Source organism: Natronobeatus ordinarius (assembly GCF_024362485.1).
In the GTDB taxonomy this organism is placed as follows: Archaea; Halobacteriota; Halobacteria; order Halobacteriales; family Natrialbaceae; genus Natronobeatus; species Natronobeatus ordinarius.
This window is the reverse complement of the sequence record NZ_CP101456.1, coordinates 274522-386362: the sequence shown is the minus strand read 5'-3', so window position 1 is coordinate 386362 and position 111841 is coordinate 274522. Positions and strand designations below refer to the sequence as shown.

Sequence of the window (111841 nt, the reverse complement as noted above, 5' to 3'; positions counted from 1 at the left end):
TGTGCGGGACGGGGGGTGTTCTCGTCGAAGCCGGCCTCGTCGGCGCGGACGTGATCGGGACGGATGCGCAAAAGAAGATGGCCGCAGGCGCCCGCGAGAACCTCGCGCACTTTCTCGGCCGCGAGGGCGACTCGTCCACGAGCGTCCCGACCGGCGCGTGGCACGTCGGCCGCGGCGACGCCACCCGACTTCCGCTCCGGGACGGGGTGGTCGACGGCGTGGTGTTCGACGCCCCCTACGGCCGCCAGTCGAAGATCGCCACGCACCGCCTCGAGGACCTCGTCGCGGGCGCGCTCGCGGAGGCGCGACGCGTCGCCCCGCGCGCCGTCGTCGTCGCCGATCGGTCGTGGGCCGGTGCGGCGAGGGAAGCGGGATGGGAGCTCGAGGCCGCGTTCGAACGCCGGGTGCACCGCTCGCTGACGCGGTACGTGCTCGTGCTCGAGTAGCACCGCTTTGACTGTCTTCGAATTGATTCCATCACCACGGTTCATGGGTAGTGAGCCTATCACCGTTCGTACGGGTGATCGGATGGGCGAATCCGGGAATCACGAAACTGAGGAGTACGGGACGACGCGGCTCGACCAGCGCGGACGACTGACGATCCCGAAGGCGCTCTGTGAGGATCTCAACCTGGGAGACGGAACCGTGTTCCGGGTCGTTCGCGAGGGGAGTGCCATCAGACTCGTGCGGGCGGATTCGGACCTCGAGACGGTGACTCGAGACGAACCGTGGGGGAACGAGGCCTTTCGAGATGCCGGTGAGGCGACCTTCGGAGAACGATAGGGTCGACGAACGGAGGTTCGGTGCTCGAGTCCGGGTCGTGAGAACTCGTCCGTGTTCGTGCGTTACTCGTGGACGCCCACGAGGTCGAACGGCGTTCCTTCCTCGTCGCCGGCTGCCTGCGCGTAGACGGCGTGGGCGGCGGCGACGTCCTGGATCGCCAGGCCGGTCGAGTCGAAGACGGTGACGCCGGTGTCGGCCGTTCGGCCCTCCTTCTCGCCGACGACGATCTCGCCGATCTCGCCGTAGATGTCCTCGTCGTTGAGGACGCCCTCGTTGTAGGGAACGTTGACCTCGCCGGAGTGAGTACACTGCTCGTGGTCGTCGATGACGATCGTCGCCGCCTGGAGCAGCTCGTCGGCGAGTTCGTGTTTGCCCTCGGCGTCGGCGCCCATCGCGTTGACGTGGGTGTGCTCGCCGACGTCCTCGAGTCCGACGATCGGATCGCGGACGGGCGTCACCGTCGAGAGGACGTCACAGTGGCCGGCCTCTGTGATCGAGCCGCCGCGGACGTCGAACCGGTCGCCGAAGGTCTCGACGAACCGTGAAACGCGTTCGTCGTCGAGGTCGGAGACGACGACCTCTTCGATCGGTCGGATCTCGGCGACGGCCTCGAGCTGGGTGTACGACTGGACGCCCGCGCCGACGATTCCCATGCTCGTGGCGTCCTCGACCGCGAGGTAGTCGGTGGCGACGGCGGCGGCCGCACCCGTGCGCTTCATCGTGAGTTCGGTACCGTCCATGATCGCGAGCGGGAACGCCGTCTCGGGGTCGGAGTAGATCATCGTCCCCATCACCGTCGGCAGCTCGTGGTCGTCGGGGTTGTTCGGGTGGACGTTCACCCACTTCAACCCGGCAGCGTCCCACTCGCCGGCGTCGAGGTAGGCGGGCATCGACCGGAAGTCACCGTTGTACTGCGGCAGGTCGATGTAGGACTTCGCCGGCATCTGGGCGTCGCCGCGCTCGTAGGCGGCGAAGGCGTCCTCGAGTGCCGCGATCAGGTCCGCCATGCGAGTGTTCTCATCTACGTCTCCGCTGTCCAGAAGCAACGTCTGCATGCCGGCGAATATTGCTGGGGGGTACTTAGTTCATACTGAAGCCGGCTCGAACCAGGAATCGACTGACAGGACTGTCTCGGGCGGCTGGTCGCGTGCGACGAACCGTCACAAAAGTCGGTGTCGAACGAAACTGAGCCGACGTCGATGGTGCGAGCGGAGCCTCCAGTCGAACGGAGTGGGTGGATCTCCGGGCTGGTTACATCATGCCGCCCATGCCGCCACCCATGCCGCCCATGCCACCCATACCGGGGTCGGCGGGCATGTCGTCATCGTCGTCGTCCGAGGAACCGCCCTTGAGGTCGCCGGCGGCGATGACGTCGTCGATGCGAAGCAGCATAACGGACGCTTCGGTGGCCGACTCGATCGCCTGGGTCTTCACGCGCAGCGGCTCGTAGACGCCTTCTTCGGCCATGTCGATCGTGTCGCCGGTGTAGGCGTCGAGGCCGGCGGCGGTGTCGCCGCCGTCGTGGGCGCTGCGCAGTTCGACCAGCGAGTCGATGGGGTCGAGGCCGGCGTTCTCCGCGAGGGTGCGCGGGATGACCTCGAGGGCGTCGGCGAACGCCTCGACGGCGAGTTGCTCGCGGCCACCGACGGAGTCGGCGTAGTCGCGCAGGGCGAGGCTGAGCTCGACTTCGGGCGCGCCGCCGCCGGCGAGCACCTGGCCGTCCTCGATGGTCGTGCGCACGACACCCAGCGAGTCCTCGATGGCGCGGTCGACCTCGTCGATGACGTGCTCGGTGCCGCCGCGGAGGATCATCGTGACGGCTTTCGCGTCCTCGACGTCCTCGATGAAGATTCGCTGGTCGCCGCCGACGTCCTGCTGGGCGACACTGCCGGCGTAGCCGAGGTCGTCCTCGGAGATGTCGTCGATGTTCGAGACGGGCTTGGCGCCGGTGGCGCGGGCGATGCGCGTGGCGTCGGAGGACTTCACGCGGCGGACGGCCAGAATACCCTCCTGGGCGAGGTAGTGCTGGGCCATGTCGTCGATACCCTTGTCGACGAAGACGGCGTCGGCGCCGACGTCGACGAGCGTGTCGACCATCTCCTTGAGCTGGGCTTCTTCCTGCTCTAAGAACTGCTGGAGCTGGTCGGGGTCGGTGACCGAAACTTCGGCGTCGATCTCGGTCTCTTTGACCTCGAGGGCGCCGTCGATGATCGCGACGTTCGCATCCTCGACGAAGTACGGCATGTTCTCGGAGACGCGCTCTTTGTCGACGATGACGCCCTCGACGAGCTCAGAGTTCTCGATGGAGCCGCCGACGACCTTCTCGACTTTGACGTTCTCCGTGTCGATGCCGTCCTCGTCGGCGACCGCGCGGACGGCGTCGACGACGAGGTCGGCGAGGTGGTCTTTGGCACTCTCGGCACCTTTGCCCGTCATCGCCGTGGCGGCGATCTGGTGGAGGATCTCGGTGTCGTCGGCGTCGACGTCGATCGCGATCTCCTCGAGCGTCTCGCGGGCTTTCGCGGCCGCCTGCCGGTAGCCCTGGACGAGCGTCGTCGCGTGGATGTCCTGCTCGAGGAGGTCCTCGGCGCGCTTGAGGAGCTCACCCGAGACGACGACCGCGCTCGTCGTGCCGTCGCCGACCTCGTCCTCCTGGGTTTCGGCGACCTCGACGATCATGTTCGCCGCGGGGTGGTCGATGTCCATCTCCGTCAGGAGCGTGACGCCGTCGTTCGTGACGACGACCGAGCCCGCCGAGTCGACGAGCATCTTGTCCATCCCTTTCGGGCCGAGTGTGGTCCGTACGGCCTCGGCGACTGCCTTCCCGGCCGTGATGTTCATCGACTGTGCGTCTTTGCCGGACGTTCGCTGACTCTCCTCCGAAAGAACGATGAGGGGCTGGTTGCCCATCTGTTGTGCCATGGTCAAGAGAGGGATTGTTTGTTATTCTATATAAACCCTTCGTTATCGCCCATAGAAGAAGGCCACACGGGGTCGGAATCAGGCGTTCGTGACGGTACAGACCGTCGCCGATTTATATATTAAGTACGGCGAGAAGCGTCGAGCGGCGACGCTCGAGGCGACTCAGGGCTGGCCACCGGGGAACCGGTGGTACTCGAGGCCCGCACGTTTCATCTCGGTGTGTTTCTCCTCGAGGAAGGAGTAAACCGCGCCGTGAGGCGCACCGTCTAGGAGCATCTCGGCGGCGGTGCGGACGACGTCGACCTGCTGGGGCGTCCCGATCGCACCGAGGGTGGAGCCGTAGATGACGACCGAGGCGCCCGACAGCTCCTCCATCAGTTCACGGGTCCGGCCGCCCTCGCCGATGAGCCGGCCTTTCTTGCGTTTTAAGTCGTTCTTGTTTCGCGAGGCGGCGGCGATGTCGACGAGCTCGAACATCATCAGGTCGTCGGCGAGCAGGGCCATCGCGTCATCGGGGGCGAACCCGCGGCCGATCGCGCGAACGATGTCGGGACCTTTCAGGCCGCGAACGGGGTCGCCGACGCTCTCGATGGCGACCGAGCCGTTCTCCGAGTCGATGTCGAGTCGCACCTCGGCCTCGGCCTCGATCTCGCGCATCGTCTCACCGCCTTCGCCGATGAGCACACCGATGCGTTCCTGCGGAATCTTCACGTGCTGCATATACCCCGTCTACTTGCTCGGCCAGTTTAAGCCCTTGGGCGAGGGTGTGAAGGGCACGCACGTCGCTCGAGCCGGCGAACAGTTCAACGGCGACCGGTTCACGAGCGTCGATCGGTCACTCGAGCGTTCGGAACCGGACGGCTTCGGTCTCGGTGTCGAGGATCGCGACGGTTCGGTGGTCGTCGGGAACGGTCGGGAACTGTGCACCGGGGTTGATCACGGTCGTTCGTCCCGTCTCCGTCAGCTCCCGTTCGTGGTGGTGGCCGTAACAGACGTAGTCGTAGGTCTCGGCGGCCGCGAGCGCCCGGACCTCCGCGAGCGACTCGCCGTGGAGGACGGCGACCGAGAGGCCGTCGAACTCGAGGTCGGCGAACCGGCCGTGCAGTTCGCTGCCCGGACCGAGGGCGTCGAACGCCGCGTACAGCCCGCGGAGTTCGCCGTCGTTGTTCCCCAGCACGCCGTGGACTTCGAAGTCCTCGAAGTACGGGATCACGAGCGGGGCGACGTAGTCGCCACAGTGGAGGACGACCTCGACGCCCGCCTCGGCGAAGCGCTCGGTGGCCGACTCGACCGCCGCGACGTTGTCGTGGGTGTCAGCGAGGATACCGATGTTCATGGTCGAGAGCGCGTCCGCGAGCGACATGAGCGTTCGGGGTGGCGAGGAGAAGGAGCCGAATCGAAGCGACGGAGGTCAGTAGCCGAGCTCGAGGAAACGGTTTGTCGCGAGGGCACAGAACGCCCCCGCGAGCAGGACGGCGAGGAACGTGAACGCGACGGCCCACCCGAAGAGGTCCGCGAACAGCCCTGTAACGACGGAGCCCGACGAGGAGAGGACCATGTTCGCCGACTGGGTGAGTCCAAACGCCGCACCGCGTTCGTCCTCGGTGAAGACGTCCATGAACCGGGCCGTGACCGCCGCGTAGGCGCTCAGGCCGACGCCCGCGAGGGCGATCCCCCCGAGGATGGCGACGTCGCCGGGACCCACGGCGAAGGAGACGAAGCCGGCGGCGGCGAGCGCCAGACAGACGAGCGTCACGGGATCCCGGCCGTAGCGGTCCGAGAGGCCGCCGACGCCGACCTGGACGAGCCCCTGGACGACGAAGAAGCCGGAGAACCACAGCGCCGCCATCTCCGCCGACTGGCCGCGGTGTTCGATGAGAAAGGTCGGGAGAAACGAGGTGCTGGCCTGCCAGACGAACGTGATGGTGACGGCCATGACGACGGTGAAGGCGATCTGTGGCCGCGTGATGACCGCGAGCACCGGCTCGAGGGCGAACCGCTCGGCCATCGGCTCGTCGGGGCGGCGCGGCTCGGTCGGCCGGACGCGCCAAGCGAAGAGGACGAAGACGGGAATCGCGATCGCGGTGCCGATGGCGACGGCGGGCCGCCAGCCGTAATTCACGCCGATCCAGGCGGCGAGCACCGGCGCGAGCAGTCCCCCTGCGGTCCCGCCGAGCGTGTGGAGGCCGATGGCCGCACCGACGTCGTCGTCGTAGATCCGGGTGAGCAGTGTGGTCGCGACGCTGAAGTGCAGCCCCGCCAGTGCGCCGAGGACGATAGCCGCGAGGACGAACAGCGGGAACAGCGGCGCGACGGCGATCAGGAGGCTCCCGACCGCCGTGCCGCCGACGGCGACGAGGATGACCGGCCGCTCGCCGTAGCGGTCGGCGAACACTCCGCTCGGGTACTGGGCGAGGCCGTAGGCGAGCCACATCCCCGTGAGCCCGAGCCCCACGGCGGCGTTCGAGACCCCGAACTCCTCGGTGATCGCGGGCACGACCGGACTGATCGCCAGCCGGGCGACCATCGTCGCGAACAGCGCGAACGTACACAGCGTCAGTACCGTATGCCGGTACTGCCATCGTCTCGACTCGGTCATCGTGAACAGTCTGCGCTCACGTGAGCGTGACGGTCGGTCGTGAAGGATGTACTGATTCCGGCAGCCGGGGACCGACGAACCAGCTAGCGGAGGGTCGTCGGCAGCCCGGCCGACTCGAGCGCCCGCCGTCGCTCACTCGCCGTCAGGCGGTAGGGCTCGAGTTCGTCGACGAGGTCGCCCAGCGCGTCGCGTCGGCGCTGGTGGTCGGCGAGGAAGTCGGTGATGCGGTCGATCGCGACCTCCTTGAGGTCGCCGCTGAGCAGGTCCCCGGATCGGTAGTCGGAGGCGAGTCGCTCGAGGCGGTCGTCGTCGGGTTCGAAGACGTATCGCAGGTACTGGAACGGGACGTCAACCGTCGGGTCGCCGCCCTTCTCGCGGTGTTCCTCGAGGGTCGCCTGGCCGCCCGTGTAGGCGTGACGGCGGATCGTCTCGGCGACCGTCTCCGGGTCGTCAGTGAGTTCGATCGACGGAGCATCGCCCGAGGAGCTCATCTTGCCCGGTCCCTCGAGCCCAGGGAGGAACCGGCCGAGCAGCGCGCCCGGTTTCGAGACCGGTAGCGCCTCCTTGCCCGCCACGTCGCGACAGACCCGGACGTGGGGATCCTGGTCGACGGCGATCGGGACGAGCGTCGGCTGGCGCCCCTCGACGAACTGTGGGAGCAGGAGGTGGGTCGCCTGCACCGCGGGGTAAAACTGCAGCCCCACGGTGTCGGTCTCGCCGTAAACGGCCTCGACCGTCGCGGGCGTGAGGTGTTTCGAGAGGCGAACGGCGATCGGGTAGACGACGTCGGCGTCGGCGGTGTCGACCACGATCCGGGTCTTCTCGGGGTCGAAGCCGACGGCGAGAACGTCGCGGAGGTTCTCCCGCGTGTGCTCGCCGATCGACGCGAACGACTGAGCCTTCGCGAGGTACTTCTCGTCGTCGGACAGCGGGAGGTAGACGGTCGCCCCCGTCGCCTCCTGGAAGCGCTTTGCGAGGTACAGCGGGGGGACGTGTCCGAGATGCATCGGCCCCGACGGCCCCCGACCGGTGACGATCGCGTGGGACTCGCCTGCCTCGGCGGCCTCGAGGTGGCGGTCGACGTCCCGACCGGCGTAGAAGGTCCGCCGGCGAACCAGCGGATGGTCCGGGAACCGAGCGATCTGCTCGTCGGTGAGCGGATCGGCGCCGAACCGCTCGAGGAGGCGCCCGTAGTCGACCTCGCCGGAGACGGCGTAGGGAGTGACGACGAACGCCTCGTCGGCCCCAGGTCGATCGATGGACGGGTGGTCGGAAGTCGATTCATTCGTGTCGGCTGGCGTGTCCGTCATCGGAGTAGTGCGGTGGCTGGAGTGTGGCAGTTAGCGTGTGATTCACGACAGAACGAAGGGAGCGTCGCCGCCGCCCGCGCCGGGTTAGGCCGCGTCGCGTCCGACGGCGACACTGTCCGCTCTCGAGGGGGCGTACCAGGGCCAGCCGAGAGCGGACGTCATCGACCGACGATGCGGGTGGCGTGAGCTAAAACGTTTCGGCGACCGCGACGGTCAGTCGTCCGGCGCCTCGACTGCTGGCGCTGGGTCGGCAATTCGGCCGTCGTCTGTCGCCACTGAATCGTCGGCAGCCGTCCCGACGTCCGTCGTGTCCGCACCCATTCCGGGCTGGGTGCCGTCCTCCCGACGAAAACAGGCGGAAACGAGGAGCGGGACCGTGGCGGCGAGCACCGATCGACGCCGGACGTGACGCGTCATGCCCTCCCGTATCACGAACCGGTACATATGTTTTGAGGGAACCTACTCTCGTGACGGGTCGGGATCGGCGTCGGTCACGAACTCGAGGACGTCGTCGCCGGTGACCTCGAGTCCCTGGCGGGCGAAGAAGTTCGCGACGTTTTTGCAGTCGCGCTCGAGGAACTCCCGGCTGTTTGGGTGATGGACAGTGACGGCCTGGCCGAGGTCGATCACCACCAGCTGGCCCTCGTGGAAGACGACGTTGTACTCGCTCAGGTCGCCGTGGATGAGTCCCGCCGAGTAGAGCCGGCGCATGTACTCGCGCATCACCTCGTAAGCCGTCTGGGGGTTCTCGATGTGAACCTCCCCCAGTCGCTTCGCGCGGCCGTCCTCGTTGCCGATGTACTCCATCACGAGGACGTTGCGCTCGGCGGCGATCGGTTCGGGGACGCGGATGCCCGCCTTCCGCGCCCGCTCGAGGTTCGCCAGCTCCTTTTTGACCCACGCGAGGACGACGTCCTTTTTCTTCCCACCCAGGCCCTCGAAGCGGGGGTCACCCTCCAGATAATCGCGCATCTGCCGGAAGTTCGAGGCGTTGATCCGGTAGACTTTGACCGCCACGTCGCGCTCGTCCCCGAGCGCGTGGTAGACGTTGGCCTCCTTGCCCGTCGAGATCGGCCCGCCAAAGGCCTCGACGTAGCCGTCCTGAACGAGCTTGTAGAGGGCGGCGAACGTCGCGTCGTCGAACACCGACTGCTCGACCTTGAACTGGTCGGCGTCCTTGATGCGCTTCTGGAAGTCCTCGAACTCCCGGTCGCGCTTGCGGGCGATGCGATCTGCCTCCGTGTCGGCGACGTCGATCTCCTCCCACTCGTCGCCGGGGGTGTCGGCTTCCTCCAGGTCTACCAGCCCGAACTCGTCTGCCATCTACGCGCTAGTACTACGCCGGGCGGCTAAAGTGATCGGGCTCGTTCGTCGGCCGTCACGGCGCCGATCGACCGCGAGTCGACACGGCGGCCGACCACGGTGACCGGTTCAGGCGTCGAACGACTCGAACAGTTCCACGAGCAGCGCCTTCTGGGCGTGGAGTCGGTTCTCCGCCTGATCGAAGACGATCGAGCGCTCGCCCTCGAGGACGGCGTCGGTGATCTCCTCGCCACGGTGGGCGGGCAGACAGTGCATAACGGACGCCCCGGGGGCGTGTGCGAGCAGTTCCTCGTTGAGCTGGAAGCCGTCGAACCGCCGCAGACGGATCTCGCGTTCGTCCTCCTGGCCCATGCTGACCCAGACGTCGGTGTAGACGACGTCTGCTCCCTCGACCGCCTCGACGGGATCGGTCGTCGTCGTCGGTGCGGCACCGAGTTCGGCCGCCCGCTCGAGGGTCGCCTCGTCGACGGCGTGTTCTTCGGGCGTGGCGACGGTGAGGTCGACCCCCGCCATCGCACAGCCAAGGACGAACGACTGGGCGACGTTGTTGCCGTCGCCGATCCAGGTCGCCGAGACACCGTCGAACCCGCCGTCCGACGAGCCTCCGGTCGCGTCGCTCCCGGAGACACCGTCGAACCCGCCGAACTGCTCGCGGATCGTCTGGAGGTCCGCGAGCGTCTGGCAGGGGTGGGCGTCGTCGGTGAGCCCGTTGACGACAGGGACATCGGCGTACTCGGCGAGCACCTCGACGTTCTCGTGTTTGAACACCCGGGCCATCAGCACGTCGACGTACCGCGAGAGTGCCCGTGAGGTGTCCTTCAGCGGCTCGCCCCGGCCGAGCTGGATGTCGTCGGCGCCGAGGAAGATGGCGTGGCCGCCGAGCTGGGTCATCCCCGTCTCGAAGGAGACACGCGTTCGCGTGCTCGCCTTCTGGAAGAGCATTCCCAGCGTCTTATCGGGGAGGTGGGCGTGCTCGTCGCCGGCCTCGAGGGCGCGTTTGTACTCGGCCGCCCGGTCGAGGACGGCGAACAGCTCCTCTCGGGAGAGGTCGTCGACGTCGAGGAAGTGTCTGGGCTGTGCGTGACGGTCGTCGGTTGGTGTGTTCGTCGTCATGTAAACCGTAGGTTCCTGGCTCAGGCGTCGTCGCGGAGTCGCGCTGCGACGCATTCTAAGACCGCGACCGAGCGGTCGAACTCGGCGAGCGAGAGGCGCTCGTCGGGGGCGTGATCGAGGTCCGAATCGCCGGGTCCGTAGGTCGCCATCGGGCAGTCCCACGCACCCGCGTAGACGTTCATGTCGCTGGTGCCGGTCTTTCGGAGCAGTCGTGGCTCCATCCCCTCCGCGCGAATAGCGACGCGGAACGCCCGGGCGACGTCCGTCCGCGGGCTCGTCATCACCGGCGGCACCGCGTCCTTCCAGGTGACGGTCCCGACCTCGAGTTCGGCCTCGGCGGCCTCCCGAACCGAGTCGACGTCGAGCGACGGCGGGACCCGGAGCTGGACGTCCATCGTCGCCTCGACGGAGAGGCCGTCCTCGCTCGTGCCGCCGTCGACGTCGACGGGCTTGGCCGTCACCTGCTCGAAGACGGGTTCGTACTCCGCTCCCTCGAAGGTCGCCTCGACGGCGGTCCACCAGCGGATCGCGTGCTGGATCGCGTTCGGATCCGGCCGGGAGGTGTGGCCCGACTCGCTGGTCGCGACGTACGTACCGGAGAGGATCCCCCGGTAGCCGAGGGTGATCCCGTCGGCGCCCGACGGTTCGCCGTTGACGACGGCGTCGGGGGCCTCGCGGTCGCCGACCAGGTAGCGCGCGCCGCGGGAGTTCTCCTCCTCGCCGACGACGCCGACGAACGAGACGCCCGTGCGGACGGCCGCCGCGGCCATCGCGGCGAGCGGCCCCGTCGCGTCGACGCTGCCACGGCCCCAGAGGATCTCGTCGTCGCCGGCCTCCTCGACCTCGACGGGGATCTCTCCCGGGACGGTGTCGACGTGCGAGGTGAGCAGGACGGCGTCGTTCGCCGGCGCGCGAACGTTGCCGACCGCGTCGATCCAGACCTCGCGGTCGTGCGTCTCGAAAAACTCGACGAGTCGCTTCGCTGCGTCGCGTTCCTCACCCGAGGGCGAGGGGGTCGAGACGAGATCGACGAGCAACTCGCGGGCCTCCTCGAGTGAGACCGCCGTCGGCTCGCTCGTGCTCGTGCTCATGAGTCGGTGTTCTCGGGTGCGATGACCGCGCCCAGCGCGTCGACGAGCTGGTCTGCCTCCTCCTGGTCGATCACCAGCGGCGGCAGCAGGCGCAGGACGGTGCGACCCGCCGGCAGCGCCAGCACCTGGTGTTCGATCGCCAGGTCGCGGGCGGCACGGTTCGCCCCCCGTTTCAACTCGATGCCGATGAGCAGGCCCTCGCCGCGGACCTCGCGGACCTCGTCACCGAGTCTCGCCTCGAGTTCGGTCCTGAGGTAGTCGCCCATCGACGCGGCGTGGGCGGGCCACTCCTCTTCGACCAGCGTCGAAATCGTCGCGTGGACCGCCGCGGTGACGACGGGGCCGCCGCTGAAGGTGGCGTTGTGCGAGGCCGCGCCGTCGGCGATCCAGTCGCGAACGACGACGCCGCCGACGGGCAGGCCGTTGCCGAGGCCTTTCGCCGTCGTGAGGATGTCCGGCGTGACACCGACGTTCTGACAGGCCCACATCGAACCCGTCCGTCCCATGCCGGTCTGGACCTCGTCGAAGACGAGTGCTGCGCCGGCTTCCTCGGTGAGCTCGCGGGCGGTCTCGAGGTAGCCCGCCGGCGGGACGTTGATGCCGCCTTCGCCCTGGATCGGCTCGAGGATGACCGCCGCGGTCTCCTCGTCGACGGCCGCTGCGAGTTCCTCGCTATCGCCGTAGGGGACGAACTCCACGTCGCCGGCTAAGGGCTCGAACGGTTTCTTGTACTTGTCCTTCCAGGTCGCCGCGAGCGAGCCCATCGTCCGACCGTGGAACGATCGGGTCGCGGCGACGATCTTCGAGTTCCCGGTCGAAGAGCGGGCGAACTTCAGTGCGGCCTCGTTGGCCTCGGTTCCGGAGTTACAGAACCACGCCGAGTCGAGGCCGTCGGGCGTCGACGCGACGAGTGCGGCGTAGGCGTCCTCGCGGGACTGGACCGGGAACGAGGAGTCGACGAACGTCAGCTGGCCGACCTGCTCCTGGACCGCCTCGACGACAGCCGGGTGGCTGTGGCCAAGCGGCGTACACGCGTAGCTCGCGCCCGCGTCGAGATACTCCGTCCCGTCGGTGCTGTAGAGGGACGGTCCCTCACCGCGCTCGAGCGGAATCGGCTTGCTGCCGGAGATGAAATCGTGGTCGCTCATTGTGCGGCCTCCGTCTCCGATTCGGCGTCGAGCGCGCCGGGCTCGAGGGTCGTCCCCTCGCCCGCCAGCGCACTCGAGATCGGTTCCTCCGCGTTGGCGTCGGCGACGACGACCGAGGCGGCGCCGCCTTCGAGGGCTTCCTCTGCGGCCATGACTTTCTTGGTCATGAAGCCTTCCGCGGCGGATTTGACGGTCTCGAACGCCTCGGGGGTCGACGCCGAATCGATCTTCGTCGACTCGTCCTCTGGGTCCTCGTAGACGCCCGAAACGTCGGTGAGGAGTACGAGGTCGGCCCCGAGCGCACCCGCCACGGCGGCGGCTGCGCGGTCGGCGTCGGCGTTGACGGCCGTGTAGCCACCCGACTTCTCCTTCCCGAGCACCGGGACGGAGACGACGGGCGTGTAGCCGCCCGAAAGCAGCATCTCGAGCAGGTCGGCGTTGACCGACTCGATCGTGCCCGAGTGGTCACCACGCTTTATTTTCTTCTTGCCGTCCTCGAGTACGCGCACGGCCGACTTGCGTTTCCCCTCGAGCAGTTTGCCGTCCGTGCCGGTGAGGCCGACGGCGTTCACGCCCTCGTTCTGGAGCGCCTCGACGAGGTCGGTGTTGAGCTTGCCCGGCATCACCATCTTGAAGACGTCGATGGTGCGCTCGTCGGTAAAGCGGCCGACGACGCCGCCGGGTGTCTCGACGTAGGTTGGCTCTTCGCCGAGTTCCTCGAGCGTCTCGTCGACGGCGGTCGAGCCGCCGTGGGTAAGGACGACCTCCTCGCCCTCCTCGACTAACTTCGCCACGTCGGCCAGTGCGCCCGCGGGGTCGACCGCGCGTGCGCCACCGATTTTGACTACCGTCGTCATGGCGCTCCCACGGGGTGCAGTCCCGCAAAGTCGAGGCCGGCCGTCTCCGCTAAGCCGAGTGCGATATTGGCCGCGTGGACGGCCTGCCCGGCCGATCCCTTCATCATGTTGTCGATGGCCGAGAAGACCACGACGCGCTTGTTGCTGGGATCGAGTTCGAAGCCGACCTCGGCGTAGTTCGTGCCCGCGACCGCTTTCGGCTCGGGGTAGCGGTAGACGCCAGAGCCACCGGCGGCCATGCGGACGAACGGTTCGTCCTCGTAGGCGCCACGGTAGGCTTTCCAGAGGTCGCCCTTCGAGACCGGTCCCGAGGGGAAGACGTGGCTCGTCGCGCTCGCGCCACGGACCATGTCCACGGCGTGGCAGGTGAACGCCACCGAGGTGTCGAGCCACTGCTCGATCTCGGCTTCGTGGCGGTGGCCCGTCGGCGCGTAGGGGCGGACGACGCCCGAACGTTCCGGGTGACTCGAGGCTTCGCCGCCGCCTGCGCCGCCTTCCGAGGAACCGACTTTCACGTCGACGACGATCTGCTGGTCGCCGTCGACGATGCCAGCTTCGACGAGCGGATAGAGGCCGAGGATCGTCGCGGTGGCGTTACAGCCGCCGCCAGCGATGATCTCGGCACCGGGGAGGTTCTCCCGGTTGATCTCGGGGAGGGCGTACTCGGCCCTTTCGAGGTATTCGGGCGCGTCGTGGCCCTCGTACCACTCCTCGTACTGTGCTTCCGTGTTGAGCCGGAAGTCAGCCGAGAGGTCGACGACGGTGTCGGCGATCTCGAGGAACTCCTCAATTTGGCCCATCGAAACGCCGTGGGGCGTCGCCGTAAAGAGGACGTCGACGCTCTCTAGGTCTTCCGGATCGCTAAAGCGCAGGTCTCGGCCGCGAAGCGGCGGATGTTTCGAGCCGACGCTCTTGCCGGCGTAGCTGCGACTCGTCGCCTGTACGATCTCGACGTTCGGGTGCCCGTCGAGCAACCGCAGCAGCTCGCCGCCGGTGAAACCGCTGCCGCCGACGACCGACGCGGTGACGGCGTCGGTCGTGCCGTCGGCATCCTGGTCCGTTCCGACGGCCATCAGGCGGTCACCTCGACTGCCTCGTGGTCGTCGTCTGCTTTCTCCTCGAGCCAGTCGACGACGGCGCCGGCGACATCGTCGTCGACGGCGTCGTTGAGCGCCTTGAACTCGACGGTGTGGTTGACCTCGTGGACGGTGTAACTGTCACCGGTCTCCATGAGGTCGACGCCGAGCAGGCCGCCACCGACGGCGTCGCTCGCCTTCTCGACGAGCTCGATTGCCTCGTCGTCGAGCTCGAACGCTTCGGTTTTCGCTCCCTTCGCGGCGTTCGTGAGCCAGTGCTCGGAAGAACGGGCCATCGCCGCGATCGGCTCGCCATCGACGGCGAGCACACGGACGTCGCGGCCGGGTTTCTCGACGAACTCCTGGACGTAGAACACCTTGTGCTCGTAGTGGCCCAGGGTGGCCTTGTGCTCTAAGATCGCTTCGGCGGCGTCGCGCGAATCGAGCTTCGCCATCAGGCGACCCCACGAGCCGACGACGGGCTTGAGCACGCAGGGATAACCGAACTCCTCGATCGCCTCGAGGGCGCTCTCTTTGGTGAACGCCACCTTCGTCGCGGGCGTGGGCACGCCCGCGGACTCGAGCGCCAGACTGTTCTTGACCTTGTCCGCACAGATCGCTGCAGTCTCGTGGCTGTTGACGACGGGAACCCCGTAGGCCTCACAGAACTGCGTGGCGTAGAGGCTCCGGCTCGTCGCGAGACAGCGGTCGATCACGACGTCGAGGTCGGCAAAGACCTCGGGGGCCTCGGCGATGTCGAACGACTCCTTGCGGACGTCGATCTTCTCGACCTCGTGGCCGCGCTCGCGAAGCTCGTTCAACAGGAGCTTCTCGTCCTTACGGATCCGGGAGTAGAGTAATCCTATCTTCAAGGTCACTCACCCCAGTCCTCTTCGAGCTCCGGCGCTCGCTCGAGGACTGGCGGCTCGACGTCCACTACTTCCAGTTCCGCACCGCATGTCGTACAGTCGACGATCTCTCCCACTTCCAAATCGTCGTGCAGGGTCACGTCCGCCCCACACTCAACGCATTCTGCCATTGTACTTCCACCTCCGGGAGCATCGGACTTAAATCCTTCGAACCTGTCTGAGAAATTATAAAACGGCAGTTCCACCTAATCGCGTCAAAAGGGGCATTTTGCGGCAGATTTTGTTTCGATTATCATCGAAGTAGTATGTCGTCCCCGGGCGGGGACGGCGGCGGTGGCGGGAGGCAGACGACCTCAGACATAGCCGCTCACCTCCGCGCGGAGCACCTCGTGGGCGACCTCGAGGTCGGCCCCGACGGCCGCGACGGTCTCCTCGTCGGCCGCGAGTTCGGCGCGGGCCGACTCGAGGCTCTCGGCGACCGTGTCGGGAGCGGGCCCGCCGAGGGAGTCGCGACTCGCCACGCTCTCGGCGGGGGAAAGTGCCGCCTCGACAGCATCGGGATCGACGTACGCCTCGAGTCCCTCGCCGAGCACCTCCCCGGCGGCGGCCTCGAGCGCGTCGTAGTCGGCTCCCCGTTCGGCGGCGTGGCTCACGGTTTCACCGTTCGCCCGTTCCGCGCCGCGTTCCGCCGCGCTGGCAACCAGTTCGTGGGCCGTCCGGAACGGCAACCCGTTCGCGGCCAGCAGGTCGGCGACGCCGGTGGCCGTCGAGAAGCCCGCACCGGCCTCCGCAGCGAGGACGTCCTCGTTCCAGTCGGCGGTTGCGACGGCGCCGGCGGCGACCCGCGTCGCCTCGGAGACGGCGTCGACGGTCTCCCAGGCGTGGGGGGTCGCCCGCTGCAAGTCGCGGTTGTACGCGCGGGGCAGCCCCTTGAGCGTCGTCGTCAGGCCCTGCACCCCGGCCGCCGCGTCGCCCGCGACCGCGCGGACGAGCTCGAGCGTGTCGGGGTTCTTCTTTTGGGGCATGATCGACGAGGTCGACGAATAGTCGTCCGAGAGGGAAACGAACCCCCGGTTCGCGAAGATGATCACGTCCTCGGCGAGCCCCGACAGCGTCGTCGCGAGCGTCGACAGCGCCTGGGTCGTCTCGAGTAAGAAGTCCCGGCTCGAGGAGGCGTCCATCGAGTTCTCGATCACCGACTCGAAGCCGAGCAGCTCGGCCGTCCGCTCGCGATCGATCGGGAACGTCGTCCCCGCGAAGGCCGCCCCGCCCAGCGGCGACTGGTTGATCCGGGCGTAGGCCTCGAGCAGCCGCGCCGTGTCGCGGCGGACGGCCGACTCGTAGGAGCATGCCCAGTGGGCGACCGTGATCGGCTGGGCGGGCTGGAGGTGGGTGTAGCCAGGCATCACCGTTTCTGCTCCCTCAGCTGCCACCGCACAGAGCGCCTCGCGCAGCGTCAGCGTCGCCTCGAGCGCCTCGAAGACGTCCTCGCGCAGGCGGTAGCGGATGCACGTGGCGACCTCGTCGTTGCGCGAGCGCGCGGTGTGCATCTTTCCGCCGTCGGGACCGATCTGCTCGATGACGGCGGTTTCGATCGCCTCGTGGACGTCCTCGCCCTCGGGCAAGGCGGCGTGGCCCTCGACCTCGATCGCGTCGAGCGCCGTGAGGATCTCTCCCGCGACTGCGTCCTCGATGATGTCACACTCGGCGAGCATCACCACGTGGGCGCGGTCGACCGCGAGATCCGCCTCGAAGATCCGCTTGTCCGCCTCGAGCGAGGAGAGGAAGCTCCGGGCGGGGCCGCCGCTGAAGCGGTCGCGGCGGATCACGCTCTCGTCTCCCTCCTGGGTCATGGGTACGTTACTCCTCGGTCCCGCCGTCGGTGGTCAGTTCGACCGACTCCTCGCCTTCGAGGCGCGCGATCGACTCGTTGGCCAGCCGGCGCTGAAAGCCGTGGTACTTTGCGACACCCGTGGCGTCTTCCTGTTCGATCTTGCCGACCGTCTCGGTGTCGAAGGAGGCGTGGGAGGCGGAGTACGCCGCGTACTCGCTGTCGCGACCGACCGCGCGGGCCTGACCGCCCTCGAATCTGATCGTCACCGTCCCGGTGACGCGTTTCTGGGTCTCCGCGACGAAGCCCTCGAGCGCGCTCACGAGCGGCGCGTCGATTAATCCCTCGTAGGCTTTCTTCGACCACTTCTGGTCGATCAGCTGCTTGAACTCGCGCTCTTCCTGGGTGAGGACGAGCCCCTCGAGCGCCTCGTGGGCGGAAAGCAGCGTCGTCGCCGCGGGGTGCTCGTAGTTCTCGCGCACCTTCAGGCCGAGCATGCGGTCTTCCATCGAGTCCGTGCGGCCGACGCCGTAGGCGCCGGCGACCTCGTTCAGGTACTCGATGAGCGAGACGGCGTCCAGCTCCTCGCCGTCGACGGCGACCGGGTAGCCCTCGACGAACTCGATCTCGATCTCCTCGGTCTCGCCCGTCGGCGCCTGGGTCCACTCGTAAATCTCCTCGCCGGGGACGAAGCTCGGGTCCTCGAGCTCCGAACCCTCGACCGAACGGCTCCAGATGTTGGTGTCGATCGACCACTCGCCCTCGTTTCCACCCTCGACGGGCAGGCCCTTCTTCTCGGCGTACTCGTTCTCCCACTCGCGCGTGAGCCCGAGTTCGCGGATCGGGGCGATCACCTCGAGCTCTGAGTCGCGCCAGACGGCCTCGAACCGAAGCTGGTCGTTCCCTTTGCCGGTGCAGCCGTGGGCGATGCCCGTACAGTCGTGTTCCTCGGCGACCTCGAGGATCGCGTTCGCGATCACCGGGCGCGCGAGGGCGGTTCCCAGCGGGTAGCCCTGGTAGCTTGCGTTCGCGCGAACGCTGTCGAGACAGAGTTGCGCGAACTCCTCTCGCGCGTCGACGACGTAGTGGTCGAGGCCGAGTGCCTCGGCAGTTTCTTCGGCTTCGTCGAACTCCTCGGCCGGCTGGCCGACGTCCACCGTTACACCGATTACGTCGTCGTATCCGTATTCTTCCTCGAGCAGCGGAACACAGATCGTCGTGTCCAGTCCACCCGAGAACGCGAGTGCCACACGTGTCATGTCGTACTCGAATGCACCGGGCGCACAGGTTTAAATTCACTGGTTTAGATTAGGTAATTATTGCGTAGAGCGCACGCTAACTACAGAATAAGCGTCGAAGGACAACCTTCTGTGAGGGATAGAAAACCGGGATCGAGGGATGAAGTAGTGTTGGGCCTAAAGGCCCGGTCGCGGTCGTCGCGCGACGGAGGCCGCGTCGCTACCGAACGGAGCGACGTCGAGGGACGCGGCCTGAGACATTGGAGAACGATAGCATCGGTGCAGTATTAAAAGTTGTCGAACCTCGAGCCATCGACACTGTCTGTTCTCGAGCCATCGACACCGTCCGTTCGCGGCGATTCGGGTGGCATAGCTCCTCACTCGTCGCCTTCAGGCAGCGTCAGGACGTTCTCCCGGCCGATCCGGAAGACGTCGACCGCGTCGTCCTCGCGGAGGCTGCTCACGACCTGGCTGGTCTTCGCCTCCGTCCAGCCCAGCTCGCCGACGACCTCCTGTTGTTTGACCCGGCCACCTCGTTCCTCGAGCAGCCTGAGAACCTGTTCTTCGTTGCTCAACAGCTCCCGTGGTGGGCCGTCCGTGCCGTCATCCGGCGGTGGCACCTCCTGCGAGGCCGACGACGGTGGTTCCTCCGACCCGATCGTCCGGACGGCCCACCAGCCCACCGCCCCGACGATCGCCACGGCAGCGACGCCGAACGCAGCGAGCCACGCCGACGGAACGGAGCGAGTCGGCTCGTCGGGCGACGGATCCCCTTCGATGAGCTCGATCCGTGGCTCGCCCTCGAGGAAGCTCGTCTCCCCGCCGTTCCAGATGACGGCCGTTTCACGAGCGTCGTCGGGGGCGGGTTCGACCGCCGTCTGATTGTCACGCAGGTCGTACGAGCTCGGCCAGATGACGACGAGTTGCGTCCGCTCGTCGAGATCGAACCCCACGAGCGCGTCACCGGCGTCGATCCGGTTGACCTCGACCTGGGAGAACGACTCCCACTCGAACGTAAAGCGCAGGGTCCCGTACTCCGGCGGCGTCGAGCTCTCGTGCATCTCGAGCTCGAACCCCGACAGCTCCATCGAGCGCTCGGTCTCGTTCTCGGCTTCGGCGACCGTCTCCATCCAGCTCTGCTCGAAGCGTTCGAGATAGGCGTCCTCACGCGACTCGACGTCCGCCCGGAGTTCCGCCCAGCCGGTATCGTTGTCCGCCTCGTCGGCACCGGTATCGAGCCGATAGCGGTACTCGACCGTCCACGTCGCAGAGCCATCGTCGCGCAGTTCGATCTCGTGTTTGAGTTCGTCGTACCCCGTTGGCCGTGGTTCGTCGGGGACGTCGGCGAGGACGGCCGCCGGCAGGCCGACGAAGACGCAACTGAGAATCACGAGGAGACACACCAGCAGTCGGCACCCCCTGGCGTCCATTATCGGTGATGACATGGCCTGACAGATAGCTCTTTCCGACCGCTATCCCCTGATTTCGAGACAGTCACAGGTTCTTATCGGTGATCGAACGACGAGATCGTCGAGGGTTCGAACCCGGTTCGGGACGGCTCGAGCCAGAGTCGACCGCAGACCACGACGACTCGAGGGCGGAAACCACCACACTCATACGCGATCCGGCCGTAGCACCGTCGAAGTGTACAGCGTCAACGTTCCGGTCCCCGGCCGCGTCCGCGAACTCGCCGCCGACCTCTATCCGTCGCTGCTCAGCTTCGACGCCGTCCGCGAGGACCACTCCTGTCTGCTCAAGCGCCTGGGCGACGCCGACAACGTCCACGGACTCCAGCAGCGCGCCCACCGCGCACTCGAGGGTGCCCCGGCCGTCGAGGCCCAGATCACGGGTATCGAGTACTTCGCCGATCCGCCGCTCGGAGACGCCCCCGTCGTCTACCTCGCCGTCGAGAGCCCCGGCCTCGAGGCCATCCACGCCGACCTCGTCGACGCCTTCGGCGCCGTTCCCGGCCTCGAGGCGGCCGACTACGTCCCCCACGTAACGCTGGCCCGCGGCGGCGACCTCGAGGCGGCCCGCCAACTGGCCGACCGCGAGGTCGAGCCCGTCCAGTGGACGGTGAACGAACTCGAGTTCTTCGACGGCTCCTACCGGCTGCCGGTGAGCCGCGTCTCGTTGCCGGCCTGATCGACGACCGATTCAGAGCGGCCAGCGATCATCCGAACGCCCGGCTAGCCGCTCGGCCGCGTCGTCGGTGAGCCGATAGCCGTCGTTCGTCCGCTCGAGATCACCCTCCCGGGCGAGGTGTTCGAGGTGGGCGTACGCTTCCCCGGGCCCGTGGAGGACGTGGATTCCCTCGAGGTCGCCGAAGAGGTGGGCGCTGACCGTCCAGGCGTCGGCGGGGCCGTGGTCGTCGAGCACGGTGAGCACGCGGAAGGCGCGTTCCTCGTGATGCTCGACGATATAGCGCGCGCGACCCGCCGGATCGTCGATCGGATCGCGATGCCCCGGCCAGGCCCGGTCGAATCCGCGGTCGGCGATCCGCTCGAGCGTCTCGAGGTAGCGCTCGAGGGGCCGGTCGACCCGGACGTCAGCGCCGCCGACGTTCGGGGTGTAAACCGGCAACAGGGCGTCGCCGGAGAGGAACTCGTCGCCGCCCTTGAGGACGAAACAGGCGTGGCCGGCGGCGTGACCCGGCGTGTGGAATACCTCGAGTTCGAGGTCGCCGAAGGTGAGCGTCTCGTCGGCGTCGAACGGCTCGACCGCGGGATCGGAGCCGCGGATGTCGGGGCCGTCGAAGATGTGTGCGAGAAGCGATTCGCGGGCGTCGTCGGGCATCCCCCACTCCTCGAACAGCTGGGCGTGCGTCTCGTGGACGGCGTCCCACGTGGACGACTCGCCCGCGATCAGGGGTGCGTCAGCGGCGTGAGCGTGGACGGTCGCCCCACTCGCCGCCTGGATTTCGCCAGCCAGTCCCGAGTGATCGGCGTGGTAGTGGGTGAGAACGACCGCGTCGACGTCGGCGAAGCCGAGTCCGTGGGCTGTGAGGCCGGCCTCGAGTTCGGCTCGAGCCTCGGAAACCGCGACGCCGGTGTCGACGAGGACGGTCGACTCGCCCGTGAACAGGTAGGCGTTGTTCTCGCCCTCGAAGATCGTGTTTCCGAGCGTAATTCGCTGCATCGAGTCGGGTTACGGCGTCGGCGGCTTACCGTTTTGTGATCGCGACCGACGTCGATCAGGGGCAAGGTTCTTGGTAACTAGCCAACGATTCGTACAGTCATGGATGGGAGCAGGGGACCGACCGAGCCGGGAGACGTGCTCATCGTGGGCGACGAACCGGAGGCGGCGTCGGCTGCCTCGTCGCTCGCGACCGGCGACGTGTCGCTCGCGGTCGCCGTCGAAACCACGATCGACGACGCGCTCGAGCGCGCGACGACCGGCGACGTCGACTGTCTCCTGTGGATCGAGGGGTCGGCGACGGGCTGGGCCGACGCCCTCGAGCGCGTTCGGGCGCACAGTCCCGCGCTCCCCGTCGTGCTCCTCGCCGAGGACGGCGTCGACACCGCGGCGGCGATCGCCGCCGGCGTCACGGACGTCTTCGAGGGACCGCTCGAGGGACATCGGGCGACGCAGCTCGGGCGGCGGCTTCGCGGCTACGCCGCGGCGTATCGGGCCGAACGAGCGGACGAGGAGACGTGGGGCGGCCCGCAGTTCCGGTCGATCTTCGAGCACTCGCCGAACATGATCTCGATCCACGACGAGGACGGGGTCATCCACAACGTCAACCGTCGTACGTGTGAAAAGCTGGGCTACGACCGCGAGGAGCTGATCGGGATGAACGTCGCGGAGGTCGAAGTGGACCACGACCCCGAGGAGCTCTCGACGCGCTGGCGCTCGTACGAGTTCGGCGAGCCGATCACGGTCGAGGGGCGCAACCGACGGGCGGACGGCTCCGAGTTTCCGGTCCGGGTCAGCCTCGGGCGGATCGAGGTCGACGGCGAGGAGCTGATCCTCGCAAAACTGCAGGATATGAGCGAGGAGAAGGCTCGGGCGAACGAACTCGAGCGCTACGAGCGGATCGTCGAGAACGTCCCCGTCGGCGTCTTTCGGCTCTCGCTCGACCCCGAGGTGGCGTTCGAGTTCGTCAACCCGGCGATGGTCACGATGGTCGGAGCGGATTCGGAGGGGGAGCTGCTCGGGCGCTCCCCCGAGGAGGTGTGTCTCGAGCCCGATGTCCGGGAGCGCCTCCGTGCCCGGCTGTTCGACGACGAGGAGCCGCTCGTCAGCTACGAGGTCCGCCTGCAGACGCTTTCGGGAGAGCCCTTCTGGGGAGCCGTCACCGCCATCCGGACCGAAGCGGACGGCGAGCGATACGTCGACAGCGTCGTCCAGGACGTCACCGAGCGGAAACGAGCGGAGCAGCGACGGAACGAAAGCGAGGCGCACCTCCGGCAGGCCCAGGCGGTCGCCGACATCAGCAGCTGGCACTACGACGTCTCGAGTGACACGCTCAAGTGGTCCGACGACGTGTACGCCCGATTGGGCATCCCGGTCGCCGAGGGCCGGTTGGACCTCGAGCGCTTCTTCGAGTACGTCCACCCCGACGATCTGCCACGCCTCGAGGCCGAGTGGGCGTCCGCGCTCGAGGGCGACTCCTACGACCTCGAGTATCGCGTCGTCGTCGACGGCGAACCGACGTGGATCCGGGAGCGAGCCGAGGCGACGGTCGACGCGAGCGGAGCCGTCGAGGGCGTCGTCGGAATTCTGCAGGACGTCACCGAGTGGAAAGCCTACGAACAGCGCCTCGAGGCACAGAACGAACAGCTCGAGGTGCTCAACCGGATCGTCCGTCACGACATCCGCAACCACATGAACATCGTCGAGGGCTACGCCGCCGAGCTTCGAGAGGGTCTCGAGGGGAGGCGGACGCGGATGGCCGAGCGGATCGTCGCCGCCGCCCGCGAACTGCTCTCGACCAGCCAGAAGATCCGCGAGGTTGACCGGCTGCTCGCGGACGGCCCCGATCGCCGGCCGACCGACCTGGCGGCGCTCGTCGACGACGTCCTCGAGGAGTGTGGCGAGCGATATCCGGAAGGGGAGTGCACCGCAGCCGTTCCCGACGGGATGTGGGTCGAAGGCTCCGACGCACTCCGATTCGCGCTCGAGAACGTGATCGAAAACGGCCTCGAGCACAACGACGCCGCCGAGCCACGGGTCGCGGTCACCGCGCTCGAGCGGGAGACCGACGGCGTCCTCGAGGTTCGGATCTCGGACAACGGCCCTGGGATCCCCAAGGCGGAGTACGAGTTGCTCACCGGGCGACGGGAGAGCACGCAGGTCGAGCACACGAGCGGGCTGGGGCTGTGGGCGGTCAACTGGATCGTCACCGACATCGGCGGCGACCTCCGGTTCGACGTCGACGAGCCAAGAGGGACCACCGCCGTCCTCGAGCTGCCTCGCGTCGAGGCGCCCGAGGCTAGCTGAACTTCTGGACCGTCACGTCGAGGGTGTCGAGGTCGACGATCGGCGCGAACCCGGAGTCGGGGTTGATGTTGACGCTCTTCTGGAAATCGGTCTGGGCCTGCCAGCAACCCGAGTTGATCGCGAGCACGTTGTGGTACTTGCCGAAGCCGAGTTTGTGGACGTGGCCCGTGTGGAAGATGTCGGGAACCTCCTCGATGACCAGGTAGTCTTTCTCCTCGGGAGCCAGCCGGGTGTGGCCCCCGAACTGCGGGGCGACGTGGCGCTTTTTCAGCAACTGGTACATCGCCTTGTGCGGTTCGTCGTAGCTGGCCTTCTCGGCGGGGAGCTCGGCGATCACCTCGTCCAGCGAAACGCCGTGATACATCAGGACGGAGACGCCCTCGAGCGTCACCGTCGAGGGGTTGCTCACGATGCGGGCGTCGTGGGCCGACATGATCTCCCGGAGGTCGTCGTCGAAACCCGGCTGGGGTTCGGCGAGTCGAACCGCGTCGTGGTTCCCCGGGATCATGACGATCTCTAAGTCCCCCGGCACGTCTTTTAAGTGCTCGTTGAACGCCTCGTACTGCTCGTAGATGTCGACGATCTGGAGTTCCTCGTCCTGGTTCGGATAGACGCCGACGCCCTCGACCATGTCACCGGCGATCAGCAGGTACTCGACGTGCTGAGCGGGCTCGGTGTGCAGCCAGTCGGCGAAGTCGTTCCAGGCCGCTTCCATGAACTCGTCGCTGCCGACGTGGACGTCGCTGATCAGCGCGGCCTGTACGTGACGATCCGCCGTCGACGGCTGGTGGGTGCGGGGTACGTCCGGGAAGTACATCGAGTCGACGAAGGCGATTCCCGCGTCGTCAGAGAGCGTCCCCTCCATCGCCAGCACCTCATCGCAGAGCAACTCCTCGACGAGGTCGACGTACTCCCGGTCTTTCATCACGAGCCAGGGGAAGGTTCCGGTGGCATCCTCGAGTTCGATCAACCAGTGACCGCTGGCCGTCGATCGGATGTCGTTGACGAGGCCGACCATGGCGACCTCGCTCCCGCCGGGCATGCTCTCGATGGAACTCGCCGGCCGGTGGTTGACCCGTCCCCGGAGTTTTCGCCCGAGACGCTCGAGTCGATCGCGAAAGACCGCCACGAAGTCGCGGTACTCGCCTGTCCCGGTGCTCGCCCCCGTCATGTCGTTTGCGATCTCGAGTTCACGAGCCGAGGCGTCGACCGGCCGTTCGAAATCGCCTCGAGACCCCTTCGTTTCAACTGGAGATTCGCCACCGCTTTCGGACGAGTTCGACGGAGAGTTTCCAGTTGAAACAGAGGGGTGAGATTGCGACGAGGGCTGGCGATTCGGTCCGTTCGAATCAGCCGAACGAGTGGTCGAATCGGCCACCGCAGCAGTCGACGCCTCCGGGTCGAGTGCGGCCCGAACGTGTTCGCTGTCGACCACGAGCACGTCGTCTGGAACGGCGTCGACGACGCGCTCGAGCGTCGCGTCAGGATCGGGGGCGGAGGCGATCAACGTCACGGCCTCGCGCTCGACGTTGTAGCCACGACTCGTGAGTTCGCTCACGATGCGCGCGGGGCCCTCGAGTGGCACACTCCCGGTATCTCTCGAGCGGGGAGAAAAGGCTAGCGAATGGGTCGGTCAGTGAGTGGCTTCGGCTCGACGACGGTCCAGAATGGAACCGATCTGGTGGTGGGGGCTGTTCCCATCCGGTGGTGGGTGCTGTTCCCGTCCGGTGGTGGGGACTGTTCTCGGTCAGTTGACACGGTCAGAACGTTGATTGTCGGCCCCGTCGAACCAGGTAACGATGAGCGGCCCCGGTCCTCGAGATTCCACAGACGAGCCCGATGACGGCAGCGGTCGCAACCGGCGAGCCGACGGCGATCGTGATCGACGCGAACAGTCGTCCCGGTCCGGAACGGCTGGAGAGGACGCCACGGCGACGGCGGACGATTCCGTGACGATCGAGGACGACGGCGTCGTTCGCTGGTTTCTGAAGACCGACGACGGCCGGATCGTCGCGATCCGTGACGTGCTGACCGGCGTCGCGATCGTCGCCTTCGTGGGGCTGGTACTGTTCGGCCTCAGCGGCGTCTGGCCGCCGATGGTCGCCGTCGAGAGCGGCAGTATGGAGCCGAACATGCAGCGTGGTGACCTAGTCTTCGTCGTCGACGAGAATCGGTTCGTCGGCGACGATCCCATCGACGGAACCGGCATCGTCACCTACGAGAACGGTGCCGGTGGCGGCCACGAGAAGTTCGGCGAGCCTGGCGACGTCATCATCTTTCAGCCAAACGGCGACGAGTTCCAGACGCCGATTATCCATCGAGCCTACTACTGGGTCGAGGAAGGTGACAACTGGGTCGACGACCAGGCCGATCCGGCGTTCGTCAACGGCGCCAGCTGTGAGGAGGTCGCAACCTGTCCCGCCGAACACGACGGCTTCGTCACCAGAGGAGATGCGAACAACGCCTACGATCAGGTCGTCGGCAGCTACGCCGAAACCGATGTCGTCAAACCCGAGTGGGTTACTGGAAAAGCGATGATTCGCATCCCCTATCTGGGATACATCCGTCTGGCGTTCGAGTCGATCCTCACCGTCAGTGGTCCGGTCGGCGTGTCGCTCGGGTTCGTCGGTGGGGCGGTCGCTATCGGTGTCGGTCAGCGGTACGACGTGTGGTGATCAACGAGCATCGTACGACGTGTGGTGATCAACGAGCATCGTACGACGTGTGGTGATCAACGAGCATCGTTTTCGGGCCGTGCGCGCCATCGCTTCGCTGTACATCACAGGTTCGCGACGCGACTACCAGCAGGAACAGAAGGTTGATTGTCGGCGCCGGCAAACCGAGTGTCGATGAGCGGTCCCGGCCCCGATGGCCCCTCCGACGAGTCCGGCGACAGCAACGATCCTACTTCTCAGAAGGGGACCGAACCGGGAACTGCTGACACACCACGTCGAACGGGAAATACCGACGACCGAACGGAAAATACCGACGGCCGAGTCCCATCGTCCCGACGGTCACGCTCGTCCGGCAACTCACGGTCATCCGGAAACTCACAGCCGCCCAGAAACACCGGCTCTCGCAGGAACGCTGACGCCGTGACGATCGAGGACGACGGCGTCCTCCGCTGGTTCCTGAAGACCGACGACGGCCGAATCGTCGCGATCCGTGACGTGCTGACCAGCGTCGCGATCGTCGCCTTCGTGGGATTGGTGCTGTTCGGCCTCAGCGGCGCCTGGCCGCCGCTGGTCGCCGTCGAGAGCGGCAGTATGGAGCCGAACATGCAGCGCGGTGACCTGATCTTCGTCGTCGACGACGATCGGTACGTCGGCGACGACCCCATCGACGGAACCGGCATCGTCACCTACGACAACGGCGCCGGTGGCAGCCACGAGAAGTTCGGCAAACCCGGCGACGTCGTTATCTTCAAACCCGACGGCAGCGAGTTCCAGACGCCGGTCATCCACCGCGTCCACTTCTGGGTCGAGGAAGGTGAAAACTGGGTCGAGACGAAGGCCAACCCCGACTACGTCGGTGGAGCCAGCTGCGGACAGCTCGCAACCTGTCCGGCCAACCACGACGGCTTCATCACGAAAGGTGACGCGAACAGCGGCTACGACCAGGCGGTCGGCGGTGCCAGGACGGACGTCGTAAAGCCAGCGTGGGTCACCGGAAAAGGTATGCTTCGCGTCCCGTGGCTCGGACACGTCCGACTCGCGGTCGACGAGTTGCTGCTCAGTTCGCCAACTCCGCTCACGAGCACGTCCCTCCCGCTCACGACGTCCGGTTCGAGTGCCCTCCCAGGCTGGTCACTCGGCGACGGCGCACAACTCGGACTCGTGACCGTCGCGAGCGCTGTGGCGTTCGCCGGCAGCCGACGTCCCGGGAGCTGGTGACTCGATTCAGTGTCGACAGCGTTCACCGACTCACTCGGCGAGCGCCTCGAACGTTTTCTCCGCCCACTTGATCGCGTACTCGGGTCCGTGATCGCGGTAGGCGTCGGTCTCGAGCGCCGCGAACGGGGCCGGGAGTTCGATGGCGTGTTTGATCGCCGCACAGGCGAGTTCGGTGGCGTCGGCGAAATCCGTCTCGCCGCGCGCGACAGCTCCAGGGAGGCCCGAGACGCGATCTTCGAGTCGCGCCCCCGCGTCCTGCCACGCGTCGGCGAGTTCGGGGTGGTCGTCGTGCCACGTCGTAAACGCCTCACGAGTCGACAGCCCCGTCCAGCCGTCGTACAGCGCGGCGGCGATCTGGTACGTACCGTTGGGATCGAGCGCCACCGCTGCGTCGAGCTCGCGGTATCCCTCCTCGAAGAAGCCGAGGAAGTGTTCCGGGATCTCGAGGCCGACCTCGACGAGCGCCTCCGCGAGGAGGAAGTCGATGAACGACTCGGGCGATCCCTGGATCCGAGGTTTTACTAACAGGACAGGCGGGTCGGTCTGACGCGTCCAGACGACGCTGCCGTCACCCGGCATTCCGATGGTGAAGTCACCGCTCGCGTACCGCTGGAGGAGCGTCGGGGCATCCGATGGGAGCCACGACGCCGGGTAACTCGCCGGTTCGAGCGCGTCGACGACGAGTCCGAGGTCCTCGGCTTCCGCCGGCGGGAGCGTCTCGAAGTCCCGCGTGCAGTCGAAGACGAGGACGTCGGGGGTGTACTCGGCACGGACGGCCTCGACCGGGCCCGAAATCTCCCGGGACTCGAACATCAGACGAAGAGGTTCTGAACGATCGCCAGAATCGCCAGCAGCGCCGACGCACCGAGCGTTGCGAGGACGACCTTGGTTGCAGTGCTCATACTCGAGAGCTATCGGCCGGATCGCTTAAATCCATCCTTCTCCCGATCGCTCGCCCGTGATGCACCGCCACGTTCCAGAACCAGCGACCACCATTTCAGGTGGAAGAGGATCGAGGACAGATCGGTGTGTCAGGGACTAACGAGGGAGTTCTGGAGGGGAAATAACAGGGTTCTTTGCAGAGAGAGCTACTACTCGAGTGCTGAACCCGGAGTGACCGTCACTCACCGTCGCGCCAGGAATCTGGGACTTCGATGACGTACCGACCGTCCTCTTGCAAGGAGACGATGTGTTCTTCGCGATTGTAGAGCTCCATCAGATTGAGTTCGTACTCCCCGGGACGGACGATTTTGATGCTCTCGAACTGCTCGTTGAGTTCCTCACGAAGTTCCTCGAGCGACGGTCGGTCACCGGAGGGTTCGCTGATGACGCGTCCGTGTTCCGGTGGCTCGTGCTCGTGTTCGTTCGTCGCTGAACCGCGTTCACTCGTCGCTGAACCGCGTTCACTCGTCGCTGAACCGCGTTCACTCGTCGCTGAACCGCGTTCACTCGTCGCTGAACCGCGTTCACTCGTCGCTGAACCGCGTTCACTCGTCGCTGAACCGCGTTCACTCGTCGCTGAACCGCGTTCGCGTTCCGGTGGCTCGTGTGCGCGTTCCGGTGCAGCCGGCAGTTCGTCTGGAGCAACGACCGAACTACGGGCGTCCGCCTGCGCCGTGTCCTCGGTGCCGTCGTCGGCGACCTCCGCCGCGTCGGTCCGTGGCTGGGGCGCCGTCGACTGGTCGGCGTCGCTCGAGGAACGGTCTTCGGGTCGGCGAGCGCTGTCCGGCCACTCCGAAAACCCGTCGAACGGTGCCGACTCGGTGGCGGTCTCGGCCGGGGGCCACGAGAGGTCATCCGAACGGGCACTCGAGTCGGGATCGGGCGCGCCAGTGGTTGCACTCGACACCCAGTCGGGAACGCCGTCCGACTCTCGGGAGCGGCTGTCGTCGGTCGATCCGTCCCCGGAGGCGGTGTCACCCGTTTCCCCGTCACTGGGCACGAACTGGAACTTGTTGCCACCACAGTCTGGACAGCCCGAGAGCATCTCCTTCGAGCCATCTGCGAACGTCCGACCGCAGGTCGTACACTGGTGGGGCATCAGTTTCTAGACACGAACGCGCTGATGAGCGTCTCGTCCTTGTGGAGCGTCTCGATTCGGTTGGCCGGCCCGATCACGGTCAGTTTGGCACTCGAGTCGTCACTCCCCATCAGCCGTCCGAGTAGCGACGAGTCACCCGAACCGGACTTCGGATAGGTCTCGATTTCGATGCCGTTGAACTCGTCGGGGCTGATCTCGCTCATCGTCACCTCGATGAGTTTACTCTCCTCGTCGGGAGTGAGCCCCTCCTCGAGGATAACGATCTTCCCTTCGTGAACCCCGTCGAGAATCATTCGGATCTTCTCCATCGTGGCCAGTTCGTCCATCCGCTGGCCGCTGATGAGGTCGATCTGGATCCCGTCACCGTCGTCCTTCCCTGTGGCTTCCGGCATCATATCACCCGAAGTACTCCGCGATGTTGTCGTACACTTCGTCCATGTTGTCCCCCTCCTTGGCAGAGAGCGGGACAGTCTTGTGCTGGGGGAAGGCGTCCTCGATCCGTTTGACGCTCGACTCCGGTAAGTCGATCTTGTTCGCGAAGATGAGTACCGGGAGGTCGCGGGATTCGATGATCCCGATCAACATCGTGTTAACCTGCGTGATGGGGTCTTCGGCACTGTCGAGAACGTAGATGACGCCGTCGACGTCTTCACGAAGCCAGTGCATCGCTTCGGCGACCCCTTCGGTCGCCTCACGTGACCGACGGATGGCGTCGTCTTTTTCCATCTCGTCGGTGAACTCCTCGTAGTCGACTTTCGTTGTCACACCCGGCGTGTCGACGATGTCGATCGTGACCGACTTGCCGTTCCGTTCGATCTCGACGTTTTCCTTTCGTCGGGCCCGGCGCGTCTCGTGTGCGATGTGACTTTCCTTCCCGATCGCATCGCCGGTCCAGTCTCGAGCGATACGATTCGCTAACGTCGTCTTCCCTGCGTTGGGCGGCCCGTAGATTCCGATCCGCTTCGGTTCCTGATCCGAGAACAGGCGATCCGTAACGCGGGAAATGCTATCTTTGAGTCCTGTAAACAGTCCCATCCTTGGGGTCCTCCGGCACCACGGGGTGCTGTATGAGCGTAGTACTGCGCTCGATTCACTTAAGCCTACGTCAGACGTGTTTAATAACCAATAGTACGGAATTATCGGTCGGAGGGATAGAAACGAGAAGCAGTCACTCGAGCGAACTGTACGATCATCGTGAACGAATATCGAACGTTAATGCATCCAAGAAACGAGATCGCTACGTCGGACGGGGTGTCGAAGTTGACCGACACCGGCTGCAAACGAAACGAAAAACCGTCCAAACGAAACGGAGGCACAGTGGAACCGGTACGCATAGTGATGTGGTAGTGTATCAGGGTGGTTGAGTATGTGGAGTTAATATGCTACTAGGTATCTCGCGTAGACCCCCACCCCTCCATTTCGACTGGAAACCGAGAACGGTGTCCGGGTGATCGTGGCGAAGTTGGGGCGTTCACGACGCCTTGAGGGCTCAGTTTCGACTCGAGGAGCGACGAGAAGCCGCAGAAGCAGAGAATTCAGTGGTTACGACTGTTCTAGTAACTCAGAGCTTAAAAAGCGATATTTCTAGTAAAGCCTAGTAACTAAAATCGAATCTTCTAGGAAATTGGTTTTTCTGCTAGGACTGCGGATACTGTTTCTACCCTATCTACTTGAATCTTCCCGTCCTAGAATCCATCCCCCACCCGGTCCCTCTCTCGGGAGGTTCCAGTAGAAACGAAGGGGTGGGGGGCGTGGAGCGTCTAGTGATAACTCATGTCGTGGGCATCACTACCGCGTCACCGTCGCGTCACTGCCGTAAGTATAGCCATCACGAATATTGCTATCGCGGAAGCAATCATCATGCGGAATGAGCTTCGACACGTGAGCCGATCGTTCACTCACCACGGCTTACTCACTCACCACCACTCGTCACGAACGCACCACTCGTCACGAACGCACCACTCGTCACGAACGCACCACTCGTCACGAACGCACCACTCGTCACGAACGCACCACTCGTCACGAACGCACCACTCGTCACGAACGCACCACTCGTCACGAACGCACCACTCGTCACGAACGCACCACTCGAGGCGACGGGCGTACACCAACGACGAACGTACGCCAACCACCAGCCGACCTCCTTCAGCTGTAACCTCCTTTCGACTTCCGCCAGCCACTTCGAACACATCGAGACTGTGTTCGATGAGCCTATCCACGTCTCCCTTTCGGCTCCGTGTCCCGCCAATGTCTCTCAATGGCATCTGAAGCGAGTTCTACTGGACGACTGGTTGTTCACAGCGTGACTGCCAACTCTCTAAATACTGGAAACCTACCGGTTAACTCTACCTGCTGTCTCAACTCTACCGGATTACCGCGTACGCGCAAACCACAGTACGTAATCTCACAACTCATTCTACACCCTTCCAATCTTCTCTCCTACTCACCGTCTCCATCGACTTCTCCCAGTCTTCACACCGGTCACGTTTTCTGACGTTCAGTGACACCGGCCACTCGAGTGCTCGGTGCCCGAGTCGTTCCACGGTGGTCGGAACCCGCCCAGTCGACCGGAAATTGCCCGCCGTCTCTTATCGGGTTGTTGTCGATTCGAGGGCCTCCGTTCACCTCGAGTGAGACGATCGATTCTCGAGTTGAAACTGGCATGTCTCGCACTTCCACACCCCCATATTTTGCCACTTCCCATTCGAGCTGATTACTGCTAATCGACTGACTGCAGCGTGGAAACCCACGGCTCACTCGAGTATGCTGACCATCTGTGATCACTGAAGGGAAGAATTTAATACCGATGTGTTCCTCTGCTTCGCTTGCATCAACTGGACTCGGGAACTGTCGACGGAGACATATACTGACCGTAACGAGACTGAAAGAGGCCGAAATCGACCTCTCGAGTCGGTATTCCACGGGAAACGAAGGGGTGCGTGTACGACGGATGTCTGACGAAAACTCACAGCGGGCGGGTTCGAGTCGAGAGATCGACCTCGATTCTCCCCACGGATTCGCCACAGGTGCCGAGGAGGCTGACGACGACTCGAGCCAGGGGCTGTTCGAGGAGAACTCCAACCAGGGGTTGTTCGACGACCTGCTGAGCGGCGAGCCGATCTTCGAAAACAAGGAAGTGCTCCGTCCGTCCTACACCCCACACGAACTCCCCCACCGAAACGACCAGATCAACAAGATGGCGACGATTCTGGTCGCCGCACTCCGCGGGGAGACGCCGTCGAACATCCTCATCTACGGGAAGACCGGAACGGGAAAGACGGCGAGCGCGAAGTTCGTCAGCAAGGAACTCGAGACCACCTCCACGAAGTACCGGGTTCCGTGTGACGTCGAGTACATCAACTGCGAGGTAACCGACACGCAGTACCGCGTGCTCGCCCAGCTCGCGAACAAGTTCATCGAGGAGAACGAACGGGTGATCGACGACCGAATCGCCTCGCTCGAATCGCTTCTCAAGGCGGTCGAGGCGTACGAAACGTCCGTCGACGACGACGCAGATCGCGCCACCGACGAGCCTTCGACCTCGGCCGACGACGCGAGCCCGTTCGAGTTCGGTGACGGACCGTCCTCGAGTTCGACTTCCACTGTTTCACGTGGCGATGACAGTCCATCGCAGTCGTCTGATTCTCCAGTCGAAACAAAGGGGTCTGGATCGGACGGTCGAGCAGCGGGAGTGGCCGGTGAGGAGTCGCCAGTCGACTCGAGGCCGGAGGATACCAACCCGCTCGCGGAGACGCCGTTCTCGTCGGTCGCCGAGGTGGACGCGCAGATCGAGCGTCTCGAGGACGACCGAGACTCCTTCGAGGAGGTGCCGATGACCGGCTGGCCGACCGATCGCGTTTACAGCGTCTTCTTCGAGGCCGTCGACTACTCAGAGCGCGTGGTCGTGATCATGCTCGACGAGATCGACAAACTCGTCGAGAAGTCGGGTGACGACACGCTCTACAACCTCTCGCGGATGAACTCGGAGCTGCAGAACTCGCGAGTGTCGATCATCGGCATCAGCAACGACCTCAAGTTCACGGACTTTCTCGACCCGCGCGTCAAGTCGAGTCTCGGCGAGGAGGAGATCGTCTTCCCGCCATACGACGCGAACCAGCTACGGGACATCCTCCAGCACCGATCGGAAGTGGCGTTCGAGGAGGGGGCCCTCTCGCCGGACGTCATCCCGCTGTGTGCCGCCTTCGCGGCCCAGGAACACGGCGACGCCCGGCGCGCGCTCGACCTCCTCAGAACCGCGGGCGAACTGGCCGAACGTTCCCAGTCGGAGACGGTCGTCGAAGAACACGTTCGCCAGGCCCAGGACAAGATCGAACTCGACCGCGTCGTCGAGGTCGTCCGGACGCTCCCCACCCAGAGCAAGCTCGTCCTCTTTTCGATCATCCTGCTCGAGAAAAACGGCGTTCACAGCATCAACACGGGTGAGGTGTACAACATCTACAAACGGCTCTGTGAGGAGATCGACGCCGACGTCCTCACCCAGCGTCGCGTAACCGACCTCATCAGCGAACTCGACATGCTCGGCATCGTCAACGCCGTCGTCGTCTCGAAGGGACGCTACGGTCGGACCAAGGAGATCAGCCTCTCGGTGCCGCTCGAGGACACCGAGGTCGTCCTTCTCTCCGACTCTCGGCTCTCGGAGATCGACGACGTGCAGCCGTTCGTCCAGGCCCGGTTCGACAACTGACCAGTCGTTCGACGACGGAACGACCGACCGTTCCACTCGAAACGGTCCCCTGCTCCGGTTTCGAGTCAGTGACTTCGGATCGACGATCAGAACGTCGCCGTGACGTTACCGTCCTCGTCGAGGTCGACGATGCCGTCGAAGAGCGAGCGGAAGTCGTCGACGACGTCGGCGTCGTGCACCTCCTCGGAGAGGTGGAAGAGACCGATCGCGTCGTGCTCTGCGAGCAGCGTCAGCAGCCGTTCGGTCGCCTCGAGTGCGTCTTCTTCGCCGGCGTAGTAGGCCAGTTCGGTGACCGAGTCGAAGCTGATGCGGAGTTTGCCGTCGTGTCGCTCGAGGAAGCGCCGGACCTGTTCGACGATGCCGTCGACGTCGTCCGGTGCGGCGACGTAGTGGACGTGATCGCTCGTGCGCCGGGAGTAGCCGCGCTCGATACTGAGAGTGTCGAGGATCTCGGCGCGCGATTCGTCGACGTCGTAATACTCGAGTTTCTGTTTGACCTCGCGGGCGGTGGTTCGCGTGGAGACGACGAAGAAGCGGTCGGTGTCGGTCTTCAGAAAGTCGGTGTCCATGCGGTCCGTTTCGCCCGTACTCGGGTGCAACAAGAGAATCCCCGTCCCCCCGGGTACCGTTTCGGGCGTCCCATCGATCTCGAGCGAATACTCCATATTGAACGCAACAAGTTCTGGAACCAACTTAAGAGTGCGGGTGTCTGCTCGACTCGATCGTCGCGCGCGGTTCGACCACACTCGAGCGATTTCGACGGCAACCGAACGATCATCCGACTCGTACTATCCCGTCGCCCAGTGACGACCAGCCGTCTCAGACGTTCTCCTGCCGGAGGATGATCCACATTGAGACGCCCGAGACGAGCAGGATAACGAACGCGGGGACGGCGGCGTGGCTCATATAGGCCGCCTGTTCGGCCCGCCAGATGTGGGTGACGAGGGTGTCGAAGCCGGTGGGTCTGAGCAGGAGCGTCGCGGGGAGTTCTTTCATCGTCGTCAGGAAGACCAGCGCGGCGCCCGCGACGATCCCCGGGGCGATGATCGGGAGCGTAACCGATCGGAAGGTCTCGAGCGACCCTCGACCGAGAGTCCGGGAGGCTTCGGTGAGCCTCGGGTTGACCTGCAGGACCGAGGTTCGCGTGCTCCCGACGGACTGGGGGATGAAACGGACGACGTAGGCGAACACGAGCAGCGGGATCGACGGGAAGAGCCACGCGGCGTAGTTCGCGCCGAAGAAGACGAGTGCGAGGCCGATGACGATCCCCGGGACGGCGTAGCCGACGTACGTCGCCCGTTCGAAGAGGTGGCCAGCAAGCGTGTCGTACCGGGCGGCCAGGTACGCGACCGGCAGCGCCGCCAGGGCGGCGACGGCCGCCGCCGCAGTCGATACGGCGGCCGAGTTGAACGCGTACTCGAGCCGGAACCGGTAGGCGTCGACCTCGCTCGCCGCGCCGGTGATCAGCCACGACGCGAAGACGAACACCGGCAGGACGAGCGTTGCGATCGCCACGAGTGCGCAGAAGGCGGTCGCGGGCCAGCGCCACCGCCCGAGTTCGACGACGTTCGTGCTGCCGCTCCCGCCCCCTGATCCGGTGTAGAGTCGTTCACGACCGCGAACGCGTGACTCGAGAGCGAGGATGAAGACGGTTACGACGATCAGCTGGATCGAGAGCATGGCGGCGTAATCGAGGTTCCAGCCGCGGTACTCGACGTAGATCTGGCGGGTGAAGACGTCGAGGCGCATGAACGCGGGCGTCCCGAAGTCCGAGATCGCATAAAGCGCGACGAGCAGCGCGCCGGCGGTGATCGCGGGCCGGATCTGGGGGAGCGTTACGCGCCGAAACGTCTCGCGGTAGCCGTGCTCGAGCGTCCGAGCGGCGTCGACGAGCGTCTTGTCGAAGGTCTTCAGCGCCGCGCGCGTGGTGAGGTAGACGTACGGGTAGGTGTAGAGGGTGATGACGAGGATCGCCCCACCGAGGCCGTAGATCTCGGGCAGGGAGGTGACGCCGAACGGCTCGAGCAGCGACTGCAGTCGGCCGTGCGGTCCGAAGACGTCGAGGTACGCGAGCGCCCCGAGGTAGCTCGGGATCGCGAGCGGGAGGGCGACGACGACCGTCCAGAACCGCGAGAAAGGCAGGTCGGTCCGGACGGTGAGCCAGGCGAGGGGGACGCCGATCAACACTGAGAGGATCGTTACGCCGGCCATCAACGCCAGGCTGTTGGCGACGATCTCGAGCGAGCGCGGCCTGATCAGAATGTCGACGGCGCGGCCGGGGTCGACCTCCGCGGCCCGAACGAAGATCCAGAGCAGCGGCATCGCAATCAAGGCGGCGACGGCGCCGCTCAGGAGCGTGAGTCCGAGCGCGTGGTCGGCCCGTCCGAGGGCTGTCGGCGTTCGTTCCGAGGTCGGCCGGCTGTCGCTCACGGGTGATCGTATCGAACGCGAAGGTTTAGGCCTTCCTAAATCAGAGGACGCCGGTCTCCCGGAGGAGGTCGCTCGCGGGGTCGACGTCGGCGAGGTCGTTCAGGTCGAACGTCGGCGGGTTGAGCTCGTCTGGACCCGGCATGTCGCCGGTGTACTCGACACCGTCGACGACCGGATACTCGGCGTTGAGTTCGACGAACAGCTCCTGAACCCCCTCGGCGAGGAACTCTTCGACAACCTCCCGGGCGAGGTCGACGTCGTCCGCCGTGTCGACGAGGGCGACCCCGGAGACGTTGAACAGCGCGCCGACGTCACCGTTGGTGAACGTGACGTTGATCGGCGCATCGGGGTCGTCCTCGAGCAGCCGGCCGACGTAGTAGTGGTTGACGAAGCCGACCGAGAGCTCGCCGTTCGCGATCTGCTGTGGGGTGGTCATCCCGCCCTCGTTGTTCGTGATGCCGAGCGCCTGGAGCCCCTCGACCCACTCGCGGGTGGCGTCCTCGCCGTACTCGATCATCATGGCACGCATGAATGAGAGGAACGAACCGGAGTCAACGCGCCAGCCTAGCTCACCGTCGAAGCGGTCGTCCTCCGCGTAGGCGAAGATGTCGTTCGGCAGCTCTTCGGCGGCCCAGCGATCGGTGTTGTACGCGATCGCCCGCGTGCGCCCGGAAACGCCGACCCACGTCCCGTCGGGATCGCGGTACGCTTCGGGGACTGCGTCGACAGCGGCGTCCGAGAGGTCGGCGGTTCGGCCTTCGGCCTTGAGCGCGCCGAGCGTCCCCGAGTCCTGCGTGTAGAAGAGGTCGGCGCCGCTGCCCTCGCCCGCCTCGACGATCTCGCCGACCATCCCCTCGGAACTCCCGTACCGGTCGGCGATCGTTATCTCGAGGCGATCCTCGACCTCACGGAAGATTGGCTCGATCTGGTCTTCCGTTCGACCGGAGAAGATCGTGAGATCTGCGTCGTTCCCGCCGAAACAGCCCGCGAGCGCCGCGCTCGAGACCGTGAGTCCCGTCGCCGCGAGAAACCGTCGTCTGCCGATCGACCCCCGACTCTGGGGCTCGTCTCCGTGTCTAAGTCCCATATCTAGTTTAGGCCAACCTAAAACACAAATAGCTTCCGATTTTGGCCGGCCTAAAACCCTCGAGACGTGCTTCAGTTGCCGGCCTAAAGAGCGTTCTGGTGGCCACCCTCGAACGGCGACGACGGTGTGAGCAGACGGGTTCGACGCACCCGATACGAACCGAACCTGAAGCGAACTACGAACCTGTTCAGTTTAGTGGCGTGCACGCGTGCCCTCGTCCATGAGCGTTCGCGAGGAGTTCGACGCCTGGGCAGCAGAGGGCAGGGACCGAGGGATGGAAGCACGCCACTGGCACACGGCGAAGCACGCGCTCGCCCGGATGCCGGTCGAACCCGGGGACGTCGTCCTCGACCTTGGCTGTGGCAGCGGCTACGCCGGGCGTGCGCTTCGGGACACCGCCGACGCGGGGCGAGTCTACGGCCTCGACGGCGCGCCGGAGATGGCCCGCAACGCCGCCAGTTACACCGACGACCCGCAGGTTGGCTACGTCGTCGGCGACTTCGGCCACCTGCCGTTCGCCGACGACTCGATCGACCACGTCTGGTCGATGGAGGCGTTCTACTACGCCGCCGACCCCCACGAGACGCTCGAGGAGATCGCCCGCGTCCTCCGTTCTGGCGGCACGTTCTACTGTGCGGTCAACTACTACGAGGAGAACGTCCACTCCCACGGGTGGCAGGACAAGATCTCCGTGGAGATGACTCGCTGGAGCCACGCGGAGTACCGCGAGGCGTTTCGTGAAGCGGGCCTGTACGTCGCCGAACAGGACCGTATCCCGGACCTCGAGACCGAGATCCCCGACGAGTCGGCGTTTCCCACCGACGAGTGGGACACCCGCGAGGCGATGGTCGAACGCTACCGCGAGTTCGGGACGCTGCTCACCGTCGGCGTCGCGCCGTAGGCGGACCCGTCCTCCGTCTCCACCAGTACCCACTTCCGACTCGCTCGCGAACCGTTCACCATGCGAGACGACCACGACGAGGCCGACCTCACCGACGACGGCGTTCGCGTGTGGCTCGTCGAGCGGACGTACTCCGACGACGAGCAGAACCTCATCATCCTCACCTACGCCACCACAGATGGTCGGCGCTACTTCCGCAAAGAGCGGGCGCTCACCTCCTTTACCGACGCCCGGGAGACGACCGCAGCGGTCGACGCCGATCCGGAGAATCTCGGTACGGTCGACGACCCTGAGGTACGCGACCAGTACGCCGCCGAAGCCCAACGAATGGCAAACGACCACGATCCCGACGACGTCATCTGATCACCCGCCGGAGCCGAACCGGTACCCGTCCTGTTATTCCACGCGCTCGCCCGCCGGAATCGCCACCTCGAGCCAGTTCTCCTCGGGCGGCTTCGGGCAGTCGAACGTCTCGCTGTAGGCACAGAAGGGCGAATACGCGAGGTTCAGATCGAGGACGATCTCATCGCCGATCTCCAGGTCGCGGTCGGCCTCAAGTTCCATGTACCGCCCGCCCTCGTAGGTTTGCTGGCCGGTCGTCTTGTCCCGGAACGGGACGAAGAGCGGTTCGTCGCCGCCGGGTCGCTGCTGGTAGGCGTGGAGCTCGTAGGTGCCGTCCGCGAGATCGTCGTCGTCTCGCTCGAGGTCGAAGGTGAGCGTCGCCACCCGCAGGTATCGTACCTCTCGCCCGGCGGTGGTCGCCATCGGCACGGGATCGGCCTCCGGGTCGTCGTGGACCGTCACGGTTGCGCTCACGCGGTAGGCCGGGTCGGGATCGAAGTAGGCGAGTCCGTCGAACGCCTCGCGCTCTTCGGGCGGGATCGGCGACTGCGGGTGCTCGTCGAAAAAGCGGTCTTTCTCCGCGCGTTTGTCCTCGAGTTCGGTCGCCCAGGTGTCGGCGTCGAACGGATCGGTCATGGTAGGGTTAGCTCCCAGGACGGGGAATGGGTTGTGGTTTCCGGCGGCTGGACGGCGTTCCGTTCGCCAGTCGAGTTCTCGAGTAGTCCGCTCGACGACATGACCTGGCGATATAAGTATCAGGACTCGAACTGGACACACGATGGTCCCGACGATCACCGCCTTCCGGGAGGCGATCGCTACCTTGCGACGGGCGCCCGCTGCGGTGGGATACGCGTTCGTCGGTGGCCTCCTCGCGGCCGGTGTGGCGATGGTCGGCATTGCCGGCGTGTCGGCCGTCGGCTACCTCGCGGTCGGCGTCTTGGTGGGTCCGCTGGTCGTCCCTGTCTGGCTCGTCGCCCTCGGAACGGCGCTCTTCGTGGCGTATCTCGGCGCGGTGTTGCTGTGTTGTCTCGGCATCTGGGTCTGCTCGAGGGCGGCGGCGATCCACGTGATTGGCCGTCGGCTCCGCGAGGAGCAGCCGGCGACGGCCGAGGCGGTCGTCGACGCCTGGAGACCGCTGTTCCGATGGGCGGCTCTGCGGTGGCTCTCCCTCGGGTACGTCGGTCGGTATCTCCCGGGAGTTGCCCGCTGGTCCCGGTGGGACCTCGTTGACACGACGTCGCACGGCACGTGGCGTCGACGCGTTACGTTTCTCCCGCACGCGCTCGTGCTCGAAGACGAGGGCGACGTGGAGTCGGCGGTCGCAAGGAGCCGAACCCGCGTCGACGCGGCCGGATGCGTTCCGCGTCTGTTCGTCGTCACGCTTCCAGTCTTCGCCGCGCTCGCGGTGGCGACGTTCGTCGGATTCCTCACCGCCGGTAGCCAGTACGACAGCGCGGTGTTGGTCTCCATCGGCGTCTACTCGCTGGTCGGCGTTCCCGTCCTCGGCGTGATTACGGCATCGACGTTCGATCTGGCGGTTCGAACGCGGCGATACGTCGAACTCGACGACGTCGTCGACGTCGATTCGCGGGACGACGGCGGCGTGGTGACCGCTCGAGTGGCCCACCGCCGCGGCGATCGGAGTGTGGAGAGCGACCGGTGAGCGACTCGCCGCTTCGAACGAGTGTTTATAACAGATGACGTCGCAACTTCGGTCCGTCAACCTCATGACCGACCGGCGACGAGTACGGCAGGAATGACCGACTGGCGCGCGATCTTCGGCCACGACGAGCCCTACGACGAGCAGGTCGACGGCATCGAGGCCGCGATCGGGACCGCTCGAGACGGCGGCTACACCGTGATCGAGGGCGCCTGCGGGACGGGCAAGACGATGATCGCCCTCACCGCGGGGATCCACCTCGTGCGCGATCCGGACACCGACTTCAAGCGCGTGTTCGTGCTCACGAGCGTCAAACAGCAACTGCGCCAGTTCGAGGCGGATCTGGAGACGATCAACGCGAACCTCCCCGACGGCTGGGACCCGATCTCGGGGCTCACCCTCGTCGGAAAGGCCGACGTCTGTCCGTACAACCGCGAGGGGGCGGGCGGGATCGACGACGGGAACGTCTACGACCGGTGTGAGACCCTGCGCGACCGCACTCGCGACCTGACCGGCGAGGGCGGCGTGACGACCGCGGGCGACCTCGCCGCCCGCGCCCGCAGCCAGCAGATCGGGCTCGCCGACAGCGGGCGTCGCGGGGGTGGCGCGCGCTTTCTCGAAACGGCGGGCGAACCGACGCCGTACCCACCCGAACTCCCGGCGTACAGCGACGGCGGTCCCGCCGGCAGCGAGGTCGAGTACTGTCCGTTCTACGCACGCTACCTCGAGGACCTCCCCGACGACGGCGACGGCGACCCGGCCGAAGCCGTCCCGTTCGACGTCACGGAGACGGGACTGATCACGCCCGACGAACTCGTCGCCCGCTCGGCTCGTGCCGGCACCTGCCCCCATTCGGTGATGGGTGCGGCCCTCGGCCACGTCGAGGTCGTGATCGGCAACTACTACCACGCCTTCGACCCGCAGACGACTGCGGCGTTCACGGGCGCGCTCTGTGACGAGTCGACGTTCGTCGTCTGCGACGAGGCCCATATGCTCGAGCCACGGGTGCGCGACCTCGTGAGCGAGTCGGTTTCGGACACCACGCTCCGGGACGCGGAAACCGAACTCACGCGGGTGATCCAGCCCGTCCAGTTCGAGCGAGAGGGCCGGCGGGCCGAGGGTGGCTCGATGACCGCCGACGCCGACCTCGTGCGGGCGGAGCTGGCCGACTCTGAGGTCTCGTTCGACGAACTCGAGCAGACGCGATCGTTCGTCACCGACCTGCGCACGGAGCTCGACCGGCGCGTGCGAGCCCACCTCGACCGTCACCAGCCGGGCTGGAAGTCCGACCTCACCGCGCTCGAGGACGCCGAGCTCCCGCTTCGCGATCCCGCCGTGCCGAGCGAGGACGAGCTGAGTGAGTGGGCGAGGCGGGCGGGGTACAGCGACGCGATCTGGGTCCGGGCCGAACACGTCGGCGCGGTCGTCGCGCGCATCCTGAACGAGGCGGAGGACGAAGAGCGAACGCGGGCCGCCCCTGCGGCTGGCCGCGTTCTCGGCGAGTGGTACCGGCGGGGGCACGTGGATCACTTCCGCGAGATCGAACTCGAGCGAACCTGGGACGACACCGAACCCGCCGACGCCTGGCGGCGCGCCTACAACGCCCGTCTCGCGCTGCACAACTGCGTGCCGAGTGACGCCATCGGGTCTCGACTGGCGGCCTTCGGCGGCGGCGTCCTGATGAGTGCGACCCTCGAGCCCGTCGAGGCGTTCGCCGAGGTGACGGGGCTTGGCTATCTCGAGCGCGAGGAGGGGCGGCCGGTCACCGAACGACGGTACGGACTGCACTTCCCCGAGGAGAACCGCGAGAGCTTCGCCGTCGCCGTTCCGAAGTTCACCTACGACAATCGCGGCCGACCCGGCGAGGAGAACCCGACGCGGCTGGCCTACGCCGACGCGATCTCGCGGGTCGCCACCCTCCCCGGAAACGTCCTCGTCGGCATGCCGAGTTACGGCGAGGCCGAGTGGGCCGCAGGGATCCTCGAGGAGCGGATCGACAAGCCCGTCCTGCTCGACGCCTCGAGCGGCGACGCCGCGACCGAGTCGCTGAAAGACGACTTCTTCGCCGGCGAGGGGAAGGTGCTCGTGACGAGCCTCCGGGGCACGCTCACGGAGGGCGTCGACTACAGCGGCGACCGGCTCTCGGCGGCGGTGATCTGTGGCGTCCCCATCGTTAACACCGCGAGCCCGCGGACGAAGGCGGTCCGGCGGGCCTACGACGACGAGTTCGGGGACGGCTTTACGTACGCACTGACGGTTCCAGCAGTCAGAAAGGCTCGCCAGGCGATCGGCCGCGTGATCCGCGGCCCCGACGACGTCGGTGTCCGGGTGCTGCTCGACGAGCGCTACGCCCGGGACAGCTGGGATTCCGTTCGTCCGTACCTCCCCGAGGACGACGAGTTCCAGCCGGTCAGTCCCGACATGCTCGAGTTCGGTCTCGAGCGATTTCGGGCCCGACTCGAGTTGTAGCTGCTGTTGCACGTCGTTTCTCACTCGATCCCGCGGGTTCCTACTGCCTGAGAATTGCCCCCGACGGTTTTTGAACGTGGATCCATACGTCGGTCCGAATGTCCCGCGCTGACACGACCGACGATCGCCAATCGACACCCGCTACAGCTCCCATTCAGGCTGTGCTCAGAGTCGAACCGTCGCCTGAGGCCGCCTGTCCAGTTCTCGAATCGGGACCGCAGCGCGGGACGGTCACCCAGGACGTCGTCGACGGCGACACTCGTCTGTGTCGGGCAACAGTTGGTGACGACCACGACCGACTGTTTCTCGAGGCGACCGTCGGCGACGGCTGTGTCTGCCCGGTCTTTCGCCGCCACAACTGCGTGGCGTCGGTCGACTCGGTCGAAGACGGCGCGCTTTTCGTCTCGCTCTCGACGACGGACCGTGACGAACTCGCGGCGATCGTCACTTCCCTCAGAGCCCACGGCGCGACGGTGACCCTCGAGCGCGCGACCAGTGGTGACGTCGATACTGATCGTCCCTCGTTCGAACTCGTAATCGACGATCTGACCGCGATCCAGCGAGAGACGCTCCGGGTTGCCGTCGAATCCGGCTACTACGAGCGTCCGCGACGAACCGACCTCGGAGCGCTCGCCGACCGGTTCGGCGTCTCGCGGTCGGCGGTTTCCCAGCGGCTCTCGGCAGTCGAGTCGAAACTGGTCCACGAACTGGTCGACGCGATGGACGCCGCCGACACCGACGACGAACGGACGACGCTGTAGCGCCGACTCTCGCGACTGGCGATCGGACGAGGACAACGCGTCTCTTGGGGCTGGCGATCGGGCGAGCTCCGACGAGTATCAGTCCCGTCCGCCGCGCTCGGTCGGCCGGCGTCTGCGACTCGCCTTACCTGCCTGCGACGAGCTGCGCCCAGGTATCGAGCCACCCGTCGAGGCTCCCCTCGAGGTCGTCGTAGCGGAGCATCGCGGCGTCGGGCGGTTCGAGTGCGTACTCGGCGAACGGCGGCTCGAGGTCGACGTACTCGTCGGTGACGGCGGGAAAGCGGTGGGTTCGGGAGGCGAGTTCCGACTGGACCTCCCTCGAGAGCACGAAGTCGAGGAAGTCGGCCGCCAGGTCGGGAGTGCTGGGGTCTGCGAAGACTGCCATCCCTCCAACGTTCGCGTACCCCTGTTCGTCGAGAAACGAAACCTGGTACCGTGAGAGATCGCGATCGGCTTCGACGGCGGCGACCCGGACCGCAGAGTGAGAGACGGCCATCGGGCGATCTCCCCTCAGGTACGCGTCGGCGGTTTCTCGCCGGCTGGGGAGGAGACGAACGTCGTTTTCGAGCAGTTCGTTCCAGTACTCGACGTAGCCGTCCTCGCCGACGGCGTCGATCGTCCAGAACAGAAACGACCGGCCGAGCACAGATCGCCGGGCGTTCGGGACGAGCAGCGTCCCCTCGTAGGCGGGATCGGTGAGATCGACGAACGTCTTCGGCGGATCGACCGCGGCCTCGTCGAAGACGAGGCTGACGTACTCCGTCCCGTAGGGTATCACGCGATCGAACGGATCGCCGAAGTCGTAGGCCGCCTGGACGCGGCCGTCCCGCTCGAGTCGATCGCGCTCGAGGGGATCGAACAGTCCGCCAGCGCCGAGTTCCTCGTCGACGAATGCGAGGTCGTCGACGGTGAGTCCGAGGTAGACGTCGGGTTCGATCACCGCGTCCTGCCGGGCACGCTGGACGTAGTGGTTGACTCCGTCCTCGGGAACCGTCCACTCGAGGTCGACGTCGTACGCCTCCTCGAAAGCCGCTCTGAGCCACTCACCTGCGGACTCTTCCGTCTCGTCGTCCTCGTCGTCGGCCGCGTCGCGTTTGTCGACCGGCTCGACGATCGACTCGACCGTGGCGACGACGAGCGTATCCTCGGCTTCCTCGACGGGCTCTTCCTCGTCGTCCTCCCGGGCCTGACAGCCGGCGAACCCGACGGCGGCCCCACACCCCAGGGCGTGCAGGACGGTTCGTCGGTTCATTACAAACGTGTCACTCCGAATAGCCTTAAGGATCCCGTCTCGACGGTCGTGCGACGAGAAAGAATTTATTGCCTGAGTGTGATCCACGTTCGTGACTGCCACCCGCCGACACGTCCTGGCCGGGATCGTGGTCGTTCTCGGCCTCGTGACGGGTGCCATCCTGCTCGAGGTCCTGGGCACGATTCTCTTCGCGCTCACCGTGGCGTACGTTCTCCTGCCGGTTCACGGCTGGCTGGTCAGGCGGGGCCTCTCGGCGTGGACCGCCGGAGTCGTCGCGACGCTGATCGGGTTTCTGGGGGCGGTAGCGGTCTTCTCCCCGATCGTGTACACCCTCTACGTCCGTCGAGACGAGTTGATCGCCGTCCTCGAACTGCTCCCCGAGGAGGTGACGGTAACGGTCGCCGGGGGGTCGCTTTCGATCGAGACCGTCGAGGCCCAGGCGTGGGCGGTCGGGCAGGTCCAGACGCTCGCCATCTCGCTCGCGACTGCCGCGCCCGAGCTGGCGGTGAAGTTTGCCCTCTTCGTCATCTTGCTGTTTGCGCTGTTGTTGAAAGCCGACGACGCGATCCGCGCGACGGTTGCGCCGGTCCCGCACGAGTATCGCGACGTCGTCTACGCGCTCGGGCTTCGGATCCGAGAGACGCTGTACGCCATCTACGTTCTCCAGCTGGCGACCGCCGTGGTGACGTTGCTCGTCGGTTACCCGTTGTTCTGGCTCCTCGAGTACGAGGCGCCGTTCACGCTGGCGTTGATCGCTGCCATCCTGCAGTTCGTTCCCATCATCGGCCCGAGCCTGCTCGTCGTTCCGCTCGCGCTCTATGAGGTCGTGATCGCCGGCGACGTCGTCCGGGGCGTCCTCGTCGGCGTCCTCGGCGTCGTGTTGATCGCCTGGGGGCCGGACGTCACCGTCAGACCCCGGCTGGCGCGACGCTCCGCAGGGATGCCGGGTAGCCTCTACTTCGTCGGCTTCACCGGTGGACTGTTCACGCTGGGGGCGATCGGTATCGTCGTCGGGCCGGTGATCGTCGCGGTGTTCGTCGAGGCCGTCTCCCTGCTGTCCGAGGAGGTCAACGATCGCGAGGCCAGGCTGATCGAGGCCGAACTCGACTCCGTCGAGGCGGCCCACGGGGAGGACGCATTCGACGTCGACCTGGAATCGTCCCTGCAGAAGGCCCGCGAAGACGCGATCGAGGTCGACGCCCACGAGGGGGCGTTCGAGGATGGGACTCGCGAGGACGCTGTCGAACACGGTTCGACGACCCCTCGTTCACAGGCTCGCGAGGACTTCACCGAAAGCGGCGAGCCACCGTCTCCCTGACCGTCCCTCGCTTTTTTGCGGCCAGACGTATCACGTGTCGTATGGCCTCTCGCCACACGTTCGTCACCGCGCTCGTCGGTGCGGTCGTCGGCGTCGTCCTCTCGTTTCTCCCGTTCTCGACGGTCATCGGCGGCGTCGTCACCGGGTTTCTGGAGGGTCCCGACGGCCGTGACGCGACGCTCGCCGGTGCCCTCGCTGGGCTGATCATGTTCGTCCCGATCGGACTGTTCGCGTTCGTCGCCCTCTGGTTTCTGGGGTTCGGCCTGGGATTTGCCGGACTCCCGATCGAGGGCTTTCTCTTCTTGTTGCTGGCGCTCGGGCTCGGCGTCTCGATGGTGCTGGTTTACACCGTCGGCCTGGCCGCCCTCGGGGGGTATCTCGGCGCGTACCTCGCCCGCGAGTATCCGGAGTCACACGCCAATACCCGCGAGTCGATGCGGATGCCACCGGCCGAAACGGAACTTCAGGGCCGCTCGCGAGCGACGTCTCAACCGGAGCCGACGAGGTGGCACGAATCGCACGAGGAAGCGGACGAGGAGCGACTCGAGAAGTGAGCTCACTCATAGCGCAGCGCGTCGATCGGGTCCGTTCTCGCGGCCCGCCACGCCGGGTAGAGCCCCGAGAGGATCCCCACGAGGATGCCGACGCCGATCGCGAGGGCGACGTACTCGTAGGGGTAGACCAGCGGGAGATCGATGTACCACGCCCCTGCGTAGCCCGCGGCCAACCCGAGCGCCGTCCCGAAGATCGCGCCGACGATGCCCAGAACAACGGCTTCGGCCAGGAACAGCCCGAGGACGTCGCGGTTCTGCGCGCCGACGGCCTTCATAATCCCGATCTCGCGGGTCCGCTCGGTCACCGAGACGAGCATGATGTTCGCGATGCCGATCGAGCCAACGAGCAGCGAGATGGCGGCGATGCCGACGATGAAGTTCTGCAACAGGTCGAGAATGTCCTGCAGCTGCTGGAGGAGTTCGGTGCTCGTCTGCATCGAGACCGCGAGCTCCTCGCCCATGAGTTCGCCGGCGTCCGACTCGTCGCTCTCGAGGTAGGCGGTCGCGCTCTCTCGAGCGTCGTCGATCGCCGCCTCGTCGGCCGACTCGGCCTCGACGACGATCGCGATGTACCGGGCACCTTCCCCGCCCTCGTCGCCGATCCCCAGCCCGGCCGTCTGCTCGGCATAGAACGGGTCCGTGGGGACGTAGAGCCGCGGCGCGGACTCGAACCCCTCGAACGGGCTCAGTCCCTCGGAGGTGTCGGTGATGCCGACGACCTCAACTGTGGTCTGCTCGCCGCCGAGTAGCGTGACGGTGAGATCATCCCCGACGGTCACGTTCTCCTCGAACCGCTCGGCCGCCGCGGGGTTGATCACCGCCTCGCGCTCGCCGGGGTCGAACTGTCGCCCCTCGCTGAGGCGTTCTTCCCGGATGTACGACGGCCCCGACGCGACGAGGCCGTCGCCTTGGGCCACCTGCTCGCCCTCGTAGGTGAGCCCCTGGGTCTGGATCGTTCCGTAGCCGTAGGCCGCCTCGACGGCCTCGAGGTCGCTCACCGCCTCGAGGTCGGCCTCGCTGAACACCGGCTGGGCGCCCGCGGCCGGGCCACCCTCGACGTCGGGGTCGGCTGCCCAGCCGTAGAGGTTTCGCTGGTCGTCCGGGCTGATGTCGCCGATGATCCCCGCCTGGAGGCTCGCCCCGAGGGTGACGAAGGCGATCACCGCCGCGATTCCGATGATCACCCCGAGCGTCGTCAGCGAGGAGCGCAGCTTGTGGCCGCGGATCGACCGCCAGGAGAGTCTGAGAAACTCGAGCGGCCGCATCAGCGCTCGGCCTCCGTCTCACCTTGATTCGCGCCTTCGTCCCCGGAACCGTCGACTGCGGTGTCCGTCTCCCCTGGCGTCGGCCGGCCAGTCCCCTCGAGCTCCTCGATTCGTTCGATCCGCCCGTCGAGTAAGTGGACGACGCGTTCGGCGCGTTCGGCGACGTGGCGCTCGTGGGTGACGACGATCATCGTGGTCCCGGCCTCGTGAAACGACTCGAAGAGGTCGAGCACCGACGCCTCGGTGTCGGTATCGAGGTTACCCGTCGGCTCGTCGGCCAGCACGATGGCGGGATCGTTCACGAGCGCCCGGGCGAGGGCGACCCGCTGGCGCTGGCCGCCCGAGAGCTCGTTCGGGAGGTGGTCCGCCCGGTCGCCGAGGCCGACGCGCTCGAGCAGGTCCCGGGCTCGCTCGTGACGGTCGGCCTGGCCGACGTCCTGGAAGAGTTGCGGGAGGGCGACGTTCTCGAGCGTGGAAAGCCGGGGCATGAGGTTGAACGTCTGGAAGACGAAGCCGACCTCCCGCCCGCGCAGCCGGGTTCGCTCGCGCTCGCTCAGGGCAGTCACCTCCTGACCGTCGATCGCCACCACCCCCTCCGTCGGCGTGTCGAGACAGCCGACGAGGTTCATCAGCGTCGACTTGCCCGAGCCGCTCGGGCCCATGATCGCGGTGTACGACCCCCGCGGAATCTCGAGCGTGACGCCGTCGAGGGCGTGCACCGGCTCGCCGACGTAATACGTTTTGCGGACGTCGGTCAACGCGACCGCCGTCTCCGCCGCATCGCTCATGGCCGTCCGGTAGGCTCGCCCGCTGAAAAGGGTTCGCTCGAGTGTCACGAGCGGAGAACGTCAGCCTCGCGCTCAGACTCCTGGGCACCTGCCTCCTGGCTCCAGCGTCACCTCGAGTCCGTGTCTACACCTTTTTACCCCAGCCGAACCGTCGTCGTCACATGAAGACCGAAGGTGGATCCGAGGCGGCAAAACGCCGTGCCGGCGAGCGTGCGGCCGAGGCGGTCGAGGACGGGATGGTCGTCGGACTCGGGACGGGGTCGACGGCCGCCTACGCCATCGAGGCGATCGGTCGGGCGGTCGAAGACGGGCTCGCGGTTCGGGGCATCCCGACCTCGTATCAGTCCCGACAGCTCGCGATCGAGGTCGGGATTCCGTTGACCACGCTCGAGGAGGTCGACGGCGTGGACCTCGCGATCGACGGCGCAGATCAGGTGGCCGAGGGCGACCTGATCAAAGGCGGCGGGGCGGCGCACACCCGCGAGAAGGTCGTCGACGCGACGGCCGACCGCTTTCTCGTCGTCGCCGACCCCTCGAAGCTGGTCGAGACGCTCGAGCGGCCGGTTCCCGTCGAAGTGCTGCCGGCGGCACGGCCCGTCGTTGCCGACCGCGTTCGGGAGCTGGGCGGCGAGCCCGAGCTGCGGGCGGCCGAACGGAAGGACGGCCCCGTCGTGACCGACAACGGCAACCTCGTGCTCGACTGCGCGTTCGGCGAGCTCGACGAGCCCGGCGAACTGGCGACGTCCCTGTCGGCGATCCCGGGCGTCCTCGAGCACGGCCTGTTCGTCGGGCTCGCGGACGCGGTCTACGTCGGGACCGCAGACGGCGTCGAACGACGGACGTACCGAGCCGGGAAATGAGTGGCTACACGGTCTTTACCCTCGTTTTCTCAGATCGAGCGGCGATCCCTTCGGACGTCGACGACTCGTGGCCGGAGCCGCCTGGTGAACCCGATAGCTACGGCGAGAAGTACGGTGCGTACCGTCACCACCGGGTCGACGGACGGACCGTCGGCGTACAGACGAACCTCCTCACGCAGCCGAACTCGAGCGGCTTTCTCGAGCAGGTGTTCGACCGCTACGAGCCACAGTACGTCGTCGTCACCCTGTGTAGCGACACCAGCGACACCGCCATCGGACGACTGTACGCCGCGTTCGCCAACGGCCCCCAGCTCGTCGACGAGGGAAGTGACGATGACCACGACGCGCTGTACGGTGACGGCCTCAAGACCGCGTTCGAGGCCGAGTGGGGAATCCAGCCGTGGACGATCTGGGATCTCTGGGACGGACGGGGAACGGAGTGACCGACGGATTCGACGGAGGAATCTAGTACGGTTCGAAGTCGACCAGCTCGACGTCGTACTGGACGGCGCCGGTTTCGCTGTCGGTCAGCCGGGCTGACACCGGGGCTGCAAGCTCCGGGGCGACGCGAAGCTCGCGCGTGCGCCCGTCGTCTTCCGCGCTGATATCGAACGTCAGGACGTCGAACTGGCTCCCCGAATCGTGGACCTCCCACCGGCCGCCGCCAGCCTCGAGTGAATCGCCGACGGCGATCGAGTTCCGGTGGTGGGCCAGCAGCTCGAAGGCGGGGCCGGAGACGCCGTACGTAGCGAAGAACTCCGGCGCGTCGGGCTCTCCGAAGACTGCCCCAGCCGGACCGCTGTCGGTGATCGTCGTCTCGAAGACGCCGTCGTCGTGCTCGTAGCTGATCTCGACGGTCTTCTCGTTGCCGTGGTCTTCGAGGAAGTCCCACACCAGCGAGCCGTCCTCGACGGCGTCGCCCGCGACGTCGTACGTGTATCTGCCGGGGACGGTCTGCGGGAGGTTCGTCCAGTCGACGGGTTCGTTCCAGCGCTCGACGTCGGCTCCACCGCCGCCGAACTCTGCCGGGACCTCCTCGTGGTACTCGGTGAGCGTCTGGCTGTAGGCGACCTCCCCGTCGCCGTCGTAGACGGCCGTATGCAGTGCCATCCCGTGGTCCGGGGCGATGCACGTCTCGCGCATGAGGTCGCCGCCGAGTCGCACCTCCGAGACGTAACACTCGAGTCCAGCGTGGGTGTTCGTTCCCGTGATCTCGTAGCGGAACTCCCCTTCTGGAGTGGGCACCGACCAGCCGGCGCCGACCTCGAGGGACTCCTGGCTGTACTGCTGGAGCTCCGGCGCGTACATCGTGTGGATCAGCAGGGCCCAGACCGGCGTCGTCGCCAGCTCCTGTTCGGCCCCGTCCTGGTCGACGGTGTGCGTCGAGCGATACTGGGCGTCGCCGTGGTCGTAGTCGACCGTGATCGTCGCGGTCTCTTCGCCCACGCGTTCGACCGCCCAGATGAGCGTCCCCGATCCCTGCTGCTGGTTGTAGACCTCGAACGCGTAGTAGCCGGGCCGGTCGAACCGGCCAGGCACCCAGGTGTCCGATCCGTCTGTTCCATCACCGCTACCCTCACCGTCGCCGACCCCACCGTCGGTCGGCAGCGTATCGTCGAGGAGTCCGCCGGTACACCCCGCCGTCACGGCGAGAACGGAGGTCCCAATCGCCTGTAGACAGCGCCGCCGATTCAGCTCCGATTGCATACGTTCTCTTCTCGAGGACCGTCCATCAACACAACCGTTACCTGGCGGTTGGTTAGTAGGTTTCCTCGAGGTAACCTGGCGGCGCGCGGCCGATCCTCCCGTTCGTCTCGGAACGAGTCAAATCGATATCGATCGATCTGTTCCGTTCTAACGGCATTGTCTAAATCCTCGAACGCGTGCGCGCTGCGTGCAGCAGTCCGGGGTTTTCCCGATAGGACCGTCCAGACACGCCATCGGAACGCTTAACACGAATCGGATAATAACGATTCGTATGTCGCCGAACTCTCTCGTTGGACGTCTCGTGAACGCGATTACCGGCAGCAGCGACGATGACGGAGACTGCTGCTGTGACGTCCAGATCGAAGAAACCGAATCTGGGGACTGACCATGGCAGACGCCAACGGCGTCGACCTCGAGGACGAACTCCTCGATCGACTCGCAGATGGGGCGACGTGTGGCCTGCCGGAGCTTCGTGACCGCCGTGTCGACGAGGCGTCGGTGGACCGCCAGCTGCGGGCGTTCAAGGCGCTCGCGAACGACCACCGCATCCGCATCCTCGAGGCGCTGCGCGACGGCGAGCTCTGTGCCTGCGAACTCGAGGCGATCCTCGACGCTCCCCAGTCGACGGTCGCCTCCCACCTCGGTCGGCTGCGTGACGTCGGGCTCGTCCACACGCGCAAGTCCGGCAAGTGGACCTACTACCGGATCGCCGACACGGCGACGCTCCAGCTGCTCGACTTAGCCGAGGCGCTCGAGACGACGGGTGATGAGGCGTGATTCCGGAACTGCCTGCCGACGCGCTGGTCGACTCCTGGGAGTACTTCCTGCATCTACTGACGATACTCGTCCCGCTGTTTATCGGAGCCTCGTTTCTCGTCGGCCTCGCGCAGGAGTATTTGCCGCCCGAACGCGTCGAGGCGTTTCTTCGCAAGCGCAACCGCGGCTCGGGCAACGTTGCGGCCGCCGGACTCGGTGCCGTGACGCCTTTCTGTTCGTGCTCGACCGTGCCCGTCCTCGCCGGGCTGCTCGGGGCGGGTGCGCCGCTCGGGCTCGCCTTCTCGTTCCTGCTCGCCTCGCCGATCGTCAACTGGATCGCCGTCTTCCTGCTGCTCGGGCTGTTCAGCCTCGAGGTGACCGTCGCCTACGTTCTCGCGGCCCTGCTGGCCGCGGTCGTCGGCGGCCTCGTCATCGACTCGCTCGCCCTCGAGCGCTACGTCAAGGACGTCCAGGTGACGGCGGGGAACCGGACGATCACCACCGACGGCGGGTCTCCGACCTGTGGCGGCGAGGGTGGAAGCTGTTCGCGTCCCGTGGGGCCGGCCGATCGGAGCCACCGCGATCGGATCGGAACGGCCGGTCGCGGGGCGCTGTCCTTCTTCTGGGAGACGCTCCCGTATCTCCTCCTGGGGGTCGCGATCGGTGCGCTGATCCACGGTGCGGTGCCCCAGACGCTGCTTCACCGGGTGGCCGGCCCCGAGAATCCCTTCGCCGTCCCGCTCGCGGCACTGGCCGGCGCGCCGCTGTACGTGAGCATCAGCGGGATGCTTCCGATCGCGGCGGCACTGGCCGACCAGGGCATCCCGATCGGAACGGTGCTCGCGTTCGTCATCGGCGGTGCGGGCGTCAGCATCCCGAACCTGATCCTGCTCAACAAGCTGTTCGAGTGGCGGCTGCTCGCGGTGTACGTCGCGACCGTCGTCGCCACCGGGATCACCGTCGGGCTGACGTTCAACGCGTTCGTCGGGACGATCGCCTAGCGGTTCGGCTCGCCCGTCGGCCGTCGATCGAATCGGCGCGACGTCTTTGCTCGAGTGATAGTTCGACCGATTTATTTCGATTCGTCTGAATGTTTCGCTCATGCTCCCTCCCACACCCCGCGGCCGTCTCCGATGGGCGCTCACGGAGGCGTCGATCGTCCTCGGTATCCTCCTCTTCTGGGTCGTCGCCGTGTTCGCGATCGGGATCCTGGTGGCGCTCCTGACGGCCCCGATCCGACTGTTCGGCTTCGATCCCGTGTTTTTCACCGGCGTTCCCGGGACGCTCTCGGGGGCCGTCGTCCCGATGGCCGTCGTCACCGCTGGCCTCTACGCACTCGTTCGCACGGGTGTGTTGCTTATCGACCACTGGCACGGCGTTCGCCAGTAACGACCTGGACGCGCGTTCAACCGGCTCGCGTTCAACCGGCCCGTGACGACTCGTCCGCTCGAGGCTCTCCGGCCCGACGCGAGAACAGCGCCAGCACGACGTAGCACGCGCCGATCCCTCGAGTAACGGGACCGACCCACGGCTTCGGCTCAATCTCCTCGGGATTCTCGTAGGCGCTCGCGAGCGCGAACGCGAGGATCTGCCGGGGAAACAGGCACATCAGAACGCCGAGGGGACCGAGCAGCCGGGCGACGGACTCGGGTTGAACCCCGTCGCGCAGGCCGATCCAGGCGAACGCGAGCCCCTCGAGGCGGGCCATCGGGATGGTCCACGGCCGCAGTCGGGCGTCGTCGGGGTTCTCGAACGCCCAGCGCTCCGCGCGCGCGACGAGTCGATCCGGAAACGCAGCCTCGAGGAGGCCGACGACGACGAACAGGGGACGGAGCATGGCCGCCGTTCGCCGGCCGTTCGCAAAAGCGTGTGGCCCAATTCCGGTCGAGCCGACCGGAATGGACAGCTTTTCACCTCCTGCATTCGGAGGGCGAAGTAGAGAGGTACGAGATGCCCGAAACATCCGACCGGAAAGACGACCACATACGCATCATTCAGGAAGAAGACGTCGAGACCACCGGGACCGGATTCGAGGACGTCGAACTGGTCCACGAGGCGCTGCCCGAGATCCATCGGGACGAGATCGACACCTCGATCGACCTCTTCGGTCACGAGCTGGCCGCGCCGATCGTCATCGAGAGCATGACCGGCGGGCATCCGAACACGACGAAGATCAACCGGAACCTCGCCGCCGCAGCCGAGCAGACGGGCATCGCGATGGGCGTCGGCAGCCAGCGCGCCGGCCTCGAGCTCGACGATCCCGACCTCCTCGAGTCCTACACCGTCGTCCGCGACGCCGGCCCCGACGCCTTCCTCTACGGCAACGTCGGCGCGGCGCAGTTGCTCGAGTACGACGTCGGCGACGTCGAGCGAGCCGTCGAGATGATCGAGGCCGACGCGATGGCGATCCACCTGAACTTCCTCCAGGAGGCCGTCCAGCCCGAGGGCGACGTCGACGCTCGCGGCTGCCTACGCGAGATCGAGCGCGTCGCCTCGGAGTTGAGCGTCCCGGTGATCGTCAAGGAGACGGGCAACGGCATCTCGCGGGAGACGGCCGAACGGCTCGCCGAGGCGGGCGTCGACGCGATCGACACCGCCGGCAAGGGCGGCACGACGTGGTCGGGCATCGAGTCCTACCGCGCCGCGGCCGTTGGGGCCACCCGGCAGGAGAAAGTCGGCCAGCTGTTTCGCGCCTGGGGCGTCCCAACGGCCGTCAGCACGCTCGAGGCCGCGGCGGTTCACGACACCGTCATCGCCAGCGGCGGCGTCCGCTCGGGGCTCGACGTCGCGAAGGCCATCGCCCTCGGCGCGCAGGCGGGTGGACTCGCCAAACCCTTCCTGAGTCCCGCCGGGCAGGGCGTCGACGCCGTCGTCGAACTGATCGAGGACCTCCGCCTCGAGCTCACCACGGCGATGTTCGTCACCGGCTCGGCGTCGGTCGCTGACCTCCAGCAGACGGACTACGTCGTTCTCGGTCGGACGCAGGCGTACCTCGAGCAGCGGTAGGATCGCTACCGTGGTTGGTACTGCGGTGTTGGTACTGCGGTTTTTCACTCGGAACTAACTGTGAAGCCAGCGTTCAATACAGGTGAAGGACATAGCGTGAGATTTGGCTACAAGCGCCATTTGAGCTAAGCATACGCTTATCGGGATACGTATCTAAAACTGTAGACATGAATAGGCGATGGTATCTTACAACAGGCTTGGGTGCAGTGGTAATTCTGACGGGTGGCTGCCTGAATTCTGGAGGTGGACCGATAAGTGGAAACAGCGGTTGGTCACCGGCTATAACACACAATGAGCCTGAACTCGTACCTGGCGACGAAGTAGCACTGACTATAGAAGCAACTGAAGTCGCTGGAGTTACCCTTACACTGCCCGATACAGATGCCGTTACCATTGACGCAAATGACCATGATTGGTCTCCACCACCGGATACTATTCTCGATTCTTATCCCCAAATCTGGCTTTGGTCAGGCCGATCGTCTGTTGAAGGCGAGTTTCCAGTTACGTCTACCGAAGACGCCGAATCGGGTGAGTACAGTTACGAAGTAACAGTCTATGCTGACGACGATATCGACGCCGAATCGGTGACAGAAGAGTTCACAATTTCCGTTACAGAAAGCTAACTCCCTCGAACGTTCAGTTTGCACGTGTAGTGACCGCATCAAGGCTCCAATTGACTGTACTACTGATATACTGTGTCTCGAGTATCGAGTTCCAGTACTCGAAGTTCGTTCTGTTCTTTGACCCAATCGACGATTGCTCGTCGTTTCCCAATGCGAAGCGAATATTCATCTCGTCCTTTGAGCGGTTTGAGATGCCGGTCTGGATTCTTGCCGGCCTCAGTCAATTTCGCTCGAATTCGATCCTCGATATCGTTTGGAAGAGATTGCAGCTCCTTCTCCACATCTGGATGCAACAACACGGTCGCCCATCCGTCTTTAGCTAATACTCAGAGTAATACCGAATAACACCGTTTTGGAGGTGGGTTTCGTCAGTATACGACCGCTGCGGGGCGAAAAAGCAGTCTCTGCATTATCTGTACTGTTGACTCTCAGCCGCATCAGCGGTTCAGCCGCTAGATTCGTTCGACTAATACCATTAAGCATAATTCTGCCACGGAGTATAACCAGCAGTCTTAGCTAAAGACGAATGCACGGTCGCCATATATCGCTACAATTCCTCCCACTCGTCAGACTCCTTTCTTGAGTCGATCGTTTTGGCAGTGCTAGAATCCAGCTCAGGGGCAACCTCTGCCCACCACCCCACAGCTCTTGCACCGAGCTTTTTCCGACTGACGAGTCCTTTCTCGTCCATCTCCCCAAGCCGGTTTCGGACCCCTTCAGGGGTGATTTGTTTCCCAAACCGCCGAAGGCCGTCAGCAACTTCTGGCGCTGTGAGGACTGGATCATCCTCGTAGTCGAATACTTTGAGAATCTCTTGTTCGGTAACAGACTCCTCAAATCGGCCCGCATCATCACGTCCTTGGCTCATAGTCCTACTGACGTGGTAGCCGCACATAACCGTTTGGCTCGTACAAACCGGGCCAAGTGAGCTTGATAGATCTCCAGCGCAGTATGCACATGAAATTACCGACTACCTGATTTATTTCTGTGCGTTTCTGAATACAGAACGTTGTCGACCGAACGTCGAGGGTCGAGCGCGCTCGAACCGCCCGCTCGCTTCCGCAGTCGGCGGATTTATCCGCCGTTTGACCGTACCTCGAGCATGGACGATCGTCCGATCCCCCCGCGAAACTGGCTCGTCGTGGCGCTTCTCACCGTCGTCGTGGCGTCCGCAACGAGTCTCGTCGCGCTGCTCGGCCCGGGTCTGGTCGACGTCGCCGTCGGTGCCGTCGGCGTTGGGATCGTCGCCGCGGCGCTCGTCGTCGCCGTCCCCGACCGCCTCGCTGGGGCCTGGGCCGAACACCGCCCCTACGTCTACTTCTCGGTCGGCCTGTTCGCGTTCGGCGGGCTCCTGGGCGCCGCGCTTCTCGCCGCGGGGATCGACCTCACCGAACTGTTCCTCGAGGCCCTCGGCGAGGAGTTCGCCCCCGAGGACCCCGGGGAGGAGTTCGAACTCGAGCTGACGGCGACCTTTTTCGTCGTCCAGAACACGCCGCCGTTCCTGTTCTCGATCGCCGGCGCGATCACGCTCGGCCTGTTCACGGCGATCATCATGCTGGTGAACGGCCTACTCATCGGTAACATCGCCCTCTCGATGGCGGCGGTCGTCGGCGTCGACTTCATCCTCGTCGGCTTGCTCCCCCACGGCATCTTCGAACTCCCCGCGCTGTTCGTCGCCGCCGGCGTCGGTTTCCGGCTGGTCCATCGCTTCGGACAGCGCATCCTCGGCTCGCGCGAGGCGTTCGTGACGAAAGCGTACCTCTCGCGGACGGCCGTCCTTGTCGTCTTCGCCTGGCTCTTGCTCGTCGTCGCGGCGTTCGTCGAGGCCTACCTCACGCCCGCGTTGCTCGACGCCCTGTTCGCCGCGCGACTCGAGGAAGCGCCCGCCGCGGCGGTCGTCGTCCCGTTCGTCGTCGGCTGATCGTCACCGGGCGCTCGCCAGCACGGATTCACGGCGTGTGAACGCGACGATCACGATCGCCCCGATGGCGAGGAGCACGAGGATGTCCAGCGTGGAGATCGGCGCCAGCGCGATCAGCACGACGCCCAATACGGCCAGGCAGAGGGCGATGAACATGAGCAGCGCGTAGATTCGCTCGAGTCGGCGTTCGATCCGGTCGAGGCGCGCCTCGAGTTCGTCGTCCATCGGCCCGAAAGGAGGTGATCGCGCGGAAAATACCTGTCGATCAACCGTGACGTTTCAGCCGCGGAGCCACGCCAGTGGCTTCAGCAGCCAGGGCGTGTAGTCCTCGTGGGGGTCGTACGCCGCGAACGCTAAGCTGTTCGTCATCACGCTCACGCTCGAGGTGGCCATCGCCAGCCCTGCCAGCGCGGGGTTCAGGAGGCCGAGCGAGGCGATGGGGATCAGCGTCGTGTTGTAGACGAACGCCCAGAACAGGTTCTGGCGCACTTTCGAGATCGTCGCCTCGGAGATCCGGACGGCCTTGAGGACGTCGGCGGGGTCGTCGCGCATCAGGGTCACGTCGGCGGATTCGATGGCGACGTCGGTGCCCGAGCCGATGGCGACGCCGACCTGGGCGGCCGTGAGCGCGGGGGCGTCGTTGACGCCGTCGCCGACCATCATCACGCGGCTCCCGTCTGCCTGGAGCGCGTCGACGTGGTCGGCCTTGTCCTCGGGGAGCACCTCCGCACGGACGTTCTCGGCGTCGATGCCGACCTCCTCGGCGACGGCCCGCGCCGTCCGCTCGTTGTCGCCGGTGAGCATCACGACCTCGACCCCGCGGTCGCGAAGCGCCGCCACGGTCTCCCTGGCGCTCTCGCGGACCTCGTCGGCCACCGCGAGCACCCCGAGGAGCTCACCGTCGATCGCGACCGTGATCGCGGTCTTCCCCTCGGCCTCGAGTCGCGCCAGCGCCTCCTCGGCCGGTTCGGGGTCGATCCCCGCGTCATCGAGCAGCTTCCGCCGGCCGATGAGCACCGTCCCGCGGTCGGTCTCGGCACGCACGCCGTGGCCGGGGACGTTCTCGAACTCGCGAACGTCGCCGAGGTCGACGCCGCGTTCTTCGGCCCCCTCGACGATCGCTTGGGCGATCGGGTGTTCCGAGCCCGATTCGGCGGTCGCGGCTGCGCCTAAGACGTACGACTCGAGGTCCTCCTCGCGCTCGACGAGGACGCCGCCGTCGGTCGCCGTGCCGCCGTCGGTCGCTGCGCCGCCCTCGAGCGTCACGACGTCGGTCAGGACCATCTCGCCGTGGGTCAGGGTTCCCGTTTTGTCGAAGACGACGGTGTCGATCCCGCGGACCTGTTCGAGCACGTCGCCGCCCTTGAAGAGCACGCCGTTCGTGGCGGAAAGCGTCGAGCCGACCATCGTCGCGGCGGGCGTCGCCAGCCCGAGCGCGCAGGGGCAGGCGATGAGCAGCGCCGACGCGAGGACGACGACGGAGAACTCGAGGACGGGGACGCCGCCGACGACCGGGCCGCCGCCAACGGGTTCCCACAGCGGGAGCGCGCTCGCGACCGCGTAGAGCTGTTCGGGAAACGCGAACCAGAGGGTCGCCCAGACCACCGCGTTGACGATCACCGCGGGGACGAAGTAGGCGCTCACTCGGTCGACGAGCCGCTGGATCTCGGGCTGGCGCGACTGGGCTTCCTTGACCCGCTCGACGAGCTGCTGGATCGCGGTCTCGGAGCCGACTTTCGTTGCTTCCACGAGGAGCACGCCGTTCTGGTTCACCGTGGTGCCGACGACCTCGTCGCCAGCGCCCTTCTCGACGGGGACCGATTCACCCGTCAGCATCGACTCGTCGACGGCGCTCTGGCCCTCGAGCACGACCCCGTCGGTCGGGATCTTCTCGCCCGGACGCACCTTGAGCACGTCGCCGACCTGGACGTCCTCGAGCGCCACCTGTTGCTCTTCCCCGTCGACCACGACGGTCGCCTCGTCGGCCTCCATCTGCAGGAGTTCGCGAAGGGCGTTACCGGCGCGGGCCTTCGAGCGGACCTCGAGCCAGTTGCCGAGGGTGATAAACCAGAGGATGAACGCGACGGCCTCGAAGTAAAAGCCCTCGCTGACGATCAGGCCGCCGAGGACCGCCGTACTGTAGACGTAGCCCGCCGAGGTCCCCATCGCGACCAGCGTGTCCATGTTCGCCCGCCGGTCGTGGGAGAACGCCCGCCACGCACCGACGATGAACTCCTTTCCGAGCGTGGCCATCAGGAGCGTCGCGAGGACGAACTCGAGCCAGCCCGGCGGGTGGGCGATCGCCATCGGGATCGGCGACGCCATCCCGAGGGCCTCGAGCACCATGTCGATCATCATCGGCACGAACGGTAGCGTGAGCAGCCCGCCGCCGATCACGAGCCGACGGTGGCGGCGGAGTTCGCCCTCGATCGCTCGCTCGCGGCCGCCCTCGTCTCCGTTCCCGTCGTCCTCGCGGACGGGTTCGTACCCCGATTCTTCGATCGCGTCGTACAGGTCCCGGCGCGAGACGTCGACCGGATTATACGTGACCTGGGCCTCGTCCGACGCGAAGTTCACGTCCGCGCGAACCACGCCCGGGACGTCCTCGAGCGCGTCGGCTACCGCACCGGAGCAGGTCGCACACGACATTCCGAGAACCGTAATCGTCCGGGATTCCGAGGCGGCCTCGTAACCCGCGGCCTCGATGGCGTCGTAAATCTCAGACAGCGAGGTCTCCTCGGGATCGTACTCGACCGTCCCCTCGTCGGTCGCGAAGTTGGCACTCGCCGACTCCACGCCTTCGAGCCCCTCGAGGGCGTCCTCGACGGCTCCCGAGCAAGTCGCACACGACATGCCCGTAATCTCGACGTGCGCCCGTCTGGTCGTCATCGAGTACTTCTAGGGACTCCCCATTCAAGCGAGTTCTGCCTTCGATACTGCAAACGATTCGGCGTATATTTTTGAAAGTAAGATATCGGGGGAGCTAGATGCGGATAATTAGAACTGTCATTCAGTGTCACGGATCGCCGAGAGTTCGCCAACGATCTCGGGATTTCGCAGCACGTCGGTCTTCTCGAGGGATTTCTCGCCGACGACGTGCTCGAGCACGCGGTACATCGTCTTCCCGGAGTGGGTCTCGGGGAGTTCCGGGGTGAAGACGACGTCAGTCGGTCGAACGAACGACCCGATCCGCGTGGCGATCGCGTCGTCGATCGCCTCCCGGAGCGCCTCGTGGTCGTCCCGCCCCTGTTCGACGGTGGCGAACACCGAGAGGTCACCCATCCCGTCGGTGCCGCCGACGACCGCAGCTTCGGTAACGCCGTCGACGGCCATGACGGCCGACTCGAGTTCCGCCCGACCGAGGCGGTAGCTGCCGTCGGTGAGGACGTCGTCGACCCGGCCGACGATCGTGACGTAGCCGTCGTCGTCCATCCGCGCCCGGTCGCCGGTGAAGTAGTGCCACTCGTCGGCCTCGGGGTCGGAGAACCGCTCGTAGTACTCCTTGAGGAACGCCTCCCGGTCGGCCTCGTCGGGATGGGCCATCGACGGCCAGGGCCGGGTGAGCGTCAGGTAGCCGGTTTCCCCGGTGGCGACGGGATCGCCGTCCTCGTCGACGACGGCGACGTCCATCCCCGGCAGCGGTGGCCCGACCGAGCCCGGCTTCATCTCACGGACGCCGGGCAGGGTCGTGATCGTGATGGCGCCGGTTTCGGTCTGCCACCAGGTGTCGACGACTGGGCAGCGCTCGCGGCCGACGTGGGTGTAGAACCACTCCCAGGTGTCCGGACCGATCGGCTCGCCGACGGTCGCCAGCAGGCGTAACGAGGAGAGGTCGTGGGCGGCCGGGTACTCCGGCCCCCACTTCATGAACGTCCGGATCAGGCCGGGGCTGGTGTAGAAGACGTCGACGGCGTGGCGTTCGATCAGCTCCCACGGCCGGTGGCGATCCGGGTAGCGAAACGTCCCCTCGAACAGCAGCACCGTCGCGCCCAGCGCCAGCGGCCCGTAGTCGATGTAGGTGTGGCCGGTGATCCAGCCGGCGTCGGCAGTACACAGGATCGTGTTTCCGGGCTCGAGGTCGAGGACGGCGTGGGCCGTCCAGGCCGCTCCCGCGAGGTAGCCGCCGGTGACGTGGGTGAGTTTCTTCGGCTCGCCCGTCGTGCCGGACGTGTGGATGACGAACAGCGGATCGTCGGCCGCGCGGGGAACCGGCGGGACGGTCGTCCTCTCGTACTCAGCGAGCAAGTCGCTGTAGACGACCTGGTTCTCGTCGAGCGCCGGCTCGTGGTCGTCGCCCAGCCGGTCGACGACCACGGTCGGGATCGACGCGTCGAGCGCGTGGAGGGCGGTGTCGGCCTTTCGCTTCTGGTTGATCGCCGTCTCCCGGTGGTAGAAGCCGTCACAGGTGATCAGCGCACTCGAGTCGGTCGCCGCCATCCGTCTCACGAGCGCGTCGGGGGCGAACCCCGAGAAGACGACGTTGTGCAGCGCACCGATGCGCGCACACGCGAGCATCGAGATCGGCAACTCGGGTAGCGACGGCAGGTAGATCGTCACGACGTCGTCCTCGCCCACGCCGAGCTCGGAGAGTCCCGCCGCCAGCGCAGACACTTCCCGCTCGAGGTCGAGGTAGGTGTACGTTCGCTGCTCTCCTCGCTTGCCGATCCACCGCAGCGCCACCTGGTTTTTCCGTCCGTTCTCGACGTGACGGTCGACGCAGTTCGCCGCGGCGTTCAACTCCCCACCGACGAACCACCGGGAAAACGGCGCATCCGCGTCGCCGAGGACGTCGTCGTACGGCTCTATCCACTCGAGCAACGCCGCGGCCTCCCCCCAGCACGTCGGCCAGGACCGATCGAAACGCTCGTCCACCGCGTCGTCGACCACGTTCGCGGTACGCGTGAACGGCTCCGGTGGCGCGTGCTGCCGTCTGATTCGAGCCGAACTGTCGTTTCGCATGAGAGGGCGTTACAGTAACGTAAAACTCTGCCATACAGTGTCATGAGCGTTTTGGTCGAACCGATAAGATCTGTGGACAACGGAAGGGTTTACCGTCTCGACGCCAGTCTCTCGCCCATGAAGGTGCTGGTCACAGACCCCATCGCAGACGCGGGTCTTGACGTACTTCGAGACGCCGGTTACGAGGTGGAAACGGGCTACGACCTCGAGGGCGACGCGCTCCTCGAGGCAATCGCCGACGCGAACGCGCTGATCGTTCGCTCGGGGACGGAGGTTACCGCGGAGGTGCTCGAGGCCGCCGAGGAACTCGTCATCGTCGGTCGCGCTGGCATCGGCGTCGACAACATCGACATCGACGCCGCTACCGACCAGGGGGTTATCGTCGCCAACGCGCCGGAAGGCAACGTCCGGGCGGCGGCCGAACACACCGTCGCGATGACGTTCGCGGCCGCCCGCTCGATCCCGCAGGCACACGTCCGCCTCAAGGCCGGCGAGTGGGCCAAAGGTGACTTCCTCGGGGCCGAACTCGACGGCAAGACTCTCGGTATCGTCGGCCTCGGCCGGGTCGGCCAGGAGGTCGCGAAGAAGCTCGACTCGCTGGGCATGGAACTGGTCGCGTTCGACCCCTACATCAGCCAGGAACGCGCCGACCGTCTTGGCGCCGAACTCGCCGACCTCGAGGACTGTCTCTCCCGCGCCGACTTCCTCACGATCCACACGCCGCTGACCCCCGAAACCGAGGGCATGATCGGCGCGGCCGAACTCGACGCGCTCGAGGGTGGCTACCTCGTCAACGTCGGCCGCGGCGGCATCGTCGACGAGGACGCCCTCGCGGCGAAACTCGAGGACGGCACCGTCGCCGGCGCGGCACTGGACGTCTTCGCCGAGGAACCGCTCCCCGAAGACTCGCCGCTGCTCGAGGTCGAGGACGCGATCCTCACGCCCCACCTGGGGGCGTCGACGGAGGCCGCCCAGGAGAACGTCGCCGTCTCGACGGCCGAGCAGGTCGTCGCCGCACTCGCCGAGGAACCCGTCGCCAACGCCCTCAACGCCCCCTCGATCGACGAGACCGCCTTCCCCCGGCTCGAGCCCTACATCAACATCGCCGAAACCGCGGGCAAGGTCGCCGCCCAGCTGCTCGACGGTCGCATCGAGAGCGTCGAGATCTCCTACGAGGGCGAGATCGCCGACGAAGACCTCGAGTTCGTCACCGCCTCGGCGCTGAAGGGCGTCTTCGAGCCCCTCGAGTGGCAGGTCAACGCCGTCAACGCCCCACAGATCGCCGACGACCGCGGCGTCGACGTCACCGAGTCCAAGACGCGCCAGGCCGAGGACTTCCAGAGCCTCGTCTCCGTGACCGTCAGCGGAGCCGACGACGACGTCTCCGTCGACGGCACGCTCTTCGCCGGCGACGACCCCCGAATCGTCCGCATCGACGGCTACCGCGTCGACGCCATCCCCCACGGCAAGATGGTCATCACGCGCAACACGGACGAACCCGGCGTCATCGGCCTCATCGGCACCGTGATGGGCGACCACGACGTCAACATCGCCGGCATGTTCAACGCCCGCGAAACCCACGGCGGCGAAGCGCTCACCGTCTACAACGTCGACAGCGACGTCCCCGAGAGCGCGAAAGCCGACCTCGAGGCCGACGAGCGGATCATCGGCGTGCGCTACATCACGCTCAACGGCCAGTAACGCGACACGAACCGAAACCGTCGTTTTCGCCGCCGTCCTCGACTCCAGTATGCCCACCGCAACGAACCGCGGCGTCTCGCTGTACTACGAGGCCGTCGGCGAGGGCGACCCCGTCGCGTTCGTCGCCGACGCCGGCCTCGGCGGCTGGTCCTGGGGCTGGCAACACGCCGCCCTCGCCGGCCCCCACGAGGCGATCGTCTACGACCCCCGTGGAACCGGCCGCTCGGACGCCCCGGCGGGGCCCTACAGCCGGGCGACGCTCGCCGCGGACCTCGAGGCCGTCCTCGCCGACTACGGCGCGCGCTCGGCCCACGTCGTCGCCGCCGGCCTGGGCGGCGCCGTCGCGCTCGAGGCCGCCCAGACGTCGAATCGGATCGAGACGCTCACGCTGTTCGGCACCGGCGTTCGAGAACCCGCGTTCGACCTCGAACCCCTGTTCGCCCCGCCCGAGGATCGCGAGGCGCTTCGCGAGTCGCTCGAGCACGCCTTCTCCGCCGAGTTCCGCGCAGAACAGCCCGAGGTCCTCGAGGGAATCGTCGACTGGCGGGCCGACGGCGACGCCACACGAGACGGCTGGGAGGCACAGGTCGGCGCCCTCGAGGGCTTCGACGCGACCGACTGGGGCTACGAGGTCACCCAGCCGACGCTCGTCTGTCACGGGACGGCCGACGAACTCGTCCCCCTCGAGTCGGGTCGGGAACTCGCCGATTCGCTGCCCCGCGGGACGTTCGAACCGCTCGAGGGGGCGGGTCACCTCGCGTACGTCGAACACTCGCGGATCGTGAACGATCGGCTGGCGGGCTTCCTCGAGGAACACGCGATCGACTAGCGGGTGAGAGAGAACGTTCTCTTTCTAGAACTATCAGGTGGACGGTACGTACAGGGAACGTACGTAGCACACACCAGTTCCATTACCTCTCTTGGAGTCCCTCAACGAATAGGTAGATGATCCAGCAGGCAGCGATCCCAACAACTGCGATCCCAGCAACCCCGAGCAGGAGACTTCCTCCATAAATGGCTCCAAGCGCCCAACTGAGGCCGATGAGACCAGCTATTGCGAGCAGTGCGCCAAGAATTGAGCGATGGATGGACGAAACGAATGTTCCCGTCCCAGAACCGTTCTCAGTCATATTTCAACTCTTCAACTCGATTCTCAATAAGGATTCTGGCGTTCAGTACGCAACTCGGTTGAGCACGCTATTCACCGGAGGGTCGGGCGAAATCAACACCCCGAGAACCGTCCTATGACTGTATTCTGATGGAAACTGTGTGACGATTTATCGCCGGCCGCCAGCAACGGGACCGGCGACACGCGAGTCCAAGAGTCTCTGCGGAATTGGTTCGCTCAGAGGAACTCGCGAACGTCTGAGTACCACATGTCGTGGTAGTCGACGTGGCCGACCCGGCGGCCGATCGCCACGGCGAGGGCGTGCCAGCAGAGGTCGGTCGGGTCGTCGGGGTCGAGATTATACTCGCTGTCCTTGCAGGTACAGCCACGGCCCTCGACGATGTACTCGTCGTCGTAGCCGACGACGACCGTGAAGTCGCGGTAGACTTTCACCCGTCCCTCGGCGACGGCCTCGATGGCGCGCAGCCCGCGGTCGCCGTGGAGCTCGGCGATCCGGGCGACGATCCCCGGCGTCAGCTCTCCTTCCTCCTCGAGTCGGGCCTCCCACTCCTCGACCGGGTTCGCCTGGGGCACGTCACAGACTCCGTGGCGAACTGTAAAATTGGTTCGGTTGTCGCGTTCGGATGACCGTCTCGGCGTCGTGAACATCGTTCACTCGATCGTGAACATCGTTCACTCGAGTTCGATCACGTGTGCGTCCTCGGGTTCGAACCCGACCGTCACCTGCCCCTCGAGCGGATCGAGCGTCCGCAGCAACAGTTCCCGTCCGCACCACGCGAGGTGAACTCGGCTCGTCTCCCCGAGGAACTCGGCGCTCTCGACGGTCGCCTCGAGGCGGTTCGTCGCGGGGCCGACCGTGAGGTGTTCCGGGCGAACGCAGCACGTCAGCCGGTCGCCGACGTTCACGTCGACGTCGGGGCAGTCGACCTCGAGCGGCGTCCCCGCCACGTCGACGACCGCGACGTCCCCGCGTACCGCCGTCACGGTCCCGTCGAAGACGTTGTTGTCGCCGACGAATTCGGCGACGAACCGGCTGTCGGGTCGGCGGTAGATCTCCTGGGGCGAGCCGACCTGCTCCGGCCGCCCCCGGTTCATCACCGCGACGCGGTCGGAGACCGCCAGCGCCTCCTCCTGGTCGTGGGTGATGTAGACGGTCGTGATGTCGAGTGCCGACTGGATGGTTTTCACCTGCACCCGCAGGTGCTCTCGCAGCCGGGCGTCGAGCGCGCTCATCGGCTCGTCGAGCAACAGCACGTCCGGCCCCGGCGCCAGCGCGCGGGCGATGGCCACGCGCTGTTGCTGGCCACCCGAGAGCTGGTCGGGGCGGCGCTCCTCGAGTCCCGCGAGGTCGACGAGCTCGAGCAGCTCGGCGACGCGTTCGTCGTCGTCGACGCCGCCGGGCGGACTCGAGAAGTTGAGCCCGTAGCCGACGTTCTCGCCGACGGTCATGTGGGGAAAGAGCGCGTAGTTCTGGAAGACGACGCCGACGTCGCGGTCCTCGGGTGGGACGTTCGTGACGTCTGCGCCGTGGAAGCGAACCGTCCCGGCGGTCGGCTCCTCGAAGCCGGCGATCAGCCGCAGCGTCGTCGTCTTCCCGCAGCCGGAGGGGCCGACCAGGGTGAAAAACTCTCCCTCGCGAACCGAGAGCGAGAGCTCGGAGACGGCGGTCGTCTCGGCGTAACGTTTCGTGACGCCCTCGAGCTCGAGGGCGACCGGCGCGTCAGCTCGCTCGCTCTCGACGGTCATCTCGATCGGCGGACGATCAGATCCCAAAGCTCTCACCCCCGAGCCGGTCGATGACGACGAAACTGACGCTCGTGACCACGAGCAGGACGACGCCCATCGCGGTCGCCGGTCCGAGCTGTCGGTTCATGAAGCGTTCGATCGCCACCGGCATCGTGTACTGGTCCGTGCCGGTCGCGAGGATCACCGTCGAGGAGAACTCACCGATCGAGATCACGAAATCGAACGCCCAGCCGCGGACCGCCACGTCCCCGTGGGTCGTCCAGCCGTCGGCGCGAAGGCTCACCTCCATGTCCGCTCGTTTCGTTCACGGTGGGTTAGGTTCGACGGTCGGCTCCGTTCTCGAGTCCCCACCTGTTGGCTTCCCTCGTGGCGACGGTCCCTTCTTCGCCGCTGGGTTGTTGCGCGGCCTCGAGCGGGCCTCGAGGGGTAGGGGCGGCATTGACCGTCGTTTGAAGGTATGTTGGTTGAGTCGTACATTCGATCAAATGGTGGCCACGGCTGAAACTGCCAGTATCTTTATTACACTTACCTGCAACACTCGCAACATATCAAAATGAAAATTAAGGATTTAATTGACGAAGAATGGGAAAGTCACGAACGAAAACGATTCTTGAAGGATGATACGAAAGTCAAAACAGAGGCCTTCGACCCGGAGTCGTTCAAACACGAGGGATTCGAGGACCGAGAGAAATACCTCGAAACGTATGCACCGGCACTCGCCGACGAGGAACGCCTTGCCTTGGAACTCAACGATTTCGAGCCGCCACGACTGGGTTCGATTAACGACTCACCGTACCAGGCACTCGTTATCCGATACGGCCTGCTTCGCACATTGATCCAGCAGCGTGGTTATAAAATGGACAAGACGGCTCTACTCGAGAGCGTCCAGACGTGGCAACGTCGGCTCGTCGATGAGTACGTTGAAGAAGATTTCTCTGACGACCTACTCCACTTAGCGAAAGCTGCCGTTGATTACGGCTCCGACGTTGACGATTCGGAGTTGCATATGGTTTACAGCTACTTTGAACTCCACAACGAGGACCAGTCACAGAAACATAACTACTACACGTGGATGGACTTCTTCAAACGACTGGCGGCAATCGACCGCTTCCCGAAGGTCTCTCGGTCGGAAAAACCCGAACACGCTATTGACACGATCGAGAAGGGGCTCTGGTCGCTGCAAGAACAGGCAATCGTCTACGAAGTCGTCGATCCCAAACACGGTGACGTTGTGGGAATCCCCGAAGAGTACGTCGACTTCATCCGTGAATGGCTGTACTACGAAATGTCCGAGGAGAGCTTCCTGACGATGCTGGAGACGCTGGATTACTTCGATGACCAATCCAGACTCGTCGACGCTCGGGCACACTTCGGCGTCACTTCTGCCACCAAGGGGCGAAACGACCTTCGACGGGAGAGCCTCGTCAATGCAGGCGTATACCCGAGTGAACTCCTCGAGTCGATGCTCACTAAGAACGAACTCAAAGAGATCGTCGATCAGTACGGTCTCGACGCCCACAAACGTCGAACTGGTGAGATGATCCAGCAGACGATCGAGTACTTCGAGCAGTCCCAGACTGATCTAGTCGAAGACGAAGTCGATGCGGAGCTGTATCTCAACTGCTTCGAGGACATTTCAGATGGAAACATCCAGCTCATTCCACCTCAATTACAGGAAACCGTCGACGAGGCCGACCAATCGAAGAAACTCGAGGTGCTCTTCGAAGAGGCTACGGCAGAGATCTTCCGCGAAGTCTTCAATCTCGACGGAACGAATCTCTTGGGGCAGCAAGCAAGTGGGAGCGTCGCCGATGGCGAGATAGAACAGGACGGAGAATGGCTCCTCTGGGATAATAAACGTCGCTCTGGCAAGTTCAAACTCGGAGCCAATACGCAAAGTACGATCAAAAATTACATCGATACGAAAAACCAGCAACATCAGGTCAAGTGGTTCGTCATTATCGCTCCAGATTTCACCGAGACTGCCCTGACCAATGCGAATCAACTCGAGAAACTGGTCGGTGGGATCGATATTCGGCTGATTCGGTCAGTTGACTTCGTTCGATTGGCCGAGTACTGGTTGGAAAACCACGACAAAGATGGGAGAGAACTTCCCCTATCGACGTTTTATGGCTCCGACCTGTTTGACGTTGATACTGCGAAAGGTGCTTTAGATATGGCGTTTTCGTGATTACAGATCTCGGCTACCAGAATGCCCGTTAGAACCTGATGAACCGACGACGGCTGCCAGCGTCCAGTTCAGTCATGTGTTTGACATCGTTGCCGGCTTGGCAACGATAACTGAGTCCTTCTGGTATAGATGCCGCAGAAGTTTCTGAAGTTTCAGATTCCGCGCGGGCACGATGGGATTCGAACCACACCGAGACGGTCGTCCTCACTTCGTTCGGACGCTGCGACTCGTCTCCTTCGAATCCATCGCGGTTTGCTGTTCGCTCGTCGCGTCCGCTCCTCGCAGAATCAGGGCACGATGGGATTCGAACCACGCCCGAGAACCTGCGCGTCGCGCAGAACCTCGGTCTGATTCGAACCCATCGCGATCCGTGATTCGCTCCTCACGTCCGTTCGTCGCAGAATCACGGGCACGATGGGATTCGAACCACGTCTGAGGTTGCTGAAATCAAAGATTTCAGGACCTCAGCCTAATTCGCCGCCGTAGGCGGCTCACCCACGACCGTACTCGAAGTCCAATCCAACTCGTGACCCGAGCTACAGGCTGTTGCGACTCTGGCTGACGGTCCACCAAACACAGAGACTGGAACCCCATGCAACCAAACAAAGCCATCACAATTTACCTCGACGCCCGAGAGAGCGACTGCGCACACCAAACCGTCCAATCCTACCAATACCGGCTCTCGAAATTTGAGAGTTGGTGGGGCGACCGGGGCGTTGAAGAGTTGACGAAGCAGGATATCCACGAGTATAAAACTGAATTGAGAGACCAAAACCTATCGAAACCCACAATCAAGTCCCACGTGGACACCCTACGGGGATTTTTGGAGTATATGAGCCGTCTCGACTACGTCGATGACGACCTCGTCGACGTGGCTGACTCACCAACGTTGAGAAAGGGAGAGAACGTCCGAGACGACGAGGTTGAAGCGGACGTCGCACAAGCAATCCTCGAACGCTTGGACCGATTCGACTATGCGAGCATGCACCACGCATTGACTCTCTTGCTCTGGCGGACTGGAGCAAGAACCGGGGCTGTGCGAGGTCTCGACCTCGACGACTACCACCCCGAGGAACAGTATCTAAGCCTTGAACACCGTCCAGAGACCGAGACACCGCTCAAGAACCAAGGAGAAGGGGAGCGGATGGTCGCCATAAGTGAGGAAACATGCCGAATCCTCGACGACTATATCGAGGAAAAGCGAGTTGACATCGAGGATGAACACGGGCGAGCCCCACTGCTGACCACGAAACACGGGAGGATAGCCCGAAATACAGTGCGAAAATGGTGCTATCGACTGACGAGACCCTGTTGGTTCAGTGGCGAGTGTCCACATGAGCAGGAGTTAGACGAATGCCGGGGGAGCGTTGAACGGAGCGATAACTATGCTTACGAATGCCCCAGCAGCGTAGCTGCGCACGCATTCAGGCGTGGTTCCATCACACACTTTCTGCGAAACGATATGCCAGAGACCGTCGTTTCTGACCGGGCAAACGTCTCAACCGACGTGCTGGACAAGCACTACGACCGCCGGGATGAGCGGGAGAAAATGGAGCAACGGAGAGGCTATCTCGACAATATCTGATAGGCACTATTATTAGTCTCCTCTGTCATTAACGACCGATGGCAAAAGTATACACTTGTGCTGATTGCAAGACTACGGTATCGGACAGATTTCAGGAAGATAGTTCAGGAAGCAAGTGCCCAAATCAATGTAAAGAATCTGGAAATATCATCGCCGTATGTGAATCCTGTGCCCCATATATTTGTCCCTATTGTGATACAGAATTTGGAACAGTATAATTAGTGGTCTCGCTGCTCGTGCATCCACAGGTCATCCTGCCGAGTGTCACCACAATAGACCTTCTTACCGCATCGACGGCATCGATACCATCCGGAATCACCAGTCGATACATAGTGCTGTTCGATGAGTGCATCAATATTTGCTTCCATACATATGAAGGTGGTAAATTAGTGCATTGGTGTTGTGCAGAAAATTAAGCCGGATAAGACGACCCAGTGCGTCATCAATAGCGTATGGCTCACATCCGATTGGAAGCCGGAGCACTCGTCGTCGACGCCACCGACGAATCAATGACTGCGGACGATTTAGCAGACGTAGCGGACGCTGAGATGCAAATGATGATGCGGCAATGGACGTCAGCGGATGGAGACCTCATCAAAGTCGCCCCGCAATACCCGACGTTCACGCTCGATTGAAGTTGGGTGGATTAGTTTTTAAGAGCCTCGTCCACATGGCTCGCCGTAATAACTGGTGCGTCACTGTAATCGTCGACGAGAGTCGAGATGACTTCAGTTGCGTCGTCGAGGTCGGCGAGTTGGTCTTGTGCTTTAGTCGACACTCTGAGATTATGCGTGTTGACGTAGGCTTTGATGCCCTCAGTCGTATCGAGGTCGTGGTCGTCAAGCGGGACATCTTCGATGCCCATCTGCACACGTATTTTCGTAATTTCGTCAGCGAGTGTCCCACCCACACCGAGTGGCGTGACGGCGTCGAGGCCGTCCTGCTCGATGATGTCCACGAACGCATCCAATGCGAGCTTAGCACTCGTCTTGTGATGCTCACTTCGAGGATTAACGTGGATTGCCCGCATTATGGTTTTGTAGGCATCGAGCATTCCTTGTGCCATTGCCCCATTCGTGGAAAAATAAACATCTGTGTCGAGGTCGTGCGAGCCGATATAATCAGCGAGAGATTTACCGATTTCTCGGCGGTAGACTGCCTCACTGTTTGTTTTTCGGAATTCCCTCATCCTCGTCCCCCGGATATCCTCGTCCACACGATTTGGCAGCCACGTGTCTTCGAGCTTCTGGAGCGGGGAGGCATCAATATGATTAATAACTTCGTTGGCTCGGTCATTAGCTCCAGAGCCAGAATAATTCATCTCTCTTGATGCTAACGATTCGATATCTTCCTTGGACCACTCATCTTGGGTCGACTCGTGCCGCATTGCGGCAATCAGGATAGCAGTACGGTCAACCCCCCGTGCTCCGTTGGCGACCGATAGGTCGTGCTCCCTTGGGTCGATTGACTCGCCGTTATGAGCCATCTTCTCCAGCTTCTCTGCAGGGGAGAGGTCATCATTCTCGTCTGCATCAGATGCCTCGTCAACAGTCTCATCGTCCGACTCATTGCCTGCAGGCGTGGGTTCGTCGTCGGCGTCGGCGTTAGAATCGTTAGAGACGGCGACCCCAGTCTCCTGCATCTCTTCGAGCATCGTCTTAATCTCGTGGAGTTCTCCTTCGATTGACCCCATGTCGTCGTGATATTTGCGGTAAAAGTCGATAACGTGCTCGACCAACCGGGCCTGTTTGTACGACGAGCCAAACCTCTCCTGGGCGGTTTGCTCTATCCACTCGACATATTCTTCTCGAAGTCGCAGATTTTTGCTGTTTTTGCTACCATTCTCCTTCGCTGCCAGTTCTTTGTCGAGATTCTGTAATGTCATCTCAAACTAATTAACAGTGGGGGAGTATATAGGTATATCCTCGATTGGAAGCAAAAATCTGTATTTTGGTAGCAAAATCAGTTATCCACGCTCTCTATGTGTGTGGATAGGATTCTGCGCCACGAAGAGAGGGAGGGGTAACCAAAAACAACCAATTAAGGATTACTGGGCAGTGAGTCAAAACGCCACTAAAAGCGACTTTCAGGCGTTATTGCGTTGGCTTCCTGCTTTCATCCACAGCACTCTCATCAAGCTTCATCAGCCATCGTCACTCTGCATCACCATCATTCTATCCACACAACTACACTACTACTACTACTATTACTACCAAATTGGTATTAATATTATTATTGTAAGGTAAGTTGTGTGGATAGTGTGGAAGGAGAAGCAAGTGAAAATGATAGGGAACGAACTCCGCCAGAACAGAACTGTGGGTTAGAAGCTCTCTATCGCTGATTTAGTTTTTGGAGAGTAGTGGCCCCTCCTTCTTCATGCCGCAGAAATCTATCCACACACATAGAGAGCGTGGATAATTGATTTTGCTACCAAAAACCCGCATTTTGCTACCGACAGAAATCGCAGTTTTCGAAATCGCCGCACTCGCACTCCGGAATGTCCCATGTCTCGATGTGTTCGATGGCCGATGCTGGCACTCCGTCAATATTGACTTTGTCACGATTGTCTCGCATCTATATGTAACAATACGTGTTACATCAACAAATATTTAATCCTTAATAGAATAGAATAAGGTAATAGTAGTAGAAAAAGATTTATTGAGCTTGCTCATCGCCTCCGCTGAATAGGTCGCCTGCGACGTCATAATCGCCAGTGCGCATGCAGTGTTCATAGCTCCCCGCCGCTCCGCACTCGCTGCACTTGTAGGCGTCTTCTGCGACTCCTCGGGCTTCTTGCTCTGCTGCACTCGCTCGACCGATGCTGATGATATGCTCGTCGCTGTCGCAGTCGTTGCAGTATGGTTGTGGGATGCAACTCATTGCTCATCGCCTCGTGCGACGACGAGTGGGTCGGCTCCTGACCAATCTTGGTCTGGGACGATGTCTGCGGCGAGGTCATGCATACGCTTCGACAGCTCTTTAGCGTCGATGTCGTCGATGTCTTCGGTCCACTCTCCCAACTCGTTAAATGTTCCGTCAGCAAACAGTATACTGTCTTCTGTTTCTGCAACGACAGTTAGGTGCGCACAGTAGTCGCTCCGCAGGCCGTATATTGTCATACCGCTGTCTTTGATGTCGATGCCGTCGTCGGTTAGGGCTGTTTGACACATTACATGTGATACATAGGGGTAGGGGTATATATGCTTAACGCCAACTTGCACTAATTAGACAGGGTTACTGTATTCAGGGGGAGTCGGCGTTGTGGACGATGCCACTAAAAACATGAATTCCTGCGTCTGACGGGTAGTAGGTCTCTTTTTGGGGGCTTTCACGGTAGAGCCATCCTTTATCCTCGAGATTCCGGAGCACCCGCCGCACGGTCTGTTTTCTGTGGTCTGGAATACTCATTCTTTTGATTTGTACGTTGCCCTCAGCGGAGAGATGGTCTAATATCTCGGTCCATGCCCAGTCCCTGGCGGGTAATTCGCTCACAGAGTTTTTGTCTGCCATATCATCTTATACTACGCACGTGCGCATAAGTGTTTGGTCAACCCATACAGTATGGGGTGGGTTGGGGATACACCTTTATTCTCCTCCTTATATGTGTGATGTATGATGGATAGCACAACCCCATCGAATGAAGCTGAATCGACCGAGAACAACGCTGAGACCGAATTTGACGGGCGCATTGGCGCAAAAATGGAACTCGCCGTCCGCCTCGTGGCGTCCGGGGCAATCCCATCCCGAAACCAACTGGCCAAGCGGGTCGGACCGCACGGGTCGACACGGTACGGCTATCAGACCGTGACCCGATGCGTCCACCGAGACCTGCTCCGAGTCGACGAGGAGCATCCTGAGTCGTCGCCGACTGGGGCTGGTGCAGTCGTCTTTACGGACCGTGGACGTGCCTATCTCGACTACGTCGAGGGTCAGGAGGTGATGTGAGATGACGGAGCATCAGTGGCATGCTCGATGTCGTCGAGCGCTGCTCGAGCGAGTGGAGTGGCCGTCTGACGACGATGACGACGAACAGGAGGATGATGATGCATGAGTCTGGCGCAAGCAACTCTAGACGAGGTCTCCGTCCCCGACAGCGACGACGCCGAACACGAACCGACGACATGCGAGTGCTGCGGGTCGTCGGATGTCATACCGCACATGCCGGTGTCAGTGTCGGATAGCGGCGTGGAGTTGTCGGATGAGCCTCGAGTGTGCTGGGATTGCGTTGGCTCTCGGGAGCATTGGCAGGCACGGGAGGACACACGCCTGGACGAGATGCCGGATGAGCCGTTCGCCGCTGGGTCAGAGTGGGGTGACTCTCGATGAGTGTGTTTGTGGCGGGGAATCGGGTCTCGACGCTTGAGGAGCCTGATTTGGGAACCTTACCGAAACCAGACCTGCCTGAGATTGAGTTGCCGTCGACTGATGTCGACGACCTCGTACGCATCATGTCCGTTGTCGAGACAGATTGGGCTGGGCGCACTCATTGGCACGTGGATGTCCCTGCAGAGCTTAGGGATTGGGCGAGAGAGGCGTCTAAGAGTGAGCGAGACACTCGGGACGCACGAGACTCCAAAACGTCGTCTGAACACTCTGTGCAGGGAAAAATCGCCGAAGGAGTGGTTGCCGCCGTGTGCGAGAACGAAGGCGTTGATTGGGATTGGCACGATGGTTATCAGACGGGCGACCTCGAAATAGGCGCTCTGACGGCTGATGTTAAGTCTCGAATCCAAAACGAAGGGTATCACATGGACTTGCTCGTTGGAATGCGCAGAGCAGGCAATGAGAGCGATATTAGAGCAGACACGTATATTCAAGTGTTGCTCAGCAAGGATTTTAACTCTGCTCTCGTGACCGGATGGACGCTCAATAACGAGGTCAGGGATGCAGGTCGGTTTTTTGGGGCCAAAACGTATCCGAGTAAGATTGTCGACCACGACGACCTTCGAGACCTTGAAAACCTGTTCTGAGCAGAGGACAGTCTTTGAAAGGGTATGATGGAAGGGTTTCGAACCGTTCGGAACGGTTCGAGAGCGAAAATTCCTTTTATACACTCGAAATTCGATAATCAGGAGGCAGCATGGGGTTGACATATGGAACGACACCCCTCCCATGGGAGGGGTCCACCAAACCCGCCCCTCATCTCTGAGTGGATGGTCAACACTTACCAACAGATTAGGGATTAAACCTTAGCTAGTGGATGACATATCAAAGAGCATGAGGGACAACAATGAGAACATTGGGCGCAGAGCGTTCACTGTCAGCGATTGGGCAAGCTATGTGAGGTTTCGGGACCCGAACAAGAGTTGGGATGATGGCGTGCGCTACGATTCTGATGGCGAAATCATCGAACAAAAGGCCATCGACGTCGTCGACGAAATCCATATTATCAGCTACGGGAGCCGTGGCGAGAAGCGCATTATCGAGGATGGAGTGTGGTTTTTGAGTTGGGACCGAGCCAAAGCGTGGGGAGACCGGCACGCAGAGGGCTCGTGGAGGGTTGAGAGTTTGGCTCGAGTGGACCCGGACCTCGAGTTCGACGTGACGTGACAACACCTTTGCACGAGGTTGACATACATTGGGATGGGGAGGACATCGACGAGTTGCCTATCATGCATTAAACGGGGTTGTGTGGGCGTTACACGCCCATTTTCGTGTTCGTACTCGAGTTTTGCTGGATTTTTTACGCCGTGGTTATTGATTGACCATAGACATTTATTCTTGTGGTCCATATTATGTGTTGAATCATGAGTAATGATGCTATTGACATGGTCAAAGATGTATCGAGCAAGGTTTTTGCGAGTGTCGGCAGTTTTACACTCGGCCTCGAAGCAGTTACCGACACAGCGCTCCTGTCCAGTGTTGACAATCAGGTTGCGATGGGCATCCTTGGCATTGGATTTGTTGTAGGGGGCGTGTACACGGGACTCAGCATTGTTGAGGACTTCGTCAACTAAAACTGGGGTGTATGTATGAATTATAACACATCAAAAACGACGAAGAGCCTCGGGAGGACGGCACTGGTGGTCACCATGGCACTGGTCATGGTGGCTAGCATGGTAGCCATGCCTCTCGGGGCTGCATTTCTCCCTGGCGTCGACGCCACTCACTCTGGAGTGGCAGCGGCGGATGATGGAGATAGTGGCATCTGTGAGTCGAGTTATCGGTGGATAGCGCATTTCACCACTGGTGGACTCACAGGGGCTTACTGTGTTGTCACTGGTCTGCTTGATGACCCAGATGACGCTTCTAACAGCGTCGAACTGGAAGAGGGAGCGTACGTCCAGCACGGACAGATTGACGCTCTCCACCATGACATGATGTCTGATTTCCGCCAGTACTATGATGAGCAGCAGTATCTGGCATTTATCGAGGGGGAGCAAGCGATTGTCGAAGCTCGATACGATGATGAGAGTATATCCACAGCCCGGTCAAGTGCCCGGATGGAAACTAATGGCTATTACGCTGACCACTACGCCGGATTGCTGGACGGACACAATGACCTCGTCACCGAAGCGTTCATCTGGGGTAAGGCAACTTACGCCGACGATAACGCTGACGCCATTATCTACTTCCAAGAGGGGTTCCATCATTCTCAGAGCGGTAACTATCGGGCGGAGTATGCTGACATCTATGTCACTGCAGACAGCGAGATAGAGACCGACGAGTACACGCTCCCGGATGGAGACACGGTCGAGTATATCACGGCTATCTCTAACGTTGACGTGGTGCCCTACGATGATTATGACGCTGACCACACGCCATCCATAATCGAAGAAGAAGATGGAAGCCTCACATTTGACGTTGAGACGTTCATGCTCACTGGTAGTGGGTCGACGGGCACCAATCAGATTGTGGGCGAAGACCCTAACCGGGATGCCTCAGAGTTGATTGTGCTTGGAGATTCCGACGGCAATCACAATCCCATAGCATGGATTGAAGAGAAGTACGAGACCCAACGCCCAGCCACCCTCGACCTCGTGGAGGACCGGGCTGAAGAGGTCTACTCGGAGGTCGACGCTGGAGAACTCTCGCCGGATGAGTACTTCGGCCCACGAGAATTCCTGGAGACCTACGGCTCAGGCATGGGAATTGACGCTGCTGTTGACCTTTATTTCCACGCCACTGTCGGCTACACGACTGCCCCGGATATGATGATGACCGTCGCATACGACGGTGACGATTATCAGGGTGGTGTCCTTACCAACAGCCCTGAGGATGCACCCCTTGTCTACGACGAGGAACCCCTGCCTATCAGTGAGGATGGCGACGTGGTCCTGTCCTCGCACGACCACATGGGAGTCCTTGAATTCGACGAAGATGGCTACGCTGTCATCGAGTTCTCGAACAATTCAGCTCACGAAACTGACGCTATTAACATCGAGATAATCAACGTCGACGAGTTCTCCGTCTCGCATGGTGACGCCACGGTCTCAGCAGAATTCAACGTCGACGACATGCAGGACGAGGAATTCATCATCTTCGAGGCTGTGGTCGAGGTCTACGATGAGGAGGAGAACGAGCTTGAAGAGGAGCGCTCCGGCACGTACGTCCTCTTTGAGGACGACTCCACGGAGGAAATCCGGGGTTGGGTTGTCGGCGAATCCTATGATGGGGATGACACGTGGATGATTTACCAATCGTCAAGCGAGTCGACCGACGACATCAACTTCGAGGGCGACTGGACTCTTACCAGCAACTACGGTGTTGACGGGGATGAGAAAGCCGTTGCAACCGTCTTTGAGGCCGTAGACACGAGTTATGACGGTGTCTCCGCATGGGACCGCATTGATATGCAGCAGGCTATCCAGGACGCTATCGACTCTCGTGACGACATTGACACGGGCGGTGGTTCTGGAGATGATGGGTTCGGGGCCGGGGCTCTCATTGCAGCGTTCGGGTTTGGTGCTGTGGTGATTATGGGTGTTGGACTGTTACTGGTCCTGCTCTACTTGGTCGGCAACATCACTCGAGTGGCCTAACCCAGGTTTACCTTTCCTATCTGCCCATAGACATTTAATCTTTTAAACCATATTATACAGTTATGTTTAAAGCAATTACAACTCAGTGGACCACATCCGGTGGTCTCGCCGTGCTAACGGCACTCCTGATGGTCTCTGGCATGGCCATGGCAGGGGTTGGTACAGTAGCAGCAGATGAGATAGAAGCCGTATATGTTAACGAGGAATCAATATCTAAAGGTGGTGGCACGACATACGATACAGGCCTGTTCGAAGTCGAATCAGGTAGTTTAGATGTGTTTGTCGAATTCTCTGAAGTGGATTTTGCAGAGATTGATGTTATACTTAACGACGCCGATGCCGAGGAGGTTGAGCACCTCGGTACTGTGACTGATGAGGACGGCTTCTCGACAGATTTCGAATCTTCTGTTGATTATGTTGACTCTGGCGAATATAGTCTGGTGCTTGATGAAACTAATGGAGAGGGGATGTGGACAGTAGACGAGATTTGGGTTGATAATATTGTTCAAGACGATGGGGACGACGAGGGAGATGTCGAGGTCACGTTCACCGTCGAGGACGAGGAGGGCGACCCTATCGAGGATGCGACTGTGGACCTCGACGGCGACGAGGGGACGACTGGCTCTGACGGGAGTGTTACCTATACCGACCTCGAAGATGGCGAGTACGTCGTGAACGCTGATGCTGACAGCTATGAGGACGCTGAGGAGACCGTGACGATTAACGGCGAGGATAAGGAGGTCACTCTGGTTCTCGACGAGAAGGAGGGGACGGGCGAGAACGGAGACGACGAATCCGATGAGGATGGGGATGAAGCGGGAGGAGGAGGCTCTGGAGATGATGGCGTTGGTAGCGATGAAATCATTCTAATTTCGGCGTTCGTTACGATTCTGTTTGGCTTCCTCGCACTCGTCACGTGGGCGGCAAAGCAGTAAACAGGGCGTTTCGGCACACCACTTTTGCATTTTGACATTCTATTAATACATGTATGATTAGATTAGCAATCAAGTGGGGCATCAGAATACTCTTAGTCCTCGTCATAATTGGGGCTATCGTCCATGTGGGCAGTCTCGATGTGGCAGCGCAAGAGGACACAGACGTAACAACAGAAGAAGCAGAAGATGTTGAAGAGTATCAGCACCACTTCTCGGACTCTCTCCGACTCGTAGAGTCGGAATGGGATGGCAAGACGTGGGTTGCGACGCTCGAGGCAGACCGCTACACGGACGTCACGATAACTGATGCAGGCCGGACGAGCGACAACAATGAGGCTATAGCGCTTAACCGGGAGACCGTCGATATCAGCAACGAAGGGCGGACCACCGTGGAATTTACCGTTGAGGACAACCGACAGGTAACAGTCGACGGGGACGGCACGCTGGTCCTGCTTGGACATGATGATGATATTACTGTCTTGCCAGCAGGAAACTGGACAGCACCATCCATCATTCTGGGTGTTATCGGCGTGTTCGTCTTTATTGTCGCTAACGTCCTGTGGCTGCACAGGCTCCGCAGTAACAACGTAGAGAGGGTGGCGTAATATGATAGCTTACGCTGCTGTACTGACGGCTCTCGGCGTGCTGGCTCTCGCATCTATTGTCCTTGAACACAATGGGTATCCGGTGTTCAATGGTCTCCGACGGGGACTCATCATACTCGCCAGTATTGTCCCCATCAGCGTCATCCTGTTACTGTGGATAGTAGGATTCTTCCAAATCTTGAATATCGACCTGATAGGGGCTGTCGGCGTAGATAACCACTACGAGGGCTACCTACGCATCCACTTCGTGATAGTCTCTATGGGCCTTATCCCGGCATTGATTGTTGCTGTTAAAATCATCAAGACGTCTGTCGTAGGGTTTCGGGCTGTCGACTCCAAAACGGGTGAAACGGGCGTCTGGAAACTTCCTATGGAAACATGGAGGAATATGACGGTGGAAGATGAGAACGGGAATGAGCTTGGCAAGGGAGCGCTGCATTCAGTGCCGTTCTATGACATTGGAGTTGGGTATGAAGCCGACCGGTATGATGAGGAAACAAACACTGCGGTGACTACCGAGTACCCTGCAGGGTACAAACCTTCTGACATCCGGCATAACAACCTCCACGACCCTGAGCGAGGGTTCCAGCACGTCGTCGACGAAATCCAACACGAGACCACGGCTGCAATGGACGCTGCGATGGATACTCTAGCTGCAGTCGACCGATTGGCACGGGAGTCCGGGGCAGCGGAAGTCAACGAGGCCATTCGACGCCGAGAACACGGTACTCTGCAGACCGAGGGAACGCCTCTTGCGCCTATACAAGAGTACTTGGAGGGGCGGTATGACCGGGATGAACGGGTTGAGGAGCAACGGAACCGGAACAAAACAGACCCTTACCAACAGGATAAGGCGGATTCCGAGTCGCCCACGCACGTCGACGGCCCTGATACAGAGGGTGAAGACACATGAGCGGGTCAGAACGACCACCTGAAGCCGAGTTCAGGGAATACGCCCGGGGGAAGCTGCCGAAGCAAGCGCACCGTGACGTGTACGAATGGGCGGGACTCGTGCGAGACCCCGTTATAGCGTCGCACCTAGCGTTCTGTGAGGCGAATTACAAGCCCACTGGGGACATGCCGAAGGAGTTCAAGGACACGGAGTACTGTCAAGAGTTCCTCCGAAAATACGGTAGTGAGACGGCTGCATGGGCTCTCGAATTCAGTAAACAGGGCTACCTCAACTTCTTCTCGGGATTGGTCGGCTACGAGAAGGACGTGTCCGGGCTTGGAGTGCTGATGTCCTTACAGGACATGATGCGCAATGTACCGGTGTTTATCGGGTATATCTACGGTATCATGGGCGCAGGGAAGACCGATTTTGCCCTGCTCATCATCGAGGTCATGAAGAGCGTCTGGGGGGCTGAGAACGTCGATACAGTGGCGAACATCAGTAGCGAGGATATCAACGAAGAGACGAAGCGATACTCTCGTATCGTCGAACTGTTGGAAGAGCGCAGAGAGCGTATTCAGGCCGGGGAAGACCTCGACCCACTGGTCATCCTAATTGACGAAGCTGCCCAGATTTTCACGGGGTCCGGAGCGGACCAGCACCGGGCGAAGCAACTGGCCAAGCTCCTGAAACTGGCGAGGAAGAGCAATGCTCACATGCTGTTGATTGGGCAGGACGGCAAGGACATCGACGCCTCTCTGCGTGCCCTGTGTACCGTATTCATCCACAAGAAGTCGAAGAAGCAGGCGACGTTCTACCGGGATGTGAAGGACCGAAAGGGAATCGGCGAGATGATGAATCTCTCCGGAATCCCGCCAACGTCGATTGATTACAGCACGTGGGATGAGGGCGACTTCATATTCGACGACGAGGGCGACGAGGACGACTTGCTCACACAGGAAGACTTGGACGAGCTTAAGACGCAACATGAGCGGGAGATGATGGCAATACTGGACGCTACGACCGATATGACGCAGGCGGAAATCGGGGATGTGTACGGAGTCTCCGACAAGACCGTACGTCGAGCTAAACAGAAGTATGAGGGTGAGTTGCGAGACCTCGGCCTAATCGATTAAATCGTAGGTCCATGCCGTGTATCGGAAAATCGCTCGCTCGTGCGTGTATGTGCGGGCGGGCGCATTTGGGGAGGGGGCATCGCCGCCTGTCCGTTGTCCGTCTCCACGCTGTCTGTCGATTATTGATTAGCAAACGGACACGATAATCTAGCTCAAACTGAAAAACGGACATTGCGTGTGAACACGTGAGTAAATCGAGTGACGGCAACACCTTTGCAGTTATTTAACATGGGTTTGAACATGAGAAGAATTGAAAGGCTCGAAGAAGGCTGCTATCACATCGTGCCCAAGTGCAAGGACTGCGACGAGAGCATCGACCGGATGGAGCACAGTGCGACGCAAGTCGTTGTGTGTGGACAGTGTTGCACGTTCTGGAGGTGGTAAAGTCAATTCCTCGGAGCTTGAACCTGATAGATTCTTTTCAGATTACAGCGGACGCAGCATCAATACCAAATTCTGTTTCAATCCAATTCCGGACTGCCATGTTGATATTCTCTTGAGTATTTGGAACCGCCATCACAGTTGCTTCCCGGATGCCGGGCCATTTCTTGATTTTCCCGGGAAGACCTCCATCAACATCTCCCTGCATAGTCGTATCAACGTTCTCAAAGTTACTATCCCCAACGAGGTAATTAATCAAGAACCAATAATCACGTGCATGACCCCGAACCGAGAGGGGTTCAATTTCCGCTGGATATCGAAGTTTCTGCATCTCGTAATCACCTTCATTCCCAGTTACCATGCCATTGACAATCCCATCGCCATCCTCCCACTCCTTGACTAAAACTAGTGTCGGCGTGTCATTGTGAACTGCATGGAGAATTTCTGTTATAGTTCCTGTTTGTGGTGTCTCTGTTATATATGCAACAACGCCATCGGCAGCCCGAATCCCCGCCATGTCTTCTGAAACGGCACCGTTAACTCTGAACCCATCATGTTTATGTGTGAAACCTTCTGGGTGGTAGAATTCCAACTCCTCTAGCCCGTTCTCTATACTACGCCGCCAATTCGTATACTCTCCATCGTCCCGGATTGCTCCTGCCGTATATATTCTGGGAGTTGGCTGCTCTGAGTTAGACATATGTTCAAGTTCTCAGCAATAACCAAATACCTTATTACCATTCTTGATATATATATATAACACACATTATGGCAATAATTATAACGCATGAATGGATTAAATAGTAGAGAATTTACACAAACCCATTCATTTGTATTGGCATCTATTTTCTGTTCAGGAAGTGCCAAAAGTCATGTAGTAGATATTCACACCTATCTTTATATGTTTGATTGACGTATCTGAATCTATGGCAACTGTGTACCTGACGAACGGTGAGAAACGGTCCTACGACCGTGTTGTCGTCAAAGAAAACGGATGGGCTATTGGCGTTAACTCCAGAGGAGAGCCCGAAGATGCATATCCTGAGAGCAACATCGAGGAAATCCTCATCGAAGACGACGTCTATACCGACAGCCACCTGCACGAAGAGCAAACTATGGGCTACACTCGTGAAGCCCGTCCTGACGAACCCGGGGACATGGTTACTGAGCAGGAGACCGTCAGCCGAATCGAAATCGAATACCATTTCGAATAGCTCAAATCCTGATTCAGAGCGATAAAAACCGAGTTATAAACCGTAGAGGCCGGGATGCTCATCATCCTCTCTGGACATTCCCTTTATGTATCCTCACTATAACATACGGATATGCCTGCATCTCAAACTGTAACACTCATTGATGGGGTTGACGCTACGGTAAGGGCGGCAGAAGAGGATGAGCATGAATCGAAAAGCATGCTTGAAATAGTTATGCTAAGTATGCGACCTGGTTATACAGACGGAGGAGATAGAACAATATATTTTACGGATGAGAAACCCAATTTCCGTGTGGAAGTTACAAATGAAACAGAGTACAATTTTGTGGAGGGTAGTAAGATATCTTGGTGTATAGCGATTGGCGAAGGGATGCCTAAACCAGTTCATAGAGGAACTATTGATATCAACATTCCCTCAGGAGAAACACGGGAGTACGAATTCGGTGGTGATTTATTAGCTTTTGAAGGTCATGGAGTGGTTGGACTCACGTCAGGTGGTCATTCTGGGGGGAGTAAGTCACTCGACAGGACATTAAGTTCGGGCTCCTTGAACACGTATTCTCCTGCACTCAGCTTCTCGGTCTGGGATAGAGAGCACTATAAAGTTATACACGAGGGGCCTAAAAAGATGCAAGAAACGGCCGTGTTTATCACTATCGTTGTTGCTATGGTCGGTCTCGCTCAACTTCTTATAACTTTTCACCAGATAATCTTCGCTGGTTGATTTGGACGAGATGCCAGTGGGCCTATTGTGATATCTCACTTTGGGAGTCTATTGTAGGACTCCCAAACTCACTCCGATTTTCAGCCCGATAACCCTCTGATTTCCACTCCAAAACACCTCTTTTTGCAGATTCCCCGACTCACTATTCGAGAGACACATTAATGAAGAACTATTAGAAAGTCAAACAGAGATGGTAGTCGGCACTTTGGACTGGGATAGAGTGGTGGAATTACTTCTTGGTTCACTTCTACTCCCTGCTCTAGTTGCTCTGCTCGTGACCTACGTTCAGATGAATCGGCAGACAAAGCGGGAGAAACACAGTTGGTATGATAGTGTCGAAGCTGCCACATCAAGAATCGAAGGTGCGTGGTATCCAGAGGATGAGCTAACTCCGGAGACGCTAGAAGACACCATCCACGTCGTTGACTCCAGTTTAGAAGACCTCAAAGAACTCAAAGGTAATCCGGAAGCTAGTGGAAAACTTGTAGACTCTATCGAATTTCTCAATCGGCGTTGGTTCCATCACAGGAAGAAAATTAAAAAGCATTCGAACAAGCGATACCAGAATATCGCAGACGCTACACAGCGTGACTGTAGACAAATCAAATACATCGTTCAAATGGATAGGCCTAAATCATATCGTGAACGGCTCAAGCGACGACTTCCACAACCCATAGATTGGGTAAAATACTGTCGAAAAATGGGGTTCTCGATAAACAGAGAACGTCTATCTACGAACACTATTGAGAAGCTTGGGATGCAATTAACTGTTGAGGAAATCAAGCAACTGGAGAACGGAGAAAAAGTCATAGTCATCACAAAACCTTTCCAAACACGGCTGCTCCCGGTCTCAGATTCAAAGAACTCGCACTTCTCAGTTAATGCATTCCCTCGAGGTAGTTGGATAGCGACTTGCTGCCAGACCGATTTCGTAGCAGTCTCATGAATGGTCTCTCAATGGTAAATCAAGTGTGTCGCTGGGGATTGGCGGATCGCCGGAATCGACAGATTCCGCGATCCGCGCTGAGGACAGTACGCATCTCCGCCAGCAGCTCGTAGTCAAAGAGTTCGAGAACCGTCTTCTCCGTCGTCAACTCACAGCACAGCAACAGCAGATCGAGAATCTGCAAGCACGCCTCAAGTGGTACGAAAACCCAAACACACCACCCAGTAAGCAGGGTGGCGCGGCTGGATCACCTGGCAACGATGACAGCGACGAGGAAGAGAACGAAGACCAAGGGGACGACGCTGGCGGCGACGCTGACGCCGCCAGCGACTCCTCTCCAGGACGTGACGAAGGTCACGAGGGAACAACTCGACCGCCTCCGGAACCAGAGGAGACTATTCGAGTTGATCGGGGATATTGCCCAGACTGTGAGCAGACACTCTCTAACCCGGACAGCTACGTCTCACGGACGATTATCGATATACCACTCCCCATTCCAACCACTGTCACCGAGTACGAACTCGGCAAACACCACTGTTCCTGTGGAAACGAGGTCGTTGCTGAACATCCTGACTGCCCGGAAACCGGGCGGTTTGGGCCAAATATCATGGCCCAAACCGCCCTTGGAAGGTTCCATCAGCGACTTCCAAACCGAAAGCAGGCAGAGTTGTTTGAGTGGGAGCTCGATCTCCCCATCTCCCACCGGACAATCTACAACCTGACCAAGCGGGTCGCAGACCGGCTGCGACCCGCGTATGAAGACGTCAAAGCCAGTGTTCGGGAGAGTGACGTCGTCTATTGTGATGAGACGGGCTTTCCTGTTGATGGAGAGCAACACTGGGCGTGGACGTTTGTTACTGACGAAGAGGTGCTGTTCTGGGTTGATGAGAGTCGTGGAAGCCAGGTGTTAGAGGACGTCCTCGGCGAGGAATTCGCCGAGGACTCGACGCTCAGCTGTGACGGCTGGTCGGCGTACCGGAGCTACCACACGAAACTCCAGCGATGCTGGGCGCATCTGTTACGGGAGGCAGAGTACGTTGCTGAGCGGTATGAGGAAGCAGAGTGGCTTTCTGCGGAGTTGCACGATCTCCACGATGACTTAACGGCGTTCGACGAAGAGGACCCGTCTGCCTCCGCCCGCGAGCAGATGCGGGCGGAGGCGTCGTTACACTTGGAAGGGCTGATCAGGGAGGAGTATGAGTCACAGGAGGTTCAGAAACTGATCGAGAAGATCAGGAACGGGTTAGGCCACTGGCTGACGTTCGTGACAGAGCCAGACGTCGATTCGACGAATAATCGCGCAGAGCGCGCTCTGCGCGAGCAAGTGGTGCTGCGGAAGATGTTCCGGACCCTCCGCTCAGCCGAAGGGGTCCAGATTCACGAGACGATCACGACCATGTTAGCCACGTGGAAACGACGAGGACTTGATCCACCTGAACAGCTCCAGTCCATCCTCGGTGGGCAAGAACTCAGATTAGGATGAGAGGCATCACTAACCGGTGAGTCCTGATCACGCTATCCAACTACCCCTCGAGTATCATACGAAGGTCGTGTGCGCTTTCAGAAGTCCTACAGAGTATTTCCAATCCCTGAAGAAGCTATTCACGAGGAGATGGGCAGAGCCCACGAGTGGAGGCTGGAAGACAAAGAAACGACACGAGATATCATTTATGAAGAACTTTCGAGAAGCTAATTCCCAAACCGACTTCCATCTGTCTGCATATCTAAATCGCTAATCGAACGTCTAAGCCTCTTTGTTCCTCCTGCTCATGGGTTACAGATAACCCGACTCACCAAACACCTATGCATTCCAACACCACATTATAATACACACATGATGGAACTAATCATAGGTGCAGTGCTAGGGGTTATAATTGACTGGGACATCAAGTCCCGACCACTTAGCGAATTGCTCAGAGAACGAATCTCTTGGTGGCCCGGAGGTGACGAACAATGAATCTGAACCTGACCCACGAAGAGAAGCGATTAATCGAGATTGGATTCAAATCACTGGTGTTCGCTGCTTTCGGCGGTGCGTTCGTCGGCATCCTTGACGGAACATATCATGCGTTTAGCGAGACCTCGTACGCTCTGCTTGTCGGAGACGTGGTCTCGACAACTCCTGCTTGGGTCGTCGACGCTACCGGAATCGACCAATACCAGCGAGAAATCGTCGGTGCAATCATAGCTGTCACCGGTTTGTTCGTCACAAAAGTCCTGTATCGGAACATCTGGGGTGACGAGGCATGAATCTCGACGATAAGCTCCTCGTCAAATACGCTGAAATCTATCGAGAGAAACACGGCGAGCTACCACCAGCGCTTGAAGAGCGAGTCAACGAGGTGAGCGACGAATGAGGTCCTACGTACGCTTGCTCGTGGCCACCTTGATATTCAAAATCGGGCTCGGGCTCACGATGTACGGGGTGTTCTGGACATGAGTGAAAATTTCACCCTCCGAGTCCACGAGCGACGAGACCTCCGACGAGCACTCGACCGACTCTCCCTCGAGCACGACGAGGTCTGGGATGCTGACCAGTGCGACGTAGGAGAGGCTATCGTGCGATTAGCGCTGGATAACCCCGACCTCCTCCGGCACAAGCTCCGAAGGGTGAGTGAGGATGAGTGAAACCGTCGTACACCGGCACTTTACGTTGAGCCAGATAGACGACCTGAGAGACGCTGCGCACAGTCGAGACGCACGTTATGACTCGTCCCTTAGGGACGAGACCCTCGTGGTTCTCGCAGCCGACCTCGGACTCCGGGTCAACGAGCTTGTTCAACTGACACGCTCCATGTTTGATTTGGAGGCTGAGGAAGTGATGCTCCCCGCAGTGATACAGAAGGATTACCCTCGAGAAGATATCAGCCCGTCCGCAGCTACACTCCGACTCGACCCGTACGGTCACTTCAACACAGTACGTCTGTTGCGGATGTACTTCAGCGACCTCGAAGCCAACGGCCACGACTATCTCTTCCCAAGCCGCCAGTCAAACCACATGTCGACGGAGACCGCTCGAGACATCGTGCGTAGGCTGGCAGTTGAAGCTGACGTTGCGCCCCGGAGGACGGACGGCCAGCCCGCCGACCCGGAGGAAGCTCACCCACACGCATTCAGGCACAGTCTCGCTAACTACATGCTCGCCGACCCTGATACCCGACTCGTCGACGTTCGGAACCGACTCCGCCACCGCTCAATCACGACGACTGAGCGAATCTACGAACACTTCCAACGTCGGTGATTTACTCTTTCTCAGCCTCTCGCCGCTTTCGGTCTAGTACCTTGTCCTCTTGTGACCGGTCGAGGATGTCACTGACGACTTCGGAGAGGTTGTAGTCGTCTCTATCTAACGATGTCCGCCGTTCGTGGGACTGTCTGACGTGTTTCAGTTCCCAGTTGAGATGACCGGCAGCATAGCCTTCATCGGGATAGTACGGCCCGGTGTCGTGCTTGTCTCGGGCGCACATCAGACGATAGTAGGTGTCCAGTGCAGATTCTGCCAGTTTCAACTGTTGTTGTGCGAGTCTATCTAATTCTTCGTCATCACATCGGTTTCGACTCATTGCATGTCGCTGATGTGGGATTTACCTTTATAACCGCTTCGACGGAGAATGGATGAATGGTCATACAATACAGTAAAATACCCAAAATCGTCTAAATCAGCTATGAAGAGCCAATCACGTGCCGCTTACCAACAGGACTAATCCAACAGTATCTGCTCCGAGCAAGACGCACCCTTGCAGTCGGGCTCGTTGTGCGGGAATCCAGTGTCGACGTAGTAGTCAGAGTGGCCACAGTTGCGGCAGGTGGCACGGACGATGTATTCGAGCGCCAGTAACTCGATGAGGTCATCCGGGACGTCGTCGAGGTCGGGAGAGCGTTCGAGTTCCTTGGGCAAGTCTCCGTTTCGGTGGTCGTCCCTGCGCTTCATTCCGGTTTCACCACGGAAATGTCCTTGAGCGAGACCGCCGTCCAATCGTCAGCGAGGTACTGAAACTGGTTGTGACACGCATGGATGACCGTATCCAAATCGTCGTCCGCTCCCCCGGTCACCGAGACAAACACTGTGTCGTCCGATTGCATCATCTCGCAGTGTGGTCCTTGGTTCGACATGCATTCTCAGTTTACGGCGCAGAATGATAAACGGCTGAAAATATTTCCCAAACTCAGCTAATGGATTATATTCTGGCACTTATTACTCTGGGGCGCATCGTATCACACGGAATCGCCAGACAGAGTCGACTGCCGTGATGCGGAATAACGATATCATCACGGTTCGAGGGTAAAATTCAGACCGAACCCCGAGCCGTCTTGCATATCTGACCGTGAACTGCGGTAGCGGGCACGATGGGATTCGAACCCACGACCGTCGGATTAGAAGTCCGACGCTCTATCCAGACTGAGCTACGTGCCCTCGAGTACTCCTTCGTCGGCCGACCAGTATAAGCGGTGTGGATTCTCCGTTCGCCGGAGACGCCGTCGAACCGCTGCTACCGCCGACGCCGAGGGTGATCGAGACACCCAGATAGCGCCTCGGCTCGAGCGGTTGTGTTCTGAAAAACTGAAATCGACGTTGAGAGTCGCCGTCAGGCGACGGAAACGTAGATTAGTTGCGGACGACGTTCGTCGCGCGGGGGCCTTTGGGGGCCTGTTCGATGTCGAATTCGATCTCTGAGCCTTCTTCGAGGTCCGGGCCGCCGACGTCTTCCATGTGGAAGAAGACGTCATCGTCAGCGTCGTCCGTCGAAATGAAACCGTAGCCGCCTGTGTGGTTGAAGAAATCAACCTTACCGTTTGCCATTACAAACAAATGTATGACCAGTACACGGATAAGAGTTCCGAGGGTCGTGGTACCGTGATCTCCGTTTCGGGGTCGTCCGCGAGCGTTCGCCACGTTGTCGACTCGCTCGAGCGTGCCGGACTCGCCCACGAGACACAGCCCTTATGCACGCGTCGCCTGTACCGTCTGCCGATGCACGTCATCGGAACCGTGGGGCTGCCGGGCAGCGGCAAGGGCGAGGCCGCCACGGTGGCACGCCAGGAAGGAATCCCGGTGGTGACGATGGGCGACGTCGTCCGTCAGGAGACCGCGGATCGCGGACTCGATCCGACGAAAGACCACGGCACGGTCGCCCAGGCCCTGCGCGAGGAGAACGGCCCGGCGGCGATCGCCGAACGCTCGCTGCCGATGATCGAGGATCGCCTCGTCGACCACGACGCGGTGGTGATCGACGGCATTCGCTCCGGCGTCGAGGTCGACGTCTTCGAGGAGCGCTTCGACGACGCGTTCACGCTCGTCAGCATCGAGGCCCCCTTCGAGCTGCGCGCCGAGCGGATCGACGCCCGCGGGCGCGACGCGGGCGCTGACGACGGCGGCGAGTCGCTCGAGCGCCGCGACGAGCGCGAGCGCGGCTTCGGGATGGACGACGCGATGGACCGGGCCGACGTCGTCGTCGAGAACACCGACAGCCTCGAGTCGTTCCACGACCGGATCAGAGAGCTCATCCACGAGGGCCCACGGGCCCGACCCTGATCGACCATGACCGATATCTACCGCGTCGACGTCGAGATCACCGCACCCGTCTACGACACCGAGATCACTGCCCGCGTCGCCGACGCCGTGGCGACCGTCTTCCCCGAGGCCGACCTCGAGGAAGGCCACGGCGAGATCCGTGGGACGGCCCACCGGCTCGAGCACTTCTCCGAGCTGCTCCACCGTCAGGAGATCCTCGACACCGCCCGCAGCGAGTTTGTTTCCAATCGCGAGGGAGACACCTTCTCGTTCGCGCTGAAGAAGGGCGCGGCGTTCGAGGGCCGGGTGAACTTCTCGGTCGGCGAACCCGACGAACTGGGTGAGATCGCCGTCCGCGTCCGGGTACAGGAGCCGACGCTCGAGGAGTACGTCGATCACGTCGCGCCGCCGACGGAGGACGGTCGGCCGGTCGACGTCTGAGTTCGAGCCGGGACGAGGCGTCTTGGGGCAAGGAGTCATGGGGCTGCCCGGCGTAGCACGGGCTCGATGTACGAGACGATCCCCGTTTCCGAGATTATGGTCACGGACGTCGCGACCGCCACGCCGACCGAGACGGCGGCCGAGGCTGCACGAACGGTCCGCGACCGGAACGTCGGTTCGGTCGTCGTCGTCGACGGCGAGGAACCGGTCGGTATCCTCACCGAGGGCGACTTCGCCAGACACCTCTGTGAGCGGTCCGACCTGGGGCACGTCGAACTCGAGGCGGTGATGTCGATGCCGGTCGTGACGATCGCGCCCGACGCGTCGATCGTCGAGGCCGCCGAGATGCTCCGGCGACACCAGTGTAAGCACCTGCCGGTCGTCGCCAACTCCGGCGAGGCGGACGAGCTCCGGGGGATCGTGACGACGACCGAACTCACCTACTACATCCCGCAGCTGATGCACCCGCCGGCCATCCACGACCGCGAGCCGAAGCGACTGACCGTCCGGACGGACACCCAGTACGAACGCGACGACTGGTCGTTCGAGTACCACGGTGAAGACGAGACGCAGGTCTCCGTCGGTGACGTCGCGATCTTCGGGAAGAGGCTCAGCGAGTCCGACGTCGAGTCGTTCGCGGAAGTCACCGGCGACACGAACCGGCTGCACCTCGAGGCATCCTACGCCGCGGCGACCCGGTTCGGAGAGCGGATCGTCCACGGCGTCCTCGGCGTCGGACTCATCAGCGCCGCGCTCGCTCGGCTGCCGGGGCTTTCGATCTACCTCTCCCAGGAGATCAGCTTTCGTGGACCCGTCGGCGTCGGCGAACGCGCGACCGCTCGCTGTGAGATCGTCGACGACCTCGGCGGCTCGAAGTTCCGCGTCGAGACGACCGTCCTCGACGAGTCCGAGGAACCGGTCCTCGAGGGCGAGGCGGTCGTGCTCGTCGACGAACTGCCGCCGGAAGGGGTGCTCGAGGGGGAAGCGACGGCCTGAGCGTCGGCGCTCGAGGCGCTCGACTCACCCGGCCTCGACCAGCTCGAGCACCGTCTCCCGCAACTCGGCGGGCGAGTCGACGACGACGTCGGCCGCCGAGAGGTCGAGGTCGTCGTGGGCGTCGATGCGGTAGGCGACCGTCGTCGTACCGGCCCTGGCGGCCGACTCGACGCCGTGTTCGGAGTCCTCGACGGCGACGCAGGCTTCGGGCGGGACCTCGAGTTCGGCCGCGGCGTGCTCGAAGACGTCCGGCTCGGGTTTGCTCCCCCCGTCGACGTCGTCGGCGCTGACGACCGCGTCGAAGTCGCCCGCGAGGTCGAACCGCTCGAGGACGAGCTCGAGCCAGTCGTGTGGCGAGGAGGAGACGAGCGCGACGGCGACGCCGCGTTCCGCGAGTTCGTCGCGGAGGTCGTGGAAACCCGGAAGCAGCGAGACGCGCTCGGTGTAGAGCTCGTGGGCGAACTCCTCGAAGCGCTCGAGGTACGCCTCGCGAGAGAGGGCGGTTCCGTACTCCGACTCGAGGGAGTCGTAGATCTCGCGGTAGTTCATCCCGGTGATCTCGGCGACGTCGACGTCCGCGTGGGGGACGACCTCGGGGAGCAACTCGTCGCGTTCGTAGACGACCCAGTAGTCCTCGCTGTCGACGAGGACGCCGTCCATGTCGAACAGTACGGCGCGCATGGCTGCCGGATATTCGGCGAGAACGGATAGCCGTTTGGCCGTCGTGGCAGCGACGACTGTTGGCCGCGTCCGTTCCGCTGACGTTCTGGCTCCGCTCAGGGCTCGAAGTGGCTGACGCGCTCGAGCCTGATCGAGATGATGACCCGTTCGGTCTCGATCGGGTTGGGGTACTCGTCTTTCCCCATGTACCGCTTCGTCAGTTCGTCGATGTGCTCGCGCGCACCCTCGGTGGTGAGTTCGTCGACCTCGCCCGTCACCGAGAGCATCCGGTAGGGGTTGTCCGGATCAGTCATGCTGATGGCGACCCGCGGGTCGGTTCGAACGTTCTTCTCCTTGCGGCGGTCGCGCTCGGTGTTCACCAGCAGCCGGTCCGCGTCCGCGTCGTAATCGATCCACACGGGCGTCGAGTGTGGTGCACCGTCTGGCAACAGCGTCGAGAGGTGAGCGAACGTCTGCTTCTCGAACAGGTCGTGGAACTTCTCCGGGATTGATCCCATAGCGGCCGTACGTCGGTGCCACACTAAGCTGTGATACCTACAGGCACGATCTCACGGCTACGATCCAACCGCAGGCCGTGACTCGAGCCGTTACCGGCACACGTCGCCGCGACGTTCGTGTTCCATCAGCGTCGAAACCGCGTCGGCGACGTCGGTACCGAACTCTCGCTCGAGGTACCAGAGCGCGAGGTCGATCCCCGAGGTGACCCCGCCGGCGGTGAGGACGTCGCCGTCGTCGACCACGCGGGCCTCGGTCACGTCGGCGTACGCGGCGAGGTCGTCGACGGCGCTGTGGTGGGTGATCGCGGGCCGACCCTCGAGCAGGCCAGCCTGGGCGAGGAGCATCGCGCCCGTGCAGACGGAGGCGACCGTTGATCCCTCGTCGTATCGGTCGGAGACGGCCTCGGCCAGTTGCCCCTCCTCGAACGCTCGCCGGACACCACCGTCGCTGCTCGACCACCCGCCGCCGGGGACGACGAGCAGATCTGGCTGGCCGAGGACGTCGTCGGGTTCGACCCGCAGGCCGTGGCTCGCCCGGACGACGTCGGTGGGCTCGAGGGTGACCAGTTGCGTCTCGATCGACCCGCCCTCGGCGGCGCCGTTTGCGAGCACCTCGTAGGGGCCGATCGCGTCGAGTTCGTCGAAGCCGTCGAAGAGCACGATCTCCGCGTCAACTGGTGCCATAGCTGGGAGTGGGCCACGGCGAATAAACCCGTTTCGTCGGCGGCGGAACCGACCGGAAGCCGGCGCCGTGACTCGAGCGAGACGAACGCTTTTATCGGAGTACGAACCTATCACACACTGTGTCCCAGACAGCCGGGTACATGCGCTTTTTTCCGTACGACCAGCCGTACGAGAACCAGCGCGAGGCCATGGACCGCATCTACAACGCCCTCACCCGCGGCCAGGACGTGCTCTTCGAGGGCGCCTGTGGGACGGGCAAGACGCTCTCCTCGCTCGTTCCCGCCCTGGAAGTCGCCCGCGAGCAGGGGAAGACGGTCGTCATCACGACTGACGTCCACCAGCAGATGCGCCAGTTCGTCGCCGAGGCCCGCGCGATCACCCGCGAGGAGCCAATTCGCGCGGTGGTGTTCAAGGGCAAGGGGTCGATGTGTCACATCGACGTCGGCTACGAGGAGTGTCAGGCGTTGCGAGACAACACCCGCGCGCTGGTCGACGCCGAGACGGACCGCGCGGGACTCGAGGCCCGCCAGCGCGACCTGCTCGCGGAGAGTCAGGCGGGCGACGGCGGCGCCGCCGAGGCCCGCAGCGCGGTGATGGACGAACTCGAGCGCCTCGAGGAGCGGATCGACGACCTCGAGGAGGCCAACGTCTGCGATCACTACCGGAACAACCTGCTCGAGGAGACCGAGGACTTCTTCGGCTGGCTGTTCGAGGACGTTCGCACGCCCGAGGAGATCTACGCGTACGCCGACGAACGACAGCTCTGTGGCTACGAACTTTTGAAAGAGGGCCTCGAGGGCGTCGACCTCGTCGTCTGTAACTACCACCACGTACTCGATTCGACGATCCGCGAGCAGTTCTTCCGCTGGCTCGGCCGCGATCCGGGCGACGTCATCGCCGTCTTCGACGAGGCGCACAACGTCGAGGACGCCGCCCGCGAGCACGCCACTCGCACCTGCTCGGAGCGGACGTTCGACTCGGCGCTGGACGAACTCGAGGGGCTCGACGATCCATCCGCTGCGGACGCGGCGAACGTCCTCGAGGCGTTTCGCGACGCCCTCGTCGAGACGTACGAGGAGTCGTTCGGCTTCGGCGACCGAGAACGGATCGGCGAGCAGTGGGAGGACGTCCCCATCTCGAACGAGGACCGCCGGGACGACCTCACGCTCGCCTTTTTGCAACGGTATTCGGGTCAGGGGATCGACGCGGACCTCGAGGTGGCGACGACACTCGGGAAACGGCTCGACGAGGAGTACGAGGAAGCGTATCGGGAGGGCGAGACGGCCACCCGGACGGAGTGTCAGACGCTCCAGGCCGCGGCGTTCGTGAGCGCGTGGATGGCCGAGGGGGCGAAACAGGGACTGTACCCGGTGGTGTCGGTTCGGCGCGACGCCGGCACCGAGGAGGTCTACGGCCGCGCGGAGCTCTACACCTGCCTGCCGCGGCAGGTGACCGGCCAACTGTTCGAGGAGGTGTCCGGGACGGTGCTGATGAGCGCGACGCTCCAGCCGTTCGACGTCACCGAGGACGTCCTCGGCCTGGCCGAACCGGTGACGATGGCCTACGGGCTGCAGTTCCCCGCGGAACGCCGGCGCACCTACGCCGTCGAGACGCCGCCGCTGTTCGCCTCCAAGCGCGACGACCCCGAGGTGCAGGCCGCGGTCTCGGAGACGATCATCGACGCCGTCCGATTCACTCCGGGGAACACGCTCGTCTTCTTCCCGAACTACGCCGAGGCCGCCCGGTACGCGAGCCACCTCGAGCGCGATCTCGACCTCGGCTCGACGGTCTACCTCGACGAACCTGGCGAGGACGTCGAGGACCTCCGCCAGGAGTTCGTCGCCGACGCCGACGCCGTCTTGCTCACCTCGCTGTGGGGGACCCTCGCCGAAGGGGTGAGCTTCGACGGTGAGGACGCCCGAACGGTGCTCGTCGTTGGCGTTCCCTACCCCCACCTCGACGACCGCGCGGAGGCGGTCCAGGAGGCCTACGACGCGGCGTTCGAGGGCACCGACACGGGCTGGCGCTACGCCGTCGAGATCCCCACGGTCCGGAAGACCCGCCAGGCGCTCGGGCGCGTCATCCGCTCGCCCGAGGACGTCGGCGTTCGGGCGCTGCTCGACCGACGCTACTCGAGGCGGGCGAAGTCCGACCTGGGCAAGTACAGCGTCAACGGGACGTTCCCGCACGTCGAGCGCGAGGAACTCATCGACCTCGAGCCCGAGAAGCTCAAGTTCGCGATGCTCAACTTCTACCGCGACCAGGACGCCTACGACGGCAAGCCACCGACGCCCTGACCTTCTTGGCCTGTCGCCGCCGAGTGAAGCGCATGCACGCCCTCGTCGGCACCGACTCCGTCCACACGACCGCCGCAGCCTGTGACTACCTCGCGGATCGGGCGACGACCGCGGATGCCGTCACCGTCGTCGCCGTCGCATCGCCCGACGATCCGGCGGCACGGCGGGACGCTGAGGAAGCCCTGAACGTCGCCGGCGTCCGACTGTTCGACGTCGGGGACCTCGAGACCACGATCCGAGCGGGTGACCCCGCCGAGGAGCTCCTTGAGGCCGCTGCCGAACGCGACGTCGACGAACTCGTCATCGGCGCTCGAGGCGGCCGCCCGGGGGCGACGGCCGACGTCGGGGACGCGGCGCAGGCGGTGTTGACTCGAGCGGATCGGCCGGTCGTGGTGGTTCCGGTTCCCGAGTTGTGAGCACGGGAGTCAAAAACAGTGTGACTGGAGTCCGACTACTCCAATCGCGAGTGCCGCGATCGACCGACCAGTGCCAGCGATCCGAGACCGGCCGCGATCGCGGCGACCGAAGCGACGGTGCCGAACCCGGGAAGTCCGTCAGCCGTCTCGTCGGCCACCTCACTGGTCTCCGCTTCGTCTGCGGGTTCGTTGGGTTCGATCGAGATTACCAGTTCGAAGCCGTCCAGGTCCGTTCCCGCCTTCCAGACGACCTGTGCGTCGGCTTCGACGGCTGGCTCGTGCGACGTCGAGATGATCGCCGATCCGTCGGGACCGGTGACGACGAGCGGTCGGTCGGGTTCGAAGCCGCTCGCGAACGGCTCGGTGACGACCAGCGTGTCGCCCTCGAGTTCGGCGAAGCCCTCCCAGGTGACCGAGGTCGTCACGACTCCACGATCGTCCTCGGTTCGGACGTCGATCCCGTCCCGGGTGACCGTCGCCTCTCCGTCGTCGACCTCCGCTGCGACCGACTGCATCCGGTCTTCGAATCGATCGAGCAGTTCGCGCTGTGCCCCCTCGTCGTCCTCGAGCGACTCGAACGCCTTCCGTTCGTCATCGTTGGACAGTTCGTACACGGAGACCAGCGACACCGTCGCGTCACCGTTCGCGGTCACCGCTACGTGAAGGCTCGGTTCGTCGGCCTCCTCGACGGCAGTCGCTCCTGCAACCGGTGAGACGAACGACCCTCCGATCGCGAGCAGGACGATCATCAGGACGGAGAGCTCACGACGCATCGTTATTGTCCTGCGTCGTCAGTCTCCACCCCTCGATCCGTCCCGCTGTCCGCCGCTTCGGTCCGATCGATGGCTTCCTCGGCGTGCTCTGTGGCCTCCGTTGCGTACTCAGTGGCCTCCTCGGCGTGTTCGATGGCCGCCTGGGCGTCCTCGTCGGCGACGTCCGCTGCGCGGTCGAAGGCTGCCTCGGCCTCCTCGAGCGCCGCAGTGGCACGCTCGAGGGCTGCCTGGGCGTCCTCGTCGTCTTCGTCGACGCGATCGGCAGCACGGTCGATCCGATCGGCAGCCCGCTCGAGTTCACCGCTGGCGCGCTCGAGTTCCGCGTCGACGCGGTCAGCCGGCGACTCGGTTTCCGCAGGGGTCGGTACCGGTGCGCCCGGTTCACGCTCGAGTGCGACGGCGTGTCCGACGCTGTCGCCGGCGATCGAGCGAGCGATCTCGGCGGTCTCCGGGCCGCCGAGTTCACTGGCGTGCGCTCGGAGCTCCCGAATCGCGTCGACGTCGATTCCGCGCTCTTTTAAGAGCTCCTCGGGCAGTTCACCCGCGGTCGCCTGTGCGTGCTCGGCTAACCGTTCGGTGGTCGCCTTCTCGGCGGCGACCGTCGCGACCTTCGCTCGATACTCCCCGTCGTCGATCTCGCCGGCCTCGCGCGCATCCGCCAGCTGGTCGAGCGTCGTCTCGTGCGCTTTGAGTCGCTCTTCGATCTCGTCAAGCTGGTCACCGACGACGTCGGCTTTCGCCGCGTCCGTCTGCGCGTTCGCGATCTTCACGCCGTAGGTGCGTTCGGACACCTCGCCGTTCACCTCGGCCTCCTGGACCCCGACGACGCCGGCGAGGCGCTCGCCGGGTTCGATCGAGTCGGTCGCGTTCTGTGCCTCCTCTGCGTCGGTTGCGAACGCACTGGCGCCGAGTGGAACCGCTACCAGCGCACTCACGAGTGCGATCGCCACGACGATCGTTGCAGTTCGATTCATCACGATCTCCAGTCTGTCGTGTTTCCTGATATACCCTCCCGACGTCGTCCCCGGTTCATCGACGTTTTCCCCGATTTAACGCCGTTTTCGACCCGCCGCTGTCTCTCGGTTTCGGCGGTTCAACCCGATTTCGACTTTCCGTCGACTGCGCTTTGACTTGCAGTGTCATCTTCCGGAAGCGTGAGGACGTTCTCGCGACCGAGACGGAACGACTCGAGGTTCCCCTCCTCGCGCAACCCGCCCACAACCTTGCTCGTCTTCGCGTCGGTCCATCCGAGCTCGTCGACGATCGTCTGCTGTTTGATTCGGCCACCGCGTTCCTCGAGCAATCGGAGGACCTGCTCTTCGTTGCTCAGGAGGGACTCCTCGGGCTCCGTGGTCGGGCTCGGTGCCTCGGGCTCGGGCGTCGGCTGCGGATCGTCACCGTCGGCTGCACCCGCCGCTTCTGCGGTGCGTCGTCGGAGCCACCACCCCACGGCACCGACGATCCCCACGGCGGCGGCCACACCTCCCGCGACGGCCCAGCCAAGTCCTGCTCCGCCCGGGGAAACGACGACGCGTGGCTCCCCGGAGACGAAGTCGGTCTCGCTCCCGTACCAGATGACGGCGTGGTCGCGTCGGTCGTCCGGCTCGGGCGCCACCGACTCGAGCTCGTACTCCTCGGGCCAGCTGAGCAGTACCCGCGTGCCGTCGTCGAGGTAGAGTCCCTGGATGACGTCCCCGGCGTGGAGGTCGTCGCCCTCGCCGGCGGCGAAGCCGTGCCAGCGGAAACTGTACCTGACGACGCCGTACTCGCGGGCGAACGACTGGCGTTCGGTCTCGACGGCGAACCCGTCGGCGGTCATCTCCCGACCCGTCGCTTCGCTCGCCGCCGCGACCGTGTCGTCCATTCGGGCGGCGAACTCAGCCGTGTACGCGCCCGGGTCGTCGGCGACGTCCGCCTCGAGTGACTCGAACGCCTCCGTGCGCTCGTCGTCGTCGAGTCGCACCAAGAACTCGAGCGTCCAGTCGGCGTCGCCGTCGGATCGTACCGCGACGTCCATCCGGACCTCGTCCGCGTAGACGTCGGCCTGCTGTGCGAAGACCGACTCCGATTCCGGGGCGGTCGACCCCGCCACCGTTGCCGATCCCACACCGGCGATGGCGACGACGACTACGAGGAAAACGAGCCACCCAACGCGATCACTCATACGCGTCCCTGCCAGTACCATCGCTTAACGTGCACGAAATCACTCACGTATGAAACTCCGCTGAGGGGTTAGCGACGCGCTTCGGGTCGCCACGACCGGCTCCTTCTACGTTCCCCAGTCCATCGTCGTTCACCGTCCCGCCTCGCCCGGTGGCACCTTATCGCCGCCGGGCGTGAGCCCGCTGACCGTTTCTCCGAGCGACTCGAGGCCGCCGTCGAGGAACTCGAGGACGGACCCGAGCACGTCGGAGACGAACTCGGGAACCGGACTCGGTAACGCCTCCGGCGGGCCGTTTCCGTCCTGGGCAGTCACGGCCACTGGCGCGCTTGCGAGCACCGCGAACGCGATCACGAGCGTGAGTATCGTCCGTTTCATCACATTCGATCGCTGGACTGTCGTGCTATTCAATCGGTCAGTTGGTTTCGACGATTTATCGTCGTTTACGTCCGTTTGCTACGGTTTTCGAACGTTCTGAACGGACACCCGACGCTGAACGGCCCGGTAGCTCCCTCGAGTCCCATCACGACTGGTTCGACGAGTTCGACGATGGCTGCCGGACTCGAGGCGGCGGGAACCGCTCGAGCTTACGAGAGGAACTCTGGCTCGTGGAATTACTCGCGGTAGAAGTCGGCCCGGCTGGATTCGAACAACGCGAAGACGGTCGCTCACTTCGTTCGCGCTGCGTCTTCTCTCGTTCGAATCAGCGGGGATATTCGCCGCTCGCGGATTTGCTCGCGGCAGAAGTAGTCCCGGCTGGATTCGAACCAGCGTCCTCAGACCCAGAATCTGAGAGGATTGGCCACTACCCCACGGGACTCTGTATCCACGTTCGATTTGGCTCGCTTTATGGCTTGCGATTCGACTCGAGTCGGTGTAAAATCCGGCTCGTCGAACGAGTCGATGGGCGGTGGATCGACAGTCACTTACTCGAGTCGGGGCGACGGTGAGGTATGTACGTCGGACGCTTCCTCGTCGTCGGCCCCGAGGGCGGTGCCTACCGCGTCTCCTCGCGCTCGTTCCCCAACCGCCAGATCGTGACTCGGGACGACGCCCTCACCGTCGGACCCACTCCCGACGCGCCGGAGACGGACAACCCGTACGTCGCCTACAACTGCCTGCGAATCGTCGACTCGCCGGCCGGCGAGACGGTCATCTTCGGCAACGGCTCGCAGGTCGATCCGATCGCGGAGAAAATCGAGCTGGGATACCCGGCGCGGGACGCCCTCGCGAGTAGCCTGCTGGCGCTCGACTACGAGAAAGACGACTACGACACCCCCCGGATCGCGGCGACGATCGACGCCGACGGCGAGGCCTACGTCGGAATCGTCCGCAAGGACGCCCTGCTGGTCGAGACCGTCGAGGAGCCGACGCTCGTGGCGACCTACGAGAAAGACAGTCCCGAGGCGTTCGACTTCGAGGCCGAGGACGCCGAAACGGCCGCGAGCGCGGCGTACGACCTCGAGTTCGAGCACGCCGTCTGTGCGGCGGGCGTCGCCCGGACCGAGGACGGCTTCGAGACGGCGATCGAGAACGGCGACGACTGAGTCTCGCTGCCCGCTCGGTATCCTGCCTAAGTTACATTTCTCTGGCGCACGTCGTGTCATCCATGAGAGTCGGGCTCGTCTCCGACGTCCACGGCAACCAGGTCGCCCTCGAGGCCGTCCTCGCCGACATGCCTACCGTCGACGCGCTCGCCTGTGCGGGCGACGTCGTCGGCTACAACCCGTGGCCCGCCGCGTGCGTCGACGCCCTTCGCGACCGTGACGTCCCAACCGTGATGGGCAACCACGACCTGGCCGTCGTCGAGCGCAGCTCCTTTCGGTTCAACGAACTCGCCTGGGCGGGCGTCAAACACGCCCAGCGGGAGCTCGACGAGGCCCAGCGACGCTGGCTCGAGTCGCTGCCGACCGAGCGGCGGGCGTTCGACGGTCGGGTGAAGCTCGTCCACGGCCACCCCGACGATCCGGACCGGTACACCTACCCCGAGGAGTTCTCGCCGCGGCTGCTCGGCGAGGAGGACGTCCTCGTGATGGGCCACACCCACGTCCAGCACGCCGAGCGCTACGGGGACGGGATCGTCGTCAATCCCGGCAGCGTCGGCCAGCCGCGCGACGGCGATCCCCGCGCCGCCTACGCGGTGGTCGACCTCGAGGCGATGACCGTCGACACTCACCGCGTCGCGTACGACCTCGAGGCGGTGATCCGCGAGGTCGAGCGGGTCGGGCTTCCCTCGCGGATCGGGACGCGGCTGCAGTCGGGACGGTAGGTCCCCATCTGCCGGCCGCTACGGCCGGAAGAACGTTCTCGTCCTCGTGAACGCGGCCCAACAGCTATCAGCGGGGACGTGGTACGTCGCCGCGCATGTCACTCCAACGGATGCTTAGCGGCGACCCGGCGCGGAGTTCGACGCTGTATCTCGCCATCGGCGTCCTCTCGCTGGTGAAGGCGATCGCGGTCCGAAACGACCAGCAACGGTTCCGTCGGGAACTGCTCGACGCTGGCCTGTTCATCGGTGTCGGACTCGTCTTGCGACGGTACAGCAAGCTCAAAGCGGAGAAACGCGAGGAGCTACGCGAGAGCGTGCCCGACTGGCTGCTGAGCGAGCCGGCGACGGGATCGGGCGGGCTGGCACAGGTGGCGAAACGCCAGTTCGGCGGCGAACCGGAACCGGAACCGACGATTCAGGACCGCGTGAAACAGGCGGTCGGAAATCGCAGCTATAGGGAGTAGCAACGCCGCTCATAGTTTTTCTTTCCTCTCTGGTGGTTGAGTAATGGGGGCTGATGAATACAAATCGCGAATGTCGCACGTCATCTGACTCGGACTACGAAAGGTAGTGGGCGGTCAGTATAGAGGATATCTGCACCACGACGGCTTCGGATATCTCTCCCGGTTTGCCGTCCAGTAGCCGCTCAGTCAGAGGGGGCCATGCGGCCACCCACGTTCGAGGATCACTTCCTCGACTTCGAACCCGGGTGATCAACTCCCGTTCGGTTGGTCAATCGACCGCCGGATTGGTCGGATGGAATACGCCCGCCGGATTCCAGTGGGGGACCCACACGTGGAGCGCGGTTACGCCCGCCGCTTCGACGAACTCCCACCCGCCGGCTTCCGGAGTTCGTGGTGAACGTTCAGCCTCCTCGTCGGCGAAGAGGTTCATACCAGCGCCCTCGGTCCCGGTATGGGCGAATTCCACCGCCGCGAGGACGAGGTCGTCGTCCCGGTCGGGGTCGTGTTCGTCCCCGGGTGAGGGGTCGTAGCCCTCGGTGGGGACGTACACCATGATCGCCGGCTCCGAGAGTTCGACCACTGTGTTCTCGTCGTCTGCGATCAGACCGGGGTTGACGAAGTGAAAGCCCATCCCCGGATCGTACGGCGACACGTCCCCGTCGTATCCGTCCTCACGGACCCTGGCGACGTCCGCCCAGTACGGTCGGGTCGCGGCCCGCACCTCTAGCAATTGTCGGGTGAGTTCGTCGACGTCCGGCTCGGGTTCATCCACGTCGTTTTCGCCCACGGGTTCGTCTTCTTCTTCCTCATCCTCATAATCGTCCTCATCACAGCCGTCAGCGGTTGCCGGCGTGCTCACCACGAGCGCGCCCGCCGCAACGGCGCTGGCTTTCAGTACTGTTCTCCGCAAGATGCCGTCGGTTGGTTTGATTTCGGTGGTCATTGGTACGCGCCACCCTCCATCGTGTTCTCTCACTTATGTGAGTGAAATATTCATCTCATGAAATTTGGGCATTCGCTGGCTGATATGCAAGCAATGACGCGGCGTAGCCTGCTGTAAGTCTAAAACCACATAGTTTGGTTTTAGATCAAAACCCAGTCCAGATGTCCACTGTTATAATATTATTCGCGTTTCCTCCTTGACATCCTCCTCCGCCTGAAGACGGAGGAATCCTGAGTCAAGCGAATCACAGATTCGCGTACCTCGCAAATCTCCGATTTGCTCAGCGTTGGAGATTTCAGGTTTGCAGTTCCACCGGACCTCGAGACGGTGAGAATCCGTATGAGGTCCACGGACTGGAGTGGGTGGGACTGCTGGGAGTGCCAAGCCCCCGGTACTCCTATCCTCTGTCGTATTCGGACTCCCGGTGTTGTTTTTGCCACAGGGAGTCCGGCAGATATCGACGGACTCGGAGTTACTTTCTGTGGTGCTTTCAAGCAGTCGGGCACAGCATCGGTTCATTATAGGAACCAACTGTTCACCGGACTGGTTCCGATTACTGTGGTTCGAAAATCAAAGATTTTCGTCATCACGAGAATCGAAGATTCTCGAACGATCTGATTGCTTGGGGCGGGCAGGCCGCCATCGTCGGACCGGCGGGAATCGCTCTGTTCCAGCCTGGTTCCACTATCTACTATGTTGCCCGCCTACTTGAATGTTCACGGTAAAATCTCGGATTCAGTTTATTACGTGGATAGATCTCCAAGTGACGGCGCGTATCCACGCCCTGAAGGACGTGGTATTGCGCCTGCTCCGCGTATAACAGATAAGAGATGTTTGCCGTATATGCACGTGTAGTGAGTGGATGGTTCATAGAATTTGGCGCGAAATAAACGGGGTCGTCGTGCTGCACTCATCCTCTGTATCGGTCACAGCGCTTTCAACACATCTGCGTTCTATCACGTTGAAACGTGTAAGAACCCACGCTAATCCTTATACTGTGGCGTCGTCCCTTCTCCAGCCCTCGACGAAGCCGCGCTCGTCGTGACCGGCGCTCGAGCGAACTCGAAACCTGAACTGGTTTATCCCGTCGGCCGAAACGGGAAGCCATGACAGTCGTCGCCTTCGACTTCGACGGGACGCTTTCCGATTCGGAGATGACCGTCTTACTCGGCGACCGGATCGACGTCGCCGACGAGATGGCTGCAATTACCGAGCGCGCGATGAACGACGAGATCGGCTACGCCGAGAGCCTGCGCGAGCGGGCGGCCTTACTCGAGGGCCTCCCCGAGGACGACGCCCAGGCCGCCTACGACCGGGTCGAACTCAGGGAGGGGGCCGCCGACCTCATCGAAGCGCTGTCGGCCGCCGGGGTCACGACCGCCATCCTCACCGGCGGCTTCGAACGCGGCGTCGAGACGGCGCTTTCGGCCGAGGGCGTTGCGGTCGACCACGTCGTCGCGAATCGACTGCCGATCGAGCGTGGCGAACTCACGGGCGACGTCGAGGGGCCCCTGATCGAGGGGACGAAAGACGACGCGCTCGAGGCCCTCGCCGACGACGTCGGGGTCGACCTCGAGGAGACGATCGCCGTCGGCGACGGCGCGAACGACTTGCCGATGCTCGAGGTCGCCGGCCTGGCGGTCGGCTTCGACCCGAAGCCGGCCGTCGAGCCGAGCTGTGCGGTCGTCGTGACGTCGATGGGCGAGCTCCACGACGTCCTCGTCGAGGAAGACGTCCTCGAGGCGTAATTCGCTGTTACCGGCCCGAACATCACGTTTCTCCACCGTACAATCCGATTACGATCGATCGTGAGGAATGTCGGAACTTCGTCAGGATCTGGAGACGATCTCCGAGCTCGTAGTCTCAGTTCAACGAGCGGTTTCTAATACCGAGAGACTTTTTTACCCGCTATCGAGTAAACGCTGATACTGATGATGTGGCAAGACCTCGTATTCCTGGTTGGAAGCGGCCTGTCGATCGTGTTTCTCGCCCCGACGCTCCGGGACGCCGCTGCCCGCGTCCCACTGGGGACGAGCCTCCCGTCGATGGCGATCGGCGTCGTCTACGGCGTCACGTTCGCGACGCTCGGGATGACGTTTTCGGCCGTCGGCGCGCTCGCGGCGGGGTCGATGTGGGCGCTGATCGCCGTCTTTCGTTCGCCCGGCGAGCGACTGTCGGTGCTGTCCCCGCCTGAACGTGCCTCGCGGCTCGCTAATGATCTTTTACGGCAGCTGAAAGTGCGTGTTACCGACGCTCGAGCGACCACGTGGGGCGACCGGCGCGAGGCCGAGCGCTCGAGTGCGTCCGACCACGACGAATACGGCCGCCCGAACGAGTACGGGCCGGTGAACCAGCCGGCGGATTAGCGGCCGCTCGTTGCCCGTCACTTCGAGAAGAGGCTCGCGTGCACCGGGGCGAACTCGTAGTCGTCGGGGTCGACCCCTCTAGTGTCGGTGATCGCGCGGGCGGCCAATCCCTTCTCGAGCAGGCCAGCGAGCGGCGGCCCGACCTTCTCCGGCTCGACGAGGAACGCGTCGTGGCCGTGGTCGGAGTCGACGACGTGGTGGGCGACGTCGACGTCGGCCTCGCGACACTCCTCGGCGAGGTCGTCGGCCTGTTCGACCGTGAAGTGCCAGTCGCCGGTAAAGGAGAGCAACAGGAGTTCGCCCTCGAAGGCGGCGAGCGCGTCGGCGTCTGACTCGTAGCCCGCCGAGAGGTCGAAGTCGTCCATCGAGCGGGTGAGGTAGAGGTAGCTGTTGGCGTCGAAGCGGTCGACGAACTTCTCGGCCTGGTAGTCGAGGTAGGATTCGACCTCGCGGTACGGGAAGAAGGCGGCGGCGGGGTCCGGCGGCTCCTCGCGAACCGTCTCCCGGCCCGCCGACCGACGGCCGAACTTCTGGGCCATCGAGGCCTTCGAGAGGTACATCACGTGGCCGATCTGGCGGGCTCGAGCGAGTCCGTCCTCCGGTCCCGGCCCGTCGTAGTAGTGGCCGCCGTTCCAGTTCGGATCGGCCGTAATCGCTTGCCGGGCGATCGTATCGAGGGCGAGACACTGGGCGTCGAGGCGAGCGGCGGTGGCGACGGCGCCGGCGCGCTCGACGTCGTCGGGGTACCGTCGCAGCCAGTCGAGGACGTTCATGCCGCCGACGGAGCCGCCGATCACCGCGTGCAGCCGGCCGACGCCGAGTCCGTCGAGCAGCCGTCGCTGGACGCGGGTCCAGTCGCCCACGGTCACGGGTGGGAAGTCCGTCCCGTAGGGCTCGCCCGTCTCGGGATTCTCGCTCGCGGGTCCCGTCGTCCCGTAACAGGAGCCGGGGACGTTCGCACAGACGACGTAGTACTCGGTCGTGTCGACGGCCTTCCCGGGGCCGACGACGTCGCCCCACCAGGCGCGGGCCTGCCCGGCCGTTCCGTCGCCGGCGTCGGGCCGACGGGCGACGTGTGAGCTGCCGGTGAGCGCGTGACAGATCAGCACCGCGTTCGTGCCGTCGAACTCGCCGTACGTTTCGTAGGCGACCTCGAGGGAGGGGATCGACTCCCCGCACTCGAACGTGTACGCCCCGAGGTCGGCCGTCTCCTTCGTCGTCATGGTCGTCTCACCTCGTTCATGACCGTCCCCCTCGTGGGTCGTTCGCCCGTCGCGTCGCCACCTCGATGGCGTGCTCGAGGTCGGCGAGCAGGTCTTCCGGATCTTCGATCCCCACCGAGAGCCGGATCAGGTCGGTCGTCACGCCCGCTTCCTCCCGTTCTTCGGGGGTGAGCTGGCCGTGGGTGGTGCTCGCGGGGTGGATGACGAGCGTCTTCGCGTCGCCGATGTTCGCGAGGAACGACGCGACCTCGACTTCCTCACAGAGGGTCTTGCCGGCCTCGTAGCCCTCTTCGAGGCCGAACGCGATCATCCCGCCGTAGTCCTCCAGGTATCGACTGGCGTTCTCGTGGGTCGGGTGGCTCTCGAGCCCCGGGTACGTCACCCACGCCACGTCGTCGTGGTCGGCGAGGTAGTCGGCGACGATCGCGGCGTTCTCACAGTGTTTTTCCATCCGCAGGGGGAGCGTCTCGAGGCCCTGGAGCGTGTTCCAGGCGTCGAACGGCGACTGCTGGTTACCCAGGCTCCGGACCGACCGAAAGCGGGCGGCGGCGGCGAACGGTGCGGCGGGGAAGTCCCGCGAGAAGTCGACGTCGTGGTAGGCCGGGCTCTCGCCGGCGACCTCCTCGTAGCCGCCCTCGGCCCAGGGAAAGTCGCCGCCGTCGATCAGGATCCCGCCGACCGTCGTCCCCGAGCCGTGGAGCCACTTGGTCGTCGACTCCCAGACGACGTCGGCGCCGTGCTCGAGCGGGCGACACAGCGCCGGCGTTGCGAACGTGTTGTCGACGACCAGCGCCACGTCGTGGGCGTGGGCGATCTCGGCGACGCGCTCGAAGTCGGGCGTCACGAGCGACGGGTTGCCGACGGTCTCGACGTGGACGAACGCCGTCTCCTCGTCGATCGCCTCCGCGTAGGCGTCGTACTCGAGCGTCGGCACGAACCGGGTTTCGATCTCCCGACGGGAGGCCGTACTCGAGAAGTACGCCGTCGTCCCGCCGTACGTATCGGTCGAGCAGACGACGTTGTCGCCACCTTTCGCGAGCACGAGGACGGCCGCGTCGAGGGCGGCCATCCCGCTCGCCGTCGCCACCGCGCCCGCACCGCCGTGGAGCGTGGCGAGTCGATCCTCGAGCACCTCGACCGTCGGGTTGCTGATCCGCGAGTAGATGTGGCCGTCGTCCTCGAGGGCGTACCGGCCGGCGGCGTCGTCGGCGCTCTCGAAGACGTAGGAGGTCGTCTGGTAGAGAGGTGGAGCCATCGCGCCCGTCGCGGGATCGGGTGACTGTCCGGCGTGGACACTCTGCGTCCCGAGTCTCGACCCCGACTCCGGTGGATCGTCCCCATCGCTCACGTCGTCGCTCATGTTTTGTATGCATATCTCTCTGCGTTCTTATGCACCACAGTAACGGCAAATTCCGCCCAGTGAGAAACAGACGCACGATTCCGAAGTCCCGTGACTGATCGGTGGACGGTGCAACAATCGTTTCGTTCGGTCGGCCTACTGTCCGCCAGTGTCAGTCGTCCAGGTGGGCTTTCGGCTGTTTGACCTTCCCCGGTGTCGCTGCTCGCTCCGTCCGTCCCTCGAGCGTCTCGAAGTCGAAGTTCTCGAACTGTTCGGGCACTCGGTCTTCGGCCGCGTACACGTAGAGCGCCGTCTTCGTGATCGCCCAGACCGTCTGGCCGACCAGGTACGTAAGCACCAGCGCGCCACCGACGAGGAAGATGCCGAGGACGATGCCCGCCACCGGCACGATTGCCCCGATGACGAGCGACAGGACGACCGCAATGGCGACGCCGACGATCCCCATGAGAACCTGGATCAGGGTTACGCCCAGCCCGACACCCATACTCTCACCCCACGTGTCGCGGAACGTTTCGGCGCTTCGCGTGAACATCGACTTCACCGTCACCTCCTCGAAGACGATCACCGGCACCATGAAGAACGTCATGACGGTCCACCCGAGCGCGAACAGCGACGAGAGGATCCTGACCGCCGCGTGGTCTGACTCCTCGAGTTTCTTCAAGATCACGCTCACCGTCGCGGCGATGGCCGACCAGACGAGGATCGGTCCCTTCCGTTGCCAGGCAGCCTGCAGCCCCTCTCTGACGCTCGGCTCCTCGCCGTGGAACGCCTGATTGACTGCGAAGACGAGTCCAGCCGTGAAAAACGTCGCCATGAACGTCGTCACGAAGTAGAGGAAAAAGAGGACGACGTACTCGATCCCGCTCCCGAAGAACTGGGCGATCACCAGCGGAAGCAGAAAGACGATCCAGAACGCGAGCGACGAGAGCGCCCCCATCGCCGGGAACACGAGCAGCTTCGGGTGGTCTCTGATGACGCCCAGACTGTCTTTCGAGAGTTTGAGCCCGGTTTTGAACTTACCGAAAAATCCCGTACCGGAGCGGTTGCTAGCGCCGCCGGGTAAATTTGGAGTCGTGGAACTCATTGTACTCAGTTCAACAGCCTAGTTACATAAATAAATACGCATATCTATCTGGTCGGGTCGCTCGTCGATTCGCCGCCGGTCGCCGAATCGAGACTGACGCTTTCATAGGTTCGCGGTTCGAACGGTCGGTCGTGCACTCGAGCGATCGGGATCGGTTCATTCTCGCGGCCGTGGTCTTCACGGTGCTGTTCTCACAGCTGTTGCTCTACCCGGGGATCAGGACGCTGGTGGAGACGCTCGGCGCCGAGCCGGGGGCGTCGCCGTTCGCCGAGACGGCGCTCTCGGCGAGCATGTGGTTTCTCGTCGCCGAGTTCGTCGGCTACGTGGCGTTCGTCGGCCTCTGGGGGATCGCGAGCGACGCGACGGGGCGACGGACGCCGTTCATCGTTTCAGGCGCGCTCGCGGGCGCGGTCGGGTACGCTGCGCTCGCGGCCGTCCCGGCGGTCGGCTCGCTCCCGTTCGAGGGCGTCCTCGCCCTCCGCGTGCTCCAGGGGTCGATGACGATCGGCGCCTTCTCGCTGACGATGACGATGCTGATGGACCTCGAGGGCGGCCACGGTCGCAACATGGGTGCGGCGGGGATCGCCATCGGTCTGGGCGCCGCGCTTGGCGCCCCCGTCGGCGGGCAACTCACGACGGTCGATCCGCTCGCGCCGCTGGCCGTCGCCGCCGTGTTGCTCGTCGTCGTGGGCGCACTCGTGACGGTCGTCCCCGACCGCGCGCCCAGACGCCGTCGGACCGTTCGGGCCGTCCTCGAGGGCGTCCGCCGCCGCCCGACGCTGACGATTCCCTACGCCTTCGGCTTCGTCGACCGGATGACGGCGGGCTTTTTCGCCCTCGTCGGAACCCTCTACTTCCAGGTGACGTTCGGCCTCGACGCGGCGGAGACTGGCCTCCTGCTGGCGTGCTTTTTCGCCCCCTTCGCGTTGCTGCAGTATCCCCTGGGCGTTCTCTCGGATCGAATCGGGCGCGTGATCCCGGTCGTTCTCGGTTCGATGTTGTACGGCGCCGGTATCCTCGCGGTCGGCGCGGCACCGACGGTCGCACTCGCCGCGTTGGCGATGATCGGCGTGGGCGTCCTCGGCGCGCTCGTCGCCCCCGCTACGATGGCGCTCGTGACCGACCTCGCCGACGAGGCAGAACGAGGCGTCGCCATGGGTGGATTCAATCTCGCCGGTAGCCTCGGCTTCCTCGGTGGCTTCCTCGTCGGCGGCACCGTCGCCGACGGCTACGGCTATGGCCTCGCCTTCCTCGTCGTCGGCGGCCTCGAGATCGTCATCGCGCTCGTGGCCGTCCCCGCGTTCGTGCACCTCTCGCCCGGGGTGTCGGGGATCGGGCTCGAGGAACGCGAGGAGAGCGACGTGTAGGTAACCCCACCCGAACTGATCGATCGCCAGCATGTCGACGAGACGGATTCGTGATCGCTGGTATGACACGGGATTGAGGCACTGGTTCGTGACTGTCGTGAACATGCCGCATATCGTTTATTAGCGTGCCTGTGCTCCCATCTGTAGATGAGCCGAACAGACGCACTTCGTCGGAGAGCCTACCTCAAATATGCCGGTGCAGTAGGGCTGACGGCCCTCGCCGCAGGCTGTGCGGACGACG

At 63.2% G+C, this 111841-nt stretch carries 113 protein-coding genes, 2 tRNA genes and 1 pseudogene (2 of these 116 running past the window's edge); 53 read left to right on the top strand and 63 right to left on the bottom strand.

Annotation, left to right across the window (positions count from 1 at the left end; all coding sequences use genetic code 11):
* Both NMQ09_RS02030 and NMQ09_RS02025 read left to right on the top strand, forming a co-directional pair.
* Positions 1-446, top strand: the 3' end of a protein-coding gene (locus NMQ09_RS02030; protein WP_255192788.1) for a methyltransferase domain-containing protein. Its footprint begins 616 nt before the window's first position; only the last 446 of its 1062 coding nucleotides appear in the window; its start codon lies off the left edge, out of view; the stop codon is at positions 444-446.
* Between the two features lie 43 nt (positions 447-489).
* The gene (locus NMQ09_RS02025) at positions 490-783 is read left to right on the top strand and encodes an AbrB/MazE/SpoVT family DNA-binding domain-containing protein (RefSeq protein WP_255192787.1); all 294 of its coding nucleotides are present in this window, start codon (positions 490-492) and stop codon (positions 781-783) included.
* 62 nt (positions 784-845) lie between these two features.
* On the opposite strand, the gene NMQ09_RS02020 is transcribed toward NMQ09_RS02025, so the two are convergent.
* The 18 genes from NMQ09_RS02020 to NMQ09_RS01935 form a co-directional block, all read right to left on the bottom strand.
* On the bottom strand, positions 846-1838 hold the full coding sequence (locus tag NMQ09_RS02020) for an ornithine cyclodeaminase family protein (RefSeq protein ID WP_255192786.1): 993 nt from the start codon (positions 1836-1838) through the stop codon (positions 846-848).
* Positions 1839-2034: 196 nt separating this feature from the next.
* The gene (gene thsA, locus NMQ09_RS02015; protein ID WP_255194542.1) at positions 2035-3693 is read right to left on the bottom strand and encodes a thermosome subunit alpha; all 1659 of its coding nucleotides are present in this window, start codon (positions 3691-3693) and stop codon (positions 2035-2037) included.
* A gap of 174 nt (positions 3694-3867) precedes the next feature.
* A complete protein-coding gene (locus NMQ09_RS02010) occupies positions 3868-4425 on the bottom strand; it encodes a KH domain-containing protein (protein WP_255192785.1) in 558 nt (185 codons plus the stop codon).
* Between the two features lie 115 nt (positions 4426-4540).
* Entirely contained in the window at positions 4541-5041 is a 501-nt protein-coding gene (locus NMQ09_RS02005; RefSeq protein WP_255192784.1) for a metallophosphoesterase, read from the bottom strand.
* Positions 5042-5116: 75 nt separating this feature from the next.
* On the bottom strand, positions 5117-6304 hold the full coding sequence (locus NMQ09_RS02000; protein ID WP_255192783.1) for an MFS transporter: 1188 nt from the start codon (positions 6302-6304) through the stop codon (positions 5117-5119).
* Positions 6305-6387: 83 nt separating this feature from the next.
* Positions 6388-7614: a tryptophan--tRNA ligase gene (locus tag NMQ09_RS01995; protein ID WP_255192782.1), complete on the bottom strand. Its 1227-nt coding sequence runs from the start codon at positions 7612-7614 to the stop codon at positions 6388-6390.
* A 213-nt stretch (positions 7615-7827) separates the two neighbouring features.
* Entirely contained in the window at positions 7828-8031 is a 204-nt protein-coding gene (locus tag NMQ09_RS01990) for a hypothetical protein (protein ID WP_255192781.1), read from the bottom strand.
* A gap of 42 nt (positions 8032-8073) precedes the next feature.
* A complete protein-coding gene (gene rio1 / locus NMQ09_RS01985; protein WP_255192780.1) occupies positions 8074-8937 on the bottom strand; it encodes a serine/threonine-protein kinase Rio1 in 864 nt (287 codons plus the stop codon).
* Positions 8938-9045: 108 nt separating this feature from the next.
* Positions 9046-10050 carry an ornithine carbamoyltransferase gene (gene argF, locus NMQ09_RS01980; RefSeq protein WP_255192779.1) on the bottom strand — a complete coding sequence of 335 codons (1005 nt, stop codon included), beginning with the start codon at positions 10048-10050 and terminating at the stop codon, positions 9046-9048.
* Between the two features lie 20 nt (positions 10051-10070).
* Positions 10071-11141, bottom strand: coding sequence for a [LysW]-lysine hydrolase (locus NMQ09_RS01975; RefSeq protein WP_255192778.1), 1071 nt, complete (start codon positions 11139-11141; stop codon positions 10071-10073).
* Positions 11138-12289 (bottom strand): aspartate aminotransferase family protein, encoded by a 1152-nt coding sequence (locus NMQ09_RS01970; protein WP_255192777.1) that lies wholly within the window; start codon positions 12287-12289, stop codon positions 11138-11140. The genes NMQ09_RS01975 and NMQ09_RS01970 overlap by 4 nt, the downstream gene beginning before the upstream one ends.
* Positions 12286-13146 carry an acetylglutamate/acetylaminoadipate kinase gene (locus NMQ09_RS01965; protein ID WP_255192776.1) on the bottom strand — a complete coding sequence of 287 codons (861 nt, stop codon included), beginning with the start codon at positions 13144-13146 and terminating at the stop codon, positions 12286-12288. Before NMQ09_RS01965 ends, NMQ09_RS01970 begins: the two co-directional genes overlap by 4 nt.
* Positions 13143-14219 carry an N-acetyl-gamma-glutamyl-phosphate reductase gene (gene argC / locus NMQ09_RS01960; RefSeq protein ID WP_255192775.1) on the bottom strand — a complete coding sequence of 359 codons (1077 nt, stop codon included), beginning with the start codon at positions 14217-14219 and terminating at the stop codon, positions 13143-13145. The genes NMQ09_RS01965 and argC overlap by 4 nt, the downstream gene beginning before the upstream one ends.
* A complete protein-coding gene (gene lysX / locus NMQ09_RS01955) occupies positions 14219-15100 on the bottom strand; it encodes a lysine biosynthesis protein LysX (RefSeq protein WP_255192774.1) in 882 nt (293 codons plus the stop codon). Before lysX ends, argC begins: the two co-directional genes overlap by 1 nt.
* Positions 15097-15261 (bottom strand): lysine biosynthesis protein LysW, encoded by a 165-nt coding sequence (gene lysW / locus NMQ09_RS01950; RefSeq protein WP_255192773.1) that lies wholly within the window; start codon positions 15259-15261, stop codon positions 15097-15099. The genes lysX and lysW overlap by 4 nt, the downstream gene beginning before the upstream one ends.
* 183 nt (positions 15262-15444) lie before the next feature.
* Positions 15445-16944: an argininosuccinate lyase gene (gene argH, locus NMQ09_RS01945; protein WP_255192772.1), complete on the bottom strand. Its 1500-nt coding sequence runs from the start codon at positions 16942-16944 to the stop codon at positions 15445-15447.
* A 7-nt stretch (positions 16945-16951) separates the two neighbouring features.
* Positions 16952-18181 carry an argininosuccinate synthase gene (locus tag NMQ09_RS01940; RefSeq protein WP_255192771.1) on the bottom strand — a complete coding sequence of 410 codons (1230 nt, stop codon included), beginning with the start codon at positions 18179-18181 and terminating at the stop codon, positions 16952-16954.
* A 356-nt stretch (positions 18182-18537) separates the two neighbouring features.
* Positions 18538-19590, bottom strand: a complete 1053-nt coding sequence (locus tag NMQ09_RS01935) for a DUF7343 domain-containing protein (RefSeq protein ID WP_255192770.1) — start codon at positions 19588-19590, stop codon at positions 18538-18540.
* Positions 19591-19804: 214 nt separating this feature from the next.
* On the opposite strand from NMQ09_RS01935, the gene NMQ09_RS01930 reads away from it, so the two are divergent.
* Positions 19805-20305, top strand: a complete 501-nt coding sequence (locus tag NMQ09_RS01930) for a 2'-5' RNA ligase family protein (protein ID WP_255192769.1) — start codon at positions 19805-19807, stop codon at positions 20303-20305.
* A gap of 12 nt (positions 20306-20317) precedes the next feature.
* Here the strand turns inward: NMQ09_RS01930 and NMQ09_RS01925 are convergent, their stop codons facing one another.
* Complete coding sequence (locus NMQ09_RS01925) at positions 20318-21298, bottom strand: MBL fold metallo-hydrolase (RefSeq protein ID WP_255192768.1); 981 nt, start codon at positions 21296-21298, stop codon at positions 20318-20320.
* 99 nt (positions 21299-21397) lie between these two features.
* Between NMQ09_RS01925 and NMQ09_RS01920 the strand changes: the two genes are divergently transcribed.
* Positions 21398-23602 carry a PAS domain S-box protein gene (locus NMQ09_RS01920; protein ID WP_255192767.1) on the top strand — a complete coding sequence of 735 codons (2205 nt, stop codon included), beginning with the start codon at positions 21398-21400 and terminating at the stop codon, positions 23600-23602.
* Here NMQ09_RS01920 and NMQ09_RS01915 read toward each other — a convergent pair.
* Positions 23595-25187: a DNA-directed DNA polymerase II small subunit gene (locus NMQ09_RS01915; protein ID WP_255192766.1), complete on the bottom strand. Its 1593-nt coding sequence runs from the start codon at positions 25185-25187 to the stop codon at positions 23595-23597. The genes NMQ09_RS01920 and NMQ09_RS01915 overlap by 8 nt on opposite strands.
* A 214-nt stretch (positions 25188-25401) precedes the next feature.
* On the opposite strand from NMQ09_RS01915, the gene NMQ09_RS01910 reads away from it, so the two are divergent.
* Together NMQ09_RS01910 and NMQ09_RS01905 are read left to right on the top strand one after the other, a co-directional pair.
* Positions 25402-26277 carry a S26 family signal peptidase gene (locus NMQ09_RS01910; RefSeq protein ID WP_255192765.1) on the top strand — a complete coding sequence of 292 codons (876 nt, stop codon included), beginning with the start codon at positions 25402-25404 and terminating at the stop codon, positions 26275-26277.
* 420 nt (positions 26278-26697) lie between these two features.
* Positions 26698-27495, top strand: coding sequence for a S24/S26 family peptidase (locus NMQ09_RS01905; RefSeq protein WP_425607252.1), 798 nt, complete (start codon positions 26698-26700; stop codon positions 27493-27495).
* 30 nt (positions 27496-27525) lie between these two features.
* On the opposite strand, the gene NMQ09_RS01900 is transcribed toward NMQ09_RS01905, so the two are convergent.
* The 6 genes from NMQ09_RS01900 to NMQ09_RS01880 all read right to left on the bottom strand — a co-directional run bounded on the left by NMQ09_RS01900 (position 27526) and on the right by NMQ09_RS01880 (position 31613).
* Entirely contained in the window at positions 27526-28308 is a 783-nt protein-coding gene (locus NMQ09_RS01900; protein ID WP_255192763.1) for a DUF7089 family protein, read from the bottom strand.
* Entirely contained in the window at positions 28308-28397 is a 90-nt protein-coding gene (locus NMQ09_RS21130; RefSeq protein ID WP_425607251.1) for a hypothetical protein, read from the bottom strand. Before NMQ09_RS21130 ends, NMQ09_RS01900 begins: the two co-directional genes overlap by 1 nt.
* Before the next feature lie 218 nt (positions 28398-28615).
* Positions 28616-29536, bottom strand: a complete 921-nt coding sequence (locus NMQ09_RS01895) for an OapC/ArvC family zinc-ribbon domain-containing protein (RefSeq protein ID WP_255192762.1) — start codon at positions 29534-29536, stop codon at positions 28616-28618.
* On the bottom strand, positions 29536-29928 hold the full coding sequence (locus NMQ09_RS01890; protein WP_255194541.1) for a DUF2073 domain-containing protein: 393 nt from the start codon (positions 29926-29928) through the stop codon (positions 29536-29538). The genes NMQ09_RS01895 and NMQ09_RS01890 overlap by 1 nt, the downstream gene beginning before the upstream one ends.
* Before the next feature lie 4 nt (positions 29929-29932).
* On the bottom strand, positions 29933-30571 hold the full coding sequence (locus NMQ09_RS01885; protein ID WP_255192761.1) for an Era-like GTP-binding protein: 639 nt from the start codon (positions 30569-30571) through the stop codon (positions 29933-29935).
* 877 nt (positions 30572-31448) lie between these two features.
* Positions 31449-31613, bottom strand: a complete 165-nt coding sequence (locus tag NMQ09_RS01880; RefSeq protein ID WP_255192760.1) for a hypothetical protein — start codon at positions 31611-31613, stop codon at positions 31449-31451.
* 873 nt (positions 31614-32486) lie between these two features.
* Here NMQ09_RS01880 and NMQ09_RS01875 point away from each other — a divergent pair.
* Positions 32487-34241 (top strand): Cdc6/Cdc18 family protein, encoded by a 1755-nt coding sequence (locus tag NMQ09_RS01875; protein WP_255192759.1) that lies wholly within the window; start codon positions 32487-32489, stop codon positions 34239-34241.
* Positions 34242-34327: 86 nt separating this feature from the next.
* Here the strand turns inward: NMQ09_RS01875 and NMQ09_RS01870 are convergent, their stop codons facing one another.
* From NMQ09_RS01870 to NMQ09_RS01860, 3 genes are all read right to left on the bottom strand, one after another.
* Positions 34328-34906 (bottom strand): DUF7090 family protein, encoded by a 579-nt coding sequence (locus tag NMQ09_RS01870; protein WP_255192758.1) that lies wholly within the window; start codon positions 34904-34906, stop codon positions 34328-34330.
* A gap of 154 nt (positions 34907-35060) precedes the next feature.
* Positions 35061-36563, bottom strand: coding sequence for an ABC transporter permease (locus tag NMQ09_RS01865; protein ID WP_255194540.1), 1503 nt, complete (start codon positions 36561-36563; stop codon positions 35061-35063).
* A gap of 148 nt (positions 36564-36711) precedes the next feature.
* Positions 36712-37758, bottom strand: a complete 1047-nt coding sequence (locus NMQ09_RS01860; RefSeq protein WP_255192757.1) for an ABC transporter substrate-binding protein — start codon at positions 37756-37758, stop codon at positions 36712-36714.
* A 220-nt stretch (positions 37759-37978) separates the two neighbouring features.
* Between NMQ09_RS01860 and NMQ09_RS01855 the strand changes: the two genes are divergently transcribed.
* Together NMQ09_RS01855 and NMQ09_RS01850 are read left to right on the top strand one after the other, a co-directional pair.
* Positions 37979-38659: a class I SAM-dependent methyltransferase gene (locus NMQ09_RS01855; RefSeq protein ID WP_255192756.1), complete on the top strand. Its 681-nt coding sequence runs from the start codon at positions 37979-37981 to the stop codon at positions 38657-38659.
* Between the two features lie 60 nt (positions 38660-38719).
* A complete protein-coding gene (locus NMQ09_RS01850) occupies positions 38720-39022 on the top strand; it encodes a DUF7967 family protein (RefSeq protein ID WP_255192755.1) in 303 nt (100 codons plus the stop codon).
* 33 nt (positions 39023-39055) lie between these two features.
* Here the strand turns inward: NMQ09_RS01850 and NMQ09_RS01845 are convergent, their stop codons facing one another.
* Positions 39056-39637 (bottom strand): DUF1684 domain-containing protein, encoded by a 582-nt coding sequence (locus NMQ09_RS01845; RefSeq protein ID WP_255192754.1) that lies wholly within the window; start codon positions 39635-39637, stop codon positions 39056-39058.
* Between the two features lie 142 nt (positions 39638-39779).
* Between NMQ09_RS01845 and NMQ09_RS01840 the strand changes: the two genes are divergently transcribed.
* From NMQ09_RS01840 to NMQ09_RS01830, 3 genes are all read left to right on the top strand, one after another.
* A complete protein-coding gene (locus NMQ09_RS01840) occupies positions 39780-40664 on the top strand; it encodes a hypothetical protein (RefSeq protein WP_255192753.1) in 885 nt (294 codons plus the stop codon).
* Positions 40665-40757: 93 nt separating this feature from the next.
* Complete coding sequence (locus tag NMQ09_RS01835; protein ID WP_255192752.1) at positions 40758-43130, top strand: ATP-dependent DNA helicase; 2373 nt, start codon at positions 40758-40760, stop codon at positions 43128-43130.
* A gap of 98 nt (positions 43131-43228) precedes the next feature.
* Positions 43229-43891 carry a helix-turn-helix domain-containing protein gene (locus NMQ09_RS01830; RefSeq protein WP_255192751.1) on the top strand — a complete coding sequence of 221 codons (663 nt, stop codon included), beginning with the start codon at positions 43229-43231 and terminating at the stop codon, positions 43889-43891.
* Between the two features lie 124 nt (positions 43892-44015).
* Here the strand turns inward: NMQ09_RS01830 and NMQ09_RS01825 are convergent, their stop codons facing one another.
* Positions 44016-45143, bottom strand: coding sequence for a thiamine ABC transporter substrate-binding protein (locus tag NMQ09_RS01825; protein WP_255192750.1), 1128 nt, complete (start codon positions 45141-45143; stop codon positions 44016-44018).
* 91 nt (positions 45144-45234) lie between these two features.
* Between NMQ09_RS01825 and NMQ09_RS01820 the strand changes: the two genes are divergently transcribed.
* Positions 45235-46461 carry an AI-2E family transporter gene (locus NMQ09_RS01820; protein ID WP_255192749.1) on the top strand — a complete coding sequence of 409 codons (1227 nt, stop codon included), beginning with the start codon at positions 45235-45237 and terminating at the stop codon, positions 46459-46461.
* 41 nt (positions 46462-46502) lie between these two features.
* The gene (locus NMQ09_RS01815) at positions 46503-47015 is read left to right on the top strand and encodes a DUF5518 domain-containing protein (RefSeq protein WP_255192748.1); all 513 of its coding nucleotides are present in this window, start codon (positions 46503-46505) and stop codon (positions 47013-47015) included.
* Between the two features lie 2 nt (positions 47016-47017).
* On the opposite strand, the gene NMQ09_RS01810 is transcribed toward NMQ09_RS01815, so the two are convergent.
* Together NMQ09_RS01810 and NMQ09_RS01805 are read right to left on the bottom strand one after the other, a co-directional pair.
* A complete protein-coding gene (locus NMQ09_RS01810) occupies positions 47018-48280 on the bottom strand; it encodes an ABC transporter permease (RefSeq protein WP_255192747.1) in 1263 nt (420 codons plus the stop codon).
* On the bottom strand, positions 48280-49068 hold the full coding sequence (locus NMQ09_RS01805) for an ABC transporter ATP-binding protein (RefSeq protein ID WP_255192746.1): 789 nt from the start codon (positions 49066-49068) through the stop codon (positions 48280-48282). The genes NMQ09_RS01810 and NMQ09_RS01805 overlap by 1 nt, the downstream gene beginning before the upstream one ends.
* A gap of 161 nt (positions 49069-49229) precedes the next feature.
* On the opposite strand from NMQ09_RS01805, the gene rpiA reads away from it, so the two are divergent.
* On the top strand, positions 49230-49928 hold the full coding sequence (gene rpiA / locus NMQ09_RS01800; RefSeq protein ID WP_255192745.1) for a ribose-5-phosphate isomerase RpiA: 699 nt from the start codon (positions 49230-49232) through the stop codon (positions 49926-49928).
* Positions 49925-50371 carry a hypothetical protein gene (locus NMQ09_RS01795; protein ID WP_255192744.1) on the top strand — a complete coding sequence of 149 codons (447 nt, stop codon included), beginning with the start codon at positions 49925-49927 and terminating at the stop codon, positions 50369-50371. Before rpiA ends, NMQ09_RS01795 begins: the two co-directional genes overlap by 4 nt.
* A gap of 22 nt (positions 50372-50393) precedes the next feature.
* Here NMQ09_RS01795 and NMQ09_RS01790 read toward each other — a convergent pair whose 3' ends face one another.
* Entirely contained in the window at positions 50394-51635 is a 1242-nt protein-coding gene (locus NMQ09_RS01790) for a hypothetical protein (RefSeq protein ID WP_255192743.1), read from the bottom strand.
* Positions 51636-52022: 387 nt separating this feature from the next.
* Between NMQ09_RS01790 and NMQ09_RS01785 the strand changes: the two genes are divergently transcribed.
* From NMQ09_RS01785 to NMQ09_RS01775, 3 genes are all read left to right on the top strand, one after another.
* Positions 52023-52412 (top strand): ArsR/SmtB family transcription factor, encoded by a 390-nt coding sequence (locus NMQ09_RS01785; protein WP_255192742.1) that lies wholly within the window; start codon positions 52023-52025, stop codon positions 52410-52412.
* Positions 52409-53392, top strand: a complete 984-nt coding sequence (locus NMQ09_RS01780; protein ID WP_255192741.1) for a permease — start codon at positions 52409-52411, stop codon at positions 53390-53392. The genes NMQ09_RS01785 and NMQ09_RS01780 overlap by 4 nt, the downstream gene beginning before the upstream one ends.
* 100 nt (positions 53393-53492) lie before the next feature.
* The gene (locus NMQ09_RS01775) at positions 53493-53780 is read left to right on the top strand and encodes a hypothetical protein (protein WP_255192740.1); all 288 of its coding nucleotides are present in this window, start codon (positions 53493-53495) and stop codon (positions 53778-53780) included.
* Between the two features lie 31 nt (positions 53781-53811).
* Here NMQ09_RS01775 and NMQ09_RS01770 read toward each other — a convergent pair whose 3' ends face one another.
* Entirely contained in the window at positions 53812-54228 is a 417-nt protein-coding gene (locus NMQ09_RS01770; RefSeq protein ID WP_255192739.1) for a hypothetical protein, read from the bottom strand.
* 113 nt (positions 54229-54341) lie between these two features.
* On the opposite strand from NMQ09_RS01770, the gene fni reads away from it, so the two are divergent.
* Positions 54342-55397, top strand: coding sequence for a type 2 isopentenyl-diphosphate Delta-isomerase (fni, locus tag NMQ09_RS01765; RefSeq protein ID WP_255192738.1), 1056 nt, complete (start codon positions 54342-54344; stop codon positions 55395-55397).
* 1170 nt (positions 55398-56567) lie between these two features.
* Here the strand turns inward: fni and NMQ09_RS01760 are convergent.
* A complete protein-coding gene (locus tag NMQ09_RS01760) occupies positions 56568-56888 on the bottom strand; it encodes a winged-helix domain-containing protein (RefSeq protein ID WP_255192737.1) in 321 nt (106 codons plus the stop codon).
* Positions 56889-57122: 234 nt separating this feature from the next.
* Between NMQ09_RS01760 and NMQ09_RS01755 the strand changes: the two genes are divergently transcribed.
* Positions 57123-57941 (top strand): stage II sporulation protein M, encoded by an 819-nt coding sequence (locus NMQ09_RS01755; RefSeq protein WP_255192736.1) that lies wholly within the window; start codon positions 57123-57125, stop codon positions 57939-57941.
* 3 nt (positions 57942-57944) lie between these two features.
* On the opposite strand, the gene NMQ09_RS01750 is transcribed toward NMQ09_RS01755, so the two are convergent.
* The 3 genes from NMQ09_RS01750 to NMQ09_RS01740 form a co-directional block, all read right to left on the bottom strand.
* Entirely contained in the window at positions 57945-58166 is a 222-nt protein-coding gene (locus NMQ09_RS01750) for a hypothetical protein (protein ID WP_255192735.1), read from the bottom strand.
* Between the two features lie 54 nt (positions 58167-58220).
* Positions 58221-60830 carry a heavy metal translocating P-type ATPase gene (locus tag NMQ09_RS01745; protein ID WP_255192734.1) on the bottom strand — a complete coding sequence of 870 codons (2610 nt, stop codon included), beginning with the start codon at positions 60828-60830 and terminating at the stop codon, positions 58221-58223.
* A gap of 117 nt (positions 60831-60947) precedes the next feature.
* The gene (locus NMQ09_RS01740; protein ID WP_255192733.1) at positions 60948-62900 is read right to left on the bottom strand and encodes an acetate--CoA ligase; all 1953 of its coding nucleotides are present in this window, start codon (positions 62898-62900) and stop codon (positions 60948-60950) included.
* 117 nt (positions 62901-63017) lie between these two features.
* Between NMQ09_RS01740 and serA the strand changes: the two genes are divergently transcribed.
* Positions 63018-64601, top strand: a complete 1584-nt coding sequence (gene serA / locus NMQ09_RS01735; RefSeq protein ID WP_255192732.1) for a phosphoglycerate dehydrogenase — start codon at positions 63018-63020, stop codon at positions 64599-64601.
* Positions 64602-64650: 49 nt separating this feature from the next.
* Entirely contained in the window at positions 64651-65430 is a 780-nt protein-coding gene (locus NMQ09_RS01730; protein ID WP_255192731.1) for an alpha/beta fold hydrolase, read from the top strand.
* Between the two features lie 82 nt (positions 65431-65512).
* Here NMQ09_RS01730 and NMQ09_RS01725 read toward each other — a convergent pair whose 3' ends face one another.
* The 4 genes and pseudogenes from NMQ09_RS01725 to NMQ09_RS01710 all read right to left on the bottom strand — a co-directional run.
* Complete coding sequence (locus NMQ09_RS01725) at positions 65513-65731, bottom strand: hypothetical protein (RefSeq protein WP_255192730.1); 219 nt, start codon at positions 65729-65731, stop codon at positions 65513-65515.
* A 215-nt stretch (positions 65732-65946) separates the two neighbouring features.
* Positions 65947-66303 carry a hypothetical protein gene (locus tag NMQ09_RS01720; protein ID WP_255192729.1) on the bottom strand — a complete coding sequence of 119 codons (357 nt, stop codon included), beginning with the start codon at positions 66301-66303 and terminating at the stop codon, positions 65947-65949.
* Between the two features lie 99 nt (positions 66304-66402).
* Positions 66403-67476 (bottom strand): ABC transporter ATP-binding protein, encoded by a 1074-nt coding sequence (locus NMQ09_RS01715; protein WP_255192728.1) that lies wholly within the window; start codon positions 67474-67476, stop codon positions 66403-66405.
* Between the two features lie 16 nt (positions 67477-67492).
* Positions 67493-67714: pseudogene (locus NMQ09_RS01710) on the bottom strand (ABC transporter permease); the annotation flags it as partial.
* Positions 67715-68029: 315 nt separating this feature from the next.
* Between NMQ09_RS01710 and NMQ09_RS01705 the strand changes: the two are divergent.
* Both NMQ09_RS01705 and NMQ09_RS01700 read left to right on the top strand, forming a co-directional pair.
* Positions 68030-69667 (top strand): hypothetical protein, encoded by a 1638-nt coding sequence (locus NMQ09_RS01705; RefSeq protein WP_255192727.1) that lies wholly within the window; start codon positions 68030-68032, stop codon positions 69665-69667.
* A 592-nt stretch (positions 69668-70259) separates the two neighbouring features.
* Positions 70260-71252 carry a tyrosine-type recombinase/integrase gene (locus tag NMQ09_RS01700; RefSeq protein WP_255192726.1) on the top strand — a complete coding sequence of 331 codons (993 nt, stop codon included), beginning with the start codon at positions 70260-70262 and terminating at the stop codon, positions 71250-71252.
* A 646-nt stretch (positions 71253-71898) separates the two neighbouring features.
* Here NMQ09_RS01700 and NMQ09_RS01695 read toward each other — a convergent pair.
* The 3 genes from NMQ09_RS01695 to NMQ09_RS01685 all read right to left on the bottom strand — a co-directional run bounded on the left by NMQ09_RS01695 (position 71899) and on the right by NMQ09_RS01685 (position 74762).
* Positions 71899-73137 (bottom strand): hypothetical protein, encoded by a 1239-nt coding sequence (locus NMQ09_RS01695; RefSeq protein ID WP_255192725.1) that lies wholly within the window; start codon positions 73135-73137, stop codon positions 71899-71901.
* 991 nt (positions 73138-74128) lie between these two features.
* The gene (locus tag NMQ09_RS01690) at positions 74129-74422 is read right to left on the bottom strand and encodes a hypothetical protein (protein WP_255192724.1); all 294 of its coding nucleotides are present in this window, start codon (positions 74420-74422) and stop codon (positions 74129-74131) included.
* Positions 74423-74495: 73 nt separating this feature from the next.
* The gene (locus NMQ09_RS01685; RefSeq protein WP_255192723.1) at positions 74496-74762 is read right to left on the bottom strand and encodes a hypothetical protein; all 267 of its coding nucleotides are present in this window, start codon (positions 74760-74762) and stop codon (positions 74496-74498) included.
* A 102-nt stretch (positions 74763-74864) separates the two neighbouring features.
* On the opposite strand from NMQ09_RS01685, the gene NMQ09_RS01680 reads away from it, so the two are divergent.
* From NMQ09_RS01680 to NMQ09_RS01640, 9 genes are all read left to right on the top strand, one after another.
* Positions 74865-75197: a hypothetical protein gene (locus NMQ09_RS01680; protein WP_255192722.1), complete on the top strand. Its 333-nt coding sequence runs from the start codon at positions 74865-74867 to the stop codon at positions 75195-75197.
* Positions 75198-75574: 377 nt separating this feature from the next.
* Positions 75575-76222: a hypothetical protein gene (locus NMQ09_RS01675; protein WP_255192721.1), complete on the top strand. Its 648-nt coding sequence runs from the start codon at positions 75575-75577 to the stop codon at positions 76220-76222.
* A gap of 226 nt (positions 76223-76448) precedes the next feature.
* Positions 76449-76802, top strand: coding sequence for a hypothetical protein (locus tag NMQ09_RS01670; protein ID WP_255192720.1), 354 nt, complete (start codon positions 76449-76451; stop codon positions 76800-76802).
* A 197-nt stretch (positions 76803-76999) separates the two neighbouring features.
* Positions 77000-77209, top strand: a complete 210-nt coding sequence (locus NMQ09_RS01665) for a hypothetical protein (protein ID WP_255192719.1) — start codon at positions 77000-77002, stop codon at positions 77207-77209.
* A gap of 15 nt (positions 77210-77224) precedes the next feature.
* A complete protein-coding gene (locus NMQ09_RS01660) occupies positions 77225-79234 on the top strand; it encodes an Env/VP5 family phage fusion protein (protein WP_255192718.1) in 2010 nt (669 codons plus the stop codon).
* 62 nt (positions 79235-79296) lie between these two features.
* Positions 79297-80169 carry a carboxypeptidase-like regulatory domain-containing protein gene (locus tag NMQ09_RS01655; RefSeq protein ID WP_255192717.1) on the top strand — a complete coding sequence of 291 codons (873 nt, stop codon included), beginning with the start codon at positions 79297-79299 and terminating at the stop codon, positions 80167-80169.
* Between the two features lie 53 nt (positions 80170-80222).
* Positions 80223-80774, top strand: coding sequence for a DUF8063 family protein (locus tag NMQ09_RS01650; protein WP_255192716.1), 552 nt, complete (start codon positions 80223-80225; stop codon positions 80772-80774).
* Position 80775: 1 nt separating this feature from the next.
* Positions 80776-81687, top strand: a complete 912-nt coding sequence (locus NMQ09_RS01645) for a hypothetical protein (RefSeq protein WP_255192715.1) — start codon at positions 80776-80778, stop codon at positions 81685-81687.
* Entirely contained in the window at positions 81684-82802 is a 1119-nt protein-coding gene (locus tag NMQ09_RS01640; RefSeq protein WP_255192714.1) for an AAA family ATPase, read from the top strand. Before NMQ09_RS01645 ends, NMQ09_RS01640 begins: the two co-directional genes overlap by 4 nt.
* A gap of 421 nt (positions 82803-83223) precedes the next feature.
* Here the strand turns inward: NMQ09_RS01640 and NMQ09_RS01635 are convergent, their stop codons facing one another.
* Entirely contained in the window at positions 83224-83883 is a 660-nt protein-coding gene (locus NMQ09_RS01635; RefSeq protein WP_255192713.1) for a hypothetical protein, read from the bottom strand.
* Positions 83884-84109: 226 nt separating this feature from the next.
* On the opposite strand from NMQ09_RS01635, the gene NMQ09_RS01630 reads away from it, so the two are divergent.
* From NMQ09_RS01630 to NMQ09_RS01600, 7 genes are all read left to right on the top strand, one after another.
* Positions 84110-84397 carry a hypothetical protein gene (locus NMQ09_RS01630; protein ID WP_255192712.1) on the top strand — a complete coding sequence of 96 codons (288 nt, stop codon included), beginning with the start codon at positions 84110-84112 and terminating at the stop codon, positions 84395-84397.
* A 111-nt stretch (positions 84398-84508) separates the two neighbouring features.
* Positions 84509-85120: a hypothetical protein gene (locus tag NMQ09_RS01625; protein WP_255192711.1), complete on the top strand. Its 612-nt coding sequence runs from the start codon at positions 84509-84511 to the stop codon at positions 85118-85120.
* Between the two features lie 190 nt (positions 85121-85310).
* Positions 85311-86066 (top strand): hypothetical protein, encoded by a 756-nt coding sequence (locus NMQ09_RS01620; protein WP_255192710.1) that lies wholly within the window; start codon positions 85311-85313, stop codon positions 86064-86066.
* A gap of 25 nt (positions 86067-86091) precedes the next feature.
* The gene (gene tnpC, locus NMQ09_RS01615) at positions 86092-87549 is read left to right on the top strand and encodes an IS66 family transposase (RefSeq protein WP_255191006.1); all 1458 of its coding nucleotides are present in this window, start codon (positions 86092-86094) and stop codon (positions 87547-87549) included.
* Between the two features lie 470 nt (positions 87550-88019).
* Positions 88020-88316 (top strand): hypothetical protein, encoded by a 297-nt coding sequence (locus tag NMQ09_RS01610; RefSeq protein WP_255192709.1) that lies wholly within the window; start codon positions 88020-88022, stop codon positions 88314-88316.
* Between the two features lie 186 nt (positions 88317-88502).
* Entirely contained in the window at positions 88503-88694 is a 192-nt protein-coding gene (locus NMQ09_RS01605; protein WP_255192708.1) for a hypothetical protein, read from the top strand.
* Positions 88687-89307 (top strand): tyrosine-type recombinase/integrase, encoded by a 621-nt coding sequence (locus NMQ09_RS01600; protein WP_255192707.1) that lies wholly within the window; start codon positions 88687-88689, stop codon positions 89305-89307. Before NMQ09_RS01605 ends, NMQ09_RS01600 begins: the two co-directional genes overlap by 8 nt.
* 459 nt (positions 89308-89766) lie before the next feature.
* On the opposite strand, the gene NMQ09_RS01595 is transcribed toward NMQ09_RS01600, so the two are convergent.
* From NMQ09_RS01595 to NMQ09_RS01580, 4 genes are all read right to left on the bottom strand, one after another.
* Positions 89767-89997: a hypothetical protein gene (locus NMQ09_RS01595; protein WP_255192706.1), complete on the bottom strand. Its 231-nt coding sequence runs from the start codon at positions 89995-89997 to the stop codon at positions 89767-89769.
* Positions 89994-90179, bottom strand: a complete 186-nt coding sequence (locus NMQ09_RS01590) for a hypothetical protein (protein ID WP_255192705.1) — start codon at positions 90177-90179, stop codon at positions 89994-89996. The genes NMQ09_RS01595 and NMQ09_RS01590 overlap by 4 nt, the downstream gene beginning before the upstream one ends.
* Positions 90180-90405: 226 nt before the next feature.
* Positions 90406-90480: transfer RNA gene (locus NMQ09_RS01585), tRNA-Arg, on the bottom strand.
* Between the two features lie 192 nt (positions 90481-90672).
* Complete coding sequence (locus NMQ09_RS01580; protein ID WP_255192704.1) at positions 90673-90867, bottom strand: cold-shock protein; 195 nt, start codon at positions 90865-90867, stop codon at positions 90673-90675.
* 171 nt (positions 90868-91038) lie between these two features.
* On the opposite strand from NMQ09_RS01580, the gene NMQ09_RS01575 reads away from it, so the two are divergent.
* The 3 genes from NMQ09_RS01575 (at position 91039) to NMQ09_RS01565 (ending at position 93015) form a co-directional block, all read left to right on the top strand.
* Complete coding sequence (locus NMQ09_RS01575) at positions 91039-91599, top strand: AAA family ATPase (protein WP_255192703.1); 561 nt, start codon at positions 91039-91041, stop codon at positions 91597-91599.
* Between the two features lie 6 nt (positions 91600-91605).
* Complete coding sequence (locus NMQ09_RS01570) at positions 91606-92019, top strand: RNA-binding domain-containing protein (protein WP_255192702.1); 414 nt, start codon at positions 91606-91608, stop codon at positions 92017-92019.
* Positions 92020-92085: 66 nt separating this feature from the next.
* Positions 92086-93015, top strand: a complete 930-nt coding sequence (locus NMQ09_RS01565) for a CBS domain-containing protein (protein ID WP_255192701.1) — start codon at positions 92086-92088, stop codon at positions 93013-93015.
* Between the two features lie 24 nt (positions 93016-93039).
* Here NMQ09_RS01565 and NMQ09_RS01560 read toward each other — a convergent pair whose 3' ends face one another.
* The 3 genes from NMQ09_RS01560 to NMQ09_RS01550 form a co-directional block, all read right to left on the bottom strand.
* Positions 93040-93696, bottom strand: coding sequence for an HAD family hydrolase (locus NMQ09_RS01560; protein ID WP_255192700.1), 657 nt, complete (start codon positions 93694-93696; stop codon positions 93040-93042).
* A gap of 95 nt (positions 93697-93791) precedes the next feature.
* Positions 93792-94193, bottom strand: a complete 402-nt coding sequence (locus tag NMQ09_RS01555) for a PPOX class F420-dependent oxidoreductase (RefSeq protein ID WP_255192699.1) — start codon at positions 94191-94193, stop codon at positions 93792-93794.
* A gap of 90 nt (positions 94194-94283) precedes the next feature.
* Positions 94284-94877 (bottom strand): DJ-1/PfpI family protein, encoded by a 594-nt coding sequence (locus NMQ09_RS01550; protein WP_255192698.1) that lies wholly within the window; start codon positions 94875-94877, stop codon positions 94284-94286.
* Positions 94878-94996: 119 nt separating this feature from the next.
* Between NMQ09_RS01550 and NMQ09_RS01545 the strand changes: the two genes are divergently transcribed.
* Both NMQ09_RS01545 and NMQ09_RS01540 read left to right on the top strand, forming a co-directional pair.
* Complete coding sequence (locus NMQ09_RS01545) at positions 94997-97174, top strand: ATP-dependent DNA helicase (RefSeq protein ID WP_255192697.1); 2178 nt, start codon at positions 94997-94999, stop codon at positions 97172-97174.
* A gap of 32 nt (positions 97175-97206) precedes the next feature.
* Positions 97207-97590: a universal stress protein gene (locus NMQ09_RS01540; protein ID WP_255192696.1), complete on the top strand. Its 384-nt coding sequence runs from the start codon at positions 97207-97209 to the stop codon at positions 97588-97590.
* Positions 97591-97625: 35 nt separating this feature from the next.
* Here NMQ09_RS01540 and NMQ09_RS01535 read toward each other — a convergent pair whose 3' ends face one another.
* The 5 genes from NMQ09_RS01535 to NMQ09_RS01515 all read right to left on the bottom strand — a co-directional run bounded on the left by NMQ09_RS01535 (position 97626) and on the right by NMQ09_RS01515 (position 101344).
* Positions 97626-98363, bottom strand: coding sequence for a DUF7345 domain-containing protein (locus NMQ09_RS01535; RefSeq protein WP_255192695.1), 738 nt, complete (start codon positions 98361-98363; stop codon positions 97626-97628).
* A 2-nt stretch (positions 98364-98365) separates the two neighbouring features.
* Positions 98366-99337, bottom strand: a complete 972-nt coding sequence (locus NMQ09_RS01530) for a hypothetical protein (RefSeq protein WP_255192694.1) — start codon at positions 99335-99337, stop codon at positions 98366-98368.
* Between the two features lie 119 nt (positions 99338-99456).
* Positions 99457-100527, bottom strand: coding sequence for a helix-turn-helix transcriptional regulator (locus NMQ09_RS01525; RefSeq protein WP_255192693.1), 1071 nt, complete (start codon positions 100525-100527; stop codon positions 99457-99459).
* Between the two features lie 129 nt (positions 100528-100656).
* Complete coding sequence (locus NMQ09_RS01520) at positions 100657-100902, bottom strand: hypothetical protein (protein WP_255192692.1); 246 nt, start codon at positions 100900-100902, stop codon at positions 100657-100659.
* A gap of 369 nt (positions 100903-101271) precedes the next feature.
* Positions 101272-101344 (bottom strand) — tRNA-Gln (locus tag NMQ09_RS01515).
* A gap of 133 nt (positions 101345-101477) precedes the next feature.
* Between NMQ09_RS01515 and NMQ09_RS01510 the strand changes: the two genes are divergently transcribed.
* The 3 genes from NMQ09_RS01510 to NMQ09_RS01500 all read left to right on the top strand — a co-directional run bounded on the left by NMQ09_RS01510 (position 101478) and on the right by NMQ09_RS01500 (position 103257).
* On the top strand, positions 101478-102071 hold the full coding sequence (locus tag NMQ09_RS01510; RefSeq protein ID WP_255192691.1) for an IMP cyclohydrolase: 594 nt from the start codon (positions 101478-101480) through the stop codon (positions 102069-102071).
* 62 nt (positions 102072-102133) lie between these two features.
* The gene (locus tag NMQ09_RS01505; RefSeq protein WP_255192690.1) at positions 102134-102793 is read left to right on the top strand and encodes a metallophosphoesterase family protein; all 660 of its coding nucleotides are present in this window, start codon (positions 102134-102136) and stop codon (positions 102791-102793) included.
* A gap of 95 nt (positions 102794-102888) precedes the next feature.
* On the top strand, positions 102889-103257 hold the full coding sequence (locus tag NMQ09_RS01500; protein WP_255192689.1) for a hypothetical protein: 369 nt from the start codon (positions 102889-102891) through the stop codon (positions 103255-103257).
* A gap of 268 nt (positions 103258-103525) precedes the next feature.
* Here NMQ09_RS01500 and NMQ09_RS01495 read toward each other — a convergent pair whose 3' ends face one another.
* Positions 103526-104200 carry a hypothetical protein gene (locus tag NMQ09_RS01495; protein ID WP_255192688.1) on the bottom strand — a complete coding sequence of 225 codons (675 nt, stop codon included), beginning with the start codon at positions 104198-104200 and terminating at the stop codon, positions 103526-103528.
* Between the two features lie 1106 nt (positions 104201-105306).
* On the opposite strand from NMQ09_RS01495, the gene serB reads away from it, so the two are divergent.
* On the top strand, positions 105307-105948 hold the full coding sequence (gene serB / locus NMQ09_RS01490) for a phosphoserine phosphatase SerB (protein ID WP_425607250.1): 642 nt from the start codon (positions 105307-105309) through the stop codon (positions 105946-105948).
* Positions 105949-106131: 183 nt separating this feature from the next.
* Positions 106132-106566, top strand: coding sequence for a hypothetical protein (locus tag NMQ09_RS01485; protein WP_255192687.1), 435 nt, complete (start codon positions 106132-106134; stop codon positions 106564-106566).
* Between the two features lie 17 nt (positions 106567-106583).
* On the opposite strand, the gene metX is transcribed toward NMQ09_RS01485, so the two are convergent.
* The 3 genes from metX to NMQ09_RS01470 form a co-directional block, all read right to left on the bottom strand.
* The gene (metX, locus tag NMQ09_RS01480) at positions 106584-107789 is read right to left on the bottom strand and encodes a homoserine O-acetyltransferase MetX (RefSeq protein ID WP_255192686.1); all 1206 of its coding nucleotides are present in this window, start codon (positions 107787-107789) and stop codon (positions 106584-106586) included.
* Between the two features lie 16 nt (positions 107790-107805).
* Complete coding sequence (locus tag NMQ09_RS01475) at positions 107806-109149, bottom strand: O-acetylhomoserine aminocarboxypropyltransferase/cysteine synthase family protein (protein WP_255192685.1); 1344 nt, start codon at positions 109147-109149, stop codon at positions 107806-107808.
* Between the two features lie 151 nt (positions 109150-109300).
* Positions 109301-110233, bottom strand: a complete 933-nt coding sequence (locus tag NMQ09_RS01470; protein ID WP_255192684.1) for a DUF6159 family protein — start codon at positions 110231-110233, stop codon at positions 109301-109303.
* Between the two features lie 131 nt (positions 110234-110364).
* On the opposite strand from NMQ09_RS01470, the gene NMQ09_RS01465 reads away from it, so the two are divergent.
* Positions 110365-111600 carry an MFS transporter gene (locus NMQ09_RS01465; protein ID WP_255192683.1) on the top strand — a complete coding sequence of 412 codons (1236 nt, stop codon included), beginning with the start codon at positions 110365-110367 and terminating at the stop codon, positions 111598-111600.
* 147 nt (positions 111601-111747) lie between these two features.
* Positions 111748-111841, top strand: partial view of a PKD domain-containing protein gene (locus NMQ09_RS01460; RefSeq protein ID WP_255192682.1) — the 5' end (the start) only. It continues 410 nt past the right edge of the window; the window shows 94 of its 504 coding nt (coding positions 1-94); it begins with the start codon at positions 111748-111750; its stop codon lies beyond the right edge, outside the window.

What these genes read in the sequence shown, in the direction of transcription:
- NMQ09_RS02025 (WP_255192787.1), top strand. Translation starts at nt 490, where the DNA reads ATGGGTAGTGAGCCTATCACCGTTCGTACGGGTGATCGGATGGGCGAA.
- NMQ09_RS02020 (WP_255192786.1), bottom strand. Translation starts at nt 1,838, where the DNA reads ATGCAGACGTTGCTTCTGGACAGCGGAGACGTAGATGAGAACACTCGC.
- thsA (WP_255194542.1), bottom strand. Translation starts at nt 3,693, where the DNA reads ATGGGCAACCAGCCCCTCATCGTTCTTTCGGAGGAGAGTCAGCGAACG.
- NMQ09_RS02010 (WP_255192785.1), bottom strand. Translation starts at nt 4,425, where the DNA reads ATGCAGCACGTGAAGATTCCGCAGGAACGCATCGGTGTGCTCATCGGC.
- NMQ09_RS02005 (WP_255192784.1), bottom strand. Translation starts at nt 5,041, where the DNA reads ATGAACATCGGTATCCTCGCTGACACCCACGACAACGTCGCGGCGGTC.
- NMQ09_RS02000 (WP_255192783.1), bottom strand. Translation starts at nt 6,304, where the DNA reads ATGACCGAGTCGAGACGATGGCAGTACCGGCATACGGTACTGACGCTG.
- NMQ09_RS01995 (WP_255192782.1), bottom strand. Translation starts at nt 7,614, where the DNA reads ATGACGGACACGCCAGCCGACACGAATGAATCGACTTCCGACCACCCG.
- NMQ09_RS01990 (WP_255192781.1), bottom strand. Translation starts at nt 8,031, where the DNA reads ATGACGCGTCACGTCCGGCGTCGATCGGTGCTCGCCGCCACGGTCCCG.
- rio1 (WP_255192780.1), bottom strand. Translation starts at nt 8,937, where the DNA reads ATGGCAGACGAGTTCGGGCTGGTAGACCTGGAGGAAGCCGACACCCCC.
- argF (WP_255192779.1), bottom strand. Translation starts at nt 10,050, where the DNA reads ATGACGACGAACACACCAACCGACGACCGTCACGCACAGCCCAGACAC.
- NMQ09_RS01975 (WP_255192778.1), bottom strand. Translation starts at nt 11,141, where the DNA reads ATGAGCACGAGCACGAGCGAGCCGACGGCGGTCTCACTCGAGGAGGCC.
- NMQ09_RS01970 (WP_255192777.1), bottom strand. Translation starts at nt 12,289, where the DNA reads ATGAGCGACCACGATTTCATCTCCGGCAGCAAGCCGATTCCGCTCGAG.
- NMQ09_RS01965 (WP_255192776.1), bottom strand. Translation starts at nt 13,146, where the DNA reads ATGACGACGGTAGTCAAAATCGGTGGCGCACGCGCGGTCGACCCCGCG.
- argC (WP_255192775.1), bottom strand. Translation starts at nt 14,219, where the DNA reads ATGGCCGTCGGAACGGACCAGGATGCCGACGGCACGACCGACGCCGTC.
- lysW (WP_255192773.1), bottom strand. Translation starts at nt 15,261, where the DNA reads ATGGCAGAATGCGTTGAGTGTGGGGCGGACGTGACCCTGCACGACGAT.
- argH (WP_255192772.1), bottom strand. Translation starts at nt 16,944, where the DNA reads ATGACCCAGGAGGGAGACGAGAGCGTGATCCGCCGCGACCGCTTCAGC.
- NMQ09_RS01940 (WP_255192771.1), bottom strand. Translation starts at nt 18,181, where the DNA reads ATGACACGTGTGGCACTCGCGTTCTCGGGTGGACTGGACACGACGATC.
- NMQ09_RS01935 (WP_255192770.1), bottom strand. Translation starts at nt 19,590, where the DNA reads ATGGACGCCAGGGGGTGCCGACTGCTGGTGTGTCTCCTCGTGATTCTC.
- NMQ09_RS01925 (WP_255192768.1), bottom strand. Translation starts at nt 21,298, where the DNA reads ATGCAGCGAATTACGCTCGGAAACACGATCTTCGAGGGCGAGAACAAC.
- NMQ09_RS01920 (WP_255192767.1), top strand. Translation starts at nt 21,398, where the DNA reads ATGGATGGGAGCAGGGGACCGACCGAGCCGGGAGACGTGCTCATCGTG.
- NMQ09_RS01910 (WP_255192765.1), top strand. Translation starts at nt 25,402, where the DNA reads ATGAGCGGCCCCGGTCCTCGAGATTCCACAGACGAGCCCGATGACGGC.
- NMQ09_RS01900 (WP_255192763.1), bottom strand. Translation starts at nt 28,308, where the DNA reads ATGTTCGAGTCCCGGGAGATTTCGGGCCCGGTCGAGGCCGTCCGTGCC.
- NMQ09_RS21130 (WP_425607251.1), bottom strand. Translation starts at nt 28,397, where the DNA reads ATGAGCACTGCAACCAAGGTCGTCCTCGCAACGCTCGGTGCGTCGGCG.
- NMQ09_RS01895 (WP_255192762.1), bottom strand. Translation starts at nt 29,536, where the DNA reads ATGCCCCACCAGTGTACGACCTGCGGTCGGACGTTCGCAGATGGCTCG.
- NMQ09_RS01890 (WP_255194541.1), bottom strand. Translation starts at nt 29,928, where the DNA reads ATGCCGGAAGCCACAGGGAAGGACGACGGTGACGGGATCCAGATCGAC.
- NMQ09_RS01885 (WP_255192761.1), bottom strand. Translation starts at nt 30,571, where the DNA reads ATGGGACTGTTTACAGGACTCAAAGATAGCATTTCCCGCGTTACGGAT.
- NMQ09_RS01875 (WP_255192759.1), top strand. Translation starts at nt 32,487, where the DNA reads ATGTCTGACGAAAACTCACAGCGGGCGGGTTCGAGTCGAGAGATCGAC.
- NMQ09_RS01870 (WP_255192758.1), bottom strand. Translation starts at nt 34,906, where the DNA reads ATGGAGTATTCGCTCGAGATCGATGGGACGCCCGAAACGGTACCCGGG.
- NMQ09_RS01865 (WP_255194540.1), bottom strand. Translation starts at nt 36,563, where the DNA reads ATGCCGCTGCTCTGGATCTTCGTTCGGGCCGCGGAGGTCGACCCCGGC.
- NMQ09_RS01860 (WP_255192757.1), bottom strand. Translation starts at nt 37,758, where the DNA reads ATGGGACTTAGACACGGAGACGAGCCCCAGAGTCGGGGGTCGATCGGC.
- NMQ09_RS01855 (WP_255192756.1), top strand. Translation starts at nt 37,979, where the DNA reads ATGAGCGTTCGCGAGGAGTTCGACGCCTGGGCAGCAGAGGGCAGGGAC.
- NMQ09_RS01850 (WP_255192755.1), top strand. Translation starts at nt 38,720, where the DNA reads ATGCGAGACGACCACGACGAGGCCGACCTCACCGACGACGGCGTTCGC.
- NMQ09_RS01845 (WP_255192754.1), bottom strand. Translation starts at nt 39,637, where the DNA reads ATGACCGATCCGTTCGACGCCGACACCTGGGCGACCGAACTCGAGGAC.
- NMQ09_RS01840 (WP_255192753.1), top strand. Translation starts at nt 39,780, where the DNA reads ATGGTCCCGACGATCACCGCCTTCCGGGAGGCGATCGCTACCTTGCGA.
- NMQ09_RS01835 (WP_255192752.1), top strand. Translation starts at nt 40,758, where the DNA reads ATGACCGACTGGCGCGCGATCTTCGGCCACGACGAGCCCTACGACGAG.
- NMQ09_RS01830 (WP_255192751.1), top strand. Translation starts at nt 43,229, where the DNA reads ATGTCCCGCGCTGACACGACCGACGATCGCCAATCGACACCCGCTACA.
- NMQ09_RS01825 (WP_255192750.1), bottom strand. Translation starts at nt 45,143, where the DNA reads ATGAACCGACGAACCGTCCTGCACGCCCTGGGGTGTGGGGCCGCCGTC.
- NMQ09_RS01815 (WP_255192748.1), top strand. Translation starts at nt 46,503, where the DNA reads ATGGCCTCTCGCCACACGTTCGTCACCGCGCTCGTCGGTGCGGTCGTC.
- NMQ09_RS01810 (WP_255192747.1), bottom strand. Translation starts at nt 48,280, where the DNA reads ATGCGGCCGCTCGAGTTTCTCAGACTCTCCTGGCGGTCGATCCGCGGC.
- NMQ09_RS01805 (WP_255192746.1), bottom strand. Translation starts at nt 49,068, where the DNA reads ATGAGCGATGCGGCGGAGACGGCGGTCGCGTTGACCGACGTCCGCAAA.
- rpiA (WP_255192745.1), top strand. Translation starts at nt 49,230, where the DNA reads ATGAAGACCGAAGGTGGATCCGAGGCGGCAAAACGCCGTGCCGGCGAG.
- NMQ09_RS01795 (WP_255192744.1), top strand. Translation starts at nt 49,925, where the DNA reads ATGAGTGGCTACACGGTCTTTACCCTCGTTTTCTCAGATCGAGCGGCG.
- NMQ09_RS01790 (WP_255192743.1), bottom strand. Translation starts at nt 51,635, where the DNA reads ATGCAATCGGAGCTGAATCGGCGGCGCTGTCTACAGGCGATTGGGACC.
- NMQ09_RS01785 (WP_255192742.1), top strand. Translation starts at nt 52,023, where the DNA reads ATGGCAGACGCCAACGGCGTCGACCTCGAGGACGAACTCCTCGATCGA.
- NMQ09_RS01775 (WP_255192740.1), top strand. Translation starts at nt 53,493, where the DNA reads ATGCTCCCTCCCACACCCCGCGGCCGTCTCCGATGGGCGCTCACGGAG.
- NMQ09_RS01770 (WP_255192739.1), bottom strand. Translation starts at nt 54,228, where the DNA reads ATGCTCCGTCCCCTGTTCGTCGTCGTCGGCCTCCTCGAGGCTGCGTTT.
- fni (WP_255192738.1), top strand. Translation starts at nt 54,342, where the DNA reads ATGCCCGAAACATCCGACCGGAAAGACGACCACATACGCATCATTCAG.
- NMQ09_RS01760 (WP_255192737.1), bottom strand. Translation starts at nt 56,888, where the DNA reads ATGAGCCAAGGACGTGATGATGCGGGCCGATTTGAGGAGTCTGTTACC.
- NMQ09_RS01755 (WP_255192736.1), top strand. Translation starts at nt 57,123, where the DNA reads ATGGACGATCGTCCGATCCCCCCGCGAAACTGGCTCGTCGTGGCGCTT.
- NMQ09_RS01750 (WP_255192735.1), bottom strand. Translation starts at nt 58,166, where the DNA reads ATGGACGACGAACTCGAGGCGCGCCTCGACCGGATCGAACGCCGACTC.
- NMQ09_RS01745 (WP_255192734.1), bottom strand. Translation starts at nt 60,830, where the DNA reads ATGACGACCAGACGGGCGCACGTCGAGATTACGGGCATGTCGTGTGCG.
- NMQ09_RS01740 (WP_255192733.1), bottom strand. Translation starts at nt 62,900, where the DNA reads ATGCGAAACGACAGTTCGGCTCGAATCAGACGGCAGCACGCGCCACCG.
- serA (WP_255192732.1), top strand. Translation starts at nt 63,018, where the DNA reads ATGAAGGTGCTGGTCACAGACCCCATCGCAGACGCGGGTCTTGACGTA.
- NMQ09_RS01730 (WP_255192731.1), top strand. Translation starts at nt 64,651, where the DNA reads ATGCCCACCGCAACGAACCGCGGCGTCTCGCTGTACTACGAGGCCGTC.
- NMQ09_RS01725 (WP_255192730.1), bottom strand. Translation starts at nt 65,731, where the DNA reads ATGACTGAGAACGGTTCTGGGACGGGAACATTCGTTTCGTCCATCCAT.
- NMQ09_RS01715 (WP_255192728.1), bottom strand. Translation starts at nt 67,476, where the DNA reads ATGACCGTCGAGAGCGAGCGAGCTGACGCGCCGGTCGCCCTCGAGCTC.
- NMQ09_RS01705 (WP_255192727.1), top strand. Translation starts at nt 68,030, where the DNA reads ATGAAAATTAAGGATTTAATTGACGAAGAATGGGAAAGTCACGAACGA.
- NMQ09_RS01700 (WP_255192726.1), top strand. Translation starts at nt 70,260, where the DNA reads ATGCAACCAAACAAAGCCATCACAATTTACCTCGACGCCCGAGAGAGC.
- NMQ09_RS01695 (WP_255192725.1), bottom strand. Translation starts at nt 73,137, where the DNA reads ATGACATTACAGAATCTCGACAAAGAACTGGCAGCGAAGGAGAATGGT.
- NMQ09_RS01690 (WP_255192724.1), bottom strand. Translation starts at nt 74,422, where the DNA reads ATGTGTCAAACAGCCCTAACCGACGACGGCATCGACATCAAAGACAGC.
- NMQ09_RS01685 (WP_255192723.1), bottom strand. Translation starts at nt 74,762, where the DNA reads ATGGCAGACAAAAACTCTGTGAGCGAATTACCCGCCAGGGACTGGGCA.
- NMQ09_RS01680 (WP_255192722.1), top strand. Translation starts at nt 74,865, where the DNA reads ATGATGGATAGCACAACCCCATCGAATGAAGCTGAATCGACCGAGAAC.
- NMQ09_RS01675 (WP_255192721.1), top strand. Translation starts at nt 75,575, where the DNA reads ATGAGTGTGTTTGTGGCGGGGAATCGGGTCTCGACGCTTGAGGAGCCT.
- NMQ09_RS01665 (WP_255192719.1), top strand. Translation starts at nt 77,000, where the DNA reads ATGAGTAATGATGCTATTGACATGGTCAAAGATGTATCGAGCAAGGTT.
- NMQ09_RS01660 (WP_255192718.1), top strand. Translation starts at nt 77,225, where the DNA reads ATGAATTATAACACATCAAAAACGACGAAGAGCCTCGGGAGGACGGCA.
- NMQ09_RS01655 (WP_255192717.1), top strand. Translation starts at nt 79,297, where the DNA reads ATGTTTAAAGCAATTACAACTCAGTGGACCACATCCGGTGGTCTCGCC.
- NMQ09_RS01650 (WP_255192716.1), top strand. Translation starts at nt 80,223, where the DNA reads ATGATTAGATTAGCAATCAAGTGGGGCATCAGAATACTCTTAGTCCTC.
- NMQ09_RS01645 (WP_255192715.1), top strand. Translation starts at nt 80,776, where the DNA reads ATGATAGCTTACGCTGCTGTACTGACGGCTCTCGGCGTGCTGGCTCTC.
- NMQ09_RS01640 (WP_255192714.1), top strand. Translation starts at nt 81,684, where the DNA reads ATGAGCGGGTCAGAACGACCACCTGAAGCCGAGTTCAGGGAATACGCC.
- NMQ09_RS01635 (WP_255192713.1), bottom strand. Translation starts at nt 83,883, where the DNA reads ATGTCTAACTCAGAGCAGCCAACTCCCAGAATATATACGGCAGGAGCA.
- NMQ09_RS01630 (WP_255192712.1), top strand. Translation starts at nt 84,110, where the DNA reads ATGGCAACTGTGTACCTGACGAACGGTGAGAAACGGTCCTACGACCGT.
- NMQ09_RS01625 (WP_255192711.1), top strand. Translation starts at nt 84,509, where the DNA reads ATGCCTGCATCTCAAACTGTAACACTCATTGATGGGGTTGACGCTACG.
- NMQ09_RS01620 (WP_255192710.1), top strand. Translation starts at nt 85,311, where the DNA reads ATGGTAGTCGGCACTTTGGACTGGGATAGAGTGGTGGAATTACTTCTT.
- NMQ09_RS01610 (WP_255192709.1), top strand. Translation starts at nt 88,020, where the DNA reads ATGAATCTGAACCTGACCCACGAAGAGAAGCGATTAATCGAGATTGGA.
- NMQ09_RS01605 (WP_255192708.1), top strand. Translation starts at nt 88,503, where the DNA reads ATGAGTGAAAATTTCACCCTCCGAGTCCACGAGCGACGAGACCTCCGA.
- NMQ09_RS01600 (WP_255192707.1), top strand. Translation starts at nt 88,687, where the DNA reads ATGAGTGAAACCGTCGTACACCGGCACTTTACGTTGAGCCAGATAGAC.
- NMQ09_RS01595 (WP_255192706.1), bottom strand. Translation starts at nt 89,997, where the DNA reads ATGAAGCGCAGGGACGACCACCGAAACGGAGACTTGCCCAAGGAACTC.
- NMQ09_RS01590 (WP_255192705.1), bottom strand. Translation starts at nt 90,179, where the DNA reads ATGTCGAACCAAGGACCACACTGCGAGATGATGCAATCGGACGACACA.
- NMQ09_RS01580 (WP_255192704.1), bottom strand. Translation starts at nt 90,867, where the DNA reads ATGGCAAACGGTAAGGTTGATTTCTTCAACCACACAGGCGGCTACGGT.
- NMQ09_RS01575 (WP_255192703.1), top strand. Translation starts at nt 91,039, where the DNA reads ATGCACGTCATCGGAACCGTGGGGCTGCCGGGCAGCGGCAAGGGCGAG.
- NMQ09_RS01570 (WP_255192702.1), top strand. Translation starts at nt 91,606, where the DNA reads ATGACCGATATCTACCGCGTCGACGTCGAGATCACCGCACCCGTCTAC.
- NMQ09_RS01565 (WP_255192701.1), top strand. Translation starts at nt 92,086, where the DNA reads ATGTACGAGACGATCCCCGTTTCCGAGATTATGGTCACGGACGTCGCG.
- NMQ09_RS01560 (WP_255192700.1), bottom strand. Translation starts at nt 93,696, where the DNA reads ATGCGCGCCGTACTGTTCGACATGGACGGCGTCCTCGTCGACAGCGAG.
- NMQ09_RS01555 (WP_255192699.1), bottom strand. Translation starts at nt 94,193, where the DNA reads ATGGGATCAATCCCGGAGAAGTTCCACGACCTGTTCGAGAAGCAGACG.
- NMQ09_RS01550 (WP_255192698.1), bottom strand. Translation starts at nt 94,877, where the DNA reads ATGGCACCAGTTGACGCGGAGATCGTGCTCTTCGACGGCTTCGACGAA.
- NMQ09_RS01540 (WP_255192696.1), top strand. Translation starts at nt 97,207, where the DNA reads ATGCACGCCCTCGTCGGCACCGACTCCGTCCACACGACCGCCGCAGCC.
- NMQ09_RS01535 (WP_255192695.1), bottom strand. Translation starts at nt 98,363, where the DNA reads ATGCGTCGTGAGCTCTCCGTCCTGATGATCGTCCTGCTCGCGATCGGA.
- NMQ09_RS01530 (WP_255192694.1), bottom strand. Translation starts at nt 99,337, where the DNA reads ATGAATCGAACTGCAACGATCGTCGTGGCGATCGCACTCGTGAGTGCG.
- NMQ09_RS01525 (WP_255192693.1), bottom strand. Translation starts at nt 100,527, where the DNA reads ATGAGTGATCGCGTTGGGTGGCTCGTTTTCCTCGTAGTCGTCGTCGCC.
- NMQ09_RS01520 (WP_255192692.1), bottom strand. Translation starts at nt 100,902, where the DNA reads ATGAAACGGACGATACTCACGCTCGTGATCGCGTTCGCGGTGCTCGCA.
- NMQ09_RS01510 (WP_255192691.1), top strand. Translation starts at nt 101,478, where the DNA reads ATGTACGTCGGACGCTTCCTCGTCGTCGGCCCCGAGGGCGGTGCCTAC.
- NMQ09_RS01505 (WP_255192690.1), top strand. Translation starts at nt 102,134, where the DNA reads ATGAGAGTCGGGCTCGTCTCCGACGTCCACGGCAACCAGGTCGCCCTC.
- NMQ09_RS01500 (WP_255192689.1), top strand. Translation starts at nt 102,889, where the DNA reads ATGTCACTCCAACGGATGCTTAGCGGCGACCCGGCGCGGAGTTCGACG.
- NMQ09_RS01495 (WP_255192688.1), bottom strand. Translation starts at nt 104,200, where the DNA reads ATGACCACCGAAATCAAACCAACCGACGGCATCTTGCGGAGAACAGTA.
- serB (WP_425607250.1), top strand. Translation starts at nt 105,307, where the DNA reads ATGACAGTCGTCGCCTTCGACTTCGACGGGACGCTTTCCGATTCGGAG.
- NMQ09_RS01485 (WP_255192687.1), top strand. Translation starts at nt 106,132, where the DNA reads ATGATGTGGCAAGACCTCGTATTCCTGGTTGGAAGCGGCCTGTCGATC.
- metX (WP_255192686.1), bottom strand. Translation starts at nt 107,789, where the DNA reads ATGACGACGAAGGAGACGGCCGACCTCGGGGCGTACACGTTCGAGTGC.
- NMQ09_RS01475 (WP_255192685.1), bottom strand. Translation starts at nt 109,149, where the DNA reads ATGAGCGACGACGTGAGCGATGGGGACGATCCACCGGAGTCGGGGTCG.
- NMQ09_RS01470 (WP_255192684.1), bottom strand. Translation starts at nt 110,233, where the DNA reads ATGAGTTCCACGACTCCAAATTTACCCGGCGGCGCTAGCAACCGCTCC.